The 115343-nt window shown below is 61.7% G+C and carries 88 protein-coding genes and 1 tRNA gene (2 of these 89 cut by a window edge); 29 read left to right on the top strand and 60 right to left on the bottom strand.

From position 1 onward, the window contains the following. The 4 genes in view from O0881_RS23680 to O0881_RS23665 are tightly spaced (at most 28 nt apart) and all read right to left on the bottom strand, a layout consistent with a single transcriptional unit that may run on beyond the window. Positions 1-1594, bottom strand: the 5' portion of a protein-coding gene (locus tag O0881_RS23680) for an ABC transporter ATP-binding protein (protein ID WP_289906334.1). 98 nt of this gene lie to the left of the window's left edge; the window shows 1594 of its 1692 coding nt (coding positions 1-1594); it begins with the start codon at positions 1592-1594; its stop codon lies beyond the left edge, outside the window. A gap of 9 nt (positions 1595-1603) precedes the next feature. Continuing rightward, positions 1604-2713: an ABC transporter permease gene (locus O0881_RS23675; RefSeq protein ID WP_099665296.1), complete on the bottom strand. Its 1110-nt coding sequence runs from the start codon at positions 2711-2713 to the stop codon at positions 1604-1606. Positions 2714-2722: 9 nt separating this feature from the next. Then, positions 2723-3661 carry an ABC transporter permease gene (locus tag O0881_RS23670; RefSeq protein WP_034782513.1) on the bottom strand — a complete coding sequence of 313 codons (939 nt, stop codon included), beginning with the start codon at positions 3659-3661 and terminating at the stop codon, positions 2723-2725. 28 nt (positions 3662-3689) lie between these two features. Further along, positions 3690-5528: an ABC transporter substrate-binding protein gene (locus O0881_RS23665; protein ID WP_081345921.1), complete on the bottom strand. Its 1839-nt coding sequence runs from the start codon at positions 5526-5528 to the stop codon at positions 3690-3692. A 380-nt stretch (positions 5529-5908) separates the two neighbouring features. Here O0881_RS23665 and O0881_RS23660 point away from each other — a divergent pair, with 380 nt between their 5' ends. The 3 genes from O0881_RS23660 to O0881_RS23650 all read left to right on the top strand — a co-directional run bounded on the left by O0881_RS23660 (position 5909) and on the right by O0881_RS23650 (position 12422). Continuing rightward, positions 5909-6376, top strand: coding sequence for a hypothetical protein (locus O0881_RS23660; RefSeq protein ID WP_289913320.1), 468 nt, complete (start codon positions 5909-5911; stop codon positions 6374-6376). 172 nt (positions 6377-6548) lie between these two features. Then, a complete protein-coding gene (locus O0881_RS23655; protein WP_289913319.1) occupies positions 6549-9218 on the top strand; it encodes a TonB-dependent receptor in 2670 nt (889 codons plus the stop codon). Positions 9219-9575: 357 nt separating this feature from the next. Then, the gene (locus O0881_RS23650) at positions 9576-12422 is read left to right on the top strand and encodes a TonB-dependent receptor (protein WP_289906338.1); all 2847 of its coding nucleotides are present in this window, start codon (positions 9576-9578) and stop codon (positions 12420-12422) included. A gap of 77 nt (positions 12423-12499) precedes the next feature. Here O0881_RS23650 and aroG read toward each other — a convergent pair whose 3' ends face one another. After that, a complete protein-coding gene (gene aroG / locus O0881_RS23645; protein WP_099665300.1) occupies positions 12500-13564 on the bottom strand; it encodes a 3-deoxy-7-phosphoheptulonate synthase AroG in 1065 nt (354 codons plus the stop codon). Between the two features lie 508 nt (positions 13565-14072). Here aroG and O0881_RS23640 point away from each other — a divergent pair. Further along, the gene (locus O0881_RS23640; RefSeq protein WP_289913318.1) at positions 14073-16919 is read left to right on the top strand and encodes a TonB-dependent receptor; all 2847 of its coding nucleotides are present in this window, start codon (positions 14073-14075) and stop codon (positions 16917-16919) included. Between the two features lie 147 nt (positions 16920-17066). Here O0881_RS23640 and tldD read toward each other — a convergent pair whose 3' ends face one another. The 3 genes from tldD to O0881_RS23625 form a co-directional block, all read right to left on the bottom strand. Beyond that, positions 17067-18527 carry a metalloprotease TldD gene (gene tldD, locus O0881_RS23635; protein ID WP_289913317.1) on the bottom strand — a complete coding sequence of 487 codons (1461 nt, stop codon included), beginning with the start codon at positions 18525-18527 and terminating at the stop codon, positions 17067-17069. Positions 18528-18684: 157 nt separating this feature from the next. Then, the gene (locus tag O0881_RS23630; RefSeq protein WP_077400273.1) at positions 18685-19485 is read right to left on the bottom strand and encodes a carbon-nitrogen hydrolase family protein; all 801 of its coding nucleotides are present in this window, start codon (positions 19483-19485) and stop codon (positions 18685-18687) included. 30 nt (positions 19486-19515) lie between these two features. Continuing rightward, positions 19516-23676 carry a YhdP family protein gene (locus O0881_RS23625; RefSeq protein ID WP_354670225.1) on the bottom strand — a complete coding sequence of 1387 codons (4161 nt, stop codon included), beginning with the start codon at positions 23674-23676 and terminating at the stop codon, positions 19516-19518. A 79-nt stretch (positions 23677-23755) separates the two neighbouring features. On the opposite strand from O0881_RS23625, the gene glnE reads away from it, so the two are divergent. The 3 genes from glnE (at position 23756) to O0881_RS23610 (ending at position 27812) form a co-directional block, all read left to right on the top strand. Further along, the gene (gene glnE / locus O0881_RS23620; protein ID WP_354670224.1) at positions 23756-26689 is read left to right on the top strand and encodes a bifunctional [glutamate--ammonia ligase]-adenylyl-L-tyrosine phosphorylase/[glutamate--ammonia-ligase] adenylyltransferase; all 2934 of its coding nucleotides are present in this window, start codon (positions 23756-23758) and stop codon (positions 26687-26689) included. Positions 26690-26702: 13 nt separating this feature from the next. Continuing rightward, entirely contained in the window at positions 26703-27479 is a 777-nt protein-coding gene (locus tag O0881_RS23615) for a YoaK family protein (RefSeq protein ID WP_251349804.1), read from the top strand. A gap of 138 nt (positions 27480-27617) precedes the next feature. Continuing rightward, positions 27618-27812, top strand: a complete 195-nt coding sequence (locus O0881_RS23610) for a hypothetical protein (RefSeq protein WP_077400267.1) — start codon at positions 27618-27620, stop codon at positions 27810-27812. A 65-nt stretch (positions 27813-27877) separates the two neighbouring features. Here the strand turns inward: O0881_RS23610 and gap are convergent, their stop codons facing one another. The 3 genes from gap to O0881_RS23595 all read right to left on the bottom strand — a co-directional run bounded on the left by gap (position 27878) and on the right by O0881_RS23595 (position 33952). Further along, on the bottom strand, positions 27878-28888 hold the full coding sequence (gap, locus tag O0881_RS23605) for a type I glyceraldehyde-3-phosphate dehydrogenase (protein WP_046685413.1): 1011 nt from the start codon (positions 28886-28888) through the stop codon (positions 27878-27880). A 79-nt stretch (positions 28889-28967) separates the two neighbouring features. Continuing rightward, positions 28968-30965 (bottom strand): transketolase, encoded by a 1998-nt coding sequence (tkt, locus tag O0881_RS23600; protein WP_289913314.1) that lies wholly within the window; start codon positions 30963-30965, stop codon positions 28968-28970. Positions 30966-31207: 242 nt separating this feature from the next. After that, a complete protein-coding gene (locus O0881_RS23595) occupies positions 31208-33952 on the bottom strand; it encodes a TonB-dependent receptor (RefSeq protein WP_289913313.1) in 2745 nt (914 codons plus the stop codon). 529 nt (positions 33953-34481) lie between these two features. On the opposite strand from O0881_RS23595, the gene O0881_RS23590 reads away from it, so the two are divergent. Next, a complete protein-coding gene (locus O0881_RS23590; protein WP_289913312.1) occupies positions 34482-35207 on the top strand; it encodes a 16S rRNA (uracil(1498)-N(3))-methyltransferase in 726 nt (241 codons plus the stop codon). Positions 35208-35340: 133 nt separating this feature from the next. Here the strand turns inward: O0881_RS23590 and O0881_RS23585 are convergent, their stop codons facing one another. Continuing rightward, positions 35341-38397, bottom strand: coding sequence for a TonB-dependent receptor (locus O0881_RS23585; RefSeq protein ID WP_289913311.1), 3057 nt, complete (start codon positions 38395-38397; stop codon positions 35341-35343). Between the two features lie 1819 nt (positions 38398-40216). Further along, positions 40217-43084 (bottom strand): TonB-dependent receptor, encoded by a 2868-nt coding sequence (locus O0881_RS23580; protein ID WP_289906347.1) that lies wholly within the window; start codon positions 43082-43084, stop codon positions 40217-40219. Between the two features lie 810 nt (positions 43085-43894). Between O0881_RS23580 and O0881_RS23575 the strand changes: the two genes are divergently transcribed. Further along, positions 43895-45526 (top strand): NAD(P)/FAD-dependent oxidoreductase, encoded by a 1632-nt coding sequence (locus tag O0881_RS23575; protein WP_289913310.1) that lies wholly within the window; start codon positions 43895-43897, stop codon positions 45524-45526. 79 nt (positions 45527-45605) lie between these two features. Here O0881_RS23575 and O0881_RS23570 read toward each other — a convergent pair whose 3' ends face one another. The 7 genes from O0881_RS23570 to glnA form a co-directional block, all read right to left on the bottom strand. Beyond that, positions 45606-48422 carry a TonB-dependent receptor gene (locus O0881_RS23570; RefSeq protein ID WP_289913309.1) on the bottom strand — a complete coding sequence of 939 codons (2817 nt, stop codon included), beginning with the start codon at positions 48420-48422 and terminating at the stop codon, positions 45606-45608. 311 nt (positions 48423-48733) lie between these two features. Next, the gene (locus O0881_RS23565; protein ID WP_099665309.1) at positions 48734-50107 is read right to left on the bottom strand and encodes a GAF domain-containing sensor histidine kinase; all 1374 of its coding nucleotides are present in this window, start codon (positions 50105-50107) and stop codon (positions 48734-48736) included. Positions 50108-50241: 134 nt separating this feature from the next. Further along, complete coding sequence (corA, locus tag O0881_RS23560; protein WP_034760218.1) at positions 50242-51207, bottom strand: magnesium/cobalt transporter CorA; 966 nt, start codon at positions 51205-51207, stop codon at positions 50242-50244. Between the two features lie 139 nt (positions 51208-51346). Further along, the gene (ntrC, locus tag O0881_RS23555; RefSeq protein WP_289913308.1) at positions 51347-52837 is read right to left on the bottom strand and encodes a nitrogen regulation protein NR(I); all 1491 of its coding nucleotides are present in this window, start codon (positions 52835-52837) and stop codon (positions 51347-51349) included. A gap of 48 nt (positions 52838-52885) precedes the next feature. Continuing rightward, positions 52886-53974 carry a nitrogen regulation protein NR(II) gene (gene glnL / locus O0881_RS23550; protein WP_251349796.1) on the bottom strand — a complete coding sequence of 363 codons (1089 nt, stop codon included), beginning with the start codon at positions 53972-53974 and terminating at the stop codon, positions 52886-52888. Positions 53975-53979: 5 nt separating this feature from the next. Next, positions 53980-54489, bottom strand: coding sequence for a DUF4124 domain-containing protein (locus tag O0881_RS23545; RefSeq protein WP_306558298.1), 510 nt, complete (start codon positions 54487-54489; stop codon positions 53980-53982). Positions 54490-54645: 156 nt separating this feature from the next. Next, entirely contained in the window at positions 54646-56061 is a 1416-nt protein-coding gene (glnA, locus tag O0881_RS23540; RefSeq protein ID WP_070219258.1) for a type I glutamate--ammonia ligase, read from the bottom strand. Between the two features lie 386 nt (positions 56062-56447). On the opposite strand from glnA, the gene O0881_RS23535 reads away from it, so the two are divergent. The 3 genes from O0881_RS23535 to O0881_RS23525 all read left to right on the top strand — a co-directional run bounded on the left by O0881_RS23535 (position 56448) and on the right by O0881_RS23525 (position 57698). Further along, positions 56448-56909, top strand: a complete 462-nt coding sequence (locus O0881_RS23535; protein ID WP_099665312.1) for a rhodanese-like domain-containing protein — start codon at positions 56448-56450, stop codon at positions 56907-56909. A gap of 157 nt (positions 56910-57066) precedes the next feature. Continuing rightward, positions 57067-57417 (top strand): type II toxin-antitoxin system RelE/ParE family toxin, encoded by a 351-nt coding sequence (locus O0881_RS23530; RefSeq protein WP_289899850.1) that lies wholly within the window; start codon positions 57067-57069, stop codon positions 57415-57417. Beyond that, positions 57414-57698 (top strand): helix-turn-helix domain-containing protein, encoded by a 285-nt coding sequence (locus tag O0881_RS23525; protein WP_251349794.1) that lies wholly within the window; start codon positions 57414-57416, stop codon positions 57696-57698. Before O0881_RS23530 ends, O0881_RS23525 begins: the two co-directional genes overlap by 4 nt. 13 nt (positions 57699-57711) lie before the next feature. Here O0881_RS23525 and O0881_RS23520 read toward each other — a convergent pair whose 3' ends face one another. Further along, positions 57712-59064, bottom strand: a complete 1353-nt coding sequence (locus O0881_RS23520; RefSeq protein WP_289913307.1) for a TAXI family TRAP transporter solute-binding subunit — start codon at positions 59062-59064, stop codon at positions 57712-57714. A 131-nt stretch (positions 59065-59195) separates the two neighbouring features. Between O0881_RS23520 and O0881_RS23515 the strand changes: the two genes are divergently transcribed. Continuing rightward, positions 59196-59801: a glutathione S-transferase gene (locus O0881_RS23515; RefSeq protein WP_289913306.1), complete on the top strand. Its 606-nt coding sequence runs from the start codon at positions 59196-59198 to the stop codon at positions 59799-59801. On the opposite strand, the gene O0881_RS23510 is transcribed toward O0881_RS23515, so the two are convergent. The 7 genes from O0881_RS23510 to O0881_RS23480 all read right to left on the bottom strand — a co-directional run bounded on the left by O0881_RS23510 (position 59798) and on the right by O0881_RS23480 (position 68252). After that, the gene (locus O0881_RS23510) at positions 59798-60178 is read right to left on the bottom strand and encodes a hypothetical protein (RefSeq protein WP_289913305.1); all 381 of its coding nucleotides are present in this window, start codon (positions 60176-60178) and stop codon (positions 59798-59800) included. The genes O0881_RS23515 and O0881_RS23510 overlap by 4 nt on opposite strands. Before the next feature lie 63 nt (positions 60179-60241). Then, a complete protein-coding gene (locus O0881_RS23505) occupies positions 60242-63358 on the bottom strand; it encodes a transglycosylase domain-containing protein (RefSeq protein WP_289913304.1) in 3117 nt (1038 codons plus the stop codon). 364 nt (positions 63359-63722) lie between these two features. Further along, positions 63723-64508 carry a molybdopterin-binding protein gene (locus O0881_RS23500; RefSeq protein WP_099665318.1) on the bottom strand — a complete coding sequence of 262 codons (786 nt, stop codon included), beginning with the start codon at positions 64506-64508 and terminating at the stop codon, positions 63723-63725. 31 nt (positions 64509-64539) lie between these two features. Beyond that, positions 64540-65367 carry an EI24 domain-containing protein gene (locus O0881_RS23495; protein WP_099665319.1) on the bottom strand — a complete coding sequence of 276 codons (828 nt, stop codon included), beginning with the start codon at positions 65365-65367 and terminating at the stop codon, positions 64540-64542. After that, entirely contained in the window at positions 65367-66407 is a 1041-nt protein-coding gene (locus tag O0881_RS23490) for a sterol desaturase family protein (protein ID WP_289906356.1), read from the bottom strand. The genes O0881_RS23495 and O0881_RS23490 overlap by 1 nt, the downstream gene beginning before the upstream one ends. Then, a complete protein-coding gene (locus O0881_RS23485; protein ID WP_289913546.1) occupies positions 66404-67210 on the bottom strand; it encodes a polysaccharide deacetylase family protein in 807 nt (268 codons plus the stop codon). The genes O0881_RS23490 and O0881_RS23485 overlap by 4 nt, the downstream gene beginning before the upstream one ends. 70 nt (positions 67211-67280) lie before the next feature. Further along, positions 67281-68252: a beta-propeller fold lactonase family protein gene (locus O0881_RS23480; RefSeq protein ID WP_034760259.1), complete on the bottom strand. Its 972-nt coding sequence runs from the start codon at positions 68250-68252 to the stop codon at positions 67281-67283. A 197-nt stretch (positions 68253-68449) separates the two neighbouring features. Here O0881_RS23480 and O0881_RS23475 point away from each other — a divergent pair, with 197 nt between their 5' ends. The 3 genes from O0881_RS23475 to O0881_RS23465 all read left to right on the top strand — a co-directional run bounded on the left by O0881_RS23475 (position 68450) and on the right by O0881_RS23465 (position 69774). Further along, positions 68450-68806 carry an FKBP-type peptidyl-prolyl cis-trans isomerase gene (locus O0881_RS23475; RefSeq protein WP_034782471.1) on the top strand — a complete coding sequence of 119 codons (357 nt, stop codon included), beginning with the start codon at positions 68450-68452 and terminating at the stop codon, positions 68804-68806. A 199-nt stretch (positions 68807-69005) separates the two neighbouring features. Further along, positions 69006-69260 carry an acyl-CoA-binding protein gene (locus O0881_RS23470; protein ID WP_034782468.1) on the top strand — a complete coding sequence of 85 codons (255 nt, stop codon included), beginning with the start codon at positions 69006-69008 and terminating at the stop codon, positions 69258-69260. A gap of 43 nt (positions 69261-69303) precedes the next feature. Continuing rightward, on the top strand, positions 69304-69774 hold the full coding sequence (locus tag O0881_RS23465; RefSeq protein ID WP_289913303.1) for a GNAT family N-acetyltransferase: 471 nt from the start codon (positions 69304-69306) through the stop codon (positions 69772-69774). A gap of 92 nt (positions 69775-69866) precedes the next feature. On the opposite strand, the gene proX is transcribed toward O0881_RS23465, so the two are convergent. The 4 genes from proX to O0881_RS23445 form a co-directional block, all read right to left on the bottom strand. After that, positions 69867-70925, bottom strand: coding sequence for a glycine betaine/L-proline ABC transporter substrate-binding protein ProX (proX, locus tag O0881_RS23460; RefSeq protein WP_289913302.1), 1059 nt, complete (start codon positions 70923-70925; stop codon positions 69867-69869). Positions 70926-70934: 9 nt separating this feature from the next. After that, complete coding sequence (gene proW / locus O0881_RS23455) at positions 70935-72038, bottom strand: glycine betaine/L-proline ABC transporter permease ProW (protein WP_289913301.1); 1104 nt, start codon at positions 72036-72038, stop codon at positions 70935-70937. Then, entirely contained in the window at positions 72035-73267 is a 1233-nt protein-coding gene (gene proV / locus O0881_RS23450) for a glycine betaine/L-proline ABC transporter ATP-binding protein ProV (protein WP_099668215.1), read from the bottom strand. The genes proW and proV overlap by 4 nt, the downstream gene beginning before the upstream one ends. Positions 73268-73840: 573 nt before the next feature. Next, the gene (locus O0881_RS23445; protein ID WP_099665323.1) at positions 73841-74125 is read right to left on the bottom strand and encodes a polyhydroxyalkanoic acid system family protein; all 285 of its coding nucleotides are present in this window, start codon (positions 74123-74125) and stop codon (positions 73841-73843) included. A 200-nt stretch (positions 74126-74325) separates the two neighbouring features. Between O0881_RS23445 and O0881_RS23440 the strand changes: the two genes are divergently transcribed. The 4 genes from O0881_RS23440 to phaZ all read left to right on the top strand — a co-directional run bounded on the left by O0881_RS23440 (position 74326) and on the right by phaZ (position 78252). Continuing rightward, a complete protein-coding gene (locus tag O0881_RS23440; protein ID WP_289913300.1) occupies positions 74326-75723 on the top strand; it encodes a hypothetical protein in 1398 nt (465 codons plus the stop codon). A gap of 89 nt (positions 75724-75812) precedes the next feature. Further along, positions 75813-76100 carry a protealysin inhibitor emfourin gene (locus O0881_RS23435; protein ID WP_077400196.1) on the top strand — a complete coding sequence of 96 codons (288 nt, stop codon included), beginning with the start codon at positions 75813-75815 and terminating at the stop codon, positions 76098-76100. Positions 76101-76432: 332 nt separating this feature from the next. After that, on the top strand, positions 76433-76756 hold the full coding sequence (gene fdxA / locus O0881_RS23430) for a ferredoxin FdxA (protein ID WP_010395176.1): 324 nt from the start codon (positions 76433-76435) through the stop codon (positions 76754-76756). Positions 76757-77031: 275 nt separating this feature from the next. Further along, positions 77032-78252: a polyhydroxyalkanoate depolymerase gene (gene phaZ / locus O0881_RS23425; protein WP_077400193.1), complete on the top strand. Its 1221-nt coding sequence runs from the start codon at positions 77032-77034 to the stop codon at positions 78250-78252. Positions 78253-78317: 65 nt separating this feature from the next. Here the strand turns inward: phaZ and O0881_RS23420 are convergent, their stop codons facing one another. From O0881_RS23420 to O0881_RS23410, 3 genes are all read right to left on the bottom strand, one after another. Beyond that, on the bottom strand, positions 78318-79001 hold the full coding sequence (locus O0881_RS23420) for a DOPA 4,5-dioxygenase family protein (RefSeq protein WP_289913299.1): 684 nt from the start codon (positions 78999-79001) through the stop codon (positions 78318-78320). Positions 79002-79043: 42 nt separating this feature from the next. Next, a complete protein-coding gene (locus O0881_RS23415) occupies positions 79044-81608 on the bottom strand; it encodes a TonB-dependent receptor (RefSeq protein ID WP_289913298.1) in 2565 nt (854 codons plus the stop codon). A gap of 129 nt (positions 81609-81737) precedes the next feature. Then, positions 81738-82478: a transporter substrate-binding domain-containing protein gene (locus tag O0881_RS23410; protein ID WP_289906363.1), complete on the bottom strand. Its 741-nt coding sequence runs from the start codon at positions 82476-82478 to the stop codon at positions 81738-81740. Positions 82479-82841: 363 nt separating this feature from the next. Between O0881_RS23410 and rsxB the strand changes: the two genes are divergently transcribed. After that, entirely contained in the window at positions 82842-83573 is a 732-nt protein-coding gene (gene rsxB / locus O0881_RS23405; RefSeq protein ID WP_289913297.1) for an electron transport complex subunit RsxB, read from the top strand. After that, entirely contained in the window at positions 83570-84217 is a 648-nt protein-coding gene (gene nth, locus O0881_RS23400) for an endonuclease III (protein ID WP_034782448.1), read from the top strand. The genes rsxB and nth overlap by 4 nt, the downstream gene beginning before the upstream one ends. Positions 84218-84271: 54 nt before the next feature. On the opposite strand, the gene proB is transcribed toward nth, so the two are convergent. The 5 genes from proB to rplU all read right to left on the bottom strand — a co-directional run bounded on the left by proB (position 84272) and on the right by rplU (position 87688). Continuing rightward, entirely contained in the window at positions 84272-85390 is a 1119-nt protein-coding gene (gene proB, locus O0881_RS23395; RefSeq protein WP_251349774.1) for a glutamate 5-kinase, read from the bottom strand. Positions 85391-85417: 27 nt separating this feature from the next. Then, a complete protein-coding gene (locus O0881_RS23390; RefSeq protein ID WP_035825091.1) occupies positions 85418-85828 on the bottom strand; it encodes a hypothetical protein in 411 nt (136 codons plus the stop codon). A 12-nt stretch (positions 85829-85840) separates the two neighbouring features. Further along, on the bottom strand, positions 85841-86950 hold the full coding sequence (obgE, locus tag O0881_RS23385; RefSeq protein ID WP_077400162.1) for a GTPase ObgE: 1110 nt from the start codon (positions 86948-86950) through the stop codon (positions 85841-85843). A gap of 113 nt (positions 86951-87063) precedes the next feature. Then, on the bottom strand, positions 87064-87336 hold the full coding sequence (gene rpmA / locus O0881_RS23380; RefSeq protein ID WP_070219281.1) for a 50S ribosomal protein L27: 273 nt from the start codon (positions 87334-87336) through the stop codon (positions 87064-87066). A 40-nt stretch (positions 87337-87376) separates the two neighbouring features. Continuing rightward, positions 87377-87688: a 50S ribosomal protein L21 gene (gene rplU / locus O0881_RS23375; RefSeq protein ID WP_034754730.1), complete on the bottom strand. Its 312-nt coding sequence runs from the start codon at positions 87686-87688 to the stop codon at positions 87377-87379. Positions 87689-87992: 304 nt separating this feature from the next. On the opposite strand from rplU, the gene ispB reads away from it, so the two are divergent. Next, on the top strand, positions 87993-88982 hold the full coding sequence (gene ispB / locus O0881_RS23370; RefSeq protein WP_099395339.1) for an octaprenyl diphosphate synthase: 990 nt from the start codon (positions 87993-87995) through the stop codon (positions 88980-88982). A gap of 66 nt (positions 88983-89048) precedes the next feature. On the opposite strand, the gene arsH is transcribed toward ispB, so the two are convergent. Genes arsH through O0881_RS23355 form a run of 3 tightly spaced genes read right to left on the bottom strand, consistent with a single transcriptional unit; the run spans position 89049 to position 90578 of the window. Continuing rightward, on the bottom strand, positions 89049-89786 hold the full coding sequence (gene arsH, locus O0881_RS23365) for an arsenical resistance protein ArsH (protein WP_289913296.1): 738 nt from the start codon (positions 89784-89786) through the stop codon (positions 89049-89051). 1 nt (position 89787) lies between these two features. Further along, entirely contained in the window at positions 89788-90210 is a 423-nt protein-coding gene (arsC, locus tag O0881_RS23360) for an arsenate reductase (glutaredoxin) (protein WP_289899830.1), read from the bottom strand. Then, positions 90207-90578 carry a metalloregulator ArsR/SmtB family transcription factor gene (locus O0881_RS23355; protein ID WP_289913295.1) on the bottom strand — a complete coding sequence of 124 codons (372 nt, stop codon included), beginning with the start codon at positions 90576-90578 and terminating at the stop codon, positions 90207-90209. The genes arsC and O0881_RS23355 overlap by 4 nt, the downstream gene beginning before the upstream one ends. Before the next feature lie 132 nt (positions 90579-90710). Here O0881_RS23355 and O0881_RS23350 point away from each other — a divergent pair, with 132 nt between their 5' ends. The 3 genes from O0881_RS23350 to O0881_RS23340 all read left to right on the top strand — a co-directional run bounded on the left by O0881_RS23350 (position 90711) and on the right by O0881_RS23340 (position 94459). Then, the gene (locus O0881_RS23350; protein WP_289913294.1) at positions 90711-92804 is read left to right on the top strand and encodes an AsmA family protein; all 2094 of its coding nucleotides are present in this window, start codon (positions 90711-90713) and stop codon (positions 92802-92804) included. A 54-nt stretch (positions 92805-92858) separates the two neighbouring features. Beyond that, positions 92859-92935 (top strand) — tRNA-Pro (locus tag O0881_RS23345). Positions 92936-93064: 129 nt separating this feature from the next. Beyond that, positions 93065-94459, top strand: coding sequence for a GntP family permease (locus O0881_RS23340; protein WP_289913293.1), 1395 nt, complete (start codon positions 93065-93067; stop codon positions 94457-94459). 1 nt (position 94460) lies between these two features. Here O0881_RS23340 and O0881_RS23335 read toward each other — a convergent pair whose 3' ends face one another. The 4 genes from O0881_RS23335 to O0881_RS23320 form a co-directional block, all read right to left on the bottom strand. Next, the gene (locus O0881_RS23335; protein ID WP_289913292.1) at positions 94461-95864 is read right to left on the bottom strand and encodes a sodium:solute symporter family protein; all 1404 of its coding nucleotides are present in this window, start codon (positions 95862-95864) and stop codon (positions 94461-94463) included. Positions 95865-95969: 105 nt separating this feature from the next. Next, entirely contained in the window at positions 95970-96785 is an 816-nt protein-coding gene (gene pcaD / locus O0881_RS23330) for a 3-oxoadipate enol-lactonase (protein WP_289913291.1), read from the bottom strand. A 24-nt stretch (positions 96786-96809) separates the two neighbouring features. Next, positions 96810-97100: a muconolactone Delta-isomerase gene (catC, locus tag O0881_RS23325; protein WP_289913290.1), complete on the bottom strand. Its 291-nt coding sequence runs from the start codon at positions 97098-97100 to the stop codon at positions 96810-96812. A 153-nt stretch (positions 97101-97253) separates the two neighbouring features. Further along, complete coding sequence (locus O0881_RS23320; RefSeq protein WP_289913289.1) at positions 97254-98363, bottom strand: muconate/chloromuconate family cycloisomerase; 1110 nt, start codon at positions 98361-98363, stop codon at positions 97254-97256. 102 nt (positions 98364-98465) lie between these two features. Here O0881_RS23320 and O0881_RS23315 point away from each other — a divergent pair, with 102 nt between their 5' ends. Beyond that, on the top strand, positions 98466-99380 hold the full coding sequence (locus O0881_RS23315) for a LysR family transcriptional regulator (protein ID WP_289913288.1): 915 nt from the start codon (positions 98466-98468) through the stop codon (positions 99378-99380). Positions 99381-99383: 3 nt separating this feature from the next. Here O0881_RS23315 and O0881_RS23310 read toward each other — a convergent pair whose 3' ends face one another. Then, positions 99384-99776, bottom strand: a complete 393-nt coding sequence (locus O0881_RS23310) for a hypothetical protein (RefSeq protein ID WP_289913287.1) — start codon at positions 99774-99776, stop codon at positions 99384-99386. Between the two features lie 74 nt (positions 99777-99850). After that, positions 99851-101026: a hypothetical protein gene (locus O0881_RS23305; RefSeq protein WP_289913286.1), complete on the bottom strand. Its 1176-nt coding sequence runs from the start codon at positions 101024-101026 to the stop codon at positions 99851-99853. Positions 101027-101144: 118 nt separating this feature from the next. On the opposite strand from O0881_RS23305, the gene O0881_RS23300 reads away from it, so the two are divergent. Together O0881_RS23300 and O0881_RS23295 are read left to right on the top strand one after the other, a co-directional pair. Beyond that, positions 101145-101576, top strand: a complete 432-nt coding sequence (locus tag O0881_RS23300; protein ID WP_289913285.1) for a hypothetical protein — start codon at positions 101145-101147, stop codon at positions 101574-101576. Further along, positions 101573-102970 carry a hypothetical protein gene (locus O0881_RS23295; RefSeq protein ID WP_289913284.1) on the top strand — a complete coding sequence of 466 codons (1398 nt, stop codon included), beginning with the start codon at positions 101573-101575 and terminating at the stop codon, positions 102968-102970. The genes O0881_RS23300 and O0881_RS23295 overlap by 4 nt, the downstream gene beginning before the upstream one ends. Here O0881_RS23295 and O0881_RS23290 read toward each other — a convergent pair. The 11 genes from O0881_RS23290 to O0881_RS23240 all read right to left on the bottom strand — a co-directional run. Continuing rightward, positions 102942-104285, bottom strand: a complete 1344-nt coding sequence (locus O0881_RS23290; protein ID WP_289913283.1) for a PepSY-associated TM helix domain-containing protein — start codon at positions 104283-104285, stop codon at positions 102942-102944. The two genes, O0881_RS23295 and O0881_RS23290, sit on opposite strands and share 29 nt — an antisense overlap. An 8-nt stretch (positions 104286-104293) precedes the next feature. Then, positions 104294-106408, bottom strand: coding sequence for a TonB-dependent receptor (locus tag O0881_RS23285; protein ID WP_289913282.1), 2115 nt, complete (start codon positions 106406-106408; stop codon positions 104294-104296). 79 nt (positions 106409-106487) lie between these two features. Beyond that, on the bottom strand, positions 106488-106895 hold the full coding sequence (locus tag O0881_RS23280; protein ID WP_289913281.1) for a DUF2946 domain-containing protein: 408 nt from the start codon (positions 106893-106895) through the stop codon (positions 106488-106490). 47 nt (positions 106896-106942) lie between these two features. Further along, entirely contained in the window at positions 106943-107512 is a 570-nt protein-coding gene (locus O0881_RS23275) for a PqiC family protein (RefSeq protein WP_289906383.1), read from the bottom strand. A gap of 23 nt (positions 107513-107535) precedes the next feature. After that, positions 107536-109167 (bottom strand): MlaD family protein, encoded by a 1632-nt coding sequence (locus O0881_RS23270; RefSeq protein ID WP_289906384.1) that lies wholly within the window; start codon positions 109165-109167, stop codon positions 107536-107538. Then, positions 109160-110491 carry a paraquat-inducible protein A gene (locus O0881_RS23265; protein ID WP_289913280.1) on the bottom strand — a complete coding sequence of 444 codons (1332 nt, stop codon included), beginning with the start codon at positions 110489-110491 and terminating at the stop codon, positions 109160-109162. The genes O0881_RS23270 and O0881_RS23265 overlap by 8 nt, the downstream gene beginning before the upstream one ends. An 89-nt stretch (positions 110492-110580) precedes the next feature. Further along, on the bottom strand, positions 110581-111930 hold the full coding sequence (locus O0881_RS23260; RefSeq protein WP_289913279.1) for an amidase: 1350 nt from the start codon (positions 111928-111930) through the stop codon (positions 110581-110583). Positions 111931-111935: 5 nt separating this feature from the next. Further along, positions 111936-112613, bottom strand: coding sequence for a DUF2848 domain-containing protein (locus O0881_RS23255; protein ID WP_289913278.1), 678 nt, complete (start codon positions 112611-112613; stop codon positions 111936-111938). A 9-nt stretch (positions 112614-112622) separates the two neighbouring features. Further along, on the bottom strand, positions 112623-113948 hold the full coding sequence (locus O0881_RS23250; protein WP_289906388.1) for an MFS transporter: 1326 nt from the start codon (positions 113946-113948) through the stop codon (positions 112623-112625). 108 nt (positions 113949-114056) lie between these two features. Then, a complete protein-coding gene (locus O0881_RS23245; protein ID WP_289906389.1) occupies positions 114057-114728 on the bottom strand; it encodes a DUF4286 family protein in 672 nt (223 codons plus the stop codon). 134 nt (positions 114729-114862) lie between these two features. Next, a protein-coding gene (locus O0881_RS23240) for a LysR family transcriptional regulator (protein ID WP_289899810.1) crosses the window boundary here: on the bottom strand, positions 114863-115343 show its 3' portion. Its footprint extends 446 nt past the window's final position; 481 of the gene's 927 nt are visible here — the last part of the coding sequence; its start codon lies off the right edge, out of view — the gene reads right to left on this strand; it ends in the stop codon at positions 114863-114865.

The following is a 115343-nucleotide window of genomic DNA, read 5'->3' as shown; positions in this document are numbered from 1 at the left end:
CTTGCCCCTTGTGCATCACCATCACCTGGTCGGCGATGTATTTGACGACGGACAAATCGTGCGAGATGAAGATGTACGACAATCCAAATTCATCCTGCAAATCCTGCAGCAAGTTCAATACCTGCGCTTGCACCGACACGTCCAGCGCCGACACGGATTCGTCGCACACGAGAATTTCCGGCTGCATGGTCAGGCAGCGGGCAATGGCGATGCGCTGACGTTGTCCACCGGAAAACTCGTGCGGATAGCGGTGGAAGGCCTGCTCCGGCAAGCCGACTTTATCGAGCAGCCAGTAGGCCTTGGCGATGCGTTCCTGGTCCGTCGCGCCGATCTTGTGGATGCGCATGGGTTCCAGCAGGATCTGCCCTACCGTGAAGCGCGGGTTCAGCGAGGCATATGGATTCTGGAAGATGATCTGGATGCGGCGTTTATACGGCAAATACTCCTTGTTCGGCATGGCGATCAGGTCCTTGCCGTGGAACATGGCCGTGCCGCCCGTCGCCTGGTGCAGGCGCAGCAAGGTCAGGCCCACCGTCGTCTTGCCGGAACCGGACTCGCCCACCACGCCCAGCGTTTTTCCGCGTGGCAAGGTGAACGACACATCCTTGACGGCCTGGAATTCGCGCTTGCCGAACAAGCCCTCGCGCGTGTAAAAGCTTTTACTCAAGTTATTGACCACCAGCACGGGTTCGTCGCCCGGCGTGTAGCCGCGCGTGCGCTGCTTCACCTCGATGCCGGGACCCGCCTTGCCATCCATATAATCGGCGATGACGGGCAGGCGCCAAGGGCGCTCGTCCAGGGACGGACGGCAATGCAGCAGCGCCTTGGTATAACTGTCTTGCGGCGCTTCAAACACTTGCCGCACGTCCCCCGTCTCGCGCACTTCGCCGTGGCGCATGACGATCACCTGGTCGGCAATCTCTCCCACCAGGCCCAGGTCATGGGTAATGAACAGCACGGACATCTGGTGTTTCTTTTGCAGCGCCGCGATCAAGTCCATGATCTGCTTCTGGATCGTCACATCCAGCGCCGTCGTCGGTTCATCCGCGATCAGGAGTTTCGGTTCGCAGGCGATGGCCATGGCGATCATCACACGCTGCTGCTGGCCGCCCGACATCTGGCTCGGGTAGGCGTCGATCTTGGTGGCCGGGTCCGGTATGCCCACTTCCTCGAGCAATTCCAGGGTGCGCGCCCGCGCCTGCTTGCGGTTCATGCCCATGTGCTGGCGCAACACCTCGGCGATCTGGAAACCCACCGTAAACACGGGGTTCAGGGATGACATCGGCTCCTGGAAGATCATCGAGATATCCTTGCCGCACATGGTGCGCCGCTCGGCGATCGACAATTTGAGCAAGTCGCGCCCGCCGAAGTGGATGCTGGATCCGGGGTCGATGATGGTGTTATCCGGCGGCAACAAGCCCATCACGGCCAAGGAGCTGACGGACTTGCCGCTGCCCGATTCGCCCACCAGCGCGACGGTGCTGTTGCGCGGCACGTTGAACGAGATGCCCTTGACGGCTTCGAACGTGGTCTTCTTGTCCAGGCGGAAGGTGACGCGCAGGTCGCGCACTTCCAACAGGTTATTCTGGTCCATGAGCAACTCCTATTTCACTTTGGGGTCGAGCGCATCGCGCAAGGCATCGGTAAACAGCGAGAACGCCGTCACCAGCACGGCCATCGCCGTGGCGGCGGCTGTCAGCTGCCACCATTTGCCCAGGATCAGTTCATTTTGTGCCTCATTGAGCATGCTGCCCCACGAGACGGTGCCCACCGGCACGCCAAAGCCGAGGAAACTCAGGATCACTTCCGCCTTGATGAAGCCCACCACGAGGATGGACATTTGCACCAAGGCAACGTGGCTGACGTTCGGGAAGATGTGGGAAAACATCTTGCGCCAGTGCGAGGCGCCGATGGCGTCGGCCGCCATCACGTATTCGCGCGCCTTGTGCTTGATGTATTCGGCGCGGATCAAGCGGTACGGCCCCGTCCAGCCCGTCAAGCCCAGGATCAGCACGATGGTCAGCACGCCCTTTTGCTGCAAGACCGCCGCCACCGTCAAAATCATCAGGATCGAAGGAATCGACGTGAAGATGCTGTAGAACCAGTTGAAGAAGTCATCGACGATGCCGCCGAAATAGCCGGACACGGCGCCAAAGATGGTGCCCAGCACGACGGCCAGCAAGGCGGCCACCAGGCCCACGACGATCGACGTCTCGCCGCCCTTGACGGTTTTCTGCAGGATATCGTGGCCCCACTTGTCGGCGCCGAACGGCAAGGTTGCCGCCTTGTGCGTGACGAGTTTCTTGGCCTTGCCCATGCCGGCACGCAAGGCCGTCAAGTCGTCGGCCAGCGGGTCCGCGACGCCGTACATTTCCACGCCAGCCGATGGGTTGCTGCCCATCTGGGCGCGCAGTTCGGCGATATCGTCGGCCAGCGGGTCGAGCACGTTGACGGGTGTCGGCGCGCTGCGCTCGTCCGTCACGGGCATGGCGCCATCGGCGGCGACGTCCTTGTCGGCGCCGACAAAGGTGGGCGGCGCGTAGCTGACGGCCACTTCGTCTTCCCAGTTCGAAGCCACCAGGCCGCTGGCGGAAGCCAGCACCAGCAGGAAAAAGGCGCCGACCACGGCCAGCGATACCATTGCAATCTTGTCGCCGCGCAAACGGCGCCACGCCAGGGCCCACAGGCCGGGCGATGTATGAGGTTTCGACATCGTCTCTTTCTACTTCAGTTGTACGCGAGGATCGACCGCCTGGTACAGCAGGTCGGTGAGCAGGTTGAAGAGCATGGTGGCGGCGGCGACATACACGGTGATCGCCTTGATCACCGGAAAGTCGCTGCGCTCGACAGCCAGAATCACTTCACGCCCGATGCCGGGGATGCCAAAGAAGCGCTCGAGCAGGAAAGCGCCGATCAGCAGGGCCGGCAAGTTCGACATCACATAGGTAATGATGGGGATGCCGGCGTTGCGCAGCACGTGCACCCACATGATGCGGCCTTCCTTCAAGCCCTTGGCGCGCGCCGTGCGCACGTAATCCTGGTTGGCCTCGTCCAGCACGAAGGTACGGAACAGGCGCAGGGTCGGCGCGATCGACACGGCCAGGCCGATCAGGATGGGCAAGGTCGAATAGCGCAGCAGGTTTTCCCAGAAGCTGTCGCCCCAGCCTTGCACGGGGAACAGGCCCAGCTTGTAGGCAAAGCCGTACTGGAAGACGATGATGTAGACGAGGATGGAAATCGACATGCCCACCGTGCAGGCGATCATGACGGCGCGGTCCGTCAGCGAACCGCGCACAAACGCGATGGCCAGCGCCAGCGCCACGCCAAAAAACGTTTCCAGCACGGTCAGCGGGATCAGCACCATCATCGACGGCCCCAGGCGCGAGGTGATGATGTGCGACACGGATTCCCCCGTGGCCCAGCTCTGGCCGAAGTCAAACGTGACGATCTGCTTGATGAAGATCCACAGTTGCACGTAATACGGCTGGTCGACGCCCAGCTGGCGGCGGATGTTGGCGATGCTTTCCGCACTAGACATCTTGCCGGCCAGGATGTAGGCGGGGTCGCCGCCCACCCAGTTAAACAGGATAAACACCAGCAGGACGACGCCCAGCATGGTGGGCAGCATCTGCCACAAGCGGCGCAGGATATAAGCAAACATAATGATTCCTTGTCGTTATAAGCCGCGCTTATTTTTTAGCGGAATCGGCAACGGGCGCCACTGGCGTGCCCGTGCTGTCGATATCCATGTACGCCCATTCCTGGAACAGGATCGGGTGCTTCTTGTAGCCCTGCACCGACTTTTGCGCCAGCATGTTGCGGTAGCGCGCATAGCCGATCAGGGCGCCCGCATTGACTTCCAGGCGGCGCGCCATCTTGTGGAACAGCTCGTCGCGCTCGGGGCTGGCCGGCATGGCCTGGCTGGCCGCGTACCATTTATCGTACTCGGGGTCCTGGTAGCAGCCATTGTTGTTCTGATGCGTGTTCGGGCCGTAGAACAGCTGCATGAAGTTGTCGCCGTCCGGATAATCGGCCAGCCACGGCGCCGTGCGCGTCTGCATCTTGCACTGCTTTTCCGTCTTCAAAATGTCGGAAAAGATCATGCGGTCGTTTTCCATGCGGATGCCCAGCGAGTTGTAGGTCTTGCGCCACATTTCCGCCTGCAGCACGCCATTGGCTTCATTGCGCGAAGCGTAGCGGATCAGGAGCGGCTTGCCGTCCGGTAAGGTGCGCCAGCCGTCGGCGCCCTTCTTGTAGCCGAATTTATCCAGCAATTTATTGGCCAGCACGGGATCGTATTGCAGCAGGCTCTTGTAGTGGGGATCGTAGCCGACGACACCGGGCGGTATCGGATAGTCGAGGCGCTTGGCCTGGCCGTTCCAGATGATGCGGATTTCTTCATCGATATTGTGCGCCATGGCAATAGCGCGGCGCAGGGCGATCTTTTCCTTGCTGAAGCCGCCGAGGGTGGGGTCTTCCATGTTCCAGTAGTAATAGCTGATCTCCGGGTCCAGCAAGCGCGACAGTTGCACGCCCTTCTCCGCCAGTTCGGGACGCAGCTTGCCGTTCAGCAATGCTTTCGGCGCCAGCGGGCCGTCGAGCCAAAACACGTCCGTGCCGCCGCTCTGGAAGGACAGCCAGCGCGACTGGTCTTCGATCATCACGGAAATTTCGATGCGGTCGATAGCGGGAATGCGTTTACCCTGCATCTGGCGCACGATGCGCTGGTCGTCCGGATCGTCGCCAGCCATGAAATTCCACGTTTCCGGCAAGTGCTGCGGGTTGCGGTTCAGGACGATGCGGTTGCCGCGCGTCCATTCACCGAGCGTGTAGTAACCGGTGCCGACGGGATTCGAACCCACTTCGCCCTTCACGTCGCCGTATTTGTCCACCACTTCGCGCGCCACGGCGGCCGTCGGCACGTAGGCGAGGATCATGGGGAAGTTGAAATCCGTCTTGGTCAGCGTGATGCGCAAGGTGTACGGATCGAGAATTTCCAGGCCGGCCACCTTCTTGTTGAAGTCCAGCTTGTTCGCCTTGGCCGCTTCCTTGGCCAGGTCGTCCAGCCCCACTACCTTGCCTTCGAACAGCCAGCTGTGCGGCGAAGCGAGGCGCGGGTCGAACAATCGTTTCCACGAATACACATAGTCGGCCATCGTCAGTTCGCGGCGCTTGCCGCCGAACGCGGCGTCCGGCGTGAACAGGATGCCTTTTTTCAGGCGGATGGTGTAGGTCTTGCCGTCGGCGGACACTTCCGGCATGGCGGCGGCCGCGCCGGGCACCACCTTGACGGGGCGCGCCAGGTAATCATAGGTGTACAGGGTGTCGAAGACGGCCTGCGTGATGTGGTTCGAATACAGGTCGCGCGCGGTGGCCGGATCGAAGCCCGTCTCGGCGGCCGGCAAGATATAGCGCAAGGTTTTGACCGGCGCGGCCGCGGCGCTGGGGGCATCGGCGGCAACGGCCGCCAGCGGCAGGGTGGCCAGGCAGGCGAGCAGCGCCACGCGCCGCATCCATGGTGACTTCATGTAATACCCTTCATCTCGATTATCTGTCGCACCGTATTGGTGCGCTTGTACTGGCTTCCCCCTGGGATACAGGATTCCACCGCCAAAACCAGTCCATCCTCGCAAGATCTATGCCTTGCTCATCGCCAGCCCCGTCCGCATGCAGGCGAGCTGGAAAAAGGCGTAACGATAACGCATATTCTGTTCGCCGGGCAAAAAGCCGCAGTACGGGCGTGGCGGGCAGCCACGGCTGCCTGCCGTGCAGGGGAAATCTTCCGCAGCGCAACAAAGACCGGTCGCCACCATGAAAAAACGACTTGGCAGTAACCGTTACGGCCCCGAATGACGACAGTTTTTATGGCAGTACGGAAAATATACGGCGCGGTGCAACATTGAAATAATTGCAAATATTGAAACAAGTCGGCGCCCTGGGCCTGGCCGTGGGCGCGGAACACCGCCGCGACAATCTCGACAACCCATCGTTGTCGGGCACGAAAGACGGCTCCATCCATTCCAGCTGTGTCGCCGCCAAGGGCGACAGCAAGGTGTCGGCCGTGTTCCTGGAAGTGCTGGCGTCCGTGATCAAGACGGTGGAAGTGTCCGGCGCCTTGCGTGACGACAAATACGACCGTTTCTCGTCGACCACGCCGAAACTGGGCGCCAGCGACAAGTTATTCCCAGCGTCCGCTCAGGCTGCCACGCACAGCCTGAACATTCGGCAGGCACAAGTCACTATCGCCATGCCATCCACACCAACGCCCGCTGCACTGCAGCGAGCGTATTTTTATTTTGCGCACGAAGGGGGATGGCAGCCTCGTCAAAAATGCGGCACAAAATGCACCTTCTTTGTTCTAAATCAGTACCTCTGATGCACTGCGTTGTTTAGGCACACAAACCTGTTTGCCACGTTGACAAGGACTTTTGCAGCTCATTACAGTGAATCTCTTGAAAAGATATAAATACTTTTCAATGTTCTCGGTGCGCCAACCAGCGCGGCCGTTCTTGCCCTTCTAGCCAACCGCTTTTCCAGGAGTCTTGAACATGATCAGAGAAACACGCTTGTCCCGCTCCATCCGTTTGATTTGCGCCAGCGGCCTTGCCGCAGGCCTGCTCAGCCAGCAGGTGCTGGCGCAAGAAGTCAGCGATACCAGCAGCATGCAACGCGTCGAAGTCACCGGTTCCTCCATCAAGCGCCTCGTCTCGGAAACGGCGACGCCCTTGTCCATCTTCAAGGCCGAGGATTTTGCCAAACAGGGCTTGACGACGGCCCAGGAAGTGCTCAGCAAGATCCCCTCGAATGCATCGAGCATGGGCAGCGGCAATGCCGTCGGCGGCAATACCAGCGGCTTGCCCACGGGCGGCCAGGCCAGTGCCGACTTGCGCGGCCTGGGCGGCGACAAGACCCTGGTCCTGCTCAACGGCCGGCGCATCGCCAACCATCCGTATGACGGCGCCAGCGTCGACCTGAACATCATTCCCATCGCCGCCCTGGAACGGGTCGAAGTGCTGCGCGACGGCGCCTCGGCCATCTACGGCACGGACGCCATCGGCGGCGTCATCAACTTCATCACGAAGCGCTCCGTCAACGTCACGAATATCACCGCCGAGGTCGTCGCGCCAGAACACAAGGGCGCAGGCGAGCACCGCATCAACCTGTCGACGGGTTTCGGCAAGCTCGACACGGACGGCTACAATATTTTCGGCGTGGTCGACTACCACAAGCAAAATGTGCTCACGTCGCAGGACCGCGATTTTTCCAAGACCGGCATCATTCCCGAGCGGGGCCTGTCGCTCACCAGCGGCACCACCTTCCCCGGCAACTACTTCGATGCGGCGGCCAACGGCGGCAAGGGCCTGGCCGGCAATCCGTACGCGGCCGGCGGCTGTCTGCCACCGCTGTCGGTGGCGGCCGCCAACGGCACTTGCCGCCAGGATTACACGCGCCAGATCGACGACCTGCCCGCGCAGGAGCAAGTGGCCTTCTTCGGCAAGGGCGCCTTCAAGCTCGGCGGCGGCCACCTGGCCACGGTGGAATACCTGCATTCGCAAAACAAGGTGAAGGCACGCACGGCGCCGCCGCCGCAAACGGGCTTGATCTTGCCCATTAGCAGCAAATATTATCCGGGCAATGCGGGCGGCGTGCCGGCGCAGCCGGACTTGTCAGGCCAGCCCCTGAGCGTCAACTGGCGCCCCGTGGAAGCGGGCCAGCGGCAGATCGATTCGGACGGCAAGGCGGACCGCCTGGTGCTGGCGCTGGAGGGAGAACTGGCCGGCTGGGATTACAAGACGGGGCTGAGCCACGCGATCAGCAAATCGTCGGAGAAATTTACGGGTGGCTATGTGCAGGATGCCTCGTTCGCCGCCGGCGTGCTCAATGGCATCCTGAACCCGTTTGGCGTGCAGGATGCGGCCGGCAAGGCTTATCTGGACAGCACTGCCCTGCGCGGTGAAGTGCAGAACGCCAAGGTCACCACCACGGGCTTCGACATCAAGGGCAGCCGCGACCTGATGCAACTGGCCGGCGGCCCGCTGGCGATCGCTTTGGGCGGCGAAGTACGGCGCGAAAAGGCCGACTTCAACGTGAACCGCGACATCGCCGGCCAGGCCACCAGTTCAGGCCTGTCCGGCTCGCTGTCGAAGAGCGGTTCACGCACGATCCAGGCCGTCTTCGGCGAAGTTAACTTGCCGCTGATCAAGGACCTGGAAGTGCAGCTGGCCGCCCGCTTCGACCATTACAGCGACGTGGGCAGCACCACCAATCCGAAGCTGGCCCTGCGCTACCAGGCCAGCAGCGCGCTGGTGCTGCGCGGCTCGGCCAGCACGGGTTTCCGCGCGCCCACCCTGTTTGAAAAGAATGCGCCGCCGTCGAAGAACGATACCAACGATTCCTACGACGACCCGATCCTGTGCCCCGGAGGCGTGCCGCAACCGGGCGCCAATCCCTTGCGCGATTGCGACTTGCAGCAATTCAAGCTGCAAGGCGGAAATGAAAAGCTGAAACCGGAAAAATCCACCACCTTCGCCTTTGGCCTGGTGCTCGAACCCATCAAGGAAGTCACCGTCGCCGTCGATTACTGGAACATCCATTTGAAGGACAAGATTTCGTCCCTGCCCGAACAATCGATCTACGGCAACTATGAAAAATACAAGGCCTTGTTCCTGCGCAATCCCGACGGTTCGCCCTACGCCATCCTCGACCTGAACGACAACCTCGGTGAAGTGAAGACCGACGGCATCGACGTCAGCCTGAATGCGCGCCTGGGACGCGGTGCGTATGGCGATTTCAGCGTGTCTGTCGACGGCACCTGGACCCACAAGTATGACTACCAGAACGAGCGCGGCGGCGAATTCATCGCCAACGTGGGCCGCTACGCGGACAACAATCCCGTCTTCCGCTGGAAGCATACGGCGGCGCTGAACTGGCGCATGGGCAACTGGGGCGCCACCGTGTCGCAATCGTTCAAGTCCGGCTACACGGATCAGAACCAGGTGGATCCGCAGTACCGCCACGATGTGCCGTCCTACAGCCTGCTGGGACTGTCGGGCAGCTATGCGTGGAAGGGCTTGCTGCTGACTGCCGGCGTGAAAAACCTGCTGGACAAGGAACCGCCGTTCTCGAACCAGGGCACCCTGTTCCAGAAAGGCTATGACCCGCGTTACACGGACCCGATCGGGCGCGCCTGGTACTTGCGCGGCAGCTATACGTTTTAAGGGGAAATTGCGGGAAACGCGATCAGACGGACAGCGCTGGCAAGCATATGCCAGCGGAAGCAAAGACGGCGCCATCAGCGATGATGTGCGCCGTTTTATTTTACGCATCTGAGCACGCCTGACAAGGGTTCACGATATTTTATTGCTGAAGGATTATAAAAAAAACAGGAAAATGTTGCATTTCGTCCAAAAAGTCCGCACGAAATTGACAATCTGAATCGTGAATGTTTTGATGAGGCCCAAGAAAATTTACAGAATTTTCGTTGGTCAATTTTGAAATAAGCAAATAAATTGTCAGCAAGCAACATGTTATTTCAAAATAAATGCCATCTTTATCACAATAACAAGGAATTTCAGATGATGATAGAAAATGTAATATCGCGGTCGCTGCGCCTGATGTTTGCAGGCGGCATGGCCCTGGGCATGCACGCCGCGTATGCGCAAGAAACAACAGATGGCACCATGCAACGCGTGGAAGTCACGGGTTCGAGCATCAAGCGCATCGCTTCCGAAGCGTCGCTGCCGGTACAGTCGTTCAACCAGAAAGACATCAAGAAAACCGGCGTTACCACGGTTACCGATTTCATCCAGCAAATTCCTGCAATGCAGGGCTTCTCCGTGGCCGCCGATTCGGTGGGCGGCGGCGGCGGTGGCGTCACCACGGCCTCGATCCACGATATCGGCGCAGCCTACACGCTGGTGCTACTGAACGGCCGCCGCTTGGCGCCATCCAATTCCGGCACCACCATCGACCTGAATTCGATCCCCCTGTCGGCCATCGAACGCGTGGAAGTGCTGACGGACGGCGCCTCGGCCCTGTATGGCGCCGACGCCATCGCCGGCGTGGTCAACTTCATCCTGAAAAAAGGCACATCGCCGCTGGAAATCAATGCCAAGTACTCGCGCCCTGAAGAAAAAGGCGGCGCCAGCAATTCGATTTCGATCAGCAAGGGCTTCGGCGATATCGACGAAGACGGCTACAGCATCTTCGTGTCGGCCAGCCACGACGAACAAAAATCGCTGAAAGCATCGCAGCGCAGCTTCGCGAAAAGCGGCATCATCAATTTCAACGATCCGAAGACCGGCAAGGCGCTGCAATTCATCAACGGTTCCTCGCGTTCGTCGGCGGCCAATGCCGCTGCCACCTACAACCGTACCGATGCAAACGGCAATGTGGTGATCAACCCGGAAACCAACAAACCGTTCGTCGATACCGTCAACCTGGCCAATCCGTATGCATTGGCCCATGGCGGCAAGTGCGCGCCTGGCAATATGGACTTCTACGGCGATGGCAACTGCTATTTCGACTCGCCGTCGACCATTGAAATCAATCCCGAATCGAAGCGCGACTCACTGTTCAGTTCGGGTACCGTCAAGCTGGGCAAGACCGGCTGGCAAGGTTTCTACGACTTCGCCTACACCGAAGCGAGCATCAAGGCCAGCATCGCGCCGTACCCGGCCGATTTCTCCATTTCCCCGAATTCGCCCCTGTTCAGCAAGTACCTGGCTTCGCAGTTGAGCCCGTCGCAACTGGCCAATGCCGTGAGCGGCGTCGCCAAGTACCGCCTGTCCGAAATGGGTAACCGCGTGTACGACTACGGCAACAAGGCGACCCACCTCGTCGGTGGCGTGGAAGGCAGCGCATTCGGCTGGGATATCAACACGGCCGTGACGTACTCGAAAAACAAGCAGACGCAGGACTACGTCAGCGGCTTCCCGCTGTCCGACAAGTTCAACGCCCTGCTCGACGCCGGCACTATCGACCCGTTCGCCTACCCCGTGGGCGCCATGCCGGACGCCATGCGCCAGGCCCTGCTCGGCACTGGCTTCAGCGGCACCTACAACACGCAAACCGTGGAAATGAAGGGCGTCGACGGCCGCGCTTCGCGCCCTGTGTTCTCGCTGCCGGGCGGCACCGCCATGCTGGGCGTGGGCGCCGATTACCGCAACACCTCGTTCAAGATGCAACAGGCGGACGTCGCCAAGCAGGCGCAAATCCTGTTTGACAATGCGCAAGTCGACAGCGAATACGCACGCGACAACGCGGGCGCGTATGCCGAGCTGATGCTGCCGATTTCGAAAAAACTGGAAGTGACCGGCTCGGTGCGTTATGACCAGATCGGCGCCATCGACGACAAGCTGACGGGCAAGACGGTAGGCAAGAAAGAAAACGCCACCACCTGGAAAATCAGCGGCAAGTATTCCGCGACCAAGAGCCTGATGTTCCGCGCCGCTGCCGGCACCGGCTTCCGCGCCGCCAGCATGCAGGAAATCGCCGGACCGCTGGAAGACTGGGGCGTCACGGGCGGTAACTACCAATGCCCATTGACGGCGGCAAACGGCATGGGCGGTCACCCGCTGGCCAGCTATTGCAGTGGCGTTGGACGCCAGCAATTCGAAGCCTTCCAGGGCGGCAATCCTGAGCTGAAGCCGGAAACGTCGAAGCAATGGAGCATCGGTACCGTGTTCGAGCCGATCGACAGCCTGTCGATGTCGTTCGACCTGTGGAACGTGGAAATCCGCGACCAGGTCACGGCCGTCTCCGAAGGCTTGATCTTCAACAATCCAGCCAAGTATGCCAACCTGTTCACCACCAAGCACATCACCTCGACGGGCCTCGACGTGCTGGCCATCAAGCTGCTGCCGATTAACATCGGCAAGGTGGAAAACCGCGGTATCGACTACGACTTCACCCACAAGATGAAGTTGCTGGACGGCCGTCTGACGAGCCGCCTGATGGGTACCTACCTGCTGCGTTCGCGCTACACGACGCCGGGCACCGATGATCAGTGGGAAACCAGCCTGAACCGCTACGGTTCGAACGACAAGGTCAGCTTCCGCAACATCATCCGCGCCACCACCTCGTATGAGACGGCCAAGTTCACGCATACGCTGAGCGCCAGCTACCGCAATGGCTACACGGACAAGGAACAGACGGTCGACGATTGCGCCGTGATCGTCGCCGGCAGCCCTGGCGAATGCTATGGCATCCAGCTGGAAGTGCCGAGCTACACCACCTTCGACTTCCAGACGGCTTACCGTCCGCTGAAGAACGTGGAAATCACGGGCGGCATCCTGAACCTGTTCGACCGCAATCCGCCGTTCACCCTGCGTAACACGGGTTCGCATCAAATTGGCTACAACCCATCGTACTCGAGCGCCCTGGGCCGCCAGTTCTACCTGAGCGGTTCCTACAAGTTCTAAGCTGATTGCATCGGCTGAAAACTGAAAAAGCCCGGAAAGCTTAGCTTTCCGGGCTTTTTTTCATGCTGCGCGCCACCTTATTCCGCGTCGCCCTGCAGGCGGCGCTGCCTGACGGCCGCCGCCAGGTTTTCCAGCACGGCCACGCTGGCGCTCCAGTCGATGCAGCCATCCGTGACGGACTGGCCATAGATCAATTCCTTGCCTGGGATCAAATCCTGGCGGCCCGCCACCAGGTGCGATTCCACCATCACGCCGACGATGCGGCCATCGCCGCCGGCCACCTGGCTGGCGATGTCGGCGCATACGGGAATCTGGTTTTCCGGTTTTTTCGAACTGTTCGCATGCGAGGCGTCGATCATCAGGCGCGCCGCCAGGCCTTGCGCGGCGATCGCCTTGCACGCCTCGTCCACGCTGGCCGCGTCATAGTTCGGGGTTTTACCGCCGCGCAAGATGATGTGGCAATCCTCGTTGCCGTTGGTCGAGACGATGGCCGAGTGGCCGCCTTTCGTGACGGACAGGAAATGGTGCGGCTGCGAGGCGGCCTTGATGGCTTCCACGGCGATTTTCACGTTGCCATCCGTGCCATTCTTGAAGCCGACCGGACAGGACAATCCCGACGCCAGCTCACGGTGCACCTGCGATTCCGTCGTGCGCGCGCCGATGGCGCCCCAGCTGATCAGGTCGGCGATGTATTGCGGGCTGATCACGTCGAGGAACTCCGTGCCGGCCGGCAAGCCCAGCTCATTGATATCGCGCAACAGTTCGCGCGCCATGCGCAAGCCGTCGTTGATGCGGAAGCTGTTGTCCATGTACGGGTCGTTGATCAGGCCCTTCCAGCCCACCGTGGTGCGCGGCTTCTCGAAGTAGACGCGCATGACGATTTCCAGTTCGCCCGCGAAACGCGCGCGTTCCTTGACCAGCAGGCGCGCATATTCCATCGCCGCCTTGGTGTCGTGGATGGAGCAAGGCCCGATCACCACCATCAGGCGGTCGTCCTGGCCATGCAGGATACGGTGCAGGGCAATGCGGGCGCTGGCGGCAGTCTGTTCGGCTTGCTCCGAGCAGGCAAATTCGCGGATCAGGTGGGACGGCGGGGTCAGTTCCTTCATTTCGCGAATGCGCAAATCATCGGTGCGGGGCATCATTTTCTCCAAAATTTAAGGAAGGGTAAAACATCTGGGTAAAAAAAAACCGCCATCGGTGGCGGTTTTTTAGAATTTGCTGGGATCTCGTTTTGCTGCTACGTGAACCGACCGCTACTCCACCGCCTTTGGGTTGGAATTGCTAAAGTAAAAATAAGCGGTAAAAAAGTGGCGAGCGAACATGCGAGTCATCCGTAAGTGATGAACGACTATAAACCTAAATTGCAAGGGTTGGCAAGCATATTTGTCGGCAAAGCCGCATGCCGCTGCCGTTTTACACTGCATAACCCGCAAAAAAGCATAAAAAGTTGCGCGCTGTGAATCTCACCGCGACTCTGCATCCCCGGCGCCACCGTTGTGCCCGTCGTGGCAACCACGCCACGCCAGCCATTCTATCGACGACAAGCGGGGCACTCCTTGATCCAGGTCTAGTCCCGGCGTCGCCGCACGGACAAAACTCAAGGACGTATCGACGACCTTTGACTGCCTGACCTTTCCGGAGAACCGCATGATCCCTACTCCATCCTTGCATTCCGCTGCATTTTCACCACCCAGACTAGGCCTGGCACTGGCCAGTGCACTGCTGAGCCTACCCGTCCTGGCGCAGGACGCCGCGCCGATTGCGCGCGTGGAAATTACCGGCTCGAACATCCGCCGCGCGCAAGCGGAAACGGCTTCGGCCGTGCAAACCCTGAGCGCGGCCGACATTGAAAAATCGGGCAAGTCCAGCGTGGCCGAACTGCTGCAGACCCTGGCCGTCGACAACCAGGGCTCCGTCCCCACCACCTTCGGCAACGGCTTTGCCGCCGGCGCTTCCGGCGTGTCGCTGCGGGGCCTGGGCACGGCCTCGACCCTGGTACTGCTGAATGGCCGCCGCGTCGCGCCGTATGGCCTGGCCGACGACGGGCAGAAAGTGTTTGCCGACCTGAACATCATTCCCCTGGAAGCCGTGGAACGGGTGGAAATCCTCAAGGATGGCGCCTCGGCCATCTATGGCTCGGACGCCATCGCCGGCGTCGTCAACGTGATCCTGCGGCGCGACTACCAGGGCACGGCCATCAAGGGCAATTACGGCAAGACGAAGGAGTGGGACGGGCGCGACGCGCGCGCCGCCATCACGCACGGCTTCGGCGACATCGACACGGACCGCTACAACGTGCTGCTGAACCTCGAGTACAGCGAAAAGGCCGCCATCTGGAACCGCGACCGGGCCGGCCGGGGCGCCGTCGGCCGCAGCGACTTGCGCGACCTGGGCTTCAGCGCCCAGGAAGCACTGGGCGGCACGGGCGCCATCACCACCAACAATGCGGCCGGCAGCGCCGTCAATGGCAATGTGCGCAATCCCGACACGCTCGACTACTACAACCGCGGCAACCTCGCTGGCGCGGGCTTTACGCGCACCTTCCCCGGCGCCGCCTGCGGCAATTTCACCACGCATCGGCAGGGCGATCCGGGCGGCGGCTGCCTGACTGATGCCGCACAGCAATATGGCCAAATCCAGCCCAAGCAAAAGAACATCAATTTCTTCGGCCGCGGCGCCTGGCAATTGACGCCGGAACTGCAAACCTATGCCGAACTGAATGTTTACCACAGCGCATCCACAGCGGCCACGACGCCGGCAGGCATCAATGGAACCATCATTTATCCTGGCGGCCCCATCAGCACTGCAAGCGTGTCACTCGGCGCAGACCATCCCGACAACCCGTATTTCGGGCGCACCGCGCGGCTACGCTACCTGGCGGCCGATGTCGGCCCCCGTATTTCTGATATCGATTCGACCTTTGTCCGCTTCGCCGCCGGCATCAAGGGCACGCTGGCGGGCTGGAATATCGACAGCGCCCTGCTATATTCGCGCAACAAGGTATCGAACGAAAGCAGCGGCTATCTGCAACGCGACGTGACTTTCGCCCTGCTCAACCCCACCGCCGCCAACGTGGCGACAGCCAGCGCCAACCCGGCGTATGCCGCCCTACCTCCCGGTAGCGTGTGGCGCATCGCAGAAAATGCCGGTCTCAATTCCGCCGCGCTGTATGCGGCCTTGTCGCCGCGCATTTCCAGTGCCGGCAAGACACACATCGCGCAGATCGATTTCAAGGCCAGCCGCGATATTGGCAAGCTTGATGGAGGAGCGCTTGGCGCGGCCGTGGGGGCCGAGTTCCGCCACGAATCGACAGAACTCCAACCAACCACCGGCACCGAACGCGGCAACATCATCGGTTTGGGTTACTCCGCCTACAAGGGCAGCCGCAACGCCACGGCCTTGTATGCCGAAGTGTTGGCACCCGTACTAAAAACGCTGGAACTGTCGGGCGCCCTGCGCGCCGACCATTTCACCGATGTCGGCAATTCCTATACGCCGAAGCTGGGCGTGAAATGGACGCCGATACGCGAACTGGCTCTGCGCAGCACCTTCGCCCGGGGTTTCCGGGCACCCAATGCGGCAGAAAATGGCGTCGGCGGCCTGGCGGCCTTTGCTGTTGGCACCGATCCTGTCCGCTGCGCACTGGGCGTCGAAGCAGCATGCGACCCCAGCAACATCGCGGTCATTACCAAAAGCAACCCGAACCTCTCGCCCGAACGTTCAAAGAGCTATTCCATCGGCGCCATCTGGGATCCATTACCGCGGACAAGCATTTCATTCGACCTGTGGGAAATACGGCGCAAGAATGAAATCAACCAGGAACAGACCGATATGGCCATACTCGCCGGCCATGTCGCACGCGACCCCTCCACGGCGACCGCCATTCCCGGCGATCCGGGCGCCATCACGGCCGTCCTAGGCAGCTATGTGAATTCGGCGCAAACGACGGTGCGCGGCATCGATATCGACGCGCGCCAGCGCTTCAGCCGGGGCAGCGACTATGGCAACCTGACCTTCGACTTGAAGTGGACGCATCTGTATAAATGGCTGCGCACGGAACAGGACGGCACGCAGCGCGATTTTGCCGGCACGCATGGCAATTGCGACGTGTCCAACTGCATGGGCACCCCGGACGACCGCATCAACCTGGGCGCCACCTGGGAACGCCAGAACTGGCGCGTCACGGCCAACGTCAACTACCGCGCGCCGCTCGACAACCTGCTGTTCAAGAATGACCCGGACGGCTGCGCCACGCACTTCGCCGACGGCACGGACGCGCCGCGCGGCTGCCGCATCGCCTCGTTCACCACGGTGGACCTGACGGCCCGCTGGCTGGCCACGCCCAAGCTGGAAGTGTTTGCGACAATACAAAACCTGTTCGACAAGATCGCCCCGCTCGATCCGCTCACGTATGGCGCCACGGGCTACAACCCGCTCGACTACGCGGGCGCGGCGGGACGCTTCATCAGTGCGGGGGTGAAGTACAAGTTCTGAATTTCGTCATATTTTCAACGTATCAGGCGTTTCAGGAACCGTAGCGAGCAAGCCCAATATTGGGTTGAGTAGCGCAGCTGTACTTCAGGTACAGCGAGCAACGCAAACTCAAGAGTGGGCTGCGCAGTAGGTTCCTGAAATGGCGATCTAAGCCGTGCCGCCAACGGTAATGCCGTCCAGGCGCAAGGTTGGCTGCCCCACACCCACGGGCACGCTTTGCCCTTCCTTGCCGCACACGCCCACGCCCGAATCGAGGCGCATGTCGTTGCCGATCATGGAAACGCGGTTGAGCACGTCCGGGCCATTGCCGATCAGGGTCGCGCCCTTCACCGGGTAGCTGAGCTTGCCATTTTCAATCATATACGCTTCGCTGGCCGAAAAGACGAACTTGCCATTCGTGATGTCGACCTGGCCGCCGCCGAAGTTGACGGCATATAAGCCGTTTTTGACGGAGGCGAGGATCTCGCCCGGGTCCTTGTCGCCGCCCAACATGTACGTATTCGTCATGCGCGGCATGGGCAGGTGGGCGAACGATTCGCGGCGCGCATTGCCCGTCACGGGCATCTTCATCAGGCGCGCATTCATGGTGTCCTGGATATAACCCTTCAGGATGCCATCCTCGATCAGGGTCGTGCACTGCGTGGGGTTGCCCTCGTCATCGATATTCAGGGAGCCGCGCCGGCCAGCCAGGGTGCCGTCGTCGACCACGGTGACGCCCTTGGCGGCCACGCGCTCGCCGATGCACCCGGAAAACGCGGACGAGCCCTTGCGGTTGAAATCGCCTTCCAGGCCATGGCCGATGGCTTCGTGCAACAGGATGCCGGGCCAGCCCGGCCCCAGCACGATGGTCATGGGGCCAGCGGGCGCCGGGCGCGCTTCCAGGTTCACCAGGGCCGAATTGACGGCGTCCGTCGCGTATTGTTCCAGCACGGCATCGCTGAAATAGTCATAGCTGTAACGCCCGCCGCCACCTGCCGAGCCCGTTTCGCGGCGGCCATTCTGTTCCGCGATCACCGTCAGCGAGACGCGCACCAGCGGACGGATGTCGGCCGCCAGCACGCCGTCGCTGCGCAGCACCAGCACCACGTCATATTCGCCGGCCAGGCCCGCCATCACTTGCACGACCCTGGGATCTTTCGCCCGCGCCATCTTTTCCACGCGTTCGAGCAATTGCACCTTGGCCGTGGCGTCCAGCGAGGCGAGCGGATCGTTGGGCAGGTACAAGGAGCGTCCGCCCTGCGGCTGCATCTGGCCCGCGATCTTGATCCTGCCGGCGCCGGCGCGCGCAATCGTGCGCGTGGCCGCAGCCGCTTCCAGCAGGGCACGCTGGGAAATGTCGTCGGAATACGCAAACGCCGTCTTGTCGCCGGACACGGCGCGCACGCCCACGCCCTGGTCGATGGAAAAACTGCCCGTCTTGACGATGCCCTCTTCCAGGCTCCAGCCTTCGCTCTTGGTCGACTGGAAATACAGGTCGGCATAGTCGACCTTGTGCGTAAACATCGTGCCCAGGGCTTTCAACAGCTTGTCTTCATCCAGGCCGAACGGCGTCAACAGGATCTCGCGCGCCACGGCCAGGCTGGACAGATTGGGTTCAAATGGCTTCATAACTTTGCACTCGCTAATTATATTCAACTCATTCTCAGTACCTGACAGAAGCGTAGCGAGCGGCAGTGATTTGTGGCCGAGAAGCGCAGCCGTGCTTGAGCACGGTGAGCATCGCAGGCCGCAAAGCGCGACGCGCAGTAGCTTATGTCAGGTACCCTCACATAGTGCGGTGCGCCAGGGCTGGCAAGGATTCGCGCACGCCGGCCAAAAACAGCAGGTCGATCTCGCCGCTCACCACGCCCTCGCCTTCGGGCAACACGGCTTTCACTTCGCCCCACGGGTCGATCAGCATGCTGTGGCCCCACGTGCGGCGGCCGTTCGGATGCAAGCCGCCCTGCGCCGAGGCCAGCACATAGCACTGGTTTTCGATGGCGCGCGCGCGCAGCAGCACTTCCCAGTGGGCGCTGCCCGTCGTATGGGTAAACGCGGCCGGCACGACGATCAGCGCGCAATCGCCCATGGCGCGGTACAGTTCGGGAAAGCGCAAGTCATAGCAGATGGACAAGCCGACCCGTCCGAACGGGGTCTCGATCGAGCGCACCTGCGCACCCGGCACGATGGTGCGCGATTCGTTGTACGACTCGGCGCCGCGCGTAAAACCGAACAGGTGGATCTTGTCGTAGCGGCCGGCCGGTTCGCCTTGCGGGTCATACACCAGCGTGGTGTTGAGGACCTTGCCCTCCTCGCCGGAAATCAGGGGCAAGGTGCCGCCGATCAGCCAGATGCCGTGCTGGCGCGCCATCTGCGCCATGCCATCCTGGATGGGGCCGCTGCCGGGCTGTTCCGCGTGGGCCAGCTTGTCCGTTTCCTGCTTGCCCATGATGGCCCAGTACTCGGGCAGCACCACCAGCTGCGCGCCACCGGCGGCGGCCTGCGCCACCAGGCGGCGCGCCGTGGCCAGGTTGTCTTCCACGGAAGGCGAGGAAATCATTTGTACTGCTGCGACTGTATGCATCATTGCCACCTCTTCTCCATTCGAACGCCGCGCCTATTTCGCCACGGCCTCCGCCGCTGCGGCGGCAGGCACGGCGACAGGGTCCAATTTACCACCATCGAGCTTGGTCACGACGGGCGCTTTCCACGGCCCGGCGATCTGCATATGGTAAGTGAGCGCCTTCATCACGGGCGCGCGCAGGAACAATTGCGCCAGGAAACTGCCCAGGCCGATGACGGGGTTGACGGCCAGCGCGTACACGAGCGGCCCCGTGCCCAGGTTGAATTCCGGGATCACCACCACGTGCAAATTCGTCGTTTCATTGGCGATATCGGCCGTGCCATCCATCAGCACGGTTGCCGCCACGCCATGCATCTTGAGGTTATCGGTGCTCACCACCCCGCGCTTGATGCTGGCGTTGGCCGTGATGCCGTCGAAGGCCAGGCCTTCGGAAAACACGTCGTGGAAATCGAGTTTCAGCAAGCGGGGCAAGGCTTGCAGGCTAAGCACGCCCAACAGCTTGGCCGCGCCCGGATCCTGCTTGAGGAACTGACCCGATTCCACGTTCATCTCGATCTGCCCCGACAAGGTGGAGATGTCGAGCGAATACGGCAAGCCGTTCCAGGCGATGTCGCCGCTCAGGCGGCCCTTGCCGCGGCGCACCGTGTCGGCAAAGCCGAAGCGGTCGAGCAACTTGCCCGCATCGACGATATCGAGGCCGAAACGCAGGCTGGTCGTGCTTTGCCCATCCTTGATCACCCATTTGCCATTGCCGCTCAGGGCGCCATCGGGATTCGACAGTTGCAGCTTGCCCACGCGCCATTCGCGCCCGCCCGCCGCCATGGTGTTATAGGCCTGCAACTCCAGCCGGCCGATCTTCTTGTTGAACAGTTCAAATTGCTCGGCGACGATATCGAGCGAAGGAATCGACTGGGCGCCGTTCTTTCCTTCCAGCAAATTCTTCACGTCGTTGGCGGCCGACTCCGGAATGATCAGCGACGACAGGCGCGCCGTCATCTTGCCCAGGCCGGACGGCGTTTCCAGCCAGGTCACATAGCCGGACACTTGTTTTGCATCAATATTGGCTTGCCACACATCCTTCTGGTGCGTGGCGCCCACGACCACGTTTTCCAGCTTGCGCTCGCCCAGCATCAGTTCGCTGGCACGGGCGGCCATCATGTCCGGCACCACGTATTGCGCGATATCGGGGGCATCGTCGGCGGCGCCGCTGTCGGCGGATGCCGAGCCGCTGCCGGCGATCTCGCTGCCGGCGGCGATCCAGCTGTCCACGTCCAGGGTTTTCATGTTGACGTTGAACATCATGCCGCTGTCCGGTTCCGGTGCCGGCACGTTCACGCCGATGCCGCCGCGCACCAGGCGCCAGGCGTCCTTGCCCTGCTTCTGGCGCTGGTAACGCGCGGCAATGCCGGATCCCAGCGCGATGCGGATATCGTCCGTGCGCAGGCCCGCGCCGTTGGCCGCATTGCCCGTCAAGGTGAATTTCACGGGCAGGCTGTCGCCGGCCGGCTTTTTCAGGGGGGCGGGGAAATCCAGGCCCAGGCCCGTCAGCGGCGATTCGACATTGACCACCACCTGGTGGTCGCGCGCCGTGATCAAGCCGCTGTAGCGCGCGCCGCCATTCAAATGTTTCGCCAGGCGCTGCAGCACGGGCGCCGGATACGTCTTGCGCAAGCCGTCGATGGTCATGTTGCCAGCAATCTTGACCTGGATGGAACTGTCCGCCTGCGTGCCGCCCGAGATGGCCAGCGGCCCGCCCAGCAGACTGCCGTTCAAGCCGTTCAGGTTAACGCCCTTTTCGTTGAATTCGATCTTACCCTGCGTACCCAGTACGGGCGGCATATCGTGGAACAGCACCACGTCGTTGCCCGCCAGCTGCAAGCTGCCCTGCACGGTCGATTCGAGCATGCGCTCGATCGGCAAGTGCAATTTGAGGGCCAGCCTGGCGTTGCCCGTCGCCGTCGTTTCATCCGTGAAATGCTCGATCCAGCCCAGCACGGGGCTGGCCGTCACGTACTTGAGGAATTCCTGCATGGGGCCGGCCGCGTTGCCTTCAATGTCGAGCAAGGTGTCGAACACGGTCAGGTCGGGGATCACGGCTTTGACATTCGTCAAGGCCACGCCGCCCGTGATGGCCGTGTCGCCGCGGATTTCCATACGCGCCCGTTCAAACACGAAACTGCCCTTGATCTTGTCCGCCTGCGGCCACAGGGGCGCCTTACCGGCCAGCGGGCCGCTTTCCGCAAATTCGCCGGGCGCGTAGTTCAGGGTGCCATTCTCGAGCTTGCCCGCCACGCGGAATTCGCCCCGGGTGAGCTGGGCCGGCGTGTCGGCCTTGAAGGGGAAATGCTCGAGTTCGCCGCGCAGGCGCAGGCTGACATCGCGCGCCACGCCGCCTTCCAGCGCCCCCGTCAGCCAGTGGCGCAGGAGCTCGGGCGTTTGCAGCGGCAGGTAGCGGCCGATGGTGTTGATCTGGAAATTGTCTATCGTGCCCGTCAAGTCGACCTGGCCCAGGTTCTTGCCGTCGAGCGGCATGCGGTGCGTGCCTTGCAAGGCGACGCGCAAACCTTGCTGATTGAAGTCGAGCTTGTCCAGCTCGACTTGCAGCATATTCTCCGCTTCGAACGTCCAGCGCGCCTGCATGGCGAATTGTTCGAACGGCATGGCCGGTTCGCTCAGGTACGATGGAAACTGCAGCACCAGGTCCTGCGCATCGATAGCGATGCTGCCGCCCTTGTCGCTGGCGTCGATGGTGCCGCTGAGTTTGTCGAAGCCGGGAATGGCCGGTGCGGCCGCCTGCGCGGGGCTGCTGGCCGTCTTCGCCACGGCCAGGCGTGCCGGCTGCGCATTCAGGCCCAGGTCGATGAGCTTGCCGCGCAAACGGTAGCTGGCAGGAGTCGCCATCTCGCCTTCCCATTGCGCCGAGAAATCCTGCAAACGCCCGCGCGGTGCCAGGGCGTCGAGGCGCTGGCGCTGCTGTTCGCCCAGCGGCAGCTTGTCAGCCAGCGCGGCCAGGGTTTGCAAATCGAGCGACTTGGCCGTGATTTCCGTGCGCGCCGGCTTGCGCTTGGTGGCGGCAATGAAACGTTCGGACAGGGTCGTGGGTGGCAGGCTGAGGCCGTCGCGTGTTTCCACCGCGAAATTCGTCAACTCCACCTGATGGCCATTCGCGCCAAAGGTGGGCTTGCCGTCCGGCACCTGCGCCGACAGCTCTTCTTTTGCCGAAATGCGCCCGCTGACCGACAGCAAGTCGAGCGGGGCGATATGCTCGCCCAGCTGCGCCTGCACATCCGTCAAGCCCACGTCGGCCGTGAAGCCGGCCAGGCGCGCGTGATCCAGGCTCAACCAGGCGCGCAAGGCACCCTTGCCCTGGCTCAGCTCGAACGGATAATCGAGGTAGCGGCGCCAGGCGGCCAGGTCGGCGTTTTTCAGGTCCGCATACAGCTCGCCCTTCCACATCGACACATCCGAGATGCGCGTGCTGAAAGGCGGATGCGTGAAGTGAGCACGCACATCGATGGGTGCGGCCAGGCTGGCGGGCGGCGTGGCCTGCAAGCCCAGCCGGTGGCTGCGCCAGCGGTTGCGCAGCAGCAAGTTGACCTGGGTTAAAGCCAGCTCCGGCGTGCCGCGCGCTTCGTCGGTCCAGCGCACCTTGCCGTCCCGAATGATGATGTCATGCTGCGACAGCAGCCAGTCGGCGCCCTTGCCGTCGCTGCCCTGGCTGCTGTCGACGAGCACGCCGGCCACATACAGCTTGCCATCCATGCTGCGCCGCACGTCCAGGTCGGGCCGCGTGATTTCCAGAGTAGTGAAGCGCACGGAACCGAGCACGCTCCACCACGACACAGTCGCCGAAATGCTCGGTAGGCTCAGCGCCTGGCGCCCCGCCTGGTCGCGCAGGGTCACGTCGCCGAGGAAGAGATTCGGCCGCACGCCATGCCAGGAAGCATAAATGCGCGCGATGCTGACAGGGTTGCCCAGCGCGCGGCTGGCCGCCCGCTCGATATCGCCTTTGTAATAGTCGATATTCGGCAAGATAGCGTAGCGCAGGAATAAAAACAGCACGGCGAAGGCGAAATACGCCAGCAGCACCAGTTTGATGGTAAAACCCAATACATGGTGGGTGGCCAGGTTGGCCATGCGATAGGCGGCACGCAGCCTCTGCCAGCGCAGGGCCAATGGCACATGTTCTGTCACGCTTGCTTCTGGCGGTTTTTGCATCAATAAGCTAATAAACTGGCCCGGCGTCAAATAATGGCAAAAATCGTCTGCATTCGTGGTGCGCGCCTGCATCCTTGCGCTTGCGTCTGAGCAAAGCCTCCCTTACCATCGTCCGGAAGAGCACGCACTACCGGCGGTATTCAGCCAGCGGCACAATTTTACCGCATCCCCCGCCGTTCGCAGCCAAGTTAAACAAGAACATGCACGCAGCATCCACGAGACCCTTACCGATACCATGAGCACACAGCCTTTGATTTCCGCCTCCCGTTTCTACCAGCGCTGGCTGGACGCCGCCCCCGAGCGCGCCGCGCAGGTGGCGCAACTGGTGCGCGCGCCGCTGGACGGGCTCGACTTTGCCGCCGAGCTGGCCACCCAGGCGAACGCCGCCACGCCGCCGCTGCCGCCCGAACGGGCCATGCGCCGCCTGCGCAACCTGCTCGTCTGCGGCCTGATCGCGCGCGATCTTGGCGGCCAGGCCGACTTGAACGAAGTCGTGACCGCCATGACGGGTTTTGCCGATTTTGCCATCCGCACGCATGTGGACGCCATCATGGCCGAGATGGTGGCCCTGCACGGCATGCCCGTCGGCGAGGAATCGGGCGAGGAACAAGCTTTGATGGTGCTGGCGATGGGCAAGCAGGGCGGCGGCGAACTCAATGTGTCGTCGGATATCGACCTGATCTTTGTCTACCCGGAAGATGGCGACACACAAGCGACCTTGCCGGGCCAGCGCAGCCTGTCCAACCACGAGTTTTTCATTCGCATGGGCAAGAAACTGATCGCCGCCCTGGCCGAGATCACGCAAGACGGTTTTACTTTCCGTGTGGATATGGCCCTGCGTCCGAACGGCAATTCCGGCCCGCTGGCCGCCAGCCTGGGCATGGTGGAACAGTACCTGATCGTGCAAGGGCGCGAATGGGAGCGCTACGCCTGGGTCAAGGCGCGCGCCGTGACGGGCAAGCCGGAGGACATCGCCGCGCTCGACGCCATCGTGCGCCCCTTCGTCTTCCGCCGCTACCTCGATTTCGGCGTCATCGATGCCATCCGCACCATGCACGGCCAGATCCGCGCCGAGGTCAACCGCCAGGAGCGGCTGCACCCGGACCGCAGCAACAACGTCAAGCTGGGCCGTGGCGGCATCCGCGAAATCGAATTCCTCGCGCAAGTGTTTCAATTGATACGGGGCGGGCGCGACGCCGAGCTGCGCGAACGTTCCACGCGCGCCACCCTGCGTACGGTGGCGGACAAGGGGCTATTGGAACCGGCCATCGTGGAACAATTGCTGGGTTCCTACACTTTCCTGCGCAACCTGGAACACCGGCTGCAGTATCTTGACGATGCGCAAACCCATACCCTGCCCGCGAACGAGGCCGACCGCCTCACCGTGGCGCAGATGATGGGTTTACCCGACACGCCCACCCTGCTGGCCCAGCTGGAAGCGCACCGCGTGTTTGTCGCCGGCCAGTTCGACGAAATGTTCAGCGACAAGAGCAGCGGCACGCCGCCGGCCGACACGGGCATCGACCCGCAAACGTCGAACGACTGCGCCGCCTCGGACCAGCAGGAAGCCATCGAAGCGCGCTTCGCCGCCCTGGGGTTCCATGAACCGGCCGCCTGCGCGCGCCGCCTGCTGGCCACGTGGCAAGCGCCCCGTTTGCAATCCTTGCCCGAGGCGAGCCGCACGCGTTTAGTGGCCCTCGTCAATTCCGCCCTGCCCCTGATCACCGATTGCTCCGTGTCCAACGGCAACGCCAGCCAGCTGGCCACCCTGGGCCGCCTGCTCGATTTCCTGGAGGCCATCGCGCGCCGCTCGGCCTATCTGTCGCTGCTGACGGAATACCCGCACACGCTCGAGCGCGTCGTGCGCATGGTATGCGCCAGCGGCTGGGCCGCCACCTTCCTCACGCAGCATCCGATACTGCTCGACGAGCTGCTCGATGAACGCATCCGCAATACGGTGCCGGACCCGGCCGCGCTGGCGCTGGACTTGCAACGCCAGCTCGACGACGCGCCCGGCGACACGGAGCGGCAGATGGATATCCTGCGAGAAACGCACCACGCGCAGCTGTTCCAGTGCCTAGCGCAAGACTTGGCTGGCGACCTCAGCGTGGAGAAGCTGGCCGATTACCTGTCCCAGCTGGCCGACATCATCGTCGCCGCCACCGTGCAAGCCGTCTGGCAAACCTTACCGGCGCGCCACCGCGACGTGCCCAAATTCGCCGTCATCGCGTACGGCAAGCTGGGCGGCAAGGAGCTGGGCTATGTCTCCGACCTCGACGTCATCTTCCTGTTCGACGACGACGACCAGGAAGCGCCCGGCCTGTACGCCAAGCTGGCGCAGCGCTTCATTACCTGGATGACCTCGCACACTTCGGCCGGCATTTTGTTCGATATCGACATCGCCCTGCGTCCCGACGGCGCCTCGGGCATGCTGGTTTCCAGCGTGCAAGCGTTCGAGCGCTACCAGGGCAGCGCGGCCTGGGTGTGGGAACACCAGGCGCTCACGCGCGCGCGCTTCTGCGCCGGCGATGTCGGCATCGGCAAGCATTTCGAGCGCATCCGCGACACGATCCTGCGCAAGGAAAGGCCGGAAAACGGCCCGCTCAAGGGCGAGGTGGTGGCCATGCGCAAGAAGATGCTGGACGCCCACCCGCCCCGCCCCGGCAACTTTGATTTGAAACAAGATCCGGGCGGCATGATCGACATCGAGTTCATGGTGCAATACCTGGTGCTCCAGCATGCGGCGCAGTACCCGCAGCTGACGGCCAACTCGGGCAATATCGCCCTGCTGCGCCTGTGCGGCGAACTGGGGCTGATCGACGCCCAGCTGGCCGCCCTGGTGGCCGACGCCTACCGCGCGCTGCGCAAGCTGCAGCACCAGCTGCGCCTGCAGGGGCAAGACCTGGCCCGCGTGGAACCGGAAAGAGTGCGCGTGCATGCGGACAACGTCATGCGCCTGTGGCAAGCCATCTTCGGCGCCACCGCCTGAGGCCGGCCCAGGCATGCCGCTTCATTACCTGTCCCGCCTGAGCGGATCGGCGCGCGATACGCAAGCCAATCTGCAGCTGGGCTGTGTGCTGGCGCTGGTGGCCGGCGCCGTGAATGCGGGCGGTTTTCTCGCCATCGGCGGCTATACCTCGCACATGACGGGCATCGTCTCGGGCATGGCGGACGACTTGGCGCTGGGCAATATCACACTGGCCCTGGCGGCGCTGGGCGCATGGCTGGCCTTTGTCAGCGGCGCGGCCGTGACGGCCATCATGGTGAACTGGGGCAAGCGGCGCCGCCTGCACAGCCAGTTTGCCGCCAGCCTGCTGCTGGAAGCCGCATTATTGCTGCTGTTCGGCTTGACGGGCAATTACCTGGCCACCATGCCCGACGTGCTGGGCCCCGTCACCATCTTGCTGCTGTGCTTTGTGATGGGTTTGCAAAACGCCATCATCACCAAGATTTCGGGCGCCGTCATCCGCACCACGCACGTGACGGGGCTGTCCACCGACATCGGCATCGAACTGGGCAAGATGGCGTATTACAACCGGCGCCACCTGCCGGACCGGATGGTCAAGGTCAACCGCGGCAAGCTGAGAACGCACAGCCTGCTGATCGCCTGCTTCTTCATCGGCGGCGTCAGCGGCGCCCTGGCCTTCAAGCACATCGGCTTTCCTGCCGCCACCATCCTGCTCGCCGGCGTGCTGACCCTGCTGTCGGGCGTGCCCGTGCTGCGCGACTTGCGCCTACTGTGGCGCTTTTACCGGCGCCGCCTGCACATCCTCCGTTAGCAAAAATATTTTTCTTTAAAGCAATAACATACTGGTTTTAATGCTAATATTTTTCTGCGTCCGGCGAGCCAATCAGGCTTGGCAGGACGGCGTTTTGATTTGACACCCTATCGTTGTCCAATTGTGAAAGCGAGAAAAATGATTTCCATCAAAAAAGCCCTGTTTGTCTTTGCCGCCGCTGTCGGAGTTGCCGCCTCGTTTGCCAGTAACGCGACCGAACATGCACGCAGACCGCCGGATACGTGCACCTATCTCTTGAACAGCTGCTATCAGGGCAATAACAATGACTGCGAACTCTGGTACGCACAGTGCGCCAACGTCGACCCTGAGTAAGCGGACTAAAGCAACAAACGAAAAAAAACGCCCCGAAGGGCGTTTTTGCTTATGCGGTCAAAAGATTACTTGGCCGACATCAATGCAACGGTGGTGTCGAGCATGCGGTTCGAGAAACCCCACTCGTTGTCGTACCACGACGACACTTTTACCAGGCGGCCCGACACTTTGGTCAGGGTCGAGTCGAAGTTCGACGACGCCGGGTTGTGGTTGAAGTCGATCGAGACCAGCGGTTCGGTCTGGTACGTCAGGATGCCTTCCAGGGCGCCTTCCGAAGCGGACTTCATCAGGGCGTTGACTTCTTCCACGGTGGTGTCGCGCTTGGCGATGAAGGACAGGTCGACCAGCGACACGTTGATGGTCGGCACGCGGATGGCGAAACCGTCCAGCTTGCCATTCAGCTCAGGCAGCACCAGGCCCACGGCGGCAGCGGCGCCCGTCTTGGTCGGGATCATGCTCATGGTGGCCGAACGGGCGCGACGCAGGTCTTCATGCATCACGTCGGACAGCACCTGGTCGTTGGTGTAGGCATGCACGGTGGTCATCAGGCCCGTTTCGATGCCGATGGCGTCGTTCAGCGGCTTGACCAGCGGTGCCAGGCAGTTGGTGGTGCACGAAGCGTTCGAGATGACGGTGTCCGTCGATTTCAGCACGGAGTGGTTCACGCCGAACACGACGGTAGCATCGACGTCCTTGCCGCCTGGTGCCGAAATGATGACTTTTTTCGCGCCGCCCTTCAAGTGAGCCGAAGCTTTCTCTTTGGTGGTGAAGAAGCCCGTGCATTCCAGCACGACGTCCACGCCCAACTCGCCCCATGGGATTTCAGCCGGGTTGCGCTGTGCGAATACGCGGATCGGATCGCCATTGACGATCATGTTGTCGCCTTCGACGGTGACCGTGCCCGGGAACTTGCCGTGCGCGGTGTCATAGCGGGTCAGGTGGGCGTTCGATTTGGCATCGCCCAGGTCGTTGATGGCAACGATCTGGATATCCTGTTTCTTGCCGCCTTCGTAGAAAGCGCGCAATACATTACGGCCGATGCGGCCGTAGCCGTTGATTGCAACTTTGATCGTCATACTCTGCTCCTGATTAAAAAAAAAGGTATCAGCACAGCACCCCGGCCAGCACATGGCCAGGGTCTGCTCAAAATCAATATTAGCCAGCGATAACGGCTTTAACCTTGGCTACGACATTCTCGACCGTGAAGCCGAAGTGCTTGAACAGCACGCCGGCCGGAGCCGATTCGCCAAACGTGTCGATACCGACCACGGCGCCTTCCAGGCCCACGTATTTGTACCAGAAGCTGGTCACGCCCGCTTCGATGGCCACGCGCGGCACGCCTTTCGTCAGCACGCTGGCCTTGTAGGCGGCGTCCTGGCGGTCGTACACGTCGGTCGACGGCATCGACACCACGCGCACGGCGATGCCTTCGGCAGCCAGCGCGCTGGCGGCGGCGACGGCCAGTTCCACTTCGGAACCGGTGGCGATCAGGATCGCCTTGGCGTCGGCCACGTCGTTCAGCACATAGCCGCCGCGGTAGATGTTCTCGATCTGCTCGGCGCTACGCTCCTGGTATGGCAGGTTCTGGCGCGAGAAGATCAGGGTCGACGGACCGTCCTTGCGGCGCACGGCGGCGCCCCAGGCAGCAGCCGACTCGACGGTGTCGCACGGACGCCAGTTGTCCAGGTTCGGGATCAAACGCATCGACGAGACGTGCTCGACCGATTGGTGCGTCGGGCCGTCTTCGCCCAGGCCGATCGAATCGTGGGTGAACACGAAGATCGAACGCAGTTTCATCAGGGCAGCCATGCGCAGCGCATTGCGGCTGTAGTCGGAGAACGTCAGGAACGTGGCGCCGAACGGGATGTAGCCGCCGTGCAAGGTGATGCCGTTCATGATGGCGCTCATGCCGAATTCGCGCACGCCGTAGTTGATGTGGTTGCCAGGCTGGCCCGAACGCACGGCCACGCACTCTTTCCAGTTGGTCAGGTTCGAACCGGTCAGATCGGCCGAGCCGCCCAGGAATTCCGGCAGGGACGACGCCAGTGCCTGGATGGCGTTCTGGCTGGCCTTGCGGGTGGCGATGTTTTCTTTCTTCTCGACGCAGGAAGCGATGGCGGCCGACAGCGCCGTTTCAAACGCGGCGGGCAAGTCGCCCTGCATGCGGCGGCTCAGTTCAGCGGCTTGCTGCGGGAATTCGCGGCCATAAGCGACGAAACGCTCGTTCCAGTCCGCTTCCAGCAGGGCGCCTTGCTTTTTGGCATCCCAGGCTGCGTACACGTCGGCCGGCATCTCGAACGGGGCGGCATCCCAGCCGATGTATTCGCGCACGGCAGCGATTTCCTTGTCGCCCAGCGCGGCGCCGTGGACCTTGTCGCCGCCTTGCAGGTTGGGCGAACCCTTGCCGATGATGGTCTTGCAGCAGATCAAGGTTGGCTTGCTGGCCGTCTTGGCGGCGGCGATGGCGGCAGCCACGGCGGCAACATCGTGGCCGTCGACGGCGCGGATGACGTTCCAGCCGTACGCTTCGAAGCGGGCCGGGGTATCGTCCGTGAACCAGCCTTCGACTTTGCCGTCGATGGAAATGCCGTTGTCATCGTACAGGGCGATCAGTTTGTTCAAGCCCAGGGTGCCGGCCAGCGCGCACACTTCGTGCGAAATACCTTCCATCAGGCAACCATCGCCGACGAACGCGTAGGTGTAGTGGTTGACGATATCGTAGCCAGGCTTGTTGAATTCAGCGGCCAGCAGTTGCTCCGACAGCGCCATGCCGACGGCGTTGGCGATGCCCTGGCCCAGCGGGCCGGTGGTCGTTTCCACGCCTGGCGTGACATCGACTTCCGGGTGGCCCGGGGTTTTCGAATGCATCTGGCGGAAGGCCTTGATGTCATCCATCGACAGCTCGTAGCCGGTCAGGTGCAGCAGCGCGTAGTGCAGCATCGAGCCATGGCCGTTCGACAACAGGAAACGGTCGCGGTTCTGCCATTTTGGATTCGCGGGATTGTGGCGATAGTGACCGCTCCACAGGGCAACTGCGATCTCGGCCATGCCCATCGGCATGCCTGGATGGCCGGAGTTGGCCTTTTGTACAGCGTCCATTGCCAGTGCGCGGATCGCATTGGCCATTTTGGTAGTCGGGAGCGTAGTTGTCATGATGGTATGGGTCAGTCGCGAGTTTAAATTCGTTTGCTGCGCAGCTGGGCGCAGTCAGAGCTGTGTATTTTACCAGACCAACAAGGGGAAAAATCAAACCGCGCAACGCCGCCGCCGCGGGTTGCGTCCCTTGCGCCCAGCAGGGGCGAAAAAAAACCGGGCCAGGCCCGGTTTTTCGCGACTTACGCCGCTGCGGAGCGCGCCGCAAATCGACCCGCCCCACCCGTCAGTCTACCCTCACGTCATTTGAAGGAGTATGACGCCGACATATAGATGTAACGGCCACGCGGATTGCCGTAGGCGGTGTCGTAGCCGATGTTCGACGATGGATCGAACGCTGGCGCACGATCGAACACGTTATTGACGCCACCGCGCAGCACCAGGTTCTTGAAGCCGCTGTAGGACAGCGAGGCGTCAACCAGGGTCGCGCTCGGGATCATCAGGCCGTTCGCGTACTCGTCGTAGTAAAGGTTGATCGTCGCCGACGGTGTCCGGTCCACGTGGTAATGCGAGGTGAAGTTGGCGCTTGTCGTCGCCGCCCAAGCACCGCGATCCCAGTTGACACCCAGCTTGGCCAGCAGCTTAGGATAGCCGTATTCACCGGCCTCGCAGGCCGTGTTGTTGGCGCAATTGATCGCCGGATCGTCAGGCAACAGCGCGCGGTCATAGGACAGTGTGTAGGTCGCCTCGCCGAACACCTTGAAACGCCCCATCTCGGCTGTGCGCAGCGTGTACGACGCTTCGACATCCAAACCGTCGGTGGTGACCTTGCTGCGGTTGATCAAACCAACCTGCAGCTGCTTCAGGCGACCTACCAACGGACCCAGCGTCGCGCGCTGGGCGGCGCTCAGCGCGTTATACTTCTCCTGGTCTTCCGCCGTCACGGCGTAGCGCGTAACGGCATTCTTGTACTGACCATCCTCGCCCGCCAACACGGTTTCGTTGTCAAGATTCTCGACCCGATCGTTCCACTTGATATTCCAGTAGGTTAAACCCAGCGTCAGGTTCTTGATCGGCTCGGCAACCACGCCCAGGTTGAACTGCTTCGATTTTTCGGGCTTCAAATCCTTCGTGCCAGACAGCAGAGACAGCGCCGAACCGCTGCAAGCGGTGTCAAAATACGCGTCACCCACGATGCAACGCTTCGGATCCTTGGTTGCGACGAAACCGCCGCGGCCTTCGTTAAAGCGCTGCGACAGCGTCGGCGCGCGGAAACCGGTGCTGTAGCTGGTGCGGAACATCAAGGTCGGCAAGGCGGTCCAGCGCAGGCCAAGCTTCGGGTTGGTGGTACCGCCAGCCAACTGGTAGCGGTCATAGCGGACGGCCGCCTGCGCTTCCAGGTTTTTCAGCAGCGGCAGGGCCAACTCGCCGAACACGGCGCCGAGCGACTCGGAGCCGTCGATGCCGCGCAGGGTCGAATAGATGCCGATCGCGCCATCGCGCCAAGCCTGCGACGGATCGTAGCTGAGCTTCTCGCGCTTGTACTCGGCACCGACGGCCACACCGATCTTGCCGCCGGGCAGTTGGCCAAATTCGCTGGAAGCAGTCACCTTGGCAAAATCCGTCGAGGACTTGGTCTTGGTGTACTGGTCGGCTGTCAGTTCGTTGATGACCTGCTCCGAATTGTGGTTGCCGCCGAAGGGGTTAAACTTGCCCTGCGCCAGGTAACTCTGCAATTTATCGTGCAGGAAGGAGCCGTAGACGCGCGTTTCGCCCTTCTCTTGGCTGTGGCCCACAGACACGGTCCAGTCCCAGTTGGCTGCACGACCGGTAGCGCCGCCGACCAGCCAGGTGGTGTCAACATTGGTGCCCGTACCACCCTCGGCGGCGGGGAAGTAGCGGCGGATGTTGACCGGCACGCCGTAGATGTTGAAGGGGTTGTCCGCCGCCACACGCAGCACGTTGGAACGGTCGGCGTTTTGGATCCAGGCCGGCGAGCCTTGGATGCGGGTGTCGAAGTGGTTGTAGAACAGATTGGCGAACAGCGACACATCCGGCGTCAAATCCCAGTTCGCCGTGACCGCCCCGCCGTAGCGTGTGGACGGGCGCACCAGGTCTATCGACTCGGCGGTGGAGTACAAGCAGGCGTTGCGGTTCGGCGCAGCCACCCATTCCGGCGCGTCAGGATAGGGCTTGCGGTGGGCTGCGTCGCACTCCGGATCGGCCATGCGCTGCGAACCGCCCAGCGAAATGGTGCCAGGATCGCGGCCCTTGGCGCCGTACGTGCTACCCTGATACAGGCCGCCCTTGTGACCGGTGAAATCGGTACTGTTCGCCCAATCGCGGTCGACACCATGGATGGCCTTGGTTTTTTCGTACGAAGCCGAATAAGTCACGTTAAATTTCTGTGCGTCACGGTCACCGAAACCGCCGGACACGGACACCTTATGGTTTTGCCCGTCGCCATAGGTGGTCGAACCGGTGCTGGCGTCCAGGGTCAAGCCCTGGTAATCCTTGCGCAGGATGAAGTTAATGACGCCGCCGACGGCATCGGTGCCGTAGATGGCCGAGGCGCCGTCCTTGAGGACATCGATGCGCTCGATGGCCGCCAACGGAATGGCGTTCAGATCGACCGAGGTCTGGCCGCTGTAATCGTCCGAACCGGACGCCGGCAGGCGATAGCCGTTCAACAGGATGAGGGTCGGCAGACCGCGCAGCGAGACGCTGGTGGCGCCGTTGCGGAAGGAACTCGACGTCGCCAGCTCACCGCCGTTACCGCCCGCAGCAGTCAAGTTGCGCATCAGGTCCAGCACCGACGTCGCGCCCGAGCGGGCGATCGATTCGCGCGTCATCACGGTGATCGGGGAAATACCTTCGGCTTCGATACGTTTGATACTCGAACCGGTGATTTCGACGCGCTGCACCTTAGGCACCGGCGCATCGATCGCTTCCTGCGCGTGCACGCTCATCGTTGCGACGCCGGCGAACGCGGCCAACGCCAATCTCACCACCTGCACACTCTTTTTTTCGCGAAACATCAACATCATAACTGATTCCTTTTCTTGATCCCTGATATCACTTGATAAGCGATTAGTTTGTATTTTTATAATCGCTTAAATCTCTCATGGTCTTGCGAAAAACGGCAAGGCCCTCCCGCTACAGTTACAGTGCCATGCTTTCCAACCAATTTAAGCTGGCCGCAACGCGCCCAGGGCCATAGGCCCAAGCATTGAAACGTGCGGCGTCTCCCCATACCATACCGAATCACATCACGGACGACATTGCTGGAAACAATTGATGTCGTTCAACACAACTTGTATAGTCATCAAACCACGCCAAAAGCTTCACTGTCAATAATGCAATGGTTTATGAAATCAAAAAACAACATTTCGTTTTTGATCAGCTTGTTATAGCCGCGCAATTTCCCGCCCCGGATGCGCCGTGCGCAGGCCGGCGGCAAGAATTTCACCCGGCCGCGCGCAGCGGTACTAAAATTGCACCCTCGAGTCGCAGCCGCGCGCGCCCTACCCGCGCGCGGCGCGGCACCTCCCATTGTTTCTCTCCGCAGGATGTTGCATGCCGCGTTTTTTCTGTCCCCAGCCACTCGCCATAGGCGCCACCATCGCTCTGCCCGACGCCGTCGCCCACCACGTCCATGTGGTGCGGCTTGTGCCGGGCGAGGCCATCACCGTCTTCAACGGCGAGGGCGGCGAGTACACGGCTGTCTTGTGCAACGTCGAGAAAAAACGCGCCAGCGCCGAACTGAAGTCCCACACGGCGCGCGAGGCGGAACTGCCGTACGCAGTGACCCTGGCGCAAGCGCTGCCGGAAGCGTCGAAAATGGACTGGATCATCGAAAAAGCCATCGAACTGGGCGCGGCCGGCATCGTGCCGCTGGCGGCGCAGCGCTGCGTCGTGCGCTTGTCCAGCGAGCGGGCCGAGAAAAAGCTCGCGCATTGGCAAGCGATCATCGTGTCCGCATCGGAACAATGCGGGCGCAACCGCCTGGCGCAGCTGGCGCCATTGCAGGATTTTAATAGCTGGAGCAGCCAGCAAGATTTACATAAACGCATCATTTTGACGCCGCGCGCCGAGCAGTCGCTGGCCGACTGGGCCCGCCACCAGCCGCCGCAGGCGATCACCGTGATGGTGGGGCCGGAAGGGGGATTTTCGGAAGCGGAAGAAAAGGCGGCGCTGGCCGCCGGCGCCTTCGGCCTGACCATGGGTCCGCGCATCCTGCGCACGGAAACGGCAGGCCTGACGGCGCTGGCCACGCTGAGTGCCTTGTGGGGCGGGATGTGACCCCTCCCGCCAAATGACAACACCCCGCAAGTGTCGCCACTTGCGGGGTGTTTTCTTTCCAGCGAACCACTGCGTGGTGCGCTGGCCGGACAGCCGAGCCAACCAAAAGGTCAACTCAAGCTGTCAGCTTGCATCAGAACTTATGGTTGTACTCGACCGACAGTTTGACCGTACGTGGTGCTTGCAAGGTGCGGTATTCGTTGTAGTTGGCCAGGACCCCTTCGCCGCTGCCGTCATCGTAGGTTTCTTGACGAGCCGTTGCCGTTTGCGAGTTGGTGACGTTGAACACGTCGATCTTGAACTCGACACCTTTCAGTATCGCCGGCTTGTAGGCCACGTTCATGTCCAGACGCTTCTCGTATGGCATACGACCCAGGCTGCCACGTGGGGTCGGCTTGCCGCCGCAGAAGTAGTACTCTGCACCGTAACCAGGACCACCGTATGGATTGTCTTCGCCTGCATCGGCAACCGGGTTGGTGCCCAAGCAAGTTTTCGGACGACCCGATTGGATCAACAGATTGGCGCCAACCGACCACTCGTTAGTGAACTCGTAGTAGCCGAATGCTTTCAACTGATGACGACGATCGTTAGGCAGCAAGCCCATCGAGTCCGGAGTGAACTCAGGGAAGTCCCAACCAGCCGAGGTACCAACGTCGGTTTGACCGGTATCGGAACGGGTTTGACCTTCCATGTTGCCGTAGCTACGCGACCATGTGTAGTTGATCTTGCCATACCAGCCATTGCGGAATGGATGTTCGGCAAACAGATCCAGAGCAGCATACGTACGTTTCACTTTCGGGAAACCCAGCTCTTCCTTGGACAGGTGCACATAGCGGCCGCTGCCATCGGAACCGTTCAGCCATACCGTTGCATCTTCGCCTGGATTGAAGATGAAGCAAGGAATATCCGAAGCTTCAACAGGAATGCCGTTTTTGGCGGCATAGGCGCGCAGCGGACGGGTATCGCAGCTATCATCGATACCGGCGCCCAGTTTGCGGTAGGTTGCCTTGGCACCAAAGTTCAGGCTAGGGTTGTAGGCTTTTTCAAAGCCCAGGGTGATTTCATCCTGGTAGTTAGGCTTGAGATCTTTGACAACGACGCTACGCACGTCCTTGCGTTGGCCGTATTCATTATCAGGCGATACCGGGGTATTGATGGCAACCAGGCCCGTAGGCTGGCCCAGAGCATCGATACCGGTATAGGTGAAATCCTGCGTAATCAAGGTCGAACGGCTGGCGGCACGTGCAGCTACCTGGGTAGGCAATTGCAGGTGATAACGACCGGCGCTACCAAACACCTTCATCGATGCGTCGCCAAAGACGTCCCACGATGCGGCCAGACGCGGGGCGATCTGGTTTTTCACATCGATGAACTTCTCGCCATCGCCGTTTTTGTTGGTGTATTGCTCATTACGCAAACCAGCCGTAATCAGCAGGTTCTTGGTAACTTGATAGCGGTCCTCGATGTACTGCGCCGATTGGGTTGCCGAAGCATCCGTCACGCTCGAGAAGTCCGACAAGCGCACGTAGTAACCGCGCGTGCCATAACCACCGAAATCGCCGACTACAGCAGGACGACCACCCGACAGGTTGACCGGCTTGTTGGCATTGGCCTGGCCGACCGTACGATAGCTCCACGAACCGCCACCAGCACGGAACTGGCCAGCGTTCACGGAATCGATTTCATTGTGATCGACACCGACGCGCAGGGTATGGCTACCCAGCTTGTATTCCAAGTCGGCACGGAAGGATTTCACTTCATCGCTACCCGGCTTGGTGATATTGCCTGTCGCACCCGAATATTTTTGGTAGTCGCGGTACAGATTTTTCGCGTCAAGTTCAGGCACGCGGCCAGCGACGGTGGAAGTAACCGAACGCAAGATGCCGTTCACGTCATAGTCTTCGTACGTGGTGCTGCGTGGCGCCTTGGAGACGCCATACAAGGTCGTGAAGACCAGGTCATCGGTGAATTGGCCCGTGTACTTCAGCGCATTCGATTCGGCACCGTTACCGCCGCCGTTCTTGTCGTTCTGCTCCGAATACTTGACGCCATTCGACTTGTACGTATCGGTGTTCAAACCATACGCACGCTGGCGGTCTTTGGTGGTATCGCCGATCGACGTCCATTCCAGACGATGGTTATCGGAGATATTCCAGTCGAATTTGGCCAGGTAGCGGGTTTGCTCGACGCGGCGGTCGGCCCAGCCGTCACGCCCCAGAGTGGTGCTGGCGGTGCTGTTGGCGATACCGGTCTTGGTAGCGGTTTGATCCACGGCGACAAACATGAACAGTTTGTCTTCTACGATCGGACCACCCACGTATGCGCCATAGTAGTTCTGCGTGCTCTGGCTGGTATCACGGCGGAAATGCAGCTTGCCATCCGTATTCGGGTTCACACCCGTGTTTGGATAGTAAATATTCTTGGCATCCGAACGCATCGAGTTTGGCGTAATGGCAGCCGTTGCGCCAAATTCCCAATTATTGGTACCGCTCTTGGTCGTGACGTTGAGCACGCCACCGATGGAGCGGCCAAATTCCGCGCCAAAACCGCCGGTCAACACCTGGGCTTGAGCGATGGCGCCAAACGGCAGTTCCGACGAACCGAGCTGAGTCAGCGGGTTGGTGACTGGGAAACCGTTGACATAGAACGCATTTTCCGATGCGCCGCCGCCGCCGATACTCGTGCCGCCATAAGCGGAATCAGCGCGCGTGGTGTTCGGCGCCAGCAAAATGATCGAACTCAAGTTCGTAGCAACTGGCAACTTATCCAGTTCCTTCGCCGTAAAGATCGCGCCATTATTGGTATTCGAGACATCGATACGGTTACGGCGGCCGGTCACTTGCACGGCTTGCACTTTGGAACCGAAGGATGCATCCACACCCTGGCCAATCACGACATCCGTTTCCTTCGTTTCAACAACTTTGCCATCGCGAATCAGTTCAACTTTGTAGTGACCGATAGGCAACGCCGTGACCGTGTAGCGGCCGCTAGCCTCTACCGTCACGGTACGCTTCAACCCGGTGTCCAGATTTTGCAGCGACACGGTCGTGCCCGCAGGCGTGTCAACCGTACCGTAAATCGTACCGGATGCGTTCGACTGTGCCATGACAGGCGCAACGACCATCGTGGACATGGCACCTGCACTGAACGCCAGTGCAAGCGCGCGTACTAAAACAGTTTTTCTCAACATGTGGTTTCCTAATTATTAGATTAAGCGTCTCTGGTAGAGCTGCTTGGTAAATTTAAGCACTAAATCATGTTTAATACGTTTTTATTTCCGGTTTTAGTTTTTGATGATTTGACACTCCCCCACCACTGATAGGGCAGGCCTCAGACAAAACAGGAAGAACCTGCTTGCCTAAGCGATACATAAAACCATAGGCAATTGTTCACTGTCAATACAGGGTAAAAATATGATGCAAACAAACAACAATTTAAATAAACGGGGAAATATTGAACAATCCAGCGAAAATGGTGCAGCAGCGCACCATTTTGATGCAGTGCAGAAAAAACAGAATAAGAATATGTGAAAAATGTACTTTGATAGCGTGCATTTCGGCGTGTACATTGCAGGTATGGCGGGGCACGGCACGCGCATGCTGACGTGCGCGTAGCCCTTGAAACGGCATTTTTTCGCCTTTGCAAGGACTAAAACAATGTTGCGAATTAACAACATTTTGTGAAATTAAATTTCTGAAATATTGAGTTCTCAATTACATTACATAATTGAATTTGAAAAAATGTCCCTCGCTGAATGGATGTTTTAAAAAATCACCATCATAGAAAATGACGTCGCAAAAAAAAGTTTTATATTCATTATATAAAACCGAATATCAGACACAAATACTCATCTCGGGCATTTCTCTAAAAAAGAATAAACGCAGCGGCATAAAAAACAGTCAATCCGGCAAATAGAAATAAAAACCGGAAATATGATTGAGGCAATCATCGGAAAACTCCGCACTGCTGCGGTACGTCAGTTATAGAGCAGCATCAGTGCGACGAATATATATCCTGCGACTCGCAATATCATGCCGTGCCATCGGGGCATGCTCGCGGAGATGACGGCATCGGCAGGCGCCTTCCGCCACACTTCGACACCCCTTCCTTGCGGCGCGGCAGCCTTGGCCACGCGGCAGAAGTCTCATCAATTCCTTCTTGTCCATTCAACTCAATAGAAAAATTGAGAAATTGCCTATACATCTCTATTTTCAATTTCTTATCGCCTCCATTAGATTGGCTAATAAGCAAGCGAACCACCGTGGATAAAATGGCATGCCATGAAAGATATTCAGCATACGAATGGGCGATATCTGAAAACTGGCAAGACAGCCTGACTTCGACCATTGGCGGGCAGTTCGTCCGGCCACATTGCCTGTGCGATCCAGCCTGCGAAACGACGGGCCAGCGCACCAGCATGGTGCACTGCAATAGGGCACAGGTGCCGCTCGAACATGCGTCAGGCTAGCGGCAAATGGCGTGCCAATGCCGTGCCTGCGTACGCTTTCCCTGGCTCTGCGCCGGCTACGCACCCGGCAATTTTCAAGACGGCACAGCGTCTTGCATACCGGCAGCACCAGCGATCCTGGCCTGTATCTCGCGGCAACAGCTGATATAGGCCCTGTCTCCGGCAAGCAGGGGAATTCCAGGAGTCTTCCGCGCTCCCTGTTGCATGCAGCACGCTCGCACCGTCCCGCCGGCCACTCGACACACTGGCCCCGGCATGCTCATGCACACGGCCAGCAGCGCTACCGTTCGCGCCCTGCAGGCTTACCTGGCATGCGCGCCACGGCATGCTGCGGGCCCGCTTGCGCCACAAGACCTGTGGCTCGACTATGCACATTCCCTGCTGACATCGGATCTCGTGCGCCAGGCATATTGAAGGCAACCTTGGGCGTGTTCCCACACCCGAGGGTGACATCGAAAAAAAAGGGCGGGATGACTCTTCAGTCATCCCGCCCTTTCGAAGAACGGGGCGGCATCGCTGCCGCCTTGTTCACCTTGCTATATTAGAAGGTATATGCCAGACCCAGGCTCAGGAAGCGGCCAACAGCGCCTGCCTGGTGCAGCGATGCGTTGTACGTGGTTTGTACAGTGGCATTGCCGTAGGTGCTCAGGTCAAACGGTGGCTGACGGTCGAACAGATTCAGGATCGAACCTTTCAATGTCAGGTTCGGGCTGACCTTGTACTGGATGTTCAGATTGGTCGTCGTGAACGATGGTACGTGGCAATACTGATCAGGCTGCGTAAGGTTCTGGTAGTAAGGACGGCTCGTGATGACAGCCGATGCTTTGGAGCAATCGGTAGCACCCACCGATGGGTCCAGTGCCGAGAAGCTGCTGGTGTAGTTCAGCGTGGCATTCACGTCCAGCGGACCACGGGTCCAACCCAGGCTCAGCTGCGCACGGTCTTTCGGCGAACCGGTTGCACCGGAAACCACCGTCGGGCCCTGGGTACCGGCCAGCTGGTAAGTCACGCCAGCAACGGTTTGCTCGTAGCTGATGGTGTGAGCATAGCTCAGGTTGGCACGAATGACGCCGTTTTCAGACAGGTTCCAACGGTAGCCGATATCGGTTTCCACGCCGGAAGTCTTGGTCGAACCACCGTTGATGTAGGCCGATTCTGCGAACAGGATAGGACCAACCGATGGGGTACCTTGAGCAACGCCCGTACCTACGCCAGTAGCGATGTCGATCGGCACGGCTGCACCACGCACAAACGTCTCGCGGTAGGTAGGATCGTTGCCGGCGGCGGTCACGATCTGGTTACGCACTTCGATGTTGTAGTAGTCGATGGTCGCGTTCAAGCCCTTGAATGGCTGGAGCACGGCACCCAGGGTGTACGATTTCGATTTCTCTGGCGACAGATCCTTGTTTGGACGTTGTACGTACGTAGGCTGAATGTTGCAAGAGCTTGGTACGTTGCCAGCGGTGTATTGCTGGCCGTTGGCGCACAGGATCGGATCGTTGATACCGTGGTACAGGAAGAACGAACCCGAATTGCCGGTCTCTGCAGGGTTAGGCGAGCGGAAACCACGAGCGAAGGTACCGCGCAATGCGACTTCCTTGGTCGGCGTCCATTTCAGCGTTGCTGCCGGGGTGAACGAGTTATTGTTATCGAAACTATCATAACGGCTCGACAGATTGAACTCGACATTTTTCACCGGAATTGCTGCCAGCTCGGCGAAGATTGCCTTGTTGGTCTCTTCACCAAACACGAAGGCCGACGTCGAACCAACCTGACCATTCAGGGTCAGTGGCGACGGTGGCGCATCCCAGGTACGTTTGTGCCAGTGGACGCCGACTGCCAGTTTCAGCGGGCCTGCACCCAGTTGCGGCATCACTTCACGCGAACCGACTGCATCGATGTAGTTCAGCTTCGATACCAGCGTGTTCGAGAAGCGTGGCGACACTTGGTCGATCAGCTGTTGCGAGTTACCACCCAGTGCATTCCACGAACCGGAGCGCAGCAGGCTGTACAAGGCGGCACGGTCAACAAAACCACTGTAATCGACTTCTGCCTTGGACTTGGTCAAGCCGCCTGCCAATTGCAGGTCCCAGCCCATCGCGGCACCAGTCAGATCGATCGCCAGACGGGTGGTGGTCGCGGTGTTGCTCTGTTGCGAGTTGCCGTCCAGGCCAGGAATGTAGCCATACAGGCGGGCATTGTTGGCGAACGGGTTGTTCACGTTGGCGCCGACAGCTGCGCCAGGAGCAAACGTGGTGCTAGGCATGGCGCCGAAACCCGGGATCAGCACGCCATTGTTATTGACGTTGGTACCGGCGAACGAGGTCGGCGAGTAGGCTGCTGGCAAGCCGCGATTGTTCAGGTTATCACGCTGGAAGATCGAAGCCTTGACCGACATTTCCCAGTCTTGCGGCAGCTTTTTGGTAAAGCCGACCAGCAAGTTCTTGTTTTCGGTTTCAGGCTGGATGAATGCATACTTGTCTTCCACCGCGCAGCCGCCGGCGCGGTAGGAAGTGTAATTACATTTCGGATCCAGGAAGACGAAGTTGGCCGCATTTTGCGCACCACCAGCACCCGAAGGGTTGTACAGGAATGGCGAATTGGCGGCGGTCAGGAAGCCGTTACGGGCAGTTGGCACACCGAAAGTCAGGTTTTGGCCACCACGTGGGCGCCAGTCCAGTTGGTCCCAGGCGTACTGCTTGCGGTCGTCGACCTTGATCGCGCCTTGGCGGCGCCATTCGGCGGTAGCGAAAACGTTGTAGCCATCGGTGTCGAGATCGCCGAAACCGGTGCTCAACGAAGCGCGGTTGGTCGTGCCGCCGCCATGTTCCGTGGTACCGCTGTCAGCCGAGAAGCGGGTGCCCGTGAAGTTTTTCTTCAGTTTGATGTTGACCACGCCAGCGACAGCATCCGAGCCGTACAGCGAGGAAGCACCGCTTTTCAGCACTTCGATGCTTTCGATGGCATCGAATGGGATGTTGGATACGTCAACGAAGGAGCGTTGCGAATCGTCACCGATCGCGTAAGGCGACATGCGGTGGCCGTCGATCAGCACCAGGGTCGAACCGACGGTCAGGCCGCGCAGCGAGACGCCCGATGCGCCGTTGGCGAATGCGCCAGAGAAGCCCGTACCAAGTGTGCCTGCACCGTTGGAGGCCAGATCCTGCAGCAGCTCGGCAACCGAGGTTTTGCCGCTGCGCTGGATTTCGGCTGCAGTGATTACCTGAACTGGTGCCGCGGTTTCGGAATCGGTACGGCTGATCAGCGAACCGGTCACCATGACGCGTTGCACAGGCTCGCTAGCAGCGGCTTGTTGAGCCATGGCTGGGGAAATGGCGGCAACGGAAATTGCGCCACTTGCAAATACTTGCAAGATCGCAACTGGCATAGGTTTGATACGTAACTTCATGTAAAAAACTCCTTCTGGGCATGTCCCTGAATTTTTATAAGGAAACCCTTGGGTAAAGGTTTTCCCGGTAAATGTGTCAAAACGTTACAAATGTGACGCAGCCACTACATGGAACCATACGGCACAGAGCGGTGTCAATTTATTAGGCGACCGGTATAACTTTAAAACAACAGCTTAATTTCCATAATCCAGCCTTACGCCATAGCTTATTCGGAAATAGTGCGAAAACCGTCCAAATTAGTGCGCAGCCGCCCGTTTTTGGTGCAATGATATTTACATTGCAATGCAGCAAAAAAATGATGACGCATTTACAAAACACTGTTACAACTTTTCTCGAAATCACTCTTCTTAGCTGTCTTGACACCTGGAAAAAAAGGCTGCTTTCCCTGCTCGATGACAATTGTGCAAATGCAGCAAACAGAAGATTGGCAAAACCGGTTTGGAACCCCATCGCGGCGCAGGCAGCGCTCTCGACGAACTGTTGTTTTTTCGCAGCAGCAACATGCTGTGCACTGCTGGAATGCTCCTGCTGCCGGCACCACGACAACATTTTCCGCACTCATCCATTCCTCACCGCAGGCCTGTGCGTGCCGCCCGTCCCGGAACAAGGCTGGCAGTTACATTTGTATCGATGCAAATTTAACATTGTGGTTTTAAGAATCCGGCAGAATCCAGCGTCCAGCGCCCTCCCGGCGGGGTCCACAGGCCATGCATTGCGTACAAGAAGGAGTAAAATGCCGCCTTGCGCCGCGCCACGCGGCTGCCCACTCTCCGCTAGATACGGAGCCCTGCACTTTTCGGATAGACACCATGTTGCGACTCAACGAAGTAAAACTCCCCCTCGAACACGACGAAGCGGCCCTGCCCGCCGCCATCCTGGCGCGCCTGGGCATCGCTGCGGCCGATTTGCTCGGCTTTACCGTCTTCAAACGCAGCTATGACGCGCGCAAGCGCAGCGCCGTGGTGTTGATTTACTCGCTGCATGTGGACGTCAAGAATGAAGCGGCCGTGCTGGCACGCCTGAGCCACGACATCCACCTGATGCCCGCGCCCGACACCGACTATAAATTTGTTGCCGGCGGCGAACAGCTGGCTGGACACAGCACTGAACCGCGTCCCATCGTCATCGGCACGGGCCCCTGCGGCCTGTTCGTGGCGCTGATCCTGGCGCAGATGGGCTTGCGCCCCCTCATCCTGGAACGGGGCAAGCAGGTGCGCGAGCGCACGGTCGACACCTTCGGCTTCTGGCGCAAGCGCGAACTCAATCCCGAATCGAACGTGCAGTTCGGCGAAGGCGGCGCCGGCACCTTCTCGGACGGCAAGCTGTACAGCCAGATCAAGGACCCCAAGCACTACGGCCGCAAGGTCTTGACGGAATTCGTCAAGGCGGGCGCGCCCGAGGAAATCATGTATGTGAGCAAGCCGCACATCGGCACCTTCCGCCTGGTCAAGATGGTGGAAGAAATGCGCGCCAATATCGAGCGGCTGGGCGGCGAATACCGTTTCAGCAGCAAGGTGGTCGACCTCGACATCGTGCCAGGCGCCGACGGCGGCCAGGTGCGCGGCGTGGTGCTGGACAATGGCGAAACCATCGCCAGCAACCACGTCGTGCTGGCCATCGGCCACAGCGCGCGCGACACCTTTGAAATGCTGCACAAGCGCGGCGTGTACATCGAAGCGAAACCGTTCTCGATCGGCTTCCGCGTGGAACACCCGCAATCCCTGATCGACAGCTGCCGCTTCGGCCCCAGCGCCGGCCACCCGATCCTGGGCGCGGCCGACTACAAGCTCGTGCACCACGCCAGCAATGGCCGTTCCGTCTACAGCTTCTGCATGTGCCCGGGCGGCACGGTGGTGGCGGCCGCCTCGGAACCGGGCCGCCTGGTGACGAACGGCATGAGCCAGTATTCGCGCAACGAGCGCAACGCCAACAGCGCCATCGTGGTCGGCATCACGCCGGCCGACTATCCGGGCGACCCGCTGGCCGGCATCGCCCTGCAGCGCGAACTGGAAGAGCGCGCATTTGCCTTGGGTGGCGGCAACTACGATGCTCCAGGGCAATTGGTCGGCGACTTCGTCGCTGGCCGCGCCTCGACGGAATTTGGCAGCGTGGTGCCGTCGTACAAGCCGGCCGTGCACCTGACGGACCTTGCGCCCTCGCTGCCCGAATACGCGATCACGGCGCTGCGTGAAGCGTTTCCGGCGTTCAACAAGCAAATCAAGGGCTATTACAAGGCCGACGCCGTGCTGACGGGCGTGGAAACGCGCACTTCGTCGCCGATCCGCATCAAGCGCCGCGACGACGACCTGCAAAGCCTGAACACGCGCGGCCTGTTCCCCGCCGGCGAAGGCGCCGGCTATGCGGGCGGCATCCTGTCGGCGGCCGTCGACGGCATCAAGGTGGCAGAAGCGGTGGCCCTGTCGATGGCGGCGCGCGGCTAGGCCACGCCGTCCCCGCCCTGCGGCGGGACGAAAAAAAACCGGCACAATGTGCCGGTTTTTTTATACCTGTACCTGACGATTAGAACTTGTACGAGGCATTCAGGTAGCCGGTACGGCCGCGCGGATCGTAGTAGCGGTCGTCATAGCCGAATTGCTGGCCGCGGTTCGCGCCGGACGTCGATGGCACGAATGGCGGGCTCTTGTCGGTCAGGTTCAGCACGCCTGCGGTGAGAACCCAGCTCTTGCTGGGCGTCCACACCGTTTGCCAGTCGAGCGTCGAATAGAAGCCCACTTGCATGCGGATCTTTTCCTGGCCCGTCACGGCGCCGGAGGCGTCGAGCACATCGACCGACGTTTCCTGGTCCTTGTAGCCGGACAGGAAGTTGACCGTCAGCGAGTTGGCCCAGTTGCCCGTTTTCAAGGTATTCGTCCACTGGCCGCGCGTGCGGAACGTCACCGTGCCCAGATCGGCGAAGTTGCCCAGCGCAGAATAATACTGGCCATTGCGTTCCTGCTGGATGTCTTCGCGCAGCATCCGCGTCGCGTTCAGCTGCGACGTAAACAGGCCGATGCCGGAGCGGTAACGGGCGCTGACATCGATATCGACACCGGTGGCAAACGATTTACCGAGGTTCTGGTTATCCGCCAGGAAGGCCAGGTAAGTCGTCCCCGTGCCCACGTCCTTGTTGACGCCCCAGGATTTCGGGAAGTTGGCCGGATTGGCGAACACCAGCTGCTCCGTCAACTGGCCGAAGGAATCGCGGATCTGCACATGCCACAGGTCGGCGCCCAGGGTGATGGCGCTGATCGGCTCGTAACGGAAACCGATGGTCGCCTGTTTCGATTTTTCAGGCTGCAAATCGCGGTTGCCGCCAGCCAGCTGGTCGTACTGGCGATTGCCTGGCTGACATTGTGCATTCAGACGCGTGGCGATGGCCTGCAGAGCCGGCGTACATGTGTACTTGTCGCTGGTGACGCCATAGCCGCGCTGCAGGGCGTTGACTTGCGGCACTGTCGGTGCATGGAAACCATTGCCGACCGAGCCGCGGATCAGCAAGGTGGGGGCCGGCGTCCACTTGAAGCTGGCCTTGGCCGTGGTGGCGCCGCCGAAGTCCGAGAATTCATCGAAACGCAAGGCTGCGCCCAGTTCCAGTTCCTTCAGCACGGGCGCGATGACTTCGCCAAAAATGCCTTTCGAGGTACGGCTGGCGCTGTATGGCTGGCTGCTGGCGGCGTCGCCGAAACGCTGGTCGCATTCCAGTCCCGTCGTGCCGCCGCACAAGGTGCCTTTGACCGGATCGGCCAGAATGCCTTGCGCAAACGGACTCGGCTTGGCCGAGAATTCCTCGCGGTTGATGTTGGCGCCCACGCCCAGCATCATGGCGCCGCCCGGCAGGCGTCGTATTTCCGTCGAACCATTCAAATTGATGGTTTGCAGGCGCGAGGTGCCGCCATCCCAATAGCCGGAGAACGCGGCGCCCTTGATGGCGTCCTGGGCGGCAGTGGACTGCTTGCCCGGGCCGACGAAGGGATCGAGCAAGCCGCTCGACGTGAGATTATTGACGGCGATGGCGCCGGGATAGCCGGAAATACTGCCTTTTACGCGGCTTTCCGAGAAGTTGTACGACGCATTGTAGTCCCAGCCGGCAGCAATGCCGCGCGTGCCGACCACCACGCTGGCGAAGTCCGCCGTATCCTTCGAGGTGCGCTGGCCCATGTCGAACAGCCGGTAAAATGCCGTGCTGTCGCCTGTAATGCCAATTGGCAATAAATATTTGTTATGCAGCGCCGTGCCCGCGTCGACGGCGATGGCGCCCGGCACGGGCGCGATGCGCGACGTCTGCTTGGTGCGCGACAGCAACACGTCCGCATACACTTCTTGGCCGGCGATCTTGAAGGTGCCCGAGGCCATGAAGTTGTCGCGTTTGCGTTCCGGATAGATTTCCAGATCCTTCACAAAATCATAGCCGCAGTAATCGTCGACCAGGCCGCTGCCATCGTTATACGGCTCGATCACGCGGAAGGTCTTGTCGGGGCAGGAGCCGTTGGTCTTCTGATAAGGGCTGATCAATTGTCCCTGGTCATCGGTGGCGTTGGCGGGAATCGGGCTGGCCGAGAATTGCTGTTTCTGATAGCGCTTGCCATTGGCCGAAAACTGCACCTTGCCCGTGCTGGCGAACGAGCGGTCGACCGAGCCCAGCTTGTCGCGCTCGTCGTGGCCGAAGGTCAGCACCACGTTGTAGCCATCGTCCTCCAGGTTGCCGAAGCCCTTGGTGGCGCTGATGCGTTTCTCGCGCGCGCCGTTTTTGGGCGCCGAATAGCCGATGGAGACGTCGCCTTCCGTCGTATCGTGCTTGGTAATGAAGTTGACCACGCCGGCAATGGCGTCGGCGCCGTACAGGGCGGATGCGCCGTCGGTCAGCAACTCGACGCGCTGAATGGCCGAAATGGGAATCGAATTCAAGTCGAAACCGGCGGCGAAGCCCGTCAAGGTCTGGCCGCCGAACTGGGCCAGACGCTTGCCGTTCAGCAAGACGAGCGTACGCGTCTCACCCACGTTGTGCACGGAAATGCCGGAGAAACCGAAGGTGCTGCCCCCGACCGAGGAACTTTCCGTCGTCGCGCCCTGGGCGGACGAGAGTTTCTTGACCAGGTCGGTGACGGACGTGGCGCCCGAGGTACGGATGGCTTCGGCGGTCAGGACGGTGACGGGCAAGGCGCCTTCGGCGGCGATGCGCTTGATCGACGAACCGGTGACTTCGACGCGCTGGATCTGCGTATCGGCCCCTTGTGCATCCTGCGCGATCGCCGGCTGTGACGCAACGGACAGCGCCGCTGCCACGCCACCGGCGCAAACGATGCGCACGGCATGAGATATGACGGTTTCTTTAAGCATGGTGAACCCTTTTTATTGTACGTTAGACAAGCAACGGATTTGCTATCCGCACTGCATTCGTTCACTTCAAGGCACTCTTTTCACCGCACATTCTTCAGGTCTCGGCCCAGCAAGGAACCCCACGACATTTGCGCGGAAACAGACACCAAATAACCGAAAGTTAACTCGGAAACTACATGGAATCACAATGCCAATCTTGGTGTCAACAGAACTCGGCACGTGTATGGCGCGCATACAACATTGTGAAAACAAGGGAGGATGGGGTACGCAGGCCACCTGAAAGTGGCGCAAACGCAGGCTTGCTCAGCTGGTCAGCTGGCCAGCGGCAGCCTGATCTGTATATGACAGCCGGGCGTGCTGTCGATGGCGCACACCTGGCCGCCCAGCTGCTGCACGATGGTGTAGACGATGTGCATGCCCAGGCCGGAGCCGCCCTGGCCCCGCTTGGTGGTGAAGAACGGTTCGAACATATGTTCGCGCACTGCCGGCGCCAGGCCGATGCCGTCGTCGGAAAAATCGAGCAGCAGCCAGCGCGCAGCCGCGTCGGTGTCATCCTCCTCGATGCGCGCGCGTATCGTGATGCGCCCCGGTCCGCCCTGCGGATAGCCATGGCGGGCGCTGTTCATCAGCAGGTTCGAGAGGATTTGCGACAGCTTGCCGGCCGCCAGGCGCACCTGGCAATCGGGCGCGATATCGAGTTCCACGCCCAGCGCCGCCTTGCGCAATTCCGGACTGTGCGCCGACACCAGGCCGTGCACATAGTCGTGCAGCGCCAGGTCGGCCACGTATTCGCTGACCTGGTCCACGGCCAGTTGCTTGAAATTGCCGATCAGGTCGGCGGCCCGCGCCAGGTTGCGTTCGATCAAGGCGGCCGCTCCCTTGAGCGACTCGGCAATGTCGATCAGTTCAGCACGGCTGACCTTGGCGCCGCCCAGCAGCTGCACCAGCTGGTCGGCATAGCTGCCCATGCTCGACGCGGCCGTCAGCGCCACGCCGATGGGCGTGTTGACTTCATGCGAGACACCGGCCACCAGCGAACCGAGGGCCGCCATCTGCTCTTGCTCGATCAGGTTGGCCTGCGCCGCCAGCAGCGATTCGGTGCGCACGCGCACGATTTCTTCCAGCTGCTGGGTGCGCTCCTGGTGCTGCAGCTCGGCCGCGCCGCGGGCCGAGAAGATCGACAGCAGCAGCAGCGCCAGCAAACGCTTGTTTTCATCGATGGGCCGCGTGTCGATGGCCGACAGGATGCCCAGGGTCTTGCCATCGGTATCGATCAGCGGCATGCCGACATAGCTTTCCGCCTGCATGTCGACGAGGAGGGTATCGAATGGAAAGCGACGCTGGATATCGCTGCCATGAAAACACATGCTCTGGCACGTCACGTCCTGGCATGGCGTGTGCTGCAGGCTGTATTCGATATTCGGCTGGTAACCGTCGCCGCCCCACAGGGCGAGGGTGCGGATGCCTTCGCTGCCATCTTCCAGGCGCACCAGGCGTCCGGCGATCACATAGTGCACGTCGAGCGCTTCGGCCAGGTCCTTGACGAGGATGCGCAGGAAGTCGTCGCCCCGGGCGTGCGCCGTCGAGGCGGTAATCGAGCGCAGAGCCGCTTCCGCCAGGGTGCGCCGCTGCTCGGCATCGAACAGGGGTTCTTGCGAATTCACATCAAACAACGGAATACTCATGAATGCTCCTGCACGGCACCGGAAGCGCAGGCACACCTGCCGGCGCGGCGACTCTCAGCCATGGCCCACCCCAGCGGACCTGCCGCGATTGTACCCCTGGCTATTGCTTAATAATACAGATACACAGGAATTTTTTACAGCCAGCCGGAACGCTTGAACAAGTAATACATATAACCGCAGACACAGCTCATCACTGCCACGGCGGCCGGATAGCCATAATGCCAGTCCAGCTCCGGCATGAACTTGAAGTTCATGCCCCAGATGCCGGCAAACGCCGTAAACACGGCGAAGATGGCCGCCCAGGCCGCCAATTGCTTGTTCACTTCGCTCTCGTCGATGGCCACCATCGACAGATTCACCTGGATCGCCGTGCTGATGGTGTCGCGGATGGTGTCGAGCGTGCCATTGATGCGCGCCAGGTGGTCGTGCACGTCGCGGAAATACTCCTGGGTATCGTGGCACAGGGGCGGCACGCGCCCGCCGTGCAGCTTGCCCACGGCTTCCATCAGGGGCGCCACCACATGGCGCAGGACCATGACCTTGCGTTTCAGCTGGTACAGCCGTTCGATATTGTCGCGCTCGGTGCCACGGTCGAAGATGCGGTCCTCGATCAGTTCCAGTTCCGATTCCAGCGCGTCGAGCACGGGAAAGTAGCGGTCGACGACGGCATCCATCAGCGCGTACAGCACGAAGGCCGAGCCCTGGCGCAGCAGATGCGGTTCGCGCTCGGCGCGCGCGCGCACGCCGAGGAAACCTTGCGAACTGTTGCTGCGCGACGAAAGCACGTAATTGGCGCCGACAAAAATGTCGACTTCGCCCAGCACCAGTTCGTTCTCGACCATTTCCACGGTTTTCACGACGGCAAACAGGGAATCGCCATATTCCTCGATCTTCGGGCGCTGGTGGCCCCGCTGCGCGTCTTCCACCGCCAGTTCGTGCAGGCAAAACTCGTGCTGCATCTGTTTCAGCTCGTCCGGCGTGGCGTCGAGCAGGGCGACCCAGACGAAACAATCGGGGCGCTCGACGTAATCGCTGATGTCGTCGATCGGCAAGTCGGCCAGTTTTTTGCCATCCTGGTAGGCCACGCAGTTTATGAGCATGCTATTCCACAGTTCAAGTTAACACCGGACGAAACAGTCCGGCAGGCGCCAGCTTACCTTATCGCCTGCAGTGCGTGTTGTGGCGTGCGAGGGACGCCGCGTGGAAAAGCGGACGGGGGAGCCCCCGTCCTGACCTGCATCAATCGTCCTTGGCGCCGTCGATGCCCAGTTCCGAGATCTTGCGGGTGATGGTGTTGCGGCCGATGCCCAGGCGCACGGCGGCATCGTTCTTGCGCCCATGCGTATGCTTGAGCGCCGTCTTGATCAGGGCCGACTCGAACTGGCGTCCCAGCACGGCCATGACTTCCTGCTGCCCCGCGCCCAGCATGCCGGCCGCCTGCAATTCCAGTAAACCAATCCAGCCCGGCGGCGCGCCGTTGGCGGGCGCGGCCGCCTCGAAGACCTGGCCGCCATGCGCATGGGCAACGGCCGCCGACGCAGGCTCGCCCGCCGCCGTGGTGGCCGCGCCATCGCCCTGCCCCTGCGTCAATTCCAGCGGCAAGTCCTTGATTTCCACCGTCTGGCCCGGCGCCATGACGGTGATCCAGTTGCACAGGTTTTCCAGCTGGCGCACATTGCCGGGCAAATCGAGGCTGCTGAGGAACTGCATCGTCGACTCGCTCATGCGTTTGGCTTCCACGCCCAACTGGCGTGCGCTTTGCACCAGGAAGTGGCGCACCAGGATGGGGATATCTTCGCGCCGCTCCCGCAAACTGGGCAGGCGCAGGCGGATCACGTTCAGCCGGTGATACAAGTCTTCGCGGAACAGGCCGTCGCGCACGCGCTGTTCCAGGTTCTGGTGCGTGGCCGTAATCACGCGCACGTTCGCCTTCATGGGCTGGTGGCCGCCGACGCGGTAGAAATGCCCGTCGGACAACACGCGCAAGAGGCGCGTCTGCAGGTCGAACGGCATGTCGCCGATCTCGTCGAGGAACAGGGTGCCGTTCTCCGCTTGCTCGAAGCGGCCCCGGCGCGTCGTCTGGGCGCCCGTAAACGCCCCCCGTTCATGGCCGAACAGTTCCGATTCCAGCAAATCCTTGGGTATTGCCGCCGTGTTGAGGGCAATGAACGGCTGCGCCGCGCGCGGGCTGTGCTTGTGCAGCGCGCGCGCCACGAGTTCCTTGCCGGAACCGGATTCGCCCGTGATGAGCACCGTCACGTTCGATTGCGACAGGCGGCCGATGGCGCGGAAGACTTCCTGCATGGCCGGCGCCTGGCCGAGGATTTCCGGCGTTTCCGACGGCCCCGACTCGACGCTGGTTTCGCGCAGGCTTTCTTCCAGCGCGCGGCGGATCAGCTCGACTGCCTTGTCGATGTCGAAGGGCTTGGCCAGGTATTCGAAGGCGCCGCCCTGGAAGGCTGCGACGGCCGAATCGAGGTCGGAAAAGGCCGTGATGATGATGACAGGCAAGCCGGGAAAGCGCGACTTGACCGTCTGCAACAATTCCAGGCCGGAGGCGCCCGGCATGCGGATATCGGACACGAGCACTTGCGGCGTGTCAAATTCCAGTGCGGCGATGGCGTCGCGCGCATTGGCAAAACTCTTGGTGGCGAGATTTTCCCGCGCCAGGGCTTTTTCCAGCACCCAGCGGATTGATTCGTCGTCGTCAACTATCCAGATTGGCTTCATTAGTGTGTGCGTCCCGCAATGGATTTCATGGGTGGGATACCTCCTCGCTTATGGCAAGGGTAGAACGATCCTGAAATCGGTGTATCCAGGCCGGCTTTCGCACTCGATCACGCCCAGGTGCTGTTGCACGAAGGTTTGCGCCAAGGTCAGTCCCAGCCCGCTGCCGCCTTCCCTGCCCGACACCAGCGGGTAGAAAATCCGGTCGCGGATCTGGGGTGCGATGCCCGGTCCATTGTCAATGATATGCAAGTCTAATGCCAGGCCGTAACGGACCTTGGCCAGGGTCACCTGGCGCGCCACGCGCGTCTTGAAAATCAGCTCCGCATCGCCCGCCTCGATGCGCTCGGCCAGGGCCTGCGCCGCGTTATGCGCGATGTTGAGCACGGTCTGTATCAATTGCTCCTTGTCGCCGCGAAACTCGGGGATCGAAGCGTCGTAATCGCGCGCAATGGTCAGGCCGCTGGGGAATTCGGCCAGGATCAGGCTGCGGACCCTTTCGCACACTTCGTGGATATTCACGTCGCCCACGATATGCGGGCGGCGGTGCGGCGCCAGCAGGCGGTCGACCAGGGTTTGCAGGCGGTCCGCTTCCTTGATGATGACTTGCGTGTATTCGCGCAGTTCGCTCAGGTGCAGGGCCGGCAATTCCAGTTCCAGCAGCTGGGCCGCGCCGCGGATGCCGCCCAGCGGGTTCTTGATTTCATGCGCCAGGTTGCGGATCAGCTCCTTGTTGACCTGGCTCTGGTCGAGGATGCGCTCCTCGCGGTCGAGCTTTAACTGCTGCACGTTCTCGCGCAGCTCGATCAGCACGCCGTCGCGCGGCGCGTCGAGCGCGCTGACGATGCTGTGCACGCGCAGCGGCTCGCGCCCCAGGCGCTCCAGGCTCAGGTCCTGGCGCAAGTCGGAAAACTTGTGTTCAAGCGCCTGCGCGCAAATGCCGGCCAGCTCCTCGGGATTGAGGAACAGCGCCGTCAGCTTTTGCCGCGACAGGGCCTTCAAGGAGCTTTCCAGCAGGTTTTCCGCCGCCGCGTTGGCGTAGCTGATGCGGCCGTCGCCATCGAGCAGGATCACGGCCGAGGCCAGCAAATCAAGGCCGGCCAGGTGGGCGGGACGGCTGGAATGGTTGTCTAGTGTCATGTGCTTTACCGGATATTCGCGATCTCGCGTTTCAGGGCCTCGACGTTTTGCTGTGTCCGGCTAATGTTGTCCTTCAACTGCGCCACTCTTTCCTGGTATTTCGCGTAGTTGCGCTCATTGCCCTGGCGCTCGGGCTGGCCGCCGTTAAATTCCAGGCGCTGCGCCGCCAGTTTCTGCTCTTCGCTGCGCAACTCGTCCTGCAGGATCTGGCGCCGGTCCAGGTCGCGCGCGCGCTGCTCGGCGCCATCGACCTTGGGAAACGCGCCGGCGGCAGGCGCCGCCGTGGCCGCCGCCTGCAGGGCGGGCCGTACCGGCGCACCGGCCAGCGGCGCCGTCCTGCGTGGCGGCTCCGTCATGGCGCCCGGCAAATCGAGCAGCTGGCAATGTTTGCCAGCACTCCTGTCCGTGTACGTCTTGTGTCCCTGCGCATCGGCGCACACATACAGCTGCCCGTGCGCCTGTGCCGCCGCGCCCAGCAATCCTGCCATCAGCGCCATTCTGTAATGCTTGGTCAATCTTCACTCCTGTCGGCTCGTGCCGCATCGTTCCTGGGCCGACTATACAACACCGCACTGTCACCGCCTTGGCGCCTTGCATAAAAAAACGCGGGCAAGACCATCGCCTCACCCGCGTTTTTTATTCACTACCGGCACATTGCCGGCGTGGCGCCATTACAGCGAGTAGTACATGTCGAACTCGGCAGGATGCGTGGTCATGCGCATGCGCTGTACGTCCTGCATTTTCAGTTCCAGGTAAGCGTCGATCATGGAATCGCTGAACACGCCGCCACGGGTCAGGAACTCGCGGTCCTTGTCCAGGGCTTCCAGTGCTTCTTCCAGCGAAGCGCACACGGTCGGGATCAGTGCATCTTCTTCCGGCGGCAGATGGTACAGATCTTTCGAGGCGGCTTCGCCCGGATGGATCTTGTTGGCAACACCGTCCAGGCCGGCCATCAGCAGTGCGGCGAAGCACAGGTACGGGTTCGCCAGTGGATCCGGGAAGCGCGCTTCGACGCGGCGGCCTTTTGGATTGGCCACGTGCGGAATACGGATCGAGGCGGAACGGTTTTTCGCCGAGTACGCCAGTTTCACTGGAGCTTCGTAGCCTGGTACCAGACGCTTGTACGAGTTGGTGCCCGGATTCGTGATCGCGTTCAGTGCCTTGGCGTGCTTGATGATGCCGCCGATGTAGTACAGGGCGAAATCGGACAGGCCGGCATAGCCGTCGCCGGCGAACAGGTTTTTGCCATCTTTCCATACGGATTGATGCACGTGCATGCCCGAACCGTTGTCGCCAACGATAGGTTTCGGCATGAAGGTGGCGGTCTTACCATAGCTGTGCGCCACGTTCCACACCACGTATTTCAGGTTTTGCGTCCAGTCGGCGCGCTCGACCAGGGTCGAGAACTTGGTGCCGATTTCATTTTGACCGGCGCCGGCCACTTCGTGATGATGTACCTCAACCGGGATGCCCAGCGATTCCAAAATCAGGCACATTTCCGAACGCATGTCCTGGAAGCTGTCCACTGGTGGCACTGGGAAATAGCCGCCCTTGACGGTAGGACGGTGGCCGCTGTTGCCGCCTTCGATATCCTTGCCGGTCGACCACGAACCTTCGTCCGAACCGATCTTGACGAAGCAGCCCGACATGTCGATCTTCCAGCGCACGCTGTCGAAGATGAAGAATTCCGGCTCAGGGCCGAAGTAGGCGGTGTCGCCCATGCCCGACGATTTCAGGTAGGCTTCGGCGCGTTTCGCGATCGAGCGCGGGTCGCGGTCGTAGCCCTTGCCGTCCGACGGTTCGATCACGTCGCACTGCATGAACAGGGTCGTTTCTTCCATGAACGGATCGATATTGGCCGTGTTTGGATCCGGCAACAAGATCATGTCGGACGCTTCAATGCCTTTCCAGCCAGCGATCGAAGAACCGTCAAAGGCGTGGCCCGACTCGAATTTGTCCATGTCGAAGTGCGACACGGGAACCGTCACGTGCTGCTCTTTACCACGGGTATCGGCAAAGCGGAAATCAACGAATTTGACTTCGTTTTCTTCTACCATCTTCAAGACTTCTGCGGCTGTCATTGCCATGCGTATCTCCTAAATGAATGTGGGGTGAGCCGACCTTAGTGCGTCTGGGCTGATGAAGCGAAGCAAACATTGCGTGCCACCAAAACTCATAAGGATCATAGCAGATTCCATGCCAGCTCCAGGAGCCCCCCGGTGCCGGCAACAAAATTACTGCCATCCCAGTGAAAGTTTTCATGCCCGCGATTTTGACACGCGTTTGCGTCAAATCAAGAATGCACTAAGCAAGTGCAAAAAACGAATAACGCACCATTATCGTGCATTTTGTGCGAATTACCGAAAAATGCCTCCTTGTGGTGCATGCGCCGTGCACCATGGATTCCCGTTTGCGGGGCGCGGACGGCGCACTATAATCGTACACACACCTGCCCACTTTCATCGAGGACGCCATGACCACCGCCGCCGACATCCTGACCACCGCCCGCAGCCGGGCCAATGAAGGTACGCCGTATGCCGGCGCCGTCACGCCGCAGGAAGCGTATGACTTGCTGCAAGGCGATGCCGCCGTCAAGCTCATCGATGTGCGCACGACTGCCGAGCGCGACTGGGTCGGCCGCGTCGACATCGCCGATACCCAGCATGGTGCGGTGCAGTGGGCCACCTACCCGGGCGGCGTGCCGAATCCCGACTTCCTCGCGCAACTGGCGGCCCAGGCCGGCAAGGACGAGGTGCTGCTGTTCCTGTGCCGCTCCGGCGTGCGTTCGCGCCATGCCGCCAAGCTGGCGACCGAACACGGCTATATCAACTGCTTCGACATCCTCGAAGGCTTCGAGGGCGACAAGGACGCCGACGGCCACCGCAAGCAGATCGGCGGCTGGTGCAAGGCGGGCTTGCCGTGGCTGGGCGCCTGACGCTGGCCGCCGAATTATCTGAACAGTGTTTGATCTGGCGGGCCACCATGCGGCCCGCCATCGGCTACAACCATCCATGCGCGCCCGATTTTCTCAAGAGCGGCGCCGATTCTCCTTGCGAATATGTACCTTATATAGTACAACGTAGAGGTGCGTCATGGATGCTTCCGGCTTGCGGCAGATTACCCTGCTGTTCTATGCGAACGGCAATGGCGGCGAACCCGTGCGCGACTGGCTCAAATCCTTGCCCGTCGAAGAACGTCATGTGATCGGGCAAGACTTGATGCATGCGCAATGGCGCTGGCCCGTGGGCATGCCCTTGTGCCGCCACCTGGGGCAGGGCTTGTCGGAGGTGCGCAGCAGCTTGCCCGGCAACCGCATTGCGCGCGTGCTGATCTGCCATCACGGCGATTGCCTGGTGGCGCTGCACGGCTTTATCAAGAAAACCCGCGCCACGCCGGACGACGACCTGGCGCTGGCCCGCAAACGCCACAAGGAATTGACATGAACGCCACCGCTCCCCACCTCGGCAGCAGTCTCGACGACTTCCTCAAGGAAGAAGGCATCTTTGAGCAAACGCAAACCCGCGCCATCAAGGAAGTGATCGCCTGGCAACTGACGCAGGCCATGCAGGAACAATCGCTGTCGAAGACGCGCATGGCGGCGCTGCTGCAGACGAGCCGTTCGCAACTCGACCGCCTGCTCGACCCCAGCAGCGACGTGACCCTCTCCACCCTGGAGCGGGCCGCCGCGCTGCTCGGGCGCAAGCTGTCGATCACCCTCGTTTAAGCGGGTTAAGCGCTCAGGCCGACTCGGCCGCCTCCGCGGCCGGATGCTCGCCCATCAGTGTCAGGATGCGCTTGCGCACGAAATTGATGTGGCTGCGCAAGCCGTACAGGCCATCGGCGAACGACAGCGGTATCGAGATCTGGTTGACCATTTCCTCGATCTGGTCGAGCCGTTTCAATTGTTCCGCATACACGTGCGCGCGCTGCCCTTCCGGCACGTCTTCCAGCGCCTGCTCCACCGTGCGCAGCTGGCCATACCAGCGGTACACGCGCGAACGGATGCGCCACACGTACAGGGGCGGCACGACGCGCGACAGGGGCAGGATCAAGGCCCCGAGCGCTACCACCAGCACCCACATGCGGTCGAAGAAATTAGCCAGCCAGAAACTCATGTAGCGCTGCAGCACGGGCGCGCCATCCTTGTAGAATTTCAACGCTTCCGGCGCCACGGGAATTTCCGTGTAGCGCGCGGACGGGAACTGTCCCTGCTGCTGGAACCAGCCCGTGCCGCCATGGATGCCGGCCGCCGCCTGCACGAACAGGTCGACCAGGGCCGGATGCAAGTCTTCGCGCGCGACCAGGGTGGCCGTCGGCGCGATCAGGTGATAATCCTGCGCGGGAATGTTTTGCCCCAGGTCGACGATGCCACGCGGCAAGACGACATGCGTGAGGAAAGGCAGGCGCCGCGTGTACGCCTCCGCTTGCGAAAAATCAAACAGCTTGATGCCCGGCGTTTGCAGCAGCATCTGGATCAGCGGCGCTTCCGGCGCCGAGCTGAACACGAGACCGTCGATGCGCCCTTCCAGCAGTTCCACCGTGGCGGGCGTGTTCTGCAAGTCGCTCACCGTCAGTTCCTTGGCTTCCACGCCATTGACGGACAGCAACTGCCGGAACAGGCCGGGCACGCCCGTGCCTTCCGGCCCCAGGTTGATCTTCATGCCCTTCAATTGCGTCAGCTCCGTCACGGCCTTGTCTTCGCGCATGAACAGCCAGACGGGTTCCGTAAACAGGCTGCCCAGGGAAATGAGGCCGTGGCGCTCGGCATCTTCGTGTTCCGTCGAGCCACTTTGCACGAAGGCGATATCGGTCTTGCCCGCGTTCAAGCGCTGCAGGTTTTCCTGCGAGCCCAGCGACGGCTGCAAGGTCACCTTGATGCCGTGCCTGGCCAGGGTGGCCGCGTACTTCTTGCCGAACTCTTCGTAGGCGCTATTGTCCTGCCCTGTCGACAGGGTTACCTTGCGCGGCGGCGCCGGGTCGACCAGCCAGTAAGCGAGCGCGCAAAACGCGCCGACCAGCAGCAAGGTGGGACCGGCGGTGGCGAGGAAATCGCGCACGGAAAAGCGGCTGAACGCGAGGATTTTGGACATGTGGTGGCGCATAGGTTTCATGGGTGGCTACGATGCCAAGAAAAGCTCAACTATGCAAGGCACTTTCACATGCGCGGCGTGGTCATTTCGGCTACAGTGGCAGATCACTCATTCGCCCTTCGGAGCCCTGCATGCTGAAAATTCTTGGAAAAGCCGCCTCGATCAATGTCCGCAAAGTCTTGTGGACGTGCGAGGAACTCGACCTGCCGTACGAACGCGAAGACTGGGGCAGCGGCTTTCGCGCCACGGACGACCCCGCCTTCCTGGCCCTGAACCCGAACGCCATGGTGCCCGTGCTGCTCGACGGCGACCTGGTGCTGTGGGAATCGAACACGATATGCCGCTACCTGTGCGCGCAGGCGGGCCGCGACGACTTGCTGCCGAGTAATCCCCGCACCCGCGCGGAAGTGGAAAAATGGATGGACTGGCAAATGGGCGACCTCAACAACAGCTGGCGCTACGCCTTCATGTCGCTGGTGCGCCACAGCCCCGCACACCAGGATGCGGCCCAGCTGGCCGCTGGTATTGCCGGATGGAACAAGATGATGGGCGTGCTGGAACAGCAGTTGCAGCGCACGGGCGCGTATGTGTGCGGTGAAACGTTCACCCTGGCGGATATCGTGCTGGGCCTGTCCGTCAAGCGCTGGCTGATGGCGCCCATGCAGCGCCCCGAGTATCCGGCCATCGCCGCGTATCACGCGCGCCTGGAAGGTAAAACGGCCGTGTTTGCCGGTTAATCCAGTTCGATTGCCTCGACCGTGCCGCCGATGACGTAGCAATCGCCATCGCGGCGCACCTCCTCCAGGGTCGCCGGGTCGTCGTGCGCATACGTGCCGTCGATATCCACGCACCAGACATCGCCAAAGCGCAGCAGCTTCACGCCGCAGCAGATGCGGTTGATGAAGTTGCCCGGCGTCTTTATCATCAATTCCCGCACCTCTCCCACCGTGATGGCCACCTGGCGCCAGACATTGCCTTCCAGCCCATGATTCCTCGCGTACAACACGATGCGCACGCTCTGCACGCCCCGGGGTCCATATGCTTGCTCGAATGATACGAGCGTGCCATCGTCAAAACGGTGATATTGCGCAAAGATCTGCTGTGTTCTTTCCATGGATTCTTTCTCCTCCATAAAAAAACCGGCCCATTCAGGCCGGCTTTTTAATGCAGCAACGATTTAATTCGTGCACTGCTTGGCCACGCCCTCGGCTGGCGCAGGCGGCTCGATCAGCGGCATCAGGCTCGGCGCCAGGGACACCAGCAGTTGCACGGGCAAGGCGCTGGTGAAATCGTAGTTCTTCGATTCCGGCCCCCGCACATACGCCGTCATGCTGCCATAGAAGCGCTCGCCGATATTGAAGACGAACGTGGCCGAACGGTTCACGTAGCGCGACTCGATCAGGCGGCCGCCGGCGCCATACACGTCGAAGCGCTGGTCGCCCGTGCCCGTCTTGCCGCCCATCGGGATCGGCACGCCGTCGGCGCCGACAAACGCCGTCTTCGCCCGTTTCGCCGTGCCGTCCGACACCACTTCGCGGATGGCCTTGGCGACAGCTTTCGCCACGTCCGGCGACAGCACTTGCTCCGCTTCCACCTTCGCGCCCCGCTTGACCATGGTGTCGTACGGCGTATTGGCGGCGAAATGCATGGAATCGATGCGCACGCTGGGTTTACGCACGCCATCGTTGATGATGATGCCCATCAACTCGGCCAGCGCGGCGGGACGGTCGGCCGACGCGCCCAGGGTGGTCGCGTAGGACGGTACAAGCGAATCGAACGGGTAACCCATCTTCTTCCACTGGCGGTGGATTTCCAGGAAACCTTCCACTTCCAGCAAGTTGGCGATGCGGCGGTCCTGCGCATGCTTGCGGTGCGTATTGAACAGCCATTTATACACTTCCTGGCGTTCCTTCTCGCTGGCCGCCACCATCTGCGACAGGGTGGAACCTTCGTGCTGGCGCAGATACGCCACCATCCACAGTTCCAGCGGATGCACATTGGCAAGGTAGCCCCGATCGGCCAGCGACCAGTTTTCCATCGCATACTGCTGGTACATCTTGGCCACGCGCTCGGGCGGTACTTCGTTTTGCGACGGTAAATTGGCGTTGAGGAAATCGCCAAATTCCGCGACGGTGCCCTTCGGATTGATGGTGCGGAAGATATTCGCCAGGCGCACGGGTGTCGGGCGGATACTGGCCAACAGGATCTTTTCCTGCTCGTCAACGCTCTTGCCGCGGTACTTCTGGTAGAAGCGGTGCAGGAATTCGCGCCCTTCCTTGTCGGCAAAACGGCTCAGGTACTGGGCCCGGCGCGGATCGTCCGCGTCCGCCAGCAGCGAGGCCGAGGAATCGGGACGCGAAAACATGTAGTAGCGGGCCACGTCGCGCATCAGGCGCACGAACACCAGGTTGGTCGACTGGCGCAGCGCCTGCTGCACCGTCATGATGCGGCTGTCGTCGAGCTTGGAGAAGTTGCCGAAATGGTGCAAGCCGCCGCCCGTGAAGAAGCCTTCGCCCGGGTTGCCCGAATATTTGCGTTCCATGGCGGCCGCCAGCATGGCGGGTAAATTGCGCGCCTCGCCCAGCGGCAAAGGTTTCAAATAAGCAATTGCCCACTGCGACAGCATGTCCTTCGGATCGACGGCAATCTTGCCCAGTTCGGCGGCGCCCATGCCGCTGTAGCGCTGGTGCAACTGGTCGATGATGTCCATATACGTCACCAGGGTGCGCAGCTTGGCCGTGGAACCGAGGTCCAGCTTGGCGCCTTCGTTGATGTCCAGCGGCTGGTCGTAGTTATCCGTCTGCACGCGCAGCAAGTTGGCTTGTTCGCCCTTTTGCAGCAAAGTAAAACTGTAGACCACGTTGGCGGGGTCGCCATTGCCCAGCATGCCCTTGCCCGTCAAGCCGGCCGCTTTCGCCACTTCCGGGTCGCGCAGCTCGCGCAAGACCTTGGTGACGGCGTTTTGCGCCTGCGCGTCGAGCGTGCTGACCACTTTCAGGTCGAGACGGTCGAGGTTATACAAACGCGGATCGCCCAGCATGCTGGCCAGGTGGTTGCGCACGGCATTCGATGCCTTGCGCGTGACGAACGAGGTCGACGCTTCCGATTGCACGCCCGAGGCCGTCGATGGGCGCAGCTTCTCGGCGATGGCCGCATTGCGCAGCTGCGGCGAGATCACGCCCGCTTGCGCCAGCAGGCGCAGATGGCTGTTGGTCAACTCTTCCAGGTCGGCGCCGCCTGCCACCAGGTAATGCGAGGGACGGCGCTGCGCGATCAGCAAGCTCAGCGCCTGCTTGTAGGCGAGCGCACTGCCCGGCTGGTCCATATTGCCTTTGAGCAAAGTTTTCACTTCGGAAAATGGACGGCCATACCAGACCCACATGCCGTCGCCGATCCCGTTGACCTCGCCAAAGCCGCTCTTTGCCGACAGCGGCACGGTATTGAGGTAATTGACAACGATCTTGCGCCGCGCTTCCATGGTATTTTCGCCATCCTGGTACGAGCGCAGGCTGGCCGACAGCATCTGCAGCAGCTTGTCCTGCATGGAACTGGTGCGGCCGTCTTCCGAATGGCGGTATTTTTCAATTTGCGTGGCCAGCGTGCTGCCGCCGCCGCCGCGGTGGCCGCCGAACAGGTTCAGCGCCTTGTCCAGAATCGCCTTGCTCAGGCGGTCCCATTCCACGGCCGGATTGCGCTCGGGAGTACCCGGATCGAGCAATTCGCGGTTTTCGATGAACAGCAGGCTTTGCACGAGCGCGGGCGGCGCTTCGGCAAAGCCGTCGAACATGCGCTCGGGATAGCTGGCCGCGAACAGGGGCGCGGCGCGGCAATCGAGGATGCTCAATCCCGCGCGGTTTTTCTCGTGATAGGTGGCAAAGATGCCCCGGTCGACCAGCTGCACCATCTTCGGCGACATGCGCGCCTGCGCCGTCACTTCATAGTCGCGCGCATTGAGCTTGCTAATAAAATCCGGCAGGCTGGCATAGCCGAGGCGCTCGTCATACGGGCCGTGCTGCGGATAGCGGATGGCGCCCGCCGGTGCGGGGCCGGGCTCGACCTTGAACGACAGCTGGCGGTCCAGGCGCGTGAAAAATTCCGCCTGCAGGGCCGAGGTGCGCACTTCGCGCATGACGAACCAGGCCACGCCGGCGATCAGCGCCAGCAGGATGATGGCAAAGATGGGCCAGATGCGCGAACGGCGCTTCTTCGGCGGGCTCGCCGGCGGCGGCGCCTCGGCAGCTGGATCAGAGGGGGGCCGCTCTTGCGCGGCCAGATTGACGCCTGTGTCTTTCATGGGATGCTGGGGTAAGGTTGGGTTTGGACGGCGCGGGAAATGCGGCAGCGATACCGCTCCGCGCGGGATAAGACGAGGGCCAGCCAGGGCCGGTCACAACAAAGCTTGCTTAACATGATGTCCATACCGGTAAATCAAAAAAACACGCTACTGCACAGGCAGGCGACCCCGCGTTTGACACGCAAGGTCCCTGTTCACCATTCCACCACATCGGCATGAAAACGACTGACGAGCGCGCACAAAAATCTTGCTTCATTGAAGATTTTCGCAAAAAAACAACGTCTTGGAATGTACGCTTGCGTACATAGATGCACGGCGGGCTGGACGCCGGCAAAAAAGCTGCCGGCGCCGGGCTGGCTGCATGTCAGATGGTGGTGTATTCCGCCTGCAAGATATCGAGTGCGGCGCACATCTGCGCGAAGGCGGCCGCCGCTTGCGCCGGCTCGCCCTTGACGCCCAGTTCGATATGCCGGCGCGTCTGCGCGTCGCCCACGCTGGGCAAGCTGAAAACCTTGATCAACGGAAACTCCGCTTCCAGCCGCACCATCAGCGGCGTCAGCAGGGATTCGGCCGTTTCGTACACGAGCAAGGCATGTTCCGCGTGCGGCACCTGGTTGAACAAATGGGGGTAATGCGTGTCCAGCACCCATTCGATCATGGGCCAGGACATGATGGGAAAGCCCGGCACGAAGTAATGCTCGCGCACGGCAAAGCCGGCAATCTTGTTGTACGGATTCGGAATCAGCTCGGCGCCTTCGACAAATTCCGCCATTTTCAGGCGGTGCAGGTTTTCCGGCGAGTGCAAATCGGCCGGCACGCCCGCCTCTACGCCCATTTCCGTGATGCGCTGCTGGATATTGATCTTGCCCTGCGGATGCAGCACCAGCGGCAAGCCCAGCGCATCGGCCGCCGCCTGGCGCGTATGGTCGTCCGGCGTGGCGCCGATGCCGCCAAAGCTGAAGACGATGTCGCCGCTGGCAAAGCTGCGCTTGAGCAAGGCGACCAGGCGGGCAGGCTCGTCGCCCACGTATTCCGCCCAGCTCAGCTGCAATCCCCGCGCCTTGAGCATTTGCACCACTTTCGGGAAATGCTGGTCCGTGCGCTTGCCCGACAGGATTTCGTCGCCGATGATGATCAATCCGATAGCCATGAAGCTTCCTCGTAGAATTCGATAAAAATACTCAAGCGTCCGCCGGCGCCACGTCGGTCATGCCGCGTACGCCCCGCAACCGCGACAGTGCTTCCAGGCAGTAATACTGGAACCACAGCCCCGTAAAGATGAATATCAGCACATACAGCCAGATGGCGAACGCCGCCAGGAAGGGGAAGAACACCACCGACATCGCGCCGCCCATCCACAGCAAGCCCGGCACGGCGCCGGCCGCGCCGGACACCATGCCGATGGCCAGCAGGGGCCAGCGCTGCGTGCGCATGATGGCGTGGCGCTCGTCCACGCTGGCGTAGTCGGCCATGGCGTCGTACGCCATCACGCGGTAGGTCAGCCAGCCCCACAGCACGGCTTGCCCCGCCAGGGCGGCCGGCGGAAACGCGTACAGGGGCAGCAGGATGACCCAGGCAACGATAAAGAGTAAAAACGTGGCCAGCGAAGTGCCGACGCTGCCGAGCAGGCTGCCGCCATGCTTCTTTTCCAGCTGAGGAAAGTGCCGCCCGCCGATATGGCGGCCGATGGCCGGCATGGCGAACAGGCCCATGAAGATCAGCGCCGTCAGGATCATCAGCGGCAGCAGCATGAACATGGCGATCAGCGGCACGATCACGGCTTTCAGCACGCCCAGGCCGAAGGTGGTCAGCACCTGGCCGCTGGTGCGGAAGAAATCGTACTGCGTGAACAGCGCATGCAGGCTGTCGATCAGCGGCTGCAAGCCCACGTACAGCAAGCCACCCCACAGCACCAGCGACAGGATGAACGGCGCCACGCTCAGCAGCAGTATCCTGCCATGCAATTGCGACAGGAAAGCACGGCCATACGAATTCAACACATTACGCATCAACGGCGTCCTTTTCGTTTAATTCTTGCAAATTCCACCATGCGGCGCAGGCCCAGCCATTGCTGCTGCCAGAAACCGCGGCCATAGTTGCGCCCCGGCCGGCCGACACCGTTGCTGTCGATGCGGGCCAGCTGGTCGCGCACGCCCGTGCGCGCATAGCCCGCCGAGAAATTCGCGGTGCCCAGCAGCATATCCCAAATCGGCAAGACCACGCCGAAGTTGCAACCACCCATGCTGCCCTTGCCTTTCGACTCGTGCCCCACGCCGATCGCGTGATGCGTGCGGTGGAAACGGGGCGAGATCAAGAGCCGCTCGCCGATGCGACCGAAGTGTATCCTCACATTCGCATGCTGCAAGCTTTGCAAAATGCGCGAAATCGACACCAGCAGCACATACTGGCCAGGCGGCACGCCAATGCCGAGCGCCACCAGCGCCATCACCACGTCGCGCAGGAAGTCATCGAGCAAGTGGTTGCGGTCATCGCTCCACAAATTCATGTTTTGCTGGCTGTGATGCAGGCTGTGCAAGCCCCACCACCAGCCGAAATGGTGCGAGGCCCGGTGGTAGCAATAGTCGACGAAGTCCAGTATCACAAAATAGATGATAAAACTGAGCAAGGGGCTGATGCCGGGCAACAGCGATTCCAGGTTCAATGGATGAATATTGTCGAAGCGCAAGGCGCCCGCCAATGCATCCATCAGCGGATCGAGCGTGAAGAAGACCACGACGGAAAACAGGCCGACGCGGTGCAGCACGGTATAGAGAAAATCGTTCCAGCGGGCGCGCGGGTCCGTCATCTTTTGCGCGGGAATCAAGGCTTCGAGCGGACGCAGCACGAGAAACAGCAGCACCAGTTCGCACAGGCCGATCAGCAGCCACTCCGTGCCCTCGAACGCTTCTTCCGTGAATTCGCCAAAGCCCAGGTGATACACAAGCGGGTTCACCACCGTCTGGAACAGCCATCCTTGCGCCGCGCCAAAGGCGTCGACCACGGCATCGATGACGGGCGTGACGAAGCTGACGATGTCGGCGGCGATCATGGCTGGCCCTTCTTCCGCGCATAGGCAGGATGCTCGCGCAGGGTGGCAAAGCAGAAACCCTTGTCTTGCAGGCCGGAAATCAAGGCGTCCAGGTTGGCCGGTGCCCACGGCTCCTTGCGCGACCAGATGCCCATGTGTGCAATGAAAATGTCGCCGCTGCGCAAGTTCGCCAGGGCTTTTTTCAGCAGCGTGGCGTTCGGATACTTATCACTGGGCAATTCATCGCCCGAATAGCCGGCCGGCGCCCAGCCCGCGTGCTGATAGCCGCAGGCGCTGCCGGCCGCCAGGGTGCGCGCCGACGTGTAGCCGCCCGGCGCGCGCCAGAACGGGTCGAGCTTGCGCCCGGTCAGCTCCTGGAAGCGCGTATCGACGCGGCGCAATTCCTCGCAGAACTGCTGATCCGTGAACGACGCCAGCTTGCCGCCATCCTTGCCGAACTGGGGCTTGACCTGGATCAAGCCGTTGGCCAGATCCTTCTTCCAGTACACGTGGTCAAACGTATGCGTGCCGAACGCATGGCCTTCGGCCACGCGGGCTTTCCAGTACGGCGCCCACGAGTCATCGAGCGAATAGTCGCCCCGCGTGGTCTTTTCATTGGCCAGGAAGAAGGTTGCCTTCACATGGCGCTTGTTCAGCACGTCGGCGATCAGCTGCGCTTGCGACTGGCTACCCGTGTCGAAGGTCATGTAGATGGTGCCCTTGCAGGCGGCCGGCGCTGGCGATGCAACTGGGGATGCGGCTGGGGCAGCAGATACGGCGGCAGGTACGGCAGCAGGTGCGGCGGCATGCGCGGGCGACAGCATGGCGTTGGCGCACAGCAGCATGGCGGGCCCGTGGCCCGCGAAAATGAAGCGTTTCATCATCACCGGCTCATCACATGCGCGGCGAGTGGGTGGCGAAGTACACGCCATGGGGCGAGCGGCCCACCGGGATGGTCTTGATCACCTTGCGCGTGGTCAAGTCGATCACGGCCACTTTCTTGATCCAGCGCAACGTTACCCACATGGTCTTGCCGTCCGGCGTGATTTCCATGCAATCGGGGCCGCCCGGCACATTGATGGTGCCCACGTTTTCCAGGGTTTGCTGGTCGATGATGTTGATGGTGTTCGACACGCGGTTCGAGACGAACGTCATGCGGTTGTCGCCCAGCGCGCGGAAATTGTGCGTGCCGGCGCCCGCCTTGATGCGCTTGACGGTCTTTTGCGTGCGCCAGTCGATCACTTCCACGTAATCGCTGCCCATGATGCCCACCAGCAAATGCTTGCCATCGGGCGTCATCGTGATGCCGGCTGGCGCCGGGCCGACGGGCATGGTCCATTTCACCGTTTGCGTGGCCAGGTCGATGGCGCTGACCTGGTTGCTGCCCTGCTGCGTAATGAAAGCCATGGTGCTGTCGGCCGTGAACGCCATATGGCTGGGCAACTTTGGCAGCGGAATGCGCTTGGCCAGGGTCAGGTTCTTGCCGTCATAGCGGTACAGGTCGATACGGTCCAGGCGCAAGGAGTTCGAGATGAACCATTTCTGGTCCGGCGAAAAGCCGATCTGGTACGGGTCGAGGATGTTGCTGATGCGGCGCTGGATCTGGCCCGACACGGGGTCGAGGAAAATCAGCTCGTTGCCGACGGAACTGGCGACGATCAGCGACTTGCCGTCCGGCGTTTCCATCAGATGGTGCGGTTCCTTGCCGACGGCAAAGGTGGACAGGGGAGCATAGGTTTTCTGGTCCAGCAGTTGCACCGTAGCATCACGGGAATTGAGCACCACCACCACTTCGGCTTGCGCCGTCGATATTGCGGAAACCAGGCACAGCGAGGAAAAAACAAGGCGGCGTAGACTGCGGAACATGGCAAAAATCACTGTTAAATACAAAACATGCATTTTACGTGGAACACTGTATTTATTGTGTGAAATCCCCCCTTAAATGCTGCCGGCAGCCACACATCGCCGTAATTTCCGTTTTTTCCCCGTGCCAGGCCTGGAATGGCGCTTTGCAACTCATTGCTCTACAATCTGAAGCTTTCATCGCCTACACAAGGATAATCATGACCACCACCACTACCGCTTCCGGTCTGCAATACATCGACACCACCGTTGGCGAAGGCGCTGAAGCGCAAGCCGGCAACAATGTTGTCGTGCATTACACGGGCTGGCTGCAAAACGACGACGGCAGCGCCGGCGCGAAATTTGACTCGAGCAAGGACCGCAACGATCCATTCGAATTCCCGCTGGGCGCCGGCCGCGTCATTCAAGGCTGGGACGAAGGCGTGCAAGGCATGAAAGTGGGCGGCAAGCGCCAGCTGATCATCCCGGCAGCACTGGGCTATGGCGCACGCGGCGCCGGCGGCGTGATTCCTCCGAACGCCACCCTGATTTTCGACGTCGAACTGCTGGGCGTATAAGCACCGACTCCGCAGCGCTCAAGCGACTGTACCGACGCCGCCCCTGTTCACTCAGCGGCGGCGTTTTTGTTTTGAGTGTGTCCTCTAATGCACGGCGCGCTTTTTTCACTATGATGTCAGGCACTGCAGCACGCACGGTGGCCACTCCGCCGGGCCTGCCGCACTTTTCCAGCGATTCCATCAGCACACAGGAGCCATCATGAGTTTACAAGAGCAATTCGAACAAGCGCAGCTCGATTCCAAGACCCTGTCCGAGCGTCCGGACAATATGACCTTGTTGAAAATCTACGCCTTGTTCAAGCAAGCGTCGAGCGGCGACGCCACGGGCGAGCGTCCTGGCATGACCGACTTCGTCAACCGCGCCAAGTTCGACGCCTGGGCGGCCCTGGCCGGCACCTCGAAGGAAGAGGCGCAACAGCAATACATCGACCTGATCGAAGACTTGAAGGACTGATGTATCCCTGCCCCGGCGCCTGCCGGGGCAGTATAATTTCTGCATGACCCCATCCCCGCTTTCCCCAGTTTCCCTGGCGCACGCCGCCGACCTGCCCCGTCTGTTCGACGTCTGGCACCTGTCCGTCCGCGCCACCCACGACTTCCTCGCCGACAGCGATATCGCCTTCCTGATGCCCTTAGTGCGCGAGGAGCTGGCCAGGGTGACGGCGGAACGCCTGCTGCACGTGCTGCGCGCGGATGACGGCGTCGCCCATGCCTTCCTGTGCGTCGAGCACGCCAAGATCGAGATGCTGTTCGTCCATCCGGATCACCGGGGCAGCGGCGCCGGCCGCACCCTGGTCCGTCACGCCATCGCGGCCCTGGGCGCCACGGCCGTCGATGTCAACGAGCACAACGCGCAAGCGCACGGTTTTTACCGCCACCTGGGCTTTATCGTGGAAAACCGCTCGGAATGCGACCCGTTTGGCAAGCCTTTCCCCATTTTGCACCTGAAACTGGCTGAAATGGCCTAAAAACTCACCAAAAACCACCAAAACAGGCCGTTAACGCAAAAGTGGCTACCAAATCGGTAGCCACTTTTTTTACGCCTGTCTCAGCCGCAAACTTACTTTTTCGCCGCCGCCAGCGCTTGCGCGATCCAGCCGTCAAACGTCTGCTGGTGGAACTTGATCCAGCCAGCCGTGTGGCGCGCGATATCCGCTTGCGTGTTTTCGCCGCGGCGCATGCGCTCGTTCTGCGCATTGATGTCCGCCACGGGCAATTGCATCACTTCGAACAGCTTGGCCGCGGCCGGATTCTTCTCCGCCCAGGCCTTGTTCGACACGATGCGCGCCGTGTTGACGGCAAAGCCGTAGTCGCTGCCATCGTCGAGACGGGTATTCACCTTGTCCGGATTGGCCGAGAACGGCACTTTCAGCCAGACTACGTCCTTGCCCGGCACCAGCACGCCGCTGACCCAGTACGGCGTCCACGTGTAATACAGGATCGGTTCGCCACGCTTGTAGCGGCCCAGGGTGTCGGCGATCAGGGCCGCATAGCTGCCCTGCACGTGCGTCACCGTCTTGCGCAATTTATACGCATCCATGTGGTTCTCGATCAGCGCTTCGCAACCCCAGCCTGGGTTGCAACCGGTCAAGTCGGCCTTGCCATCGCCATCATGGTCGAACAGCTTGGCCAGGTTGGGATCGCGCAACTGGTCGATATTCGTGATGTTGTACTTTTCCGCCGTCGCCTTGTCGATCAGATAACCTTGCGCGGCAGGCCCCGCATACTGGCCCGTGCGCGACAGCTTGGCGTCGCCGCCCGCATTGTTATAGAAATCCTTGTGCATCGGGTCCCAGTGCACGGCCATGAAGGTGGCGTCACCGTTGGCAATGGCGATATGCGCCGTCGGGTATTCCACTTCCTTGATCGGCTGCACGTCGTAGCCCAGCTTTTCCAGGGCCTTATCGACCAGCATGGTCTGGAAGGTTTCTTCCGCGATCGAGCTTTGCAGCGGTTGCACCTTGACGCCCTTGCCGGGCAGCGCATCGGCAGCGGCGGCCGGCGTCTGCGCCATGGCCAGGCTGGTGGTCAGGGCCATGGCGGCGATCGCCAGGGCGGAAAACAGCTGGAACTTGCGTTGCGATTTTTGCGTCACTTTGAAATTGTCGATTTGATGCATGTGTATCCTTTATTGTGCGTTGGCCAGCGTTACTTGCTGTTCAACATTATTTTTCTCCGCATTGCCGCGCACCAGGCACAGCACGAAACCGGCAGGACCCGTCTGGTACCAGTGGCGCACGCCGCGGCGTGGCTGGCCCATCGCCTGCGTCAAGCGGTCCAGGGTGATGGCCAGCAGCACGATGCCCAGGCCGCCCACGGTGGCCAGGCCCATGTCCAGGCGGCCGATGCCGCGCAATACCATCTGGCCCAGGCCGCCGACGGCGATCATCGAGGCGATCACGACCATCGACAGCGACAGCATCAGCGACTGGTTGATACCGGCCATGATCGATGGCATGGCCAGCGGAAATTGCACGCGGGTCAGCAACTGCCACGGCGAGGCGCCATATGCGCGGGCCGCTTCGATCAGGTCGGGACGTACCTGGCGGATGCCGAGGTTGGTCAGACGTACCAGCGGCGGCAGGGCAAAGATGATCGTCACGATCACGCCAGGCGCATTACCGATACCAAACAGCATCACCACGGGCACCAGGTAGACAAACGCGGGCGTCGTCTGCATGGCGTCGAGCAGGGGGCGCAGGATATTCTGCGCGCGGTCGCTGCTGGCAAGGAAGATACCCAACGGCAAGCCAATGGCCAGGCAGAACGCCAGCGACGTCAAGACCAGCGACAGGGTCGTCATGGCTTCCGGCCAGATGCCCAGCATGGACACCACCAGCAGCGCCAGCACGGTGCCGATGGCCAGGGTGCGGCTGGTAAATTGCCAAGCCAGCAAGCCGATGATGGCGATCACCGTCAGCGACGGGGCGGCCAGCAGCACGCCTTCCACGCCGGACAGCACGCTGTCGATCGGCGCGCGCACGGCCTGGAAGAAGGGACGGAAATGCGCGACGACCCAGCCCAGGCCCTGGTTGATCCAGCTTTCCAGCGGCAGCGAGCCGTCGAAAATCTGCGTCAGGTGAAAGCCGGACGCATGTTCCGGCTGCACGGCAGGCGCGGCGGCGTCCAGCCAGGCGGTGCTGGCGTCGGTAGGCGGCGTCAGCGCCCAGGGATTGATTTGGGCGGCCTGTTCAACAACAGGTTCTACTGCGGAAACGGTGCTTGGATTCATGCTTGTCCTTTCTGTTGTTGTTCGGCTATGGCTGGCGTGTCGCGGTCGAGGAACTTCAGCAAGGTTGTCTTGCTGATGGCGCCGCGGAAGCTGCCGTCATTGGCCACCACAGGGACGGCGTAAGGCAGTTGCGCCACCTGGCCGAACAGGCCGGCGACTGGCTCATCTGCATTGATGGTCTGCACGTCGGGCAAATAGGCATGCGCCAGGCCCAGCGGACCCACATGGCCGTCGAGCGCACTGCGCAGCGAATCGGCCGAGACGACGCCGAGAAACTTGCGCTGCGGATTGACGACATACGCAAACGCGCGATCCTGCTCTTCCAGCATCGACAGCGCGGCGCGCGAGCCGCGGCTCGGCGACTCGGACACGACGATCTGGCTCTTGCGGGCAATATCGCTGGCCTTGAAGACGGCCGCCGCATCGACGCCGCGCACGAAGTTGCGCACGTAATCGTTGGCAGGTTTACGCAGGATTTCTTCCGGCGTGCCCACTTGCACCACGTGGCCGTCTTTCATGATGGCAACGCGGTCGCCGATGCGCATGGCTTCGTCGAGGTCATGCGAAATGAAGACGATGGTGCGGCGCTTGATTTGCTGCAAGCGCAGCAGTTCCGATTGCATTTCCGTACGGATAATCGGATCGAGCGCGGAAAACGCTTCATCCATCAGCAGAATCGATGGATCGCAGGCCAATGCACGGGCCAGGCCCACGCGCTGCTGCATGCCGCCCGACAATTCGTCGGGATAGCTGGCGCCGTAGCCGTCCAGGCCCACCTGCTCCAGCGCTTGCTGGGCCAGCGCATGGCGCTCGGCCTTGGGCATGCCGGCCAGTTCCATGCCGAAGGCAGTGTTGTCGAGCACGGTAATTTGCGGCAGCAGCGCGAACGACTGGAACACCATGCTGATGTCCTTGCGGCGCAGGGCACGCAGCTGGGCGTCCGGCAAGGTATTGATGTCGTTGCCGTCGATCAAGATGCGGCCGGCGGTCGGCTCGATCAGGCGGTTCAGCATGCGCACCAGGGTCGACTTGCCCGAACCGGACAGGCCCATGATGACGAAGATCTCACCCGCTTCAATGGTAAAGGTGGCGTCGAAAACGCCGATGGTGCAGTCAGTCTGGGCCAGGATATCCTGCTTGCTGGCGCCCTGATGGACGAGTTCAAGTGCTTCTTCTGGCTTGTCGCCGAACACTTTGAACACATGGTCGATAATGATTTGTTTTGCCACGATGTGGTTCTCCCTCGATTTGACGAATGGAATGAAACCCAGCAAGCTGCCAGCTTGCGGCGGGAATCAGCAAACCCTGTTGCGTCGGCTACGCCACGGCGCAAAAAAGCGCACGGGAGCGACAGGAAACAGGGGGTGACACGCATGTGACCAGCGGATGGCCAAAGCCGGTGCCGGGGTGCCGTGTGCGTGCTAAAAGAGGCTGTGGTTCAGGACTTTTAACAACGCTAGCGCCATGCAAATACATGGCACCAAATGTATTTGACCGAAAAAAATCGACCAAGCTACTTTTAACTGGATGCGGGTGTAAAACCCAATGAATTATTCACCACTCAGCGAGTGGGGAGTACTGCGAAGCAGATGGTGAAACGCGGTGTAGCTGTTGTAAATATGACTCAAGTATAACGCAAAAAGCCGCCAAAGTCCAATGGCTTTCCAAATAGAAATGTGCTAGCAATGTTCGCCAGCGTACAGTCAGACGTGAAAAAGGCGAAAAGCGACGTGTTTTCATCGTCTTTTCGCCCATCGCTGCGACGCGTTTTCTAGCACCAAACATGGCGCCAGACAAGCGGATCAAACTGGCTCGGTAAACACCTTGCGCATCTTTTCGGCGATCTTGCCTTCAATCGTGGAAGCGAAGGCGCTGAGCATGAAGCCCAGCTTGATTTGCAGTTGCGCCTGCTCTTTTTCCAGGGTCAGCGAACCATCGACGCCGCTGCGCTCGAAGCGCAGCACATCGCCATCCCAGGCGCACGCCAGGTCATATTCCTGGGCCAGCTTGTCGGCCACTTGCTGCGCCGCTTCGCGCGCCTTTGCTGCTGTCAGCTTATGTTGCTGAACTATATTTATATCCGCCATCAAACGATCCTTTTATTATAAAAACGGGTGCCATACGGCCAGCATCATACCAGCCGCCACGCGGCAGCCGCAGCCATGGGGAACGGCGGCACACGGAAAAAACCGCGCTTTCTTGCGCCGCACTTGCGCCGCATCAAACCGCAACCACCGAAGCAGGCCGACTATCTCCATTCCAGTTGCGAGTGTCTTGGAGAGCTACCATGGACCAGAAAGTCATCGTGCCGGTCGAAGCCGTGCTGACCCAATGCGTGTCCTTGCCTGTCGGCTATGTCCCTACCCCCTCGGCGCCCTACCGCCTGCACCGCAAGAATGCGCAACTGACCCTGCAGCCGGGTCCGCCCCGCCTGACGGACGCCACGGTCCGCAACCTGGCCGCCGTGCCCGTCGGTTCGCGCGTGCTGATCTGGAAGCAAGACCCGTCCGTGAGCGAGCTGGGCACGCGCAAGTCCTTCCTGCCCGGCCTGATCCTGCAAGGCCCGCGCGACGCGCGCATCACCTTTGGCGAGCCGGGCATCGCCCAGGTCAGCCCGAATGCCTTTGGCGACTTCATCGTCTCGCCCAACACCGACCAGTTCGACGCCGTGCACACGTTTGCCATCGTGCGCATGACGCTGACCATGTACCAGCGCGCGATGGCCAGCAACAATACGGCGCCGCCCCTGCCCTGGCAATGGAATAGCGCCAGCAACACGGCACCGCTGCGCGTGTTCCCGCACGGCTTGCCCAATGTCATGAATGCCTATTACAGCCGCAGCGACAAGGCCGTCAAGTTCGGCGACTTCATTCCCAGCGGCGCCACCGAGCGCGTCTACACTTGCCGCTCGCTCGACATCGTCTCGCATGAAACCGGGCACGCCATCCTCGATGGCCTCAAGCCGAATTGGCTGCTCAACAATAATCCACCGCAAACGGGCGGCTTGCACGAATCGTTCGGCGACCTGACGGCCATCTTCCTGGCCCTGTCTCAGCTGGACCAGGTCGAAGCCGTGATCGCGCAAACCAAGTCCGACCTGCACGACAAAACTTTCCTGGCCGACCTGGCGGAACAGTTCGGCCTGGCGCTGGGCCGGCCGAACGGCTTGCGCAATGCCGATAACGACATCAAATTGTCGGAGGCCGGCACGGAAGTGCACGCCATCTCGCAAGTGTTTACAGGCGCTATCTACGACATCCTGGCCGACATCTTTGCCCACGAACGCCAGCCCCAGCTGGAAGATGACGCGGCCGTGCTGCACCGTTGCGGCGACTACCTGCGCAGCCTGGTCTTGCGCGCCCTGGTGGCGTCCCCCGACCAGGCGGCCACGTACGCTGACGTGGCCGGCCACATGCTGACCCTGGCGCAAGCCGACGGCTTTACCAGCTACCTCGATTTCATCCGCAACAGCTTTACCGTGCGCGAAGTGCTCAAGGACAATGCCATGACGGAGGATGGACAAATGACCTTTGCCCCCGATGTCGTCGACGAAGCGGGCGCCGTGCAAGACAGGCGCGCCTGCTGCGGTACCATGAACCATGCGGAATACAGCGAATCGGATCAATTGCTGGAAGCGGAGCGCGAAGCGCTGGCGGCCTGGTGCCGCAGTTACGCCCCCCGATAAGCGCCCCGCGCCGCAAGCCCGCCAGCGGTCAGCCGCAGGCGAAGGCATGCAGCATCACATTCCCACCACCGTCCCCAAGAAGGAGCAGCATGAAAATTTCAGCCCGCAGCAGCGGCGGCTTTGCCGGCCTGAGCGAACAGTACGACATCGATACGCAAGCCCACCCGGCCGGCCCCGGGCTGGAAGCGGCACTGGCCAGCAGCGGTTTTTTCACGCACCCGCAGGGCACGGGTGAACAGGTGGGCGCCGATATCCCCCATTGGCAGATCACCGTCGAGGCACCGGCCGCGCGCCGCACCATCACGTTTGCCGAAGATGGCAGTGCTGAAAATGCACGTTGGCAACAGTTGCTGACGCAAATACGCGCCAGCGCCTGATTGTTCCGGCACTTATTTTTACCGATCTTGATTTGGGTAAAACAAAAACACCACACGGCGAGCTTCCGCCTCGCCCGTCCTGCTCCCTGCAGCATCGGGCGACTGTCGCTTTCTTGCCGCGTTCTTCATGGTAACGTCCCGGATAGTCGCTGAATTGCACGCTCTGCGCGGCAACGGCGCTGCCAAAAAATGAATTTGCTTATATGTATTGTATATAAGCGGGATTTGTGAGAAATAGCGAATTGCCTTAAAATACAATGCTTTGCTTTAGTATGCGCCGCCGAGGTTCCTGCAGGCGCTACAGCACCTCCCCCCAAATTGATAGGACTGTTATGACCCACGTTGTCACCGAATCCTGCATCGCCTGTCGCTATACCGACTGCGTCGATGTCTGCCCGGTAGATTGTTTCCGGGAAGGCCCGAACTTCCTGGCAATCGATCCGGACGAATGTATTGACTGCGCAGTCTGCGTGGCAGAGTGCCCGGTGAACGCGATTTTCGCGGAAGAAGACGTGCCGGGCGACCAGCAAGCCTTCATCAAGATCAACGTCGACCTGGCCCGTAACTGGCCTTCGATCACCAAGACGAAGGCTGCCTTGCCGGAAGCCGAGCAATACAAGGACGTCAAGGACAAACTTGACATGCTGGTGCGCTAAGCGCACGGCACTTGCCGCGGCGTTTCCGGCGGAGACACTGTTCTCCGCAGGGGCGTGGCGGCGAAAAAATGTACAAAAAGCAGCGGAAACGCTGCTTTTTTTGCTTTTAGAGCATCGTTGCAGGTCTATCCACGCAAGTGTGGCGCGCTGTCACACCAAAGCGCAAACTGTGGACCTATGCGCGGTAATGCACATTTTGTCCTCAACAAATATCGTAAAATTGGATTATGATATTTGAGCCGATATTGGCGCTTGGAATTAAACAAGGACTATATATGCTTTACCAACTGCACGAACTGCAACGCTCCTTCCTCACTCCGGTGATGCAATGGGCAGACATGTCCTCCAAGTTATTTACCAACCCGGTTTCTCCACTGGCCCACACCCCGTTTTCGCAACGCATCGCAGCCGGCTACGAGCTGATGTACCGCCTTGGCAAAGACTACGAAAAACCACAATTTGACATCAAATCCGTTCTCGTCCAAGGCGAGAACGTCGACATCCGCGAACACGTTGTCGTGACAAAACCGTTTTGCCGCCTGATTCACTTCAAGAAAGAAGCCACTGGCTTGCAACAGCCCAAAGTTTTGCTGGTTGCCCCCCTGTCCGGTCACCACTCGACCCTGCTGCGCGATACCGTGCGCGGCTTGCTGGCCGAGCACGATGTCTACATCACCGACTGGACGGACGCGCGCATGGTACCGCTGACGGAAGGCCCGTTCCACCTGGACGACTACATTTATTATGTGCAGGAATTCATCCGCCTGCTGGCGCCTGACTTGCACGTCATTTCCGTCTGTCAACCGACCGTGCCCGTGCTGGCTGCCATCTCGCTGATGGCGACGGCCAAAGATCCGCACATGCCGAAAACCATGACGATGATGGGCGGCCCGATCGACCCGCGCCGCTCGCCCACGCAAGTGAACAACCTGGCGACGGAAAAGAAATTCTCGTGGTTTGAAAACACCGTGATCTACGCGGTGCCGCCGAACTACCCGGGTTTTGGCCGCAAGGTGTATCCGGGCTTCCTGCAGCACGCCGGCTTCATCGCCATGAACCCGGGCCGTCACGCGCAAAGCCATCGCGAGTTCTACATGCACCTGGTGACGGGCGACGACGAGCCGGCGGAAGGCCATCGCCAGTTCTACAACGAGTACAACGCCGTGCTGGACATGCCGGCCGAGTACTACCTGGAAACCATTAAAACGGTTTTCCAGGAATTCAGCCTGCCGATGGGCACGTGGAAAGTGGGCGGCCAGCTGGTGCGTCCGCAAGACATCACGAATGTGGCGCTGTTCACCGTAGAAGGCGAGCTGGACGACATTTCCGGCGCCGGCCAGACGCAGGCGGCGCATGACCTGTGTTCCGGCATCCCTGCCGAGATGCAGCAGGATTTCGTGGCGCCAAAATGTGGCCATTATGGCATTTTCTCGGGCCGCCGCTGGCGCGAAATCATTTGCCCGAAAATCGGCGAATTCATCCAGAAACATTCCTGATCCGCAGTATTTCAGGCAAAACGGCACGCCAGGCTACCCTGGCGTGCCGTTTTTTTATGCCCGGCTCATGCGCGTGACGTTTCGATCTTCACCGTCGGACGCGTATTGACAAAGATTTGCTCGACTCGCGGCTCGCCCGGCCCCGGCTTCTTCATCGCATAGCCATTCACGGGCTGCGAGCGGTTCACCCACAGCGCGTAATACAAATGGTCGGCGCGGGGATCTTCCGTGTTCGGGTGTATCAGTATCGTCAGGCCCAGGCTATTGAGCTGCAGCCACGGCACGATGACGGGCAGCAAGTCATTCGTAAAACCAAAGTAAAACGACGGCGTCACGTGCGGGCCGCGCGGCTCCAGGTTCCAGTCACCCAGTTCGATCTGGAAGCGCTCGGCCGCCCACTTGCGTATCAGCGCCGCCTTCTGGTAACTGTCTTCGTCAAAATAGATATGCGCGTGATAACTCTCGATATCCGTGTAGGCGCGCGGCTTCGATGGCAAGGTTTCCTCACCGGGCCGTACGCTGACGGGGCGCGGCGTGGGTGCCGTGTCCGTATGCTCGCCCCACGGGCTCTTGCCGGGTGCTGGTTTGGCGCGCTTGACGCCGCCATCCTGGGCCAAGGCCGTGCCGGCCAGGCCCGAAGCGGCCAATGCCGCCACCAGGCCGCCGCCGCGCAAGACCGTGCGGCGCTGCGGCGAGAGGAGATTGGCCCATTCCAGGTCGATGGCCGCGTGTTGATTGTTGTCAGACATAGGATTTCCTGTTCTTGATGATAAATATGGAGAGAAGGCAGATCAAAAGTGCACAGTGGCGCGGGCGTAGTAATAACCGCCCAGTACGCCCAATGGTCCCGAGTTGTCATACGCGCCCGTGTACTGCGCCAGATTCGCGGCGCTGCGCGCGTCCCGCGGCACCTGGCCCGGTTTCTGGTCGAAAACATTGTTGGCGCCCACCGTCACGTTGATGCGCTTGCTGATGTCGTAGCCGACGCTGACATCCGTCACGAAGGCGGCTTTCAGCTGGTAATCGCCGCCCGTGATGACGTTCAGGCGCTTGAGCTTGCCGTAGCGCGTCTCGCGCAGGTTGAACGTCCAGCCCGCCTTTTCATACGCCAGGGTGACGATTTCCTTGTCGCGCGGCGCCCGGTACAGCAAGTCGTACTCGGCCGATTTGCTCAGGGTGCCGATATTCGGCAAGCCTTGCAGCACCGTCGGCAAGGCCGCCTTGCCGACCAGGCTCGTGTGGTTGATATTCGCAGCCGCCGTCCAGCGCAGCTTGCCGTCGGCCACGCGCAGGATATCCTCGGCCGTCAAGTCGATGCCGCGCGTGCGCGTGTCGCCCACGTTGGCAAAGTAATGCGCGACGAGGCCATTGCCTACCGTCAAACCCGCCGAGCGCAGCAGGTTTTCGATCACGCTTGCTTGCGCGGCCGTCAGCGGCCGGCCACTTCCATCGAGCGCCACGCCCGAGCTGCGGTCGATACCGATGTTCGACGACACACCCAGGCGGTCGCTGACCTTGATTTGATACGCGTCAACGGCCAGGCGCAGGGTGGGCGTAGGATTGAAGGTCAGCCCGGCCGACAGATTCGTCGATTTTTCCGGTTTCAGCGCTTGCGCGCCCAGGGCCCGCGCGGCGGCCGAGTTCGGCTGCGCCAGGGTATACGGCACGCCCGCATGGTCGGAGGTGTTTGAATACGATTGCGTCACCAGGCTCGGCGCATGGAATCCATTGCTGACGGTGCCGCGTACGGCCACCGTGGGCGTGACGTCATAGCGGGCGGACAAACGGCCCGTCGTCTTGCTGCCGAAATCGGAATATTTCTCGGCACGCAGTGCCGTGTCGAGCAGCAATTGCGGCGTCAGTTTCGCGCCCAGGCCGACATACGCCGCATAGCTGTGGCGCGCCGTATCCGAGGCGTCGACGGGCAGGTAGCCGGCCAGCGCCGATGAGCCGCTGCCCTGCCAGGAAGCGGGCTCACCCGGGCTGCGTTGCTGCGTTTCATGCGAATACTCGAGACCGACGCTCAGGTCGGCCGGCTCGCTCAATCCCAGCGGCACGGGACGGCGCGCGTCGGCGTTGGTGGTCGAGCGGCTGTAGCGCTGATTGCCGATGGTGAAATCCGTCTTGCCGCCTGGATAACTCAGCGAATAATTGGCCGAGTTTTCCACGCCCACGTCGATATCGTCGCGTCCGTAAGTACTGCTGATATCCCAGTTCCAGCCGGCCGTCTCGCCCTTGACGCCGCCCGTCAGGGAAAAATCGTTTTCGCTCGTCGTTTCATACGGCGTGAAGCCGTCGGGATACACGGACAGCAAGCCTTTGTTGTTATTAAAAATGGTATTGGGCAGGCGGAAATTCTGCGCCGAGCGGGCATTGCGGTGCGCATACGTGCCGAAGCCGTACAGTTGCACCTCGTTCGACACGTCATAACCGAAGTTGGCGCTGAGCGAAGCGGTCGTGCTTTGCGGCACGCCCGTATTGCGCCATGGATTGCTGTTGCGGCTTGCTTCTGCCGGGTTCGGCGAGGCGCCGGCCGGCAAGCTGTTGTTCGGCCCCAATTTCACCAGCTGGCCATCGCTGTTGCGCACGGCCGGATACGACAGGTAGCCGGGATTCAGGCCGAAATTGCGCACGGCGATGCCCTGGCGCTGGACTTCGGCGCCGAAGTGGGCAAAGCCGTGTTCGCCCAGGCGCGTGCCGCCATCGATGCGCACGGAACCGTTCGTGCCGTCGCCGTCGTAGGTGGAGCCGAGTTGCGTGCTGAAGCTGCCCTTGTCATCCGCTTTCAGGATGATGTTGATGACGCCGGCGATGGCGTCGGAACCGTAGATGGCCGAGGCGCCGTCGCGCAGGATTTCCACGCGTGCAATGGCGCCCGTGGGTATCAGGGCCAGGTCGGTGGCGACGGAACCGGGAAAACCATCCTCGTTGACGATGGCCGTCGTATGCCGGCGCTTGCCATTGACCAATACCAGGGTATGCGACGGGTCGAGGTTGCGCAATTGACCGGCACGCACGATGCTGCCCAGGTCCGGCTGCACGCGGGCTGGCAAGTTGAACGACGGCAAGGCCGTGTCCAGCGCATCGAGCAAGTTCAGCTTGCCCGTGGCTTGCAATTGCTGCGCGCTGATCACGTCGATGGGGGCGGCGCTGTTGGCCACCGTGCGGCCCGTGCCGCGCGCCCCCGTGACGATGACGGTGTCATACGGCGCGGCAGCCAGCGCGCCAGCGCCGTCCGGCGCGGCCTGCGCGTGGAGCACGCCAGGCGCCCCCAGCAGCAGTACGGCGGCGGAGACGGCGTGCGCCAGTTGCCGTAAACGCGGGGCGGGGTCATGCTTGTGAATCGGTTCCAGCATACGAAAACATCCTTTCAAAGTCGTCAACACAGTGGCTGCAGACTAAAGGATGGACAAACAAACAAGAACGAATGGTTTCGTATTTAGATATTTCGTTTTGGCAACTTACAACAGCGGCGGCACGCCGTGTCAGGGAGTCGCCGGGGCGGTCGCCAGGCTCTGGTCGAGCCGCTTCCAGTAATCGCGTTCCAGCCGGGCCGTATCGATATCGCGCGCCGCCTCGTTGAAGCGTTTTTGCCACGCCGCCCCCCCGGCATCGCGCTGGAAGCACACATGCACGGGACGCTCCTTGAAGACGGTATCGATGACGGCGATGCGTTCGCGCTCGGCCTTGCTGAAGTTGCGCCCCATCAACAAGTGCTGCAGGACATGGCGCTCGATGACGATCACGCGGTAACGCTTGATGAACAGTTTCTTCAGGTTCGTCGCGTCGTTCAAGCCCTCTTCCGTCTTCAGCTCGCCGCGCGCCACCATGCCATCGAACTGTTCCCCATTCGAGTAGCCGGCCACGGTGCCGATGCGCAGCTTGCCCAGGTCGGCCAGGCTGGCACCGGGCACGCCGTCCTCCTTCAGGTAGGCCAGCACACCCTGCGTGTTACCAACCGGAACAGAAAAGTGGCAGAGTTTTTCCCGTTCCGGCGTGCGCCACACGGCCAGAAACCCGGCATAGCGGGAACTGGCCAGGCCAAACTGCATGGCGCGCTTCCAGGGAAAATAGTCATATTTGACCGTATAGCCGAGACGCTCGAAAACGGCGCTGACCATGGCGCCCGACATGCCATCGGCCGGCAGGCTACGGGAAATAAAGGGCGGCCAGTCTTCCGCCGCGAAGCGGACGATGCGCGAACTGGCAGCGCCCGGCGGCGCCATGGGGGAGCTAGCCTGCCCGTGTGCAAGGGCAAGTGCAGAGTGCATGAACAAACAGAAGGGCAAACCAACTGTCCGGAGGAAACGCATGTTTGGCTCCTATGGCCTGGCGCACCGTGCAATGCAGGCGCGGCAACAGGACTGGCGGTCGGCTTTTTTTGATCACTGGCTTGATAAAAATCATGCTCCCACAAAAAAAAGAAATTGCAAAGTTGTTTATTTGCACTTTGACATTCCCACGGGAAATAAAATACGATTGCGGCGCGCCTGCAACAGGCTGTCATGGCGCCGGCTATCCCCTCTCACGCAACAGGTTTTTACTTGTGCGCGCGCCGGATGGCCGATAATGGCGTTTTACCGTGGAAGATGACCGTGCCGCACCCTGCCCCTCCCTCACTTGCCGACCAGATCGAAGACTTGCTGCCGCAAACGCAATGCACCAAATGCGGCTACAACGGTTGCCGCCCGTATGCGGAAGCGATTGCCGCCGGCAGCGCCGACATCAACCAGTGCCCGCCGGGCGGCGCGCAAGGCATCGTGCGTCTGGCCGGCTTGCTGGGCAAAAAAGTCATTCCGCTCAATCCCGTCAACGGCCTCGAACGTCCGCGATCTATCGCCTATATCGACGAATCGCTGTGTATCGGCTGTACCCTGTGCATCCAGGCTTGCCCGGTGGACGCCATCGTCGGCGCCGCCAAGCAGATGCATACGGTGGTGACAAGCCTGTGCACGGGCTGCGACTTGTGCGTGGCGCCCTGCCCCGTCGATTGCATCGTCATGTACCCCGTCAGCGGCGACGCCACGGGCTGGGATGCCTGGAGCCAGGCAGAAGCAGACGACGCGCGCGCGCGCCACGATTTCCGCACGCAGCGCCTGCGCCGCGAAACAGAGGAAAACGAAGCGCGCCTGGCTGCCAAGGCCGTCGCCAAGATGCGCGAAGTGACGCAGGAAGTGCCCGTCACGCCCGACGAACAGGCGGAAAAGGAACGCAAGCGCGCCATCATCGCCGCCGCCATGGAGCGCGCGCGCGCCAAGGCCGCTGCCGCCAGCACGGATACCCCCCAGCCAGCCCCCACCACCCCGAAAAAAGACGCATGAACGCTGCCAAACGCCTGGAAATCTTTACGCGCTTTCGCGCCGCCAATCCTTCCCCGAAAACGGAACTCGACTACACGACGCCGTTCGAGCTGCTGATCGCCGTGCTGCTGTCGGCACAGGCGACGGACGTGTCCGTCAACAAGGCGACCCGCTTGCTGTATCCGGTCGCCAATACGCCAGCCACGATACTGGCGCTGGGCGTGGACGAGCTGGCCAGCTACATCCGCACCATCGGCCTGTTCCGCACCAAGGCGAAGAACGTCATCGCCACCTGCCAGATCCTGCTCGAGCAGCACGGCGGCGAAGTGCCGCGCGACCGTGCCTCGCTGGAAGCCTTGCCCGGCGTGGGCCGCAAGACGGCCAACGTGGTCATGAACACGGCGTTTGGCGAACCGACGATGGCCGTGGACACGCATATCTTCCGCGTCTCGAACCGCACCGGCATCGCGCCAGGCAAGAATGTCGATATCGTCGAGCAAAAACTGCTGAAATTCATCCCCAAGGAATTCCTGCACGACGCCCACCACTGGCTCATCCTGCACGGCCGCTACACATGTACGGCGCGCAAGCCCCAATGCTGGAATTGCATGATTGCCGACCTGTGCGATTACAAGGACAAGTCGCCGATGCCGGCTGTGGTGTAAGGCAAAAAAAACGGCCCGCGAGGGCCGTTTTTGTCATTCGCAGCAAGCGGACGCTTACAGCAACACCATATTGTCGCGGTGGATCAGCTCATGGCCTTCCATGTAGCCGAGAATCGCTTCGATCTCGGTGGACGGCTTGCGCATGATGCGGCGCGCTTCGCCGCTCGTGTAGTTCGACAAGCCGCGCGCCACGGGCACGCCATCCACGTCGACGCAGGTGATGACGGCGCCGCGGCCGAATTCGCCGTTCACGCCCGTCACGCCGATCGGCAGCAGGGACTTGCCTTCCTGGCGCAGCTTTTGCACGGCGCCCGCGTCCAGCACGACGGCGCCGGCCGTGTGCAGATGATCGGCCATCCACTGCTTACGCGCCGTCAATTGCCCCGTTTGTGCCAGTAACTCCGTGCCGATCGCTTCGCCCTGGGCGAGGCGGCTGAGCACGTCGCTGTCGCGGCCCCAGGCGATGATGGTGTGGGCGCCGGACTTGGCGGCGCGCTTGGCGGCGAGGATTTTCGTCAGCATGCCGCCACGGCCCAGGCTGCTGCCGGCGCCACCGGCCATCGCTTCCAGGGCCGGATCGCCAGCGATGCCTTGCGTTATCAGGTAGGCGGTCGGGTCCTTGCGCGGGTCGGCCGAGAACAGACCGTGCTGGTCCGTCAGGATGACGAGCGCATCGGCTTCGATCAGGTTCGCGACCAGGGCGCCCAGCGTATCGTTGTCGCCGAACTTGATTTCATCGGTGACGACCGTGTCGTTTTCATTGATGATCGGCACCACGCCCAGGCGCAGCAGGGTCGTCAGGGTGGAGCGGGCATTCAGGTAGCGTTCGCGGTCGGCCAGGTCGGCGTGCGTGAGCAGCACTTGCGCCGTGCCGAGGCTGTGGGCACGGAAGCTGCTTTCATAGATTTGCGCCAGGCCCATCTGGCCGACGGCGGCGCAGGCCTGCAATTCATGGATATCGGTGGGACGCTGCTCGAAACCGAGGCGCAGCATGCCTTCGGCGATGGCGCCGGAACTGACGAGCACCACTTCCTTGCCCAAAGCGCGCAAGCCGGAAATCTGCGCAGCCCAGCGCGCGATGGCGGCATGGTCGAGCCCGCGGCCATCGTTGGTGACCAGCGAAGAGCCGACTTTGATGATGATACGGGTAGCTTTTTGAATCACGGAATCCATGGGGCGGCGCTCTTCACTTAATAGACGTCAGCGCGCAGGACGCAGCAGCAGCAAGGCCAGCCCCGCCGTCAGCTCCATTGCGCACATGAACAACACAAAACCCTGGGGCAAGCCGAAGCTGATGGCCGCGAACAGACGGCCGGCGGGCTGCGCCAGGACCAACATTGCTGTGATATCGCCGAGGACAGGCGGTTCGCCCTGCCGTGCCGCGAACAGCGCCAGGAGCGCGGTAGCGCCCCAGACACCGACATGCGTGGCGTAGAACTGGCTGTAGCCATTGACGCCATTGAGGAAGATGCCCATGCCGGCCGCCATTTCATCGGCGAACAACAGGCAGGCGACCGCGCTCAGCCCGTAAGCATACGCGATCAGATGCAATACACGGCGCTGCCACGCTTGCTTGCGCGCTGGCGCGGCAGCGGCCGTCTGTACCGACATCAGGGTAAAGCCTTAGTCGAGGATCTTGAAACGCGGATCATCCGGGTCGATCGACGAGATACCGCGCGCTTCTTCGGTCATCTGCGTTTCTTCGGCACGGCTTTCGCTGTGTTTCTTCGCTTCCAGATGCTGGTAAATCGCATTCACCAGTTCCGGGCAACCTTGATGGTTCAGCGCGGAGATCTCGAAGACGGGACCTTTCCAGGCGAAACGCTTGAGGAAGTCCTTGACGATCTTCTTGCGCTCTTCTTCCGGCACCATGTCGAGCTTGTTCAACACCAGCCAGCGCGGCTTGTCGACCAGCGACTCGTCGTACTTCTTCAATTCCTTCACCAGCGCCTTGGCTTCCTTGACAGGATCGACGTTGGTTTCGAACGGCGCCAGGTCGACGATGTGCAACAGCAGACCCGTGCGCTGCAAGTGACGCAGGAATTGATGGCCCAGGCCCGCGCCTTCGGAAGCGCCTTCGATCAAGCCGGGAATATCGGCGATCACAAAGCTCTTCTCGTGCGACACGCGCACCACGCCCAGGTTCGGGTGCAGGGTGGTAAATGGATAATCGGCAATTTTCGGGCGCGCGTTCGAGACGGCCGAAATGAAGGTCGACTTGCCGGCGTTCGGCATGCCCAGCAGACCCACGTCAGCCAGGACTTTCAGTTCCAGGCGCAGTTCGCGGCGTTCGCCTTCCTTGCCCTCGCCTTTTTGGCGTGGCGCGCGGTTGGTCGAGGACTTGAAGTGGATATTGCCCCAGCCGCCTTCGCCGCCCTTGGCCAGCAATTCGATCTGGCCGTGTTCGGTCAAATCGGCCAGGATTTCGCCGCTCGCGTTGTCGATGATCAAGGTGCCCACAGGCATGCGCAGGTGGATGTCATCCGCGCCCTTGCCATAGCAATCTGCGCCACGGCCAGGCTCGCCATTGCGAGCCTTGTGCATTTTGGAGAAACGGAAATCGACGAGCGTGTTGATATTGCGGTCGGCGACAGCCCAGATGGACCCGCCCTTGCCGCCATCGCCGCCATCGGGACCGCCGAAAGGCCGGAATTTTTCACGGCAGAAAGATGCGCAGCCGTTGCCGCCATCGCCCGCGATGACTTCGATTTTTGCTTCGTCGATAAACTTCATAATTTTGCCGCCATAAAACTAAAAAGGCTCTACCTTGGGCAGAGCCTTTCGATTGAAGGCTTGCGCCTTACATCATGCGATCATGGCGGAGCGAACTGGCGCTCCGCGATGAATTACGCTGGTACTGCTTCGTTTGGTACAACGGTCACGAATTGCTTCGAGCCAGCACCTTTGACAACGAACTTCACTTTGCCCGCGATCAGCGCGAACAACGTGTGGTCCTTGCCCATGCCTACGCCTTCGCCGGCGCGCACTGGGGTGCCGCGTTGACGAATGATGATGCCGCCAGCATTGATAGCTTGGCCGCCGTAGACTTTAACGCCCAGACGTTTTGATTCTGAATCACGGCCGTTTCGCGTTGTGCCGCCGCCTTTTTTATGTGCCATTTAAGACTCCTTGATAGCTGATTAATTCAAACAGCGGCGATTAGCCGTTGATCGAAACGATTTGGATTTCGGTAAAATTCTGGCGATGGCCTTGATGCTTTTGGTAGTGCTTACGACGACGCATCTTGAAAATTTTGACCTTATCATGGCGACCATGCGCCACAACCGTAACCAGTACCGTTGCACCTTCGACCAATGGAGCACCAAACTTGATGCTGTCGCCCGCGCCTACTGCGAGCACTTGATCGATGGTGATTTCGGAACCAATGTCTGCCGGTATCTGTTCTACTTTAAGTTTTTCGCCAGCGACAACTTTGTATTGTTTGCCACCGGTTTTTATGACCGCGTACATGATTTGAAACCTCATCAAATGTTGAAAGAATTTGTCCCACTGCCATGAAAAGCAAGCCGTGCACAACAGGGGGAACCAGCGATTATACACGGACTGAGAAATTGCGTCAAAAAGTATTCACAAAGCTTGACGATCGTGGTATGTCGACAACCTGACCATCATGTCAGGCTTGCGCCAGGCGGACAGCAAAACGCGCGCCAGTGCCAAGCAGATCAATCAATTGCTCTACAGTCATAGGCAAACATCACGCACGCGCAAGCCTTGTCGTATAATCGCGGCACCCACAATCTAATGCAGGTTCGCCTTGTCTGACGCTAACAAACACGTTAACCAAAACACCATCGTGCAAACGATTGCCGCCGATATGGACGCAGTCAATACGGTGATCCGCCAAAAGTTGCACTCCGATGTGATTCTGATCAACCAGATCGCTGAATACATCATCAGCGCAGGCGGCAAACGCATCCGTCCCGTGCTGATCTTGCTGGTGGCCAATGCCCACGCCTATCGCGGCACGGCGCACCATGAACTGGCCGCCGTGGTCGAATTCATCCATACCGCCACCCTGCTGCACGACGACGTCGTCGACGAATCGTCGATGCGCCGCGGACGCCAGACGGCCAACGCCCTGTTCGGCAATGCCGCCTCGGTGCTGGTGGGCGATTTCCTGCACTCGCGCTCGTTCCAGTTGATGGTCTCGCTGAATAATATGCGCGTCATGCAAATCCTGTCCGACGCCACCAACGTGATCGCCGAAGGCGAAGTGCTGCAGTTGCTGAACATGCACGATCCGGACGTGACGCAAGACAGCTACCTGAACGTCATCCGCTCGAAGACGGCCAAGCTGTTCGAAGCGTCGGCGCAACTGGGCGCCCTGATCGCCGGCGCCAGCGAAGACGATATCGAAGCGGCTGCCGAATACGGCCGCTCGCTGGGCACGGCTTTCCAGCTGATCGACGACGTGCTCGACTATGCAGGCGACGCTGCCGAAATCGGCAAGAACGTGGGCGACGACTTGCGCGAAGGCAAACCGACCATGCCGCTGATCTGGCTGATGGAAAACGGTACGCCAGAGCAACGCGAACTGGTGCGCAGCTGCATCGAGCAAGGCGACGAACAGCATTTCGACGCCGTCCTGACGGCCATCACCAGCAGCGGCGCCCTCGACTACACGCGCAAGCAGGCGGAAATCGCCGGCCAGCGCGCCGCCGATGCCATCGCCGGCTGGCCGGACAGCGTCTACAAGCAATCCATGCTGCAACTGTGCTCGTTTGCCGTGGACCGCAATCACTGATCGCGATTTGCGTTACAGCAAAGACAACGGCGCCGATGGCGCCGTTTTTTATGCACTGTCGAAAAGCTAGGTGCGCTCGTGCTCCATTGCCGCGCCCGCCAATTCCTGCACGATGGCCGGCGCCGCTTCCAGCCGCTCGCTGTAGCGGCTGCCCAGGTAATCGCGGCGGTCGCGCACCAGCAGGGTGAATTTGTACAGTTCCTCCATCACGTCGACCAGGCGCTCGTAATACGGCGACGGCTTCATGCGGCCGTCATCGTCGAATTCCTGGTACGCCTTGGCAACGGAAGACTGGTTCGGAATGGTGACCATGCGCATCCAGCGCCCCAGCACGCGCAAGCCGTTGACGGCATTGAACGATTGCGAACCACCGGACACTTGCATCACAGCAAGAGTGCGCCCCTGCGTGGGCCGCACGCTGCCCGTTTCCAGCGGCAGCCAGTCGATCTGCGATTTGAACACGCCCGTGACGGCGCCATGTCGCTCGGGGCTGCACCAGACTTGCCCTTCCGACCACAGCGACAGTGCCCGCAACTCCTGCACTTTCGGATGCTCGGGCGGCACGCTGTCGACCATGGGCAAGCCGTGCGGGTCGAACACGCGCGTGTCGGCGCCGAAGTGACGCAGGATGCGCTCCGCCTCCAGGGTCAGCAATTTGCTGTACGAGCGCTCGCGCAAGGAACCGTACAGCAGCAAGATGCGCGGCGCGTGGGTGGACACGCTGGCCGGCGCCAGCTTGTCCAGGTCCGGCACGTCCAGGTGCGCGGCGCTGATGTTCGGCAACTCGTTGGCAAGGTCTGCCATCTCAGGCCACCGGCTTGCCGTCGGCGCCCACCACGGCCTGGCCATCTTCCTTGGCAAACGCGCCCTGCTGCGGCAGCGGCAGGATTTCCAGCACTTTTTCCGAAGGCCGGCACAGGCGCACGCCCAGTTCCGTGACGACGATGGGGCGGTTGATCAAGATAGGATGGGCTTGCATGGCGTCGAGCAGGGCTGCATCGGGCAAATCCGGATTGGCCAGGCCCAGTTCGTCGTACAGGGCGCCCTTGTCGCGCATGACGGCGCGCACGGTCAGGCCGGCGCGGGCGATCAGGTCGACCAGCTCCTCGCGCGAAGGCGGATGCTTGACGTAATCGATGATGACGGGTTCGACGCCCGTGTTGCGGATCAGGGCCAGGGTATTGCGCGAGGTGCCGCACGCCGTGTTGTGGTAAATCGTGATCGTCATGTCGTGATGTCCTTCAGTAAATGTGGTTCGCTGACGCAGCAAGACGCGCCAGCGCAGCAGTTCTCGGTCAAAAAGGCCAGCAAGCCGTTCATGCCCGCATAATTGGCCGCATAGATGATGGAACGGCCCGCCTTGCTTGCCGTTACCAGATTGGCGTGCGCCAGTTCTTTCAAGTGAAACGACAGCGACGAGGGCGCAATGGCCAGCGCTTCGGCGATTTTCGTCGCCGCCATGCCTTGCGGCCCCGCTTGCACCAGCAGGCGGAACACGGCCAGCCGCGATTCCTGTGCCAGCGCCGCCAGGGCCACGATGGCGGAAGTACTCGTCAGCGGTGTCGCTCCGCTCGCTATTTGCTGTGTATTTTCCATATTTCAATAATAGTCGAATTATTGAATCATTTCAAGCCACAGGTCTTGGCTACCTATCTTACGTAACCTAGCGCACCGACTGTCATGGCCTATCGGTCTACCTTGATGAAAAATTACTGCGATCGGCATCCCATGACACGCTCGACACCCCTGAAAATCCTCGGCTGGAGCCTGGCCGCCCTGCTGGCCCTGGTTGCCATCGTGGTCATCTTTGTGCTGACCTTCGACTGGAACCGCGCGCGCCCCTACATCAACGAGAAGGTGTCGGAAAGCACGGGCCGTACCTTCGTCATCGGCGGCGATTTGCAGGTGAAATGGAAACAAGGGCTGAAAACGGAGCCCGGCTGGCGCCGCTACGTGCCGCGGCCCACCATCAGCGCGCAGGACGTGCGCATGAGCAACCCGGACTGGGTCACGGCCGGCCCGCAGCTAGCCAGCGCGAAACGCATCGACGTGGCCCTCCATCCATTGCCCTTGCTGCAGCACAAGGTAGTGCTGACGGACCTGGCGCTCGACACGCCGAACATCGCCCTGCAGCGGCGCGCCGATGGCAGCAACAGCTGGACCTTCAAGGATAACGGCCCTTCGGCATGGGACGTGGAAATCCAGCGCATGGCCTTCGGCGACGGCGCCATCCGTTATCTGGACGAGGGCATCGCGCTGGACGTGCGCGCCAAGGTCAGCTCGACGGCGCCCGATGCGACGCCGGGCGACGCGCCAGGCAGCGCGCCCGTGCAGAAATACGGCATCGCATTCACCCTGGGCGGAACCTATCGCAAGGCGCCCGTGACGGGTGGCGGCAAGGCGGGCGCCGTGCTGTCCTTGACCGATAACAACACCGTTTATCCCGTGCAGGCACATGCCGTGCTAGGCAAGAACAAGGCCAGCATCGACGGCACCCTGACGGACCCGCGCTCCTTGTCTGGCATCGATTTGCAACTGAGCCTGGCCGGCGCCAGCATGGCAGACCTGTATCCGCTGACGGGCGTGCTGCTGCCGGAAACGCCGGACTACGCCACCAAGGGACGCTTGCTGGGCAAGAAAGACGGCGCCACCTGGAACTGGACCTATCAAGACTTCAAGGGCACGGTGGGCCAGAGCGACCTGGCTGGCACCCTGCAATACTTGCCGCGCCAGTCGCGTCCCTTGCTGCGCGGTGAAGTGACGTCGCAGCAATTGCGTCTGGAAGACCTGGGCCCCACCATCGGCGCCGACAGCAATGCGCAGAAACAGGCGCGCGGCAAGGCGCCCGTGCAACCCGACAACAAAGCCTTGCCCGTGGAACAGTTCAACACGGCCAAATGGAATGCGCTCGATGCCGACGTGAAATTCACGGGCAAGAAACTGGTGCGCACGCACGACATTCCGTTCAACGATATCGTCGCCCATATCCACATGAAAGACAAGGTGTTGAGTTTGACGCCGCTCAACTTCGGCATGGCCGGCGGCGACATCACCTCGAATATCACGCTCGATGGCCGTCAAAAGACCATCGCCGCGCAAGCCAAGGTGGCGGCGCGCCACCTCAAAATTCGCGAACTGTTTCCCAAGCTGCAATCGATGCAAGCGAGTTTCGGCGAAGTGTATGGCGACGCGGCACTGACGGGCCACGGTAACTCCGTCTCGGCCATGCTGGCCAGCGCGAATGGCGAACTGGCGGCCACCGTCAGCGAAGGCTCCGTCAGCCAATTCATGCTGGAACTGGCCGGCCTGAACCTGGCCAACGCCGTCTTCGTCAAAATCTTTGGCGACAAGCAAGTGCACCTCAATTGCATGGCCAGCGACTTCGCCGTGACGAATGGCCAGGCCGACGTGCGCCGCTTCGTGCTCGATACGGACACGGCCGTCGTGAATGTCACGGGTAACGTCAACCTGGCCCACGAAACCCTGGACCTCGACGTGCGCCCGCGCACCAAGGGCGCCCGCATCATCACCCTGCGCACGCCGCTGTATGCGAAAGGCACGTTCAAGAACCCGGACGTGGGCCCGCAAAAAGGCCCGCTGGCCCTGAAAGCGGGCGCCGCCGTGGCCCTGGCCACCGTCGTCACGCCGCTAGCCGCCCTGCTGCCGCTGGTCAACGTCGACAAGGCGCCCGACACGGACTGCGCCGCCGTCATGGCGCAAGCAAACGCCACCCGCAAGGCCCCTGCCTCGCCGGCGACGAACGCGCCAGCCAAGAAAGTGAGCGAAGCGGACATCAGGAAGGCGCAGCAGGAAAAGAAATAAGCTTTGATGCAACCGCTTGAAAGCCACCCCGCCATCTGCTGTAATGAAGAAAAGCGGGGTGTGGCTCAGCCTGGTAGAGCGCTGCGTTCGGGACGCAGAGGCCGGAGGTTCGAATCCTCTCACCCCGACCAGCCCTTTCTTCCTTGCTGCGCCTGCATCAACTGCTTGCACCTTGACCTGCGCGTTGGTGTCTTGCTGAGAAGTATGATACTAATTACATCATTGGTATCCTGATCACTTTTCGCGCAAGGGCCTGACCGATGTCTTTCCTGATAGTTCTGGCCGCACTGGCCTTCCTGATGCTGGCCGCCTACCGCGGCTATAGCGTAATCCTGTTTGCGCCCGTCGCCGCGCTGGGCGCCGTGCTGCTGACCGATCCGTCGGCCGTGCCGGCCGTCTTCAGCGGCATCTTCATGGAAAAGATGGTGGGCTTCATCAAGCTGTATTTCCCCGTCTTCTTGCTCGGCGCCGTGTTCGGTAAACTCATCGAGCTGTCCGGCTTTTCCCAGTCCATCGTCGTGGCGGCCATTCGCTATATCGGCAGCTCGCGCGCGAATGCCGTCATCGTTGCCGTGTGCGCGGCCCTGACCTATGGCGGCGTGTCGCTGTTCGTGGTGGTGTTCGCCGTGTATCCGTTTGCGGCCGAGCTGTATCGCCAGAGCAATATCCCCAAGCGGCTAATGCCCGGCGCCATCGCCCTGGGCGCGTTCTCGTTCACCATGGATACCTTGCCCGGCACGCCGCAGATCCAGAACATCATTCCCACCACCTTTTTCAATACGACCGGCTGGGCCGCGCCGTGGCTGGGCACCATCGGCGCCGTGCTGACGGTAATCATGGGCCTGGCTTTCCTCGAATGGCGCCGCCGTTCCGTCATGGCGACGGGCGAAGGCTATGGAGCCGAGGCCGAAAAGGCCACGGCCGACGTGGGCGACCTGCCCCATCCGCTGCTGTCGGTAGCGCCTCTGGTGCTGGTGGGGGTGGCCAACTTTGCGCTGACCCGGCTGATTCCCCACTGGTACGGTGCCAGCTACTCGCTCACCGCCGAGGCGTTGCCAGGGCTGCATGCGCCCGTGACCACGTCGATCGCCTCCGTCACCGGTATCTGGGCCGTGGAAGGCGCCTTGTTGCTGGGAATTTTGCTCGTGTGCGCAACGGCTTTCGGGCGCATCCGCGCCGCCTTTGCAGAAGGCACCAAGGCGGCCGTGGGCGGCGCCTTGCTGGCGGCCATGAATACGGCCTCCGAATATGGCTTTGGCGGCGTCATTGCCGCCCTGCCCGGCTTTCTTGCCGTCAGCAACACCTTGCGCAGCGTACCCGATCCCCTCGTCAACGCGGCCGTGTCCGTGACGACCCTGGCCGGCATTACGGGTTCGGCCTCGGGCGGGATGAGCATCGCGCTGGCCGCCATGTCGGACAGTTTCATCCAGGCCGCTCAGCAGGCGCATATTCCGCTGGAGGTGATGCACCGCGTGGTGGCCATGGCCAGCGGCGGTATGGATACCTTGCCGCACAACGGCGCCGTGATCACCCTGCTGGCCGTCACGGGCCTCACGCACCGCCAGTCCTACCGCGACATTTTCGGCATCACCGTCATCAAGACGGTGGCCGTGTTCCTCGTCATTGCCCTGTATTACCTGACGGGGCTGGTCTGACCTAGAGCCGTGACGACGATACCGGCTTCGCCACGGCTTGCGCCGGCTTGAACAGATGGCTGATGCCCATGGTCAGCAGCGGACCGGCCAGCGCCAGGTAGGAACTGTCGATGCCGTAGGGATTGCCTGCCAGGAACCAGCCGATGGTGGCGATCACCGAGACGATCACGCCGACAAAGGCGCCGCGCGGCGTGCCGAATTTCGGCGCATAGAAAGCCATCAGCACCAGCACGGCCAGGGTGGCGCGCAGGGCCTTGCCCAGGAAGGCGATCATCAGCAGTTTTTCCGCATACAGCGCCAGCACCAGCGGCAGCAAACCGGCCACGACGATGGCGATGCGCAGGAACATCAGCGATTTCGCGTCGTTCTTTGCCTTGTTGTACCAGGGATCATAAAAATCCTTCATGGCCAGGGTGGCCGATGCCAGGGTGGTGGCGGAAATGCCGCCGAACAGGGCGCCGGCCAGACCGACGATCATGATGCTGGCGGAAAACGCCGGCATGTGGGCGATCAGGGTGGGAAAGGCGTCGATCGACTTCATGCCCGGATACAACACGGCGCTGCACATGCCGATCAGGGCGGCCATCAGGCCGAACGGAATCATCAACGAAGACACGTAATAGCAGGCGCGCTTGGCCACGGCCGGGTTGTCCGTGCTGACGAGGGCCTGGATCACGTATTGCGTGGCGAAGATGGAACCGATGCCGCCGATCATCCAAGCGATGATCTGGCCCCAGCCGATCTCGACCCAGTTGAACATCTTGGCCGGCAGCTGCGCCTGCAGCGCGCCGATGCCGCCGGTTGCTTCCAGCGCATACGCCAGCGCCAGGATCACGCCCAGGTATTTGACGATGGAGTGGGCGAAATTGGTGTACACCACCGAGCGCATGCCGCCCAGACTGACATAAATCACGGTGATGGCACCCACCAGTAGGATGGCCACCGTCTTGTTGATGTGCAGCACGGCCGCCAGCACGGCGCCGCCGCTCGCGTACAGGGCCACGGCAACGATGCTCAGCGCGACGATGGTGAGGATAGATGCCGCATAGCGCACGGGTTCGCCGTACGTCTGCGCCAGGATGCCGGAAATCGTCGACTGCCCGCTTTCCTTGTATTTTTTCACCAGCACGATGGCCAGCAGCAAAAATCCCAGCGACAGCGCCACCAGGTTCCAGGCGGCCGAAATGCCCAGTTCATAGCCCTTCTGGGCCGTGCCGATGCTGACGGAACTGCCGATGAATTCCGACAATAGCAGCGCGCCGATCAGGTAAGCGGGATAGTTGCGTCCTCCCGCCGTCATGCCCTCGGCACTGTTGGCATGCTTGCGCACGCTATACGTAATGTACGACATGAGAGCGAAATAGCCCACCGTGACCGCCGCGATGATGATCAATCTGTTTTCCATCTGTCTACTCCAAGTTTGCTTTTTTTCTTATTATTTTTTCAAAAAAGCTTCCCCTGCCGCGTGCCGGTCTTTGCCGGTGGCGGTGCTCAGGGGCAAAGCGAAATCTTACCCTGCCGGCGACGCGACAAAGGCGCGCAGCTGCGCCGTGAAGGCTGGCGCCGCCTCGACATTCGACAAATGCGACGCGGGCACCTGGGCCAGCTGTGCGCCTGCCACCTGCCGCTGCAGCCAGCGCGCATCGTCCACCGTGGTGACGGGATCGTGCTCGCCGGCAATGACCAGGGTGGGCACCGCAATCGTGGCCACCTGCGCGCGCAAGTCCGCCTGCGCCAGCGCTGCGCAGCAGGCCGCGTAGCCTTCGGCATCCTGCCCGCGCAGGGTGGCGATCATGCGCGCCACCGTGGCCGCTTCACGCGCGATGAAGGCTGGCGTAAACCAGCGCGCGGCGGCGCCGTCGGCCACCGTGGCCATGCCGTCGCGGCGCACCTGCGCCGCGCGCGCCAGCCAGGCGTCGGCCGTGCCGATGCGCGCCGCCGTATTCGCCAGCACGAGCTTCGTCAAGCGCTGCGGCTGGTGAATGCCCAGCCACTGGCCCGTCAAGCCGCCCAGGGAAATGCCGCAGAACGCGGCACGGGCGATATCCAGGTGGTCGAGCAGCGCCACCACGTCCAGGCCCAAGCGCTCGATGTCGAACGGCGCGCCGCCGCTGGCCGACCGGCCATGGCCGCGCGTATCGTAGCGCGCGACATAGAAGTCGCTGGCCAGGTCCGCCGCCTGGGCATCCCACATGGACAGGTCCGTGCCCAGGGAATTCGACAATACCAGGCACGGTTTGCCCCGCTCGCCGTCGGTGCGGTAATGCAGCAGCGTATCTTCCCCGTTCCAGGTGGTCACGACAATTCCGGTATCCGTGTGTTTCATCGCATGTCTCCTTTGCTCTGCGGGTCAGGCATCGCCGTCGCGCACCGACGAAGGATGGCGGCACAGCGGCATCACGTCGATCTGCATGTAGGGGAACAGCGGCAAGGAGGTGAGCACGTTGTGCAACTCGTCCACGCTGTCCACATCGAAAACGCTGATGTTGGCGTACTGGCCGGCGATACGCCACAGGTGGCGCCACTTGCCCTCGTGCTGCAAGCGCTGCGCCAGTTCCTTTTCCGTCTGTTTCAGCTGCGCTGCCTGCTCGGCGGGCATGCTCAATGGCAGGTTCACGTTCATGCGTACATGGAATAACATTGTGTCTCCTTAAGATTTTTATAGGCACTTACAAGGCCTAACAAAACCGTAGCGAGCGGAAGAGAGTTGCGGTCGAGAAGCGCAACTGTACGAAGGTACAGTGAGCATCGCAGACCGTAAATCACGACGCGCAGTAGGTTTTGATAGGCGTCCTCAGGCGCGCTGCATGGTGCGTAGTTTGTCCATATCGATCTCGACGCCCAGGCCCGGGCCTGTCGGCACCTGCAGCATGAAGTCGCGGTACACGAGCGGCTCGCGCAGGACTTCCTGCGTCAGCAGCAGTGGCCCGAACAGCTCCGTGCCCCAGGCCAGTTCGGCAAACGTGGAACACACGTGGGCCGTGGCGGCCGTGCCGACGCCGCCTTCGAGCATGGTGCCGCCGTACAGGCCGACGCCGGCCAGGCGCGCCACGGTGGCCACTTCCAGCGCCGGCAGCAAGCCGCCAGACTGGGTGATTTTCACCGCATACACGTCGGCCGCATCGGCCTGCGCCAGCGCCAGCGCGTCGGCGGGGCCGTGCAAGGCTTCATCGGCCATGATGGCCACGTCGAAGCGCTGCGTCAGGCGCGCCAGCGCGACGCGGTTGCCCGCCTTGACGGGCTGTTCGATCAAGTCGATGCCGCCCGCTTCCAGCGCGGCGATGCCACGCACGGCGTCCGTCTCGCTCCAGGCCTGGTTGACGTCGACGCGCACGCTGGCCCGTTCGCCCAGCGCCCGCTTGATCTCCAGCACATGGGCCACGTCGTCCATCACGTCGCGCAAGCCGATCTTCAGCTTGAAGATGCGGTGGCGGCGCAATTCCAGCATTTTTTCCCCTTCGGCGATATCGCGCGCGGTATCGCCGCTGGCCAGCACCCAGGCCACGGGCAGCGCATCGCGCACGCGGCCGCCCAGCAATTCCGACAGCGGCACATTCAGGCGGCGCGCCTGCGCGTCCAGCAGCGCCGTCTCGATCGCACACTTGGCGAAGCGGTTGCCCTGGATGACCTTGCGCACCCTGGCCATGGCCTTGGCCACTTCGCTCGCTTCCATGCCGACCAGCAGCGGCGCGATGTAGGTATCGATATTCGTCTTGATGCTTTCCGGGCTTTCGCCGCCGTAGCTCAAGCCGCCGATGGTGGTCGCCTCGCCCCAGCCCGTGATGCCGTCGGCGCAGCGCAGCCGTACCAGCACCAGGGTTTGCGTATTCATGGTGGCGACGGACAGCTTGTGCGGACGGATGGTTGGCACATCGACCAGGTAGGTCTCGATATTTTGAATCATATTTATTCCGTATAATTCTGTAGAGTGGAGACACGATATTCCCCGAATGACCCCGCGTCCAACACCGAGTTGGTATCAAACCTATACCTGAAAGGTATGAAGATGGAATTACGGCACTTGCGCTACTTCGTGGCAGTGGCAGAGGAAAGGAACTTCACGCGGGCCGCCGCGCGCCTGCATATCGCGCAGCCGCCACTGAGCCGGCAGATGCAGCAGCTGGAAGAAACCCTGGGCGTGGCGCTGATCGAGAAAGGCTCGCGACCCTTGCGGCTGACGGAAGCGGGCGAGTTTTTTCTCGCCCACGCGCGCCCGCTGCTCGACCAGGTGCGCGACCTGAAGGCGATGACCCAGCGCATCGGCAAGCTGGAACGCACGCTGTCGATCGGCTTCGTCGCCTCGACCCTGTATGGGGAATTGCCCGACGTCGTGCACCGCTATTGCGAGCGCCATCCCGAGGTCGACGTGACCCTGCATGAAATGACGACGGTGGAGCAAATCAAGGCCCTGAAGGAAGGCCGCATCGACGTGGGTTTCGGGCGCCTGAAAAGCGAGGATCCCAGCATCCGCCGCATCCTGCTGCGCGAGGAGCGCCTGGTGGTGGCCCTGCCACCCGGCCACCGGCTGGCCAAGGGGGAAGGCGGGTTGCGCCTGACGGACCTGATCCACGAAACCCTGCTCGTGTATCCGAAAGCGCCCCGCCCCAGCTTTGCCGACCAGGTGCTGGCCATGTTCAGCGAGGGTAATGTCACGCCCGGCCCCGTCACGGAAGTGCGCGAGCTGCAGATTTCCATGGGACTGGTGGCGGCCGGCCAGGGCATCTCCATCGTGCCGGAAAGCGTGCAAGCCATGCATCACCGGAACGTCGTATACCGCAAGCTGGACGACAAGCATGCGTTCTCGCCCATTTTATTCAGCATGCGGCACATGGACCGCTCGCCGGAACTGGACAATCTCCTCGCTGCCGTGTACTCGATCTACGATGAACACGGCATCGCGCACGTCAAGGAAAGCCTGTAGCCCTCAGACAGATAGCGGCGCGTCGGCCAGCAATGCCGGGCGCAGCGCGCGGATGCGCAGTTCCGTGAAATAACCGCCCGCCTCGTTGTAGCGAAGATAGTGGCGACCACAATTGAGGCAGCGTGCTACCTGGCTCAGATTGGCGGGATAAAAGCGCGGCGCGATGGGCGCATCGACGCTGTCGTAGCGCGTGCCGTGCGGGTGATACTCGTCAAACGTCGGTTCCTCGTACGGATCTTCGCGCAGAGTGCCGATTTCTTCAAACCGGTCCAGCTCCAGCGAGGTGGGAAGGCGCTGCCAGGCGTCCAGCGGAACGACGCAGCAGCTGCATTTCTGGGTAACCGCGGCCGACGCGGCGGCCAGTGCGGACAAGGCGGGAAAATCGATGAATACCATGGTTCAGCCTATGCAAGGGGCGGCCCATGGCAACGAGCCGGGCCGCGCCCTTTCATTCTAGCGGAATGCATCTTTCAATGCCCCATGAAGTCATTCCACTTCGGCAGCAGCACGATGCTGTTCGGATTGAGCCCCTTGTTTTTCAAGGTATCGACACTACCCGCCACCACCTCCTTTTTCATGTCGATGACGGTGATGCTGCCATCGCTCATGCCCGGCAGGTTGAGCAGCGCGTTCTGCACGAAGGCATAGCGGCCATCCCTGGTGAACGCCACGTGGTGCGCGCCTTCGGCGGCAGGGATCGATTTCAATAGCCGGGGCTTGCCGATGCCGCCCGTCAGGTCGAAGATATGCAGGTGGCCCGGCTTGGCCGTCGTCACGTACAGCCGCGTCGCGCCCTTGTTGAAATACAGCTCCAGCGGCACGCCCGCCTTTTGTTCGGCAAAGTCATGCACCTGGGCCGTGTCGAAATCTTTGGTTGTCGGATTCCACGTGGCGGTCCACACGGTGCCGCCGTACATATTGGCGACGTAGGCGACAGGCAGTTTGCTGCCCGGGACGAACAGCACTTCCACCGGCGCTTCGCCAGACGGCGACGGCTTTTTCGACAGCTTGTGCGTGCCCAGCACCTTGCCCGTGCTAGTTTCCACCACGCTGATTACCTCACCCGCGTCGCCCAGGTCCGTGGGGCGGATAGTGCTCGTCAGCAGAGTGCGGTCGATGCCATCGTGGACGGCCAGGCCATGCGGATATGGTGCCGGCAGCCTGACGGTGCGCCCCGGCTTGTCATGCACGGCGTCGCCTTCCAGCATGGCCTGCGATCCCATGCAGCTCAGATACCAGCGCTTGTGGTCATCCGAAAAGACGATGTCCTCGCCCACCTGGCAAGTCGGCACCTCGATCACCTTGATGGGAAAGTCCTTGTGGCGCATGTCCATCACGCGCAGCTGCGTCTTGCCCAGCGCCGTGATGTAAGCCTTGCTCATGTCGTGGTTGTAGAAGATATGGTGCGCCACCAGGTCCGGCGGCAGGGCGATGTCGCGCACGATCTTGCCGAAGTTTTTCGACTCGGGATCGACATCGATGATGGCGATACCCTCCTTACGCGACGGCGGCGCGACAGGGCTTTTCAGCGACTTCAATGACTCGGGCGCCTTGCTCTCGTAATTGACCATGGCCAGGATTTCGGCCGACGCAGGCAACACCGCCAGGCATGTCACGGCCAGTGCAAACATCGCTTTTTTCATCATCTCCCCCGCCTTTTCCAAGTGTCGTCGGATCCGCGCCGATCATTCTACGGCCGCACTTTTTCAAACTGGTGTTTTTTTTCAGATGGCCAATGCTGGAAATCTTTCCTAAAATTTAAGCATGAAAAAATACTCATTCCGCCCTCCGCTTGCCAGCCTGGGCCTGGCCATTTTCCTGCTATGCATATCGGCGCAAAGCCAGTCGCAGAGCGACTCCGCGGCAAAACCGCAACAACAGGAACAGCATGTGGCGCTGGCCATCGCGCAGCGCAAAATCGCCGCGAAGCCACCGACGATACGGGTCCGGCAGGACGCCCGGATCACCGTGGATTGGAGTACCGACGAAATAGTCAGTATCCACTTGCATGGCTACGATCAGCTGCTGGAAGTCAAGCCGGGCGAGACAAAAGCCATGCGCATCGACGCCACGGTGCCGGGACGCTTCCCTGTTTCCGCGCACGGCTATGGCGCGCAAACGGAGGGCAAGAAGGGCAAGCAGCACAAGCATCACCGCGAGGCGCCCCTGATGTACCTGGAAGTGCTGCCGCGATGATGCGGCGCGCCATCGCTTTCGTCCTGCTGGCCGCGCCAGGCATCGCCCATGCGCACGGCTTTGGCCAGCGCTACGACCTGCCCTTGCCGCTCTGGCTATATTTGCTGGGCGCGGGACTGACGGTGGCGCTGTCGTTTGCCTTCCTGGCACTGTGGCGCCGGGATGGCACAGCGACCTGCCAGGGCGACTATCCGCGCCTCGTCCTGCGGCAGGTTCCTGGCGCACGCGCCATCGCTTTCGCACTGCGCCTGCTGGTGCTGGCGTTGTATATTCTGGTGATCGTGGCGGGACTGGTGGGCGTGCAAAACCCCGTGAAAAATATCGCGCCCGCCATGGTGTGGGCCATCTGGTGGGTCGGCATGGCCTACGTGTCGGCGCTGCTGGGCGACTTGTGGGCGCTGGTCAATCCGCTCGACAGCGTGGCGCGCGCGGCGCAGCAACTGTTCCCCCGCTGGCGCGCACCGCTGGCGTGGCCGCGCTGGCTCGATAGCTGGCCGGCGGCGGCCCTGTTCTTCGGCTTTATCTGGATGGAGCTGAACTGGGAAGGCAGCGAGCAGCCGGCCAGCCTGGCCTGGACCATGCTGCTGTATTCTGCCTGCACGTGGGCAGGCATGGCGCTGTTCGGCCGCGCCGCCTGGCTGCGCCATGCGGAAGTTTTCAACGTCGTCTTCGGTCTGCTGGCCCGCTTCGCGCCCGTGACATTCCGCGACGGCGCCTGCTACGTGCGCCCGTATGCGGCGGGCTTGCTGACGGTGGAACCCGTGCGTCCCGCCTGCCTGGTGCTGGTGATCCTCATGCTGGCCTCCGTCAGCTTCGACGGCATGATGGAAACGCAAACGTGGTACGACATCGTCGACGCCGTCCTCGTCGTGGCGCCTGGTGCGCTAGCATGGATCACCACGGCCGCCCTGCTGCTGATGCCGGCCCTGTTCCTGCTGGTGTTCCTGCTGTTTTGCGCGCTGATCGCCCGCTGCGGCGCCAGCGATGGCCAGCCGGCCATACCCTTGCTGCGCGTGGCCGGCCACTTCGTGCTGACCCTGGTGCCGATCGCCATCGCCTACCATTTCGCCCACTACCTGTCTTTCCTGGCGATGGCGGGCCAGTACCTGATTCCGCTGGCGTCGGACCCGCTGGGCCTGGACTGGGACCTGTTCGACACGAAGCTGTACTTCATCCGCCTTGGCATCGTTGACGCCAAGGTGGTGTGGTACGTATCGCTGTTCGCCATCGTCGCAGGCCACGTGGCGGCCGTCTGGCTGGCTCATGTCTGCGCGCTGCGCCTGTACGCCAGTCGCCGCGCGGCCCTGCGCAGCCAGTATCCGATGCTGGCCCTGATGATCGCCTACACTTTGCTCAGTCTCTGGATCATCGCGCAGCCCATCGTCGGCGGCTAGCCCGTGCCAGGAACAGCTCCAGCAGCAACAGCATGCCGCCGGAAACGAGCAGCAGCGGCATCAGCGCGCACATGGCGGCTGCCGCCAGCCAAGCCAGCGCGGAAGGCGACGTCCAGGCGCCCGGCAGCAGCTTGGGTAAACCCAGCGAGCCAGGCAAGCGCCGTTTGAAAAACATCACCCAGCCCGACACCAGCGAGAACAGCACGCTGGCGCCGAACAGCAGCAGCACGGCCTGGTTCCACCAGCCGAATTCGCCGCGATGAAACGGGATGCCGATGGCCGTCGCCTTGCCGAACGCCGTCTGCGCCTCCCACCCCGCATAATACAAAGGCTTGCCACTGTAGGCGTCGAATTGCAGGTCGAAGCGCAAGGTGGGCTGACTGCGGTCGGCCATGGTGGCGCGCCACACATCGTCCTGGCTGGCCGGCGCCGTCAGCTGCACGGCGATGGCGGGCGCATGGCTGCGCGCCACCTGCCACGCATCCTGCCAGTCGAGCGGGGCGCCCTCCTCGTTTGAGTGCAGGCCGCGCGGCACGGGCGGCGGCGCCTGGCCGCTGATGTCGCGCAGCGCGCGGATGCGCCCGCCCGCCTGCTGGCTCCACGTCAGCCCCGTCGTCAGAATGACGACACTGACGATGCCGAGCGCCACGCCGAGAAAAGCATGCCACTGGCGCCAGCCATTGCGCCCGCGCGCGCCCCGCTTCGGCAAGCCCGCTTGCGCGCTGCGCGGCCACCACAGGATCACGCCCGTTACCAGCATCACCATCAGCCAACTGGCAGCCAGCTCGATCATCCAGCGCCAGCCATCGTTTTGCAGCAGGCGCGAATGCAGCTTTTTCGCCCAGTTGCCGAAGCGCTCACTACTGGCCAGGCTACCCAGCACGCGCGCGTCATAGGGGTTCACATATACGACGACGGCTTGCGCGGGCAGGCCGAACTTCGGCCTGGCGGGCGTGGCCGGCGCGGCATGTCCGCCATGGCCCGCATGTTCATCCTGCGCGCCGCCGGGCGGCGCGAACGCCACCCGCACCGCGTCATCCTGCTGAAACGGCGGCACCACGTGCTGCACCGCCCAGCCACGCGGCGCCGCCCGTTCGGCAGCCGCCACCGCGGCATCCAGCGGCAGCATGGACGCTTGCGGTGTCACGTGATCGAGATGCTGGTACAGCCTTGCCTCGATCTGCGGGGTGAATACATACAAAATGCCCGTCAGGGTGGCCACCAGGGCAAACGGCGATGCGATCAGCGCGGCCCAGAAGTGGATGCGCCAGTACAGGCTTTTGCGCCGTGCGATGAGAAAAGTTGCGTCGTCCATGGCCATCCTCACAGTGCGTTGAAGGTATAGGCCAGGCCGAGCATCACGCTGCGCGGCGCGCCGGGCGTGTACTGATTCTGGGTATTGGCCGCGTAGCTGCCCGCGCCCGAATAGCTGCTGCTGGCCGAATCCGCATAGCGCTTGTCCATCAGGTTGCGCACCTGCGCCCACGCTTCCAGCCCGCGCGCGAGCTGGTAACTGGCGCGCAGGTTCAGCAAGGCGTGCCCCTTGTACTCCACCGTGTTGGCATTGTTCATCCAATAGCGGCCCTGATGCACGGCTTCGAGCGCGATACGCGCGCCGGCCACGGGCTTGTAGCCGATCTCGATCGAGGTGATGTCGCGCGGCGCCTGCGGCATGGTGCGGCCGCTGTAATCGAGAGTGGAAGACACCTGGTAGCGCAGGTAGCGGTGACGCGCGATGGCCGTGGCGAAGCGCGCGTCGAAGGGGCCGCTGCCGTAGTTCAGGCCCAGCTCCAAGCCTTCGCTACGCGTGCGCCCCGCATTGCGATTTTCGCTGTTGCCCGGCGAAAGCGTGTAGCTGACGATGGTGTCACGTCCGTCGAGCCGGTACAGCGCCATATCGAGTTTCAAACGGCCCTGCAAAAAGGCCCAGCGCAAGCCCAGCTCATAGTTATTGTAGACGGACGGCTGCAAGTCGGCGATGCCCGTCTTGCCATACAGCTGGCTCACCTCGGGCGGCGTGAAGCCCTGGCTGACGTTTGCATACGCGCTGCCCGCATGGCCGAGGGCGTAGGTGGCGCCCAGCTTCGGGCTCACGTGCGAAAAGCTGCGCGACTCGTCTGGCGCGCCGTAATTGACGCTGCCGCCGGGCGCCAGCTTGTTATGGTAATCGTAGCGTATGGCGTCCGAACGGCCGCCCAGCACCACGCGCGTGCCCGCCAGCGGAGAAAATTCCCATTGCGCGAAGACGGCCGTGTTGAGGATATTCGTCTGGTAGTCGCGCACGCCCTGCGGATTGGATGCATTGGCCACGGTGTAGCGCAGGTAGCGGCCCGTGGCGGCATCGCGCAAGATGGACAGGTTGTCGCTGACAAAGGGATTGTCGCTCTTGTCCACATACACGCCGGCGATCAGGCGCGAACGCAGCCAGGCGAATTCCTGCTGGTGCTTCACGTCCAGGCCCAGCGAATCGACGTGGTTGTTGTTGATGACACCCTTGCACAGCATACCCGCGCAGCTGCCGATGGAATACGCGGGAATCTGTCCATGGTCATTCTTGCGCGTAAACACGGTGACGGTGCTCGTGCCATTGGCCGTCGTCGCGCCCTCCCACGCCAGATTCATGCGCGTGGTCTTGTCCTTGCGGTAGGTAAACGTGTTCAGGCTCTTGCCCGGGTCATTGCGGTAGTCGTTCTCGAACAAGCTGCCCGTCATCGCCGCATCGAGATCCGTGTGGACGATGGTGGCGCGCAGCTGCGAGGTGGGGCTGAGCGCATAATCGGCGCGCAGCGAGAACGAATCCTTGTCGCCATAGCTGTACTCTTGCCAGTTGTCGCGCGAACGGCGCGAACTGTAATGGGAAAAGCGCAGTCCCAGCGGCCCCCACGTATCGCTGGCGGAAGTGTCGTAGCGGGTGTAGCCGGCCACGTTGTCGCGCCGCACGCCAACCTTGGCCGTGGGTGTCGCGCTGGCGCCGGCTGTCAGGAAATTGACGGCGCCGCCGACGGCATTGCTGCCGTACAGCGAGGAAGCGGCACCCTTCACCACTTCCACGCCGCTGGCACCCGCCATGTTCATCTCGTTGAGCGAATTGTGGTTGAAGACGCCCAGCGGGCGGATGGGAATGCCGTCTTCCAGGTACTGGTAGACGGCATTCGTGCCGATGGGCTGGCGGATGCTCATGCTGTGCTGCTCGTTTCCCAGGTCATTCCAGTACACGCCGGCGATGCGGTTGAGGATATCGCCCATGGTCTTGGGCTTGTCGCGTTCCAGGGTTGCGGCATTGACGACGCCGATGGCCTGCGGCGTCTCGGACAGCCACGCTTGTGCGCGCGAACCGGAAACGACGACGGTGTCGATGGCGTGGTCAAGTTGCTGCGCCCGCGCGCAGGGGTAAGCCACGGTGATGGCGACGGCCAGCACCAATAATTTCTTGTTCATGTGATTCTCGTTTAAGTGTGCGGATGCGGCGCGTCACACCACAAGGCGGACAGCGCCAACATTGAAAATGCAAAAAGACTTAAACGAGGGTGGGCGGTGCGCGCGACTGCGCGATGGACCAGATGAACAGTGGCGATGGGGACTGATAGTACAGGGCCGGGAAAATGGCCGTGCCGCTGGCCACGAGCAGCGGCAGCACGGGGCTGGCGGGCGGCAGGCCGACGGAACCCGCATGCGTGGAACAGAAGGCGCAATGCTCCATCTGCATGGCCTTGCCGCCGGATTTCTCGTCGGCGGCACCGTCATCGGTCTGCACAAGCTGGACAAAACGGATACCGGCCACCGAGCAGATTTCCGCCCAGCCGGAGCCGGATTCCTGCTTGGCGTTGGCGACGGCCTGGGAAATCGATGGCGCGAGCGCCGCCAGCAGGATCGCGAAACAGGCGATCCATGCGGCAAAGCGGCGCGTGAACAAGGTCATTCCCATGGCCGCATTTTACCAGCGGCCGCCGGGACTGGGTAGCGGAAAGCGGCTCAGGCGGCCGGGCAGGCGGCGTTGCCGTTGTCAAAAGCGCGCACGACGCTCGCCGTATCGGCGGCGATGCGGGCGACGGCGCGGCGGTGGCCCAGCACCAGTTCATCGTAGCCGGCGCCCACCCTCTCATTGGCTATCGTGCGGCAAGTCACCACCTTGCTGCTGGCCAGCTGGCGCACGCTCCACACGGCGTCGATCAGCGCATATTGGCCCATCACGGACTCGAAACGCTGCACATTGGTGCTGATGCGGTACACGGGCAAGTTGTCCGGATGCGGCGTGCGGAACACGTCGATGGCGCCCAGGTCGTTCGTCACGGCCGTCGACAGCGCCTGGCCGATCTCGCCGGCCAGCGGCCCCGCCCAGCGCTGCTGCTCCAGCAATTCGATGCGCCCCGATGGCGCCGTCACGACAAACTGGTTACGGCTCACCTGCTGCGGCACGCTGACGGCCAGCACTTCGACATAGTATTTGACGGGCTTGGCCGGCTGCGCGTCGGCGCCGCCGCTGAGCGTATAGAAATGCTCGGGCTGTGGCGTGGAACAGGCACCCAGCAGGATGGCTGTCATCAAAAGCGCAAGAATTGGCTGCTTCATTTTTTCTCATCTCCTTTTTTACCGCGGATCAGGGACTCGGGGTGGCGTTCCAGGTAATCCGACAGGGCATTGAGCGATTGCAGGGTTTGCGTCAGCTGCTGCAAGGCCTGGCGCACGTCCGACTGCAGCGGCGAATCCTTTTGCAGCACCTGTTCGGCCGTGCCGAAGGTCTGTTTCGCCGCCGTCAAGGTATCGCGCATTTCCGGCACCACCTGACCATCGAGCTGCTTGAACAGGGTATTGGCCTGCTTGATGGTGGCGTTCAGGTTATTGCCGATCTCCGCATACGGTACCTGATCGAGCTTGCGGGCGATGCTGGCGATCTGCGTCTGCAATTCGTCGAGCGTGTTCGGCACGGTCGGCACTTCCAGCGGATACTTGTTCGCGTCGAGCACCACCTTCGGCGCTTTCGGGAAGAAGTCCAGCGCGATGTACAGCTGGCTGGTCAGCAGGTTGCCCGTGCGTAGCTGGGCGCGCAAGCCACGGCTGACCATGCGTTCGAGCAGCTGGTGGCCGGCCGAGCCTTCCTCATCGTCGACAGCGGCCTTGAAGCGCATGCCCAGGCGGGCGGGGTACAAATTGACGGTGACGGGCATGCGGAAGTTCTTCTTCACGGGATCGAACTCGATGCCGACCGAACGCACTTCGCCCAGCACGATGCCGCGGAAGTCCACCGTGGCGCCAGGCTGCAAGCCGCGCAGGGACTGGTCGAAATAGAACACGGTAGTAATGGCTTCGCCATCGGGTTCGCGCATGGCGCTGGCTTCGTCGGCCGCCAAGCGGAAATTGGTATTGGCCGGTGCCGGTTCTTCCGGCTTACGGCCATTTTCCGCCTCGAAGGCGATGCCGCCCACCAGCATGGCCGCCAGGGACTGGGTGTTCAGCTTGAAGCCGTTGGAATCGAGGCGCACATCGACGCCGCTGGCATGCCACCAGCGCGCGTTCTTGCCGACGAACTGGTCGTACGGCGCGTTCACGAAGACGGACATGGTGATGCCGTTGCCATCCTTGTCCAGCGCAAAGCTGACCACCTTGCCCACCCGCAGGCGGTGGAAGAACAGGGGCGAACCGACATCGACGGATCCCAGGCTGTCCGCATGCAGGGTGTACAGCTTGCCCTTCTGGTCACCGGCCACGGCGGGCGGACTCTCCATGCCGATGAAATTCTCCTTTTTGGCTTCCGACTTGCCCGTGTCGACGCCGATGTAGGCGCCCGACAGCAAGGTGCCCAGCCCCGTCACGCCGCTGGCGCCGATCTGCGGGCGCACCACCCAGAAACGCGAATCGGCGGTAGCGAAGCGGCGCGCTTCCTTGCTCATGTCGATCGTCACCAGCACCTTGCTCAAGTCCTCGCCCAGGGTGATGGCGCGCACCTGGCCGATATCGACATCCTTGTATTTGACCTTGGTCTTGCCAGGCTCGAGTCCTTCGGCGCTCTTGAAGCTGACCGTCACCGTGGGCCCCTGGTCGAGGATGGACTTGGCGGCCAGGCCGGCGCCGATCAGTGCGGCCAGCAGCGGGATGAGCCATACCAGCGACGGCAGCCAGCGGCTGCCCTGTTCCACATCAGGCTCGGGCAATGGACGGCCACCCGCTTCGGCAAGGTCGCCTGCTTCTTTGTCAGACATGCTGTTCTCCAATCACTGTATTGTTTCCGGTATTTGTCACCACCACGGGTTCTTCCTCGCCGGGCACCTGCCCGTCGATGGGGTCCCAGATCAGGCGCGGGTCGAACTGCATCGCCGCCAGCATGGTCAGCACCACCACGGCGCCAAAGGCCAGCGCGCCGGGGCCGGCCGTGATCACGGCCAGCGACTTGAAGCGCACCAGCGCCACCGTCAGGGTGACGACAAAGATATCGAGCATGGACCAGCGGCCGATGAATTCGACCATGCGGTACAGGATGGTGCGCTGGCGCGGCCGCCAGCGCGAACGCCGCTGCGCGGTGAACGCCAGCAGCGCCAGCACGCCCAGCTTCAGCATGGGCACGACCACGCTGGCGATGAAAATGATGATGGCCAGGCCCTTCGAGCCGCTGGTCCAGAACAGCACCACGCCGCTCATGATGGTGTCGTCCTGCGCGCCGAACAGCGATTGCGTCACCATCACGGGCAATAGGTTGGCGGGAATGTAGAGGATCATGGCGGCGATCAGCAAGGCCCAGGTGCGGTTGATGCTGTCCGGTTTGCGTACGTGCAGGGCCGTGCCGCAGCGCGCGCAAGCCAGGTGCCTGCCCTTGCCCAGCGGCGGCGCCACCAGGCCGCAGGCATGGCAAGGCAGCACTTTCTCGCCCGGCGCGAAGGCCTTGTAGCGGATGCCCGGCAGCGCTTGCCGGGTCAGGTCGTCGCCCAGGTTCCACAGGGCCTTGGGGTCAAACGAGACGACGATGGCCAGCATCAGGGTCAGCGCGCCAAACGCGAACAGCCCCGGTTGCGGCAGCACCGTGGCCAGGCTGGTCATCTTGACGACGGTGATCAGGATGCCGATCATCAGCACCTCCGTCATGCCCCATTCGCGCGCCGTCTGCACGGCGCGCAGCACGCGGTTAAAGCCGGGCACCTTGACGCCGCCGCGCAAGCCCAGCGCCACGTACAGCAGGGAACCGAGTTCGATTGCGGGAAAGAGGATGGTAAACAGGAAGACCATCGTCGCCACGATGTGCATCTGCTCGGACCACAGCACGCGGATGGAACCGAGCAAGGTAGCGCTGGAAGTGAGGCCATTGACGTCGAGTTCGACGATAGGGAAAAACTGGGCGATCAGGAAGACAAAAGCGGCGCCCAGCGTGAGCGCCACCACCTTGGTCAATTCGGCCGATGCACCCCGCGCGTGGGCGCCGCGATACAGCACCGAGCGGCAACGGATACAGCGCGCCTTTTCGCGGGGACGCAGCGGACGTTTGCGGTACAGCACGCCGCAGTCATGACAACTAATCAGGTCGTATCGGTGCACAGTGTGAAGTTTGCCGGCGCCCGAAGCGCGACTATCCCATGTCAATGCCAGCCATCATGACAGAGTTGGCATTTTTCTGCACTACGACATTATTCTTTTCCACGCCCCCGCAGCAGCACCTCCACGGCGCGGCCGATCTGCAGCACTTGATCGTCAGCGCCCGCCAGGCCGCAAATGCCCAGCCCCACGGGCAACTCGCCGTCGGCGTGGCAAGGCAGCGACAGCGCGCAGCCGTCGAGGAAGTTGATCACGCTGGCGTTGCGCAGCACCAGGCCATTCGTGGCAAAGAAGGTGGCGTCATCCGCTTCCAGCGGCGCGGCTTCCGGCGCCAGTATGGCCACGCTGGGCATCAGCCAGGCGTCGAACGGCGCCAGGCGCCGCCGGGCAACACCGATCAGACGCGCGCGCGCATCGAGCAAATCGATGTAGTCGGCGGCACCCTGCTGCTGGCCGCGCCGGATGCGCGCCGCCACGCGCTGGTCGTATTGCGCGCCCTTCTCTTCAAGTAACACCCTGTGCCAGTGCCAGGCTTCCGCCGCCACCAGTCCGCCGCCGCCATTGATACCCGGCAGTTCCAGCAATTCAGGGAAATCGAACTGTTCCACCTGGGCGCCAGCTTGCCGCAGCTTGTCCAGGGCAGCCTCGAAAGCCTGCTGCACCTGCGGCGCCACATGCGTACCGACGTAATCCAGGGTAAAGCCAAAGCGCAAGCCTTTCAGTGCTGGCGCCTGCGCGCCGATGTCATGGCCCGACAGCGCTGCGTACAAAATGGCGCAGCAATCGACACTGTGCGCGATGGGTCCGGCCGAATCGAGGGAGCGCGACAGCGGCACCGTGCCGGCCAGCGACACGGAGGCCGCCGTCGGCTTGAAACCGGTCAAGCCGCAAAAGGCGGACGGGATGCGGATCGAGCCGCCCGTGTCCGTGCCCAGCGCTCCCGCAGCCATCCCCAGCGCCACCGTCACGGCGCCGCCCGAGGTGGAGCCGCCCGCCACGCGCGCGCGGTCGTGCGGATGGCGCGGCGTGCCGTAATGGGGATTGAGGCCCAAGCCGGAGAATGCGAATTCGCTCATGTTGGTGCGGCCCAGCAGGATGGCGCCGGCAGCGCGCAGGCGCGCCACGGCACCGGCATCCACAACGGCGGGCGGGGCGTCAGCCAGCGCCAGCGAGGCGGCGCTGCTGACCTGTCCCCTGACGTCGAACAGGTCCTTGATGGACAGGGGAACACCCGCCAGCGGCGAAGGCACCCAGCCGGCCGCGCGCGCCGCATCGCTGGCGCGCGCTTCCATCAGCGCCTGTTCCCCATCGAGGCTGACATAGGCATAGCCGCCCTGCGCCCGGTGCGCCTCGGCGCGCGCCAGCATGCGCTGCGTCAATTCCACGCTGGTGATGCGGCCGGCGGCCAGGTCGGCGGCCAGGTCACGGATGGTCTTGGTCATTGTATTTATCCTTCCACGGGCAGGGTTTGCACGGCATAGCGGTGCTGCAGGCGGCGCTGCAAGGCTGGATCATACAGCTCCAGTTCGAAAGCATCGCCGTGACCCATCTCGCCGATGATCGGTTGCGTGCCGCAGAACATGGCGCTGCCCACGGGCAGGCTGGCCTGCCCCGTGTAGCGCAGGATCAGGTCTTCCGGCGACAGCATGCGCGTCACGGGTCCATCCTGGTACAGGGCCGGCACGCCGGCCCGTTCGCGCCAGGAGCGCATCTGCAGCTGGTCCCAGTGGCCCGCCACGTCGGCATAGCGCCACAAGGTGTCGCCCACGGGCTTGCCGCACATCTGCTTCGACACCGTCACGCCATAGCTTTCCACCTTGCGGTCCGTATGGTCGGAGCCGATCCCCACCAGCAGGCCGTATTCGGTGGAGAACAGCACGAATTCCGCCTCGCCCGACGAATCGCTGCCCGGCACTTCGATGGCGGCATCGCTGGACAGCAGCGCCGCCGCCACGCGGTAAAAGGTCGGCACGCTTTTCGGGCGCGCCACGCCGATGGCTTCCAGTTCGGCGATATGGTGCTCCACCATCGCCATGTCGCGGCCCGTCCAGCCGGCGATGATCAGGTTGTCGATGTCGAAGGTGACGGGGCCGTGGCCCGCCAGGTTGAAGGTATGGGTAGTCATGGTTTCTCTTTACTCCTCAAGGGGGCCGCGGCCCGTTTCTCTGGCCGCGAAGACGGCGGCACCGGTGATCAGCAGGGCCGCCGCTACATACAGCGAGACGGCCATGGTGCTGTTGTAGGAGCGGTACAGGCTGGCGATGACGAGCGGTGCAAAGCCGCCGCCGATGACGCCGGCCAGGGTATAGGCCAGCGAGGAACCCGCGTAGCGCACCTTGGTGGGGAATTGCTCGATGACGAAGGCCGCTTGCGGGCCGTACATGATGGCGTGGATGACCAGGCCTACGACGACGGCCGTGACGATGGCGGCCGGACTGGCCGTGTCGAGCAGGGTGAAGAAGGCGAACGCCCACACCAGGCCCAGGATGGCGCCCAGCGCATACACGGGTCGGCGGCCGATCTTGTCCGATAGCGCGCCAAATACGGGCACCGACAGCGCATTGCAGGCCGTGCCGATCATGATGGCGGTCAGCGCCAGGGTCGACGACAGGTGCAGCACCGTCGTCACGTACGTCAGGGTGAACACCACCACCAGCGCATACAGCACGTCCGAGCCGATGCGCACGCCGCCGGCGATCAGCAAACGGCGCCAGTAGAGGCGCAGCACGTCGCCGATCGGCGCTTCCGCCTTCGCATCCTTCTGGTCAAGTTCCTTGAACAGCGGCGTTTCCTCGATGCCGCTGCGTATCCACATGCCGAAGGCCACCAGCAGCAGGCTGGCGATGAACGGCATACGCCAGCCCCAGTCCATGAACGCTTCATGCGGCAGCAAATAGGTGATCAAACCGATGCAGCCAGTGGCCAGCAAGGTGCCGAACGATGGTCCCACCTGTGTCCACGAAGCGTTGCGGCCACGCTTGTCCGCTGCTCCGTGTTCGACGGAGATCAGCACGGCGCCTGCCCATTCGCCACCCAGCGCGATGCCCTGCACGAAGCGCAGTGCCACCAGCAGGACCGGGCTCCAGATGCCAGCCGTCGCATACGTGGGCAAGAGGCCCATCAAGCCCGTCGTCACGCCCATCAACATCAGGGTCACGACCAGCACCCAGCGGCGTCCCAGCTTATCGCCCAGATGACCGAAGATCACGCCGCCGATGGGGCGCGAGATATAGCCGACGGCATACGTGGAAAAGGCCAGGATGGTGCCCGTCAGCGGATCGAAAGAAGGGAAAAACAGATGGTTGAAGATCAGCGCGGCCATGGTGTTGTAGACGGTGAAGTCATACCATTCCAGGGTCGTGCCGACCATGCTGGCCGTGGCCAGGCGTCCCGTTTTTGGCTTGTCGCCCGGTGTCTGAGCCGCCGGATGCGCAGCGTTTGCCGTTGTATATGTGGTCATTGCCTACCTCTCTCGTCAGTTTTATTGCAGGTCTGGTGCAGGATGCTTTGCCCTGCGCCGTGGCCCGTGTCTCGTGTTATCAGTGCCGGCAAGATACGCGCGGCCGTGTCAGGCCGCGTGCAGGTCGGCCTCGCGCAACTGCCAGGACAACTGCAGGATGGCAGCCTGTTCGCCGTCGAGGCCCAGCGCCGCGCTGGCGGCATCGGCGGCCGCCACAGCAGCGCTTTCCGACGATGCGTCGATCAGGAAGATCGGGTCGAGCAAGCGGCCCTCCTTCTGCTCCGCCGGCAGAGGGCCGGACAGCTTGGCGTCGGGCGTCAGCAAGCGCGTGGCAATGACGCCATCGATCTGCAGCAATGTCGCCCCCAGCGCGGCCATGGCGGCCACGGCTTGCGCATCCTGGTCGATCGCCGGCGCGCCCAGACGCATCACGGCCAGCCAGGCGCCCGTACCCATGCCCGTTTCCGCCTCGATGGCGCAAACGCGGCGCATCGGGTCCACCATGCGCTGCAGATTCGCCACCGACCATGGCGTCTGCTGGCCGAAAGCCTTGAAGTAGTCGGGAGTCTGGAAGGCGTCGAGCGAGACGGTGCGGTACAGGCCCAGATATTTGCGGGAACCGCGCACGCTCTGGTAGCGCGTGCCGCTGACAAAACCGGGAATGCGCACGCGCTCTTCCACGTGTTCGCGGTCGTACCAGCGGTTGAAATCGCGTTCGTGTTCCGGGTCTGCGCTGGTCCAGACAAACAGGATGCCTGGCAAGGTAGGTGACGTCGTCATGATGGTTCCGTTCTGCGTTATGGGTGGTATGCCAGCCCAGAATAGGTGGCACGCCATCACTTGGCAAACGGGTTATTCTGAACGCGACTGATAAGTTTTTCTTATGGGTCGCGGTGACAACAGCAATTTAATTCTCACGTCCGCGCACCGGCGCCATACTCTTCGCCCAGCCCCAGGGTGAACCTGGCCGCCTCCTCGCATGCCAGCATGGCCACCAATTGAATCGCTTCCGTGGTGAGGTCTTCGCTGTAACTGATGACGATGCGCTGCGGCGCCAGGCTGCTGGTACAGGGAATCAGGGCGATGTGGCCCTGCTCGATTTCCTCGCGCAGGGGCGCCAACGGCAGCACGGCGATGCCGAAACCTGCTTTGACCAGCCGTACGATGGCGGAAATCGAGCTGACGCAATGTACCCTGCCCAGCTGCACGCCCTCGTCCTGGCACAGCGCTTTTAATGCGGAATGGGGCTGCGAGCCCCGGTTCATGGTGATGATCGGATGCTGCGCCAGTTGCGCCACCGTGAACGGCTTGCCCGTGTCGGGCCAGTCGGCGGCCCTGCCCGCCCAGCCCATAGCGATGGCGCCGCTGCCCGTGCTGCGGAGATGGTCGCCCGTC

Source organism: Janthinobacterium sp. SUN100 (assembly GCF_030397705.1).
Taxonomy (GTDB): domain Bacteria; phylum Pseudomonadota; class Gammaproteobacteria; order Burkholderiales; family Burkholderiaceae_D; genus Janthinobacterium; species Janthinobacterium kumbetense.
Note: the sequence above shows the minus strand (reverse complement) of the source record. Positions and strands in the feature narration are given on the sequence as shown.

What these genes read in the sequence shown, in the direction of transcription:
- O0881_RS23675 (WP_099665296.1), bottom strand. Translation starts at nt 2,713, where the DNA reads ATGTCGAAACCTCATACATCGCCCGGCCTGTGGGCCCTGGCGTGGCGC.
- O0881_RS23670 (WP_034782513.1), bottom strand. Translation starts at nt 3,661, where the DNA reads ATGTTTGCTTATATCCTGCGCCGCTTGTGGCAGATGCTGCCCACCATG.
- O0881_RS23665 (WP_081345921.1), bottom strand. Translation starts at nt 5,528, where the DNA reads ATGAAGTCACCATGGATGCGGCGCGTGGCGCTGCTCGCCTGCCTGGCC.
- O0881_RS23655 (WP_289913319.1), top strand. Translation starts at nt 6,549, where the DNA reads ATGATCAGAGAAACACGCTTGTCCCGCTCCATCCGTTTGATTTGCGCC.
- O0881_RS23650 (WP_289906338.1), top strand. Translation starts at nt 9,576, where the DNA reads ATGATGATAGAAAATGTAATATCGCGGTCGCTGCGCCTGATGTTTGCA.
- aroG (WP_099665300.1), bottom strand. Translation starts at nt 13,564, where the DNA reads ATGCCCCGCACCGATGATTTGCGCATTCGCGAAATGAAGGAACTGACC.
- O0881_RS23640 (WP_289913318.1), top strand. Translation starts at nt 14,073, where the DNA reads ATGATCCCTACTCCATCCTTGCATTCCGCTGCATTTTCACCACCCAGA.
- tldD (WP_289913317.1), bottom strand. Translation starts at nt 18,527, where the DNA reads ATGAAGCCATTTGAACCCAATCTGTCCAGCCTGGCCGTGGCGCGCGAG.
- O0881_RS23630 (WP_077400273.1), bottom strand. Translation starts at nt 19,485, where the DNA reads ATGATGCATACAGTCGCAGCAGTACAAATGATTTCCTCGCCTTCCGTG.
- O0881_RS23615 (WP_251349804.1), top strand. Translation starts at nt 26,703, where the DNA reads ATGCCGCTTCATTACCTGTCCCGCCTGAGCGGATCGGCGCGCGATACG.
- O0881_RS23610 (WP_077400267.1), top strand. Translation starts at nt 27,618, where the DNA reads ATGATTTCCATCAAAAAAGCCCTGTTTGTCTTTGCCGCCGCTGTCGGA.
- gap (WP_046685413.1), bottom strand. Translation starts at nt 28,888, where the DNA reads ATGACGATCAAAGTTGCAATCAACGGCTACGGCCGCATCGGCCGTAAT.
- tkt (WP_289913314.1), bottom strand. Translation starts at nt 30,965, where the DNA reads ATGACAACTACGCTCCCGACTACCAAAATGGCCAATGCGATCCGCGCA.
- O0881_RS23595 (WP_289913313.1), bottom strand. Translation starts at nt 33,952, where the DNA reads ATGATGTTGATGTTTCGCGAAAAAAAGAGTGTGCAGGTGGTGAGATTG.
- O0881_RS23590 (WP_289913312.1), top strand. Translation starts at nt 34,482, where the DNA reads ATGCCGCGTTTTTTCTGTCCCCAGCCACTCGCCATAGGCGCCACCATC.
- O0881_RS23585 (WP_289913311.1), bottom strand. Translation starts at nt 38,397, where the DNA reads ATGTTGAGAAAAACTGTTTTAGTACGCGCGCTTGCACTGGCGTTCAGT.
- O0881_RS23580 (WP_289906347.1), bottom strand. Translation starts at nt 43,084, where the DNA reads ATGAAGTTACGTATCAAACCTATGCCAGTTGCGATCTTGCAAGTATTT.
- O0881_RS23575 (WP_289913310.1), top strand. Translation starts at nt 43,895, where the DNA reads ATGTTGCGACTCAACGAAGTAAAACTCCCCCTCGAACACGACGAAGCG.
- O0881_RS23570 (WP_289913309.1), bottom strand. Translation starts at nt 48,422, where the DNA reads ATGCTTAAAGAAACCGTCATATCTCATGCCGTGCGCATCGTTTGCGCC.
- O0881_RS23565 (WP_099665309.1), bottom strand. Translation starts at nt 50,107, where the DNA reads ATGAGTATTCCGTTGTTTGATGTGAATTCGCAAGAACCCCTGTTCGAT.
- corA (WP_034760218.1), bottom strand. Translation starts at nt 51,207, where the DNA reads ATGCTCATAAACTGCGTGGCCTACCAGGATGGCAAAAAACTGGCCGAC.
- ntrC (WP_289913308.1), bottom strand. Translation starts at nt 52,837, where the DNA reads ATGAAGCCAATCTGGATAGTTGACGACGACGAATCAATCCGCTGGGTG.
- glnL (WP_251349796.1), bottom strand. Translation starts at nt 53,974, where the DNA reads ATGACACTAGACAACCATTCCAGCCGTCCCGCCCACCTGGCCGGCCTT.
- glnA (WP_070219258.1), bottom strand. Translation starts at nt 56,061, where the DNA reads ATGGCAATGACAGCCGCAGAAGTCTTGAAGATGGTAGAAGAAAACGAA.
- O0881_RS23535 (WP_099665312.1), top strand. Translation starts at nt 56,448, where the DNA reads ATGACCACCGCCGCCGACATCCTGACCACCGCCCGCAGCCGGGCCAAT.
- O0881_RS23530 (WP_289899850.1), top strand. Translation starts at nt 57,067, where the DNA reads ATGGATGCTTCCGGCTTGCGGCAGATTACCCTGCTGTTCTATGCGAAC.
- O0881_RS23525 (WP_251349794.1), top strand. Translation starts at nt 57,414, where the DNA reads ATGAACGCCACCGCTCCCCACCTCGGCAGCAGTCTCGACGACTTCCTC.
- O0881_RS23520 (WP_289913307.1), bottom strand. Translation starts at nt 59,064, where the DNA reads ATGTCCAAAATCCTCGCGTTCAGCCGCTTTTCCGTGCGCGATTTCCTC.
- O0881_RS23515 (WP_289913306.1), top strand. Translation starts at nt 59,196, where the DNA reads ATGCTGAAAATTCTTGGAAAAGCCGCCTCGATCAATGTCCGCAAAGTC.
- O0881_RS23510 (WP_289913305.1), bottom strand. Translation starts at nt 60,178, where the DNA reads ATGGAAAGAACACAGCAGATCTTTGCGCAATATCACCGTTTTGACGAT.
- O0881_RS23505 (WP_289913304.1), bottom strand. Translation starts at nt 63,358, where the DNA reads ATGAAAGACACAGGCGTCAATCTGGCCGCGCAAGAGCGGCCCCCCTCT.
- O0881_RS23500 (WP_099665318.1), bottom strand. Translation starts at nt 64,508, where the DNA reads ATGGCTATCGGATTGATCATCATCGGCGACGAAATCCTGTCGGGCAAG.
- O0881_RS23495 (WP_099665319.1), bottom strand. Translation starts at nt 65,367, where the DNA reads ATGCGTAATGTGTTGAATTCGTATGGCCGTGCTTTCCTGTCGCAATTG.
- O0881_RS23490 (WP_289906356.1), bottom strand. Translation starts at nt 66,407, where the DNA reads ATGATCGCCGCCGACATCGTCAGCTTCGTCACGCCCGTCATCGATGCC.
- O0881_RS23485 (WP_289913546.1), bottom strand. Translation starts at nt 67,210, where the DNA reads ATGCTGTCGCCCGCGCATGCCGCCGCACCTGCTGCCGTACCTGCCGCC.
- O0881_RS23480 (WP_034760259.1), bottom strand. Translation starts at nt 68,252, where the DNA reads ATGTTCCGCAGTCTACGCCGCCTTGTTTTTTCCTCGCTGTGCCTGGTT.
- O0881_RS23475 (WP_034782471.1), top strand. Translation starts at nt 68,450, where the DNA reads ATGACCACCACCACTACCGCTTCCGGTCTGCAATACATCGACACCACC.
- O0881_RS23470 (WP_034782468.1), top strand. Translation starts at nt 69,006, where the DNA reads ATGAGTTTACAAGAGCAATTCGAACAAGCGCAGCTCGATTCCAAGACC.
- O0881_RS23465 (WP_289913303.1), top strand. Translation starts at nt 69,304, where the DNA reads ATGACCCCATCCCCGCTTTCCCCAGTTTCCCTGGCGCACGCCGCCGAC.
- proX (WP_289913302.1), bottom strand. Translation starts at nt 70,925, where the DNA reads ATGCATCAAATCGACAATTTCAAAGTGACGCAAAAATCGCAACGCAAG.
- proW (WP_289913301.1), bottom strand. Translation starts at nt 72,038, where the DNA reads ATGAATCCAAGCACCGTTTCCGCAGTAGAACCTGTTGTTGAACAGGCC.
- O0881_RS23445 (WP_099665323.1), bottom strand. Translation starts at nt 74,125, where the DNA reads ATGGCGGATATAAATATAGTTCAGCAACATAAGCTGACAGCAGCAAAG.
- O0881_RS23440 (WP_289913300.1), top strand. Translation starts at nt 74,326, where the DNA reads ATGGACCAGAAAGTCATCGTGCCGGTCGAAGCCGTGCTGACCCAATGC.
- O0881_RS23435 (WP_077400196.1), top strand. Translation starts at nt 75,813, where the DNA reads ATGAAAATTTCAGCCCGCAGCAGCGGCGGCTTTGCCGGCCTGAGCGAA.
- fdxA (WP_010395176.1), top strand. Translation starts at nt 76,433, where the DNA reads ATGACCCACGTTGTCACCGAATCCTGCATCGCCTGTCGCTATACCGAC.
- phaZ (WP_077400193.1), top strand. Translation starts at nt 77,032, where the DNA reads ATGCTTTACCAACTGCACGAACTGCAACGCTCCTTCCTCACTCCGGTG.
- O0881_RS23420 (WP_289913299.1), bottom strand. Translation starts at nt 79,001, where the DNA reads ATGTCTGACAACAATCAACACGCGGCCATCGACCTGGAATGGGCCAAT.
- O0881_RS23415 (WP_289913298.1), bottom strand. Translation starts at nt 81,608, where the DNA reads ATGCTGGAACCGATTCACAAGCATGACCCCGCCCCGCGTTTACGGCAA.
- O0881_RS23410 (WP_289906363.1), bottom strand. Translation starts at nt 82,478, where the DNA reads ATGGCGCCGCCGGGCGCTGCCAGTTCGCGCATCGTCCGCTTCGCGGCG.
- rsxB (WP_289913297.1), top strand. Translation starts at nt 82,842, where the DNA reads ATGACCGTGCCGCACCCTGCCCCTCCCTCACTTGCCGACCAGATCGAA.
- nth (WP_034782448.1), top strand. Translation starts at nt 83,570, where the DNA reads ATGAACGCTGCCAAACGCCTGGAAATCTTTACGCGCTTTCGCGCCGCC.
- proB (WP_251349774.1), bottom strand. Translation starts at nt 85,390, where the DNA reads ATGGATTCCGTGATTCAAAAAGCTACCCGTATCATCATCAAAGTCGGC.
- O0881_RS23390 (WP_035825091.1), bottom strand. Translation starts at nt 85,828, where the DNA reads ATGTCGGTACAGACGGCCGCTGCCGCGCCAGCGCGCAAGCAAGCGTGG.
- obgE (WP_077400162.1), bottom strand. Translation starts at nt 86,950, where the DNA reads ATGAAGTTTATCGACGAAGCAAAAATCGAAGTCATCGCGGGCGATGGC.
- rpmA (WP_070219281.1), bottom strand. Translation starts at nt 87,336, where the DNA reads ATGGCACATAAAAAAGGCGGCGGCACAACGCGAAACGGCCGTGATTCA.
- rplU (WP_034754730.1), bottom strand. Translation starts at nt 87,688, where the DNA reads ATGTACGCGGTCATAAAAACCGGTGGCAAACAATACAAAGTTGTCGCT.
- arsH (WP_289913296.1), bottom strand. Translation starts at nt 89,786, where the DNA reads ATGGCAGACCTTGCCAACGAGTTGCCGAACATCAGCGCCGCGCACCTG.
- arsC (WP_289899830.1), bottom strand. Translation starts at nt 90,210, where the DNA reads ATGACGATCACGATTTACCACAACACGGCGTGCGGCACCTCGCGCAAT.
- O0881_RS23355 (WP_289913295.1), bottom strand. Translation starts at nt 90,578, where the DNA reads ATGGAAAATACACAGCAAATAGCGAGCGGAGCGACACCGCTGACGAGT.
- O0881_RS23350 (WP_289913294.1), top strand. Translation starts at nt 90,711, where the DNA reads ATGACACGCTCGACACCCCTGAAAATCCTCGGCTGGAGCCTGGCCGCC.
- O0881_RS23340 (WP_289913293.1), top strand. Translation starts at nt 93,065, where the DNA reads ATGTCTTTCCTGATAGTTCTGGCCGCACTGGCCTTCCTGATGCTGGCC.
- O0881_RS23335 (WP_289913292.1), bottom strand. Translation starts at nt 95,864, where the DNA reads ATGGAAAACAGATTGATCATCATCGCGGCGGTCACGGTGGGCTATTTC.
- pcaD (WP_289913291.1), bottom strand. Translation starts at nt 96,785, where the DNA reads ATGAAACACACGGATACCGGAATTGTCGTGACCACCTGGAACGGGGAA.
- catC (WP_289913290.1), bottom strand. Translation starts at nt 97,100, where the DNA reads ATGTTATTCCATGTACGCATGAACGTGAACCTGCCATTGAGCATGCCC.
- O0881_RS23320 (WP_289913289.1), bottom strand. Translation starts at nt 98,363, where the DNA reads ATGATTCAAAATATCGAGACCTACCTGGTCGATGTGCCAACCATCCGT.
- O0881_RS23315 (WP_289913288.1), top strand. Translation starts at nt 98,466, where the DNA reads ATGGAATTACGGCACTTGCGCTACTTCGTGGCAGTGGCAGAGGAAAGG.
- O0881_RS23310 (WP_289913287.1), bottom strand. Translation starts at nt 99,776, where the DNA reads ATGGTATTCATCGATTTTCCCGCCTTGTCCGCACTGGCCGCCGCGTCG.
- O0881_RS23305 (WP_289913286.1), bottom strand. Translation starts at nt 101,026, where the DNA reads ATGATGAAAAAAGCGATGTTTGCACTGGCCGTGACATGCCTGGCGGTG.
- O0881_RS23300 (WP_289913285.1), top strand. Translation starts at nt 101,145, where the DNA reads ATGAAAAAATACTCATTCCGCCCTCCGCTTGCCAGCCTGGGCCTGGCC.
- O0881_RS23295 (WP_289913284.1), top strand. Translation starts at nt 101,573, where the DNA reads ATGATGCGGCGCGCCATCGCTTTCGTCCTGCTGGCCGCGCCAGGCATC.
- O0881_RS23290 (WP_289913283.1), bottom strand. Translation starts at nt 104,285, where the DNA reads ATGGACGACGCAACTTTTCTCATCGCACGGCGCAAAAGCCTGTACTGG.
- O0881_RS23285 (WP_289913282.1), bottom strand. Translation starts at nt 106,408, where the DNA reads ATGAACAAGAAATTATTGGTGCTGGCCGTCGCCATCACCGTGGCTTAC.
- O0881_RS23280 (WP_289913281.1), bottom strand. Translation starts at nt 106,895, where the DNA reads ATGGGAATGACCTTGTTCACGCGCCGCTTTGCCGCATGGATCGCCTGT.
- O0881_RS23275 (WP_289906383.1), bottom strand. Translation starts at nt 107,512, where the DNA reads ATGACAGCCATCCTGCTGGGTGCCTGTTCCACGCCACAGCCCGAGCAT.
- O0881_RS23270 (WP_289906384.1), bottom strand. Translation starts at nt 109,167, where the DNA reads ATGTCTGACAAAGAAGCAGGCGACCTTGCCGAAGCGGGTGGCCGTCCA.
- O0881_RS23260 (WP_289913279.1), bottom strand. Translation starts at nt 111,930, where the DNA reads ATGACCAAGACCATCCGTGACCTGGCCGCCGACCTGGCCGCCGGCCGC.
- O0881_RS23255 (WP_289913278.1), bottom strand. Translation starts at nt 112,613, where the DNA reads ATGACTACCCATACCTTCAACCTGGCGGGCCACGGCCCCGTCACCTTC.
- O0881_RS23250 (WP_289906388.1), bottom strand. Translation starts at nt 113,948, where the DNA reads ATGACCACATATACAACGGCAAACGCTGCGCATCCGGCGGCTCAGACA.
- O0881_RS23245 (WP_289906389.1), bottom strand. Translation starts at nt 114,728, where the DNA reads ATGACGACGTCACCTACCTTGCCAGGCATCCTGTTTGTCTGGACCAGC.